This is a genomic window from Vibrio sp. A11, from assembly GCF_013048705.1.
In the GTDB taxonomy this organism is placed as follows: Bacteria; Pseudomonadota; Gammaproteobacteria; order Enterobacterales; family Vibrionaceae; genus Vibrio; species Vibrio metschnikovii.
In genome coordinates this window covers 1-115343 of the sequence record NZ_VHSI01000002.1, presented here as the reverse complement: position 1 = coordinate 115343, position 115343 = coordinate 1, and the positions used below count along the sequence as shown (strand labels likewise).

The window sequence follows — 115343 nt, the reverse complement described above, 5'->3', positions numbered from 1 at the left end:
GTCGTGGTGAGATTCGTTCGATGATTAAATCACTCTAATCTGTTCACTTTCTAAGAGTTTAATTAGCTTAATCAGTGGCAAACCGATTAATGAATTGGGATCATCCCCCTCCAAACGTTCAAAGAGAGCAATGCCCAGTCCTTCGCTTTTAAAGCTCCCAGCGCAGTAGAAAGGCTGCTCTTTATCGACATATCGAGCTACCATATCTGGTGTCAGCGTACGAAAGTGTACTTTAAAAGTATCGATAGTGACTTGCGTTTGTTCGGTTTGAGTATTGTGTAGCGCGAGACCAGTGTAAAAAGTGATGGTTTGACCACTTTGTTGCAGTAACTGATGAATCGCTGTCTCTCGGTTGTATGGTTTTCCAATGATTTGACCATTGATAACACATACTTGATCTGAACCAATCACTAGACTTGGTGATGATAGCTGGCAAGAGCGCGCTTTGTTGGTCGCTAAGCGCATCACCAGCTGTTCTGGTGTCTCGTCAGTCAACGGTGTCTCATCACAATCAGGACTAGCGGTAACAAAAGGAATAGCCAGTTTTTCTAGTAATTGTTGTCGATAAGGTGAGGTTGAAGCCAAAACTAGTTGGTAATTTTGCATTTTGATTTACAATTGTCTTCAGTGTATGAGTAGCATACCGGAAACTGGCAGATCGTCTCAAGTAAAGTGAGCGATATGGTACACCTTACGACGGATTAATCCTGTATTTATCATACAATAGTAACGTGCTTCTTAAGCCAATAGCGAAATAAGGCATAGCAACTTTTTTGCCTTTTTCTTTGACTAAAACAATTTTGGAAGATAATATTCGCGCCCTATGCAAAAGGTAAAAATACCGCGAACGATTGACCCGGCAAAAGCCGCTCAAAAACGATTGGATTATGATGGTATCATTCAAGCCAGTCTTTTAAAGCGCTTAGAAGAGTCAGTTGATGGCGTAAAACGCGACGCACAAGTCTCATTGTCATTTGGGATGGATGAACAGCAACTGGTTGTTATCTCTGGTAAAGCTAACATCGAAGTTGATTTAGAGTGTCAGCGCTGTAATCAAGCATTTGCACATGAATGCACCATTGAGTTTACTTATACTCCTTACTACAGTGAGCAAAGTGAGCAAGATGCACCGGATGAGTACGATTTGGTAGATCCTAACGAGTACGGTGAGATTGATTTGATTCAGTTAGTTGAAGACGAGTTCATTCTTGGTTTACCCCAAGTAGCGATGCACGATGAAGCGGATTGTAGCGTTAACTCAGACAATTTGGTGTTTGGTGAGATCCCCGACGAAGTGTTGGATGATAAGCCGAATCCATTCGATGTTTTAAAAAGTTTGAAGAAGTAAATCTTCAATCCATAACACAGGAGTAGGGTCAATGGCCGTACAAAAGAGCAAGAAATCACGTTCAATGCGTGGTATGCGTCGTTCACATGATGCGCTAACTTCAGCTGCACTATCTGTAGATGCAACTTCAGGTGAAACTCACCTACGTCACAATGTAACCGCTGAAGGCTACTACCGTGGCAAAAAGGTTATCAACAAGTAAGGTTGTGACCTTTGCAAAATCTAACCGTTGCACTTGATGCAATGGGCGGGGATTTCGGTCCTCGCGTTACAGTGCCTGCCGCCGTGCAGGCACTGTCGCATTTCCCAGAGCTAAAAGTGATATTAGTGGGTGATCATAGCGCGATCACTCAGCAATTATCTTTACTAGGTTACCAACCCGATCCTCGTTTGAGTATTGTGCACAGTGATCGAGTGATCGCTAACTCAGAAAAACCCTCACTAGCATTACGCCATAGCCATGACAGTTCAATGGGTTTGGCTATCGATCTGGTCGCTCAACAACAGGCGGATGCTTGTGTCAGTGCTGGTAACACCGGCGCGCTGATGGCACTCTCACGTTTTCGATTAAAGCTTCTCCCTGGGATTGAGCGTCCGGCATTAGTAACCGCTTTACCCACGATATCGGGTGGTAAAACGTGGTTATTGGATCTTGGTGCGAATGTCTCTAGTGATGCTGATTCCCTGTTTCAATTTGCAGTGATGGGATCGGCATTGGCTGAGCAACATTTACAACGTTCCCCCCGCGTGGCGATTTTAAATATTGGCGCGGAAGAGATAAAAGGTAATGATCTGGTTAAGCGTTGTGCACAGCTGCTAAAGCAAACTCAAGCGGTGAATTTTATTGGCTATATTGAAGGGAATCAGTTATTGATGGATGCCGCCGACGTTGTGGTGTGTGATGGATTTGTCGGTAATGTTTGTTTAAAAACCTGTGAAGGGACTGCACAACTCTTTATTGATAAGTTAAAAAATCTCTTTTTAGCCTCATCCATAAAGGGTTGGATTGCCCGAAAAGTGTTTTCTGAACTGTTTTATGAATTAAAAACCTTGAACCCCGACCAGTATAACGGCGCAAGTTTGCTAGGATTACGCGGCATAGTCATTAAAAGTCATGGAAGTGCCGATGTATCCGCAGTCGTCAATGCGATAGGTGAAGCGGTTCATGAAGTGAAACGACAAGTCCCCAGCCGCATAAGCGATCGTTTGGAAGCGGTTTTACTCGAGAGGCATTATTAGTCTTCATGTATAGCAAAATTTTAGGTACTGGCAGCTACTTGCCATCTCAAGTGCGTACTAACGCAGATTTAGAGAAAATGGTAGATACCAATGATGAGTGGATTGTGACCCGGACGGGGATTCGTGAGCGTCGAATTGCCGCTGATAACGAAACCGTCGCCGATATGGCATTTTATGCTGCTGAAAAAGCCATCGAAATGGCGCAAATTGATAAGAATGAGATTGATCTGATTATTGTTGCCACGACGAGCGGCAGTCATACTTTTCCCTCTTCTGCTTGTCAGGTTCAAGCTAAGCTCGGGATCAAAGGTTGTCCAGCTTTTGATTTGGCTGCAGCATGCTCTGGTTTTGTGTATGCATTGTCGGTTGCTGATCAACACATTAAATCAGGCATGTGTAAAAAAGTACTGGTGATTGGTGCGGATGCATTATCGAAAACGTGCGATCCAACCGACCGCTCAACCATTATTTTATTTGGTGATGCGGCAGGAGCGGTGGTGGTTGGTGCTAGTCAAGAGCCCGGTATCTTATCAACTCATATCTATGCCGATGGTGAGTTTGGTGAGTTACTCAGTCTTGAAGTGCCTGAGCGTGGCGGTAATGTTGATAAGTGGCTGCATATGGCCGGTAACGAAGTGTTTAAAGTCGCCGTGACTCAATTATCAAAATTAGTCAAAGATACTTTAGCGGCGAATAATTTACATAAGTCGCAATTAGATTGGCTGGTGCCGCATCAAGCCAATTATCGAATTATTTCTGCTACTGCAAAGAAACTTTCTATGTCATTAGATCAAGTTGTGATGACGTTAGATCGCCATGGTAATACTTCAGCTGCAACGGTACCAACCGCATTAGATGAAGCGGTGCGCGATGGACGCATTCAACGTGGCCAGTTATTGCTGTTAGAAGCGTTTGGTGGTGGTTTTACTTGGGGCTCTGCCTTGGTTAAATTCTGATTGCTCCCCAATCACTTATTTGACGTTGAAGAGTCGCTTGACTCTTTATCCATTTTATTAGGTTAAGGAAAGAACATGAGCAAGTTTGCTATTGTATTCCCAGGCCAAGGTTCACAAGCAATCGGTATGCTTGCGGAGCTTGGTGAACAGTATGATGTTGTAAAACAGACGTTTAGCCAAGCTTCTGAAGTATTAGGTTATGACTTATGGGCATTAGTTCAACAAGGCCCAGCAGAAGATCTTAACCAAACTCATCGTACGCAACCCGCTATCCTTGCTGCATCGGTTGCTATTTGGCGTGTGTGGCAGTCATTGAACTTGCCTCAACCTGAAGTCTTAGCAGGACACAGTTTAGGTGAATACTCTGCGTTAGTATGCTCGGGGGTGATTGATTTTCAGCAGGCGATCAGCTTAGTTGAATTACGTGGTCGATTAATGCAAGAGGCTGTACCTGCTGGCACGGGAGCAATGTATGCGATCATTGGTCTTGATGATGAGGCGATTGCCAACGCGTGCCAACAAGCCGCTCAAGGTCAAATTGTTTCTCCGGTAAACTTTAACTCCCCAGGTCAGGTCGTGATTGCTGGGCAGAAAGAGGCTGTTGAACGTGCTGGTGTACTGTGCAAAGAATCGGGTGCCAAGCGAGCATTACCCTTGCCAGTGTCAGTGCCATCGCATTGTGCATTAATGAAACCCGCCGCAGAAAAATTAGCCATTGCGCTCGCTGGACTTCAGTTTAATAGCCCATCAATTCCGGTCATTAATAACGTTGATGTGCTGGCTGAAACGGATCCTGCAAAAATTAAAGATGCCCTTGTGCGTCAGCTTTATAATCCGGTACGTTGGACAGAAGCGGTACAAAGCATGAGTGACCAAGGGATTGAAAAACTTATTGAAGTTGGTCCAGGTAAAGTGTTAACTGGATTAACCAAACGCATAGTGAAAACACTGGATGCGGTAGCCGTAAACGATAGCGCTTCATTCGAAGCTGTGCAATAAAGTAGGAATCAAACATGAATGAATTCATGAGCCTTGAAGGTAAAGTCGCTCTAGTCACGGGAGCAAGTCGTGGGATTGGTCGTTCAATCGCAGAAGTGCTTGTCGCACGCGGTGCAACCGTGATTGGAACAGCAACCAGCGATAGTGGCGCAGATGCAATCAGTACTTATCTAGGCGAGAAGGGTAAAGGGTTTGCTTTGAATGTGACTGACCCTGCATCGATCGAATCGGTACTCAAAGCGATCAATGAACAGTTTGGCAGCATCGACATTTTAGTGAATAATGCCGGTATCACACGTGATAACCTATTGATGCGTATGAAAGACGAAGAGTGGATGGATATCTTAGATACCAACTTAACGTCGATTTTCCGCTTATCGAAAGCGGTATTACGTGGCATGATGAAAAAACGCCATGGTCGAATCATTAATGTCGGTTCGGTTGTTGGTACCATGGGTAATGCTGGACAAACTAACTATGCAGCGGCAAAAGCGGGCGTAATTGGCTTTACCAAGTCGATGGCACGTGAAGTTGCATCCCGTGGTGTGACTGTGAACACAGTTGCACCAGGTTTTATCGCCACAGATATGACAAAAGCGCTGAATGATGAGCAACGTGCTGCTACACTAGCGCAAGTTCCAGCGGGTCGTCTGGGTGAACCTCATGAAATTGCTTCTGCAGTGGCTTTTTTAGCGTCCAATGAAGCAGCTTACATTACGGGTGAGACTCTGCACGTCAACGGCGGAATGTACATGGTTTAATGCCAAGTGTTTGGAGAAGTTAAGCGACAGTCGTCAATAAATGCTGACTTTTCTTAACAGTTGGTTTTTAGGTGCGCAACATTTGTGCATGATTTATGTCAAAAATGGTGTGAATTTCGGTTAAAATCGGTAAATTTGTGGTTTGACCAGCAAGGTCCCCCTTGCAACTTTCACTAGTTCGAATAAACTACGGAATCACCGCATTAGGCGAAATCTGTAAAGGAAAAGAAAACATGAGCAACATTGAAGAACGCGTAAAGAAAATCATCGTTGAACAGCTAGGTGTAGACGAAGCAGAAGTAAAAAATGAATCTTCTTTCGTTGAAGATCTAGGTGCAGATTCTCTAGACACTGTTGAATTAGTTATGGCTCTTGAAGAGGAATTTGATACTGAGATTCCTGACGAAGAAGCAGAGAAAATCACTACTGTTCAAGCTGCGATTGATTACGTGACCAGCAACGCTCAGTAATGTTCTCCCCAGGCGGCCCTCTGGCCGCCTGAGTTTTTTAGTCATCTATCCCTCTCATAGAATGTTTCTATCCCGGAGAATATGATCGTGTCCAAGCGTCGTGTCGTTGTCACTGGCATGGGTATGTTGTCACCAGTAGGCAACACTGTAGAATCTTCTTGGAAAGCCCTGCTAGCTGGTCAAAGTGGTATTGTTAATATTGAGCACTTTGATACTACAAATTTCTCAACTCGTTTCGCAGGTCTAGTCAAAGACTTTAATTGCGAAGAGTATATGTCTAAAAAAGATGCCAGAAAAATGGATCTTTTTATCCAATATGGCATTGCTGCGGGTATTCAAGCTCTAGACGATTCCGGTCTGCAAATTACGCAAGCTAATGCGCCACGTGTTGGTGTCGCCATTGGTTCGGGAATTGGTGGTCTTGAGTTAATTGAATCTGGCCATCAGGCATTAATCGAAAAAGGTCCACGTAAGGTTAGCCCATTTTTCGTTCCCTCAACCATTGTTAACATGGTTGCAGGTAACCTTTCTATTATGCGTGGTTTACGTGGTCCAAATCTTGCAATTTCAACCGCTTGTACCACTGGATTGCACAATATTGGTCATGCCGCACGGATGATTGCTTACGGTGATGCCGATGCCATGGTTGCGGGTGGTGCAGAAAAAGCCTCCACACCTTTAGGTATGGCTGGTTTTGGTGCTGCGAAAGCGTTATCCACTCGCAATGATGAACCACAAAAAGCTTCACGCCCTTGGGATAAAGATCGTGATGGTTTTGTATTGGGTGATGGTGCTGGTGTGATTGTGCTTGAAGAGTATGAACACGCTAAAGCTCGTGGTGCTAAAATTTATGCTGAGTTGGTCGGTTTTGGTATGTCAGGTGATGCTTATCACATGACTTCACCAAGTGAAGACGGTTCTGGTGGCGCTCTAGCGATGGAAGCCGCGATGCGTGATGCTGGAGTCACAGGGACTCAAATTGGTTATGTTAATGCTCACGGAACGTCAACTCCGGCCGGTGATGTCGCGGAAGTAAAAGGCATCAAACGAGCATTAGGTGAAGAAGGCGCTAAACAAGTATTAGTCTCTTCAACCAAATCAATGACGGGTCACTTGCTCGGTGCAGCAGGTTCTGTTGAAGCGATCATTACCATCATGTCGTTGGTTGACCAAATTGTTCCACCAACCATTAACCTTGATAACCCAGAAGAAGGGTTAGAGATAGACTTAGTGCCCCATACGGCGCGTAAAGTATCAGGTATGGATTATGCGATATGCAACTCGTTTGGCTTCGGTGGTACCAACGGTTCACTGATTTTTAAACGCGTATAATTAATCTATCTGATTGAGTTTGAGTTTAAACGGCTTGGTGCTTTGCATTAGGCCGTTTATTTTTTCAGGGAGTCAAGCATGATTGGGCAAAATGGATTCAACGAGCCCCTAATTACCGCCAGTGATCGTTCTTTCCAATATGGCGATGGCTGCTTTAGTACTCTATTGATTAAACAAGGTAAAATTCAGCTCTGGGATTATCATCAAGAGCGAATGGAGGCTTGCTTACAGCACTTGGCGATTCCATCTCCTGATTGGTTGAAAATAGAACTTGCGTTGAATCAAGCGGCGATAGGTAAGTCACTGGCGGGAATGAAACTGCATATTAGCCGTGGCGAAGGAGGACGAGGTTATAGTCCAAGCCAACAACATTCATCAAGAATTACATTGAGTCACTTTGATTTTCCAGCTCATTATCATCAATGGCAACGTCAAGGGATCAGATTAGGCGTCTGTGAGCAGCGCATGGGACTCAACCCATTGCTGGCGGGACATAAACATAATAACCGCTTAGAGCAAGTTTTACTGCGTGGTGAAATGGATCGTGCAGGGTATGACGATGGCGTTTGTTTGGATCTTAATCATCATATCGTTGAAACAACGATGGCAAATTTGTTCTGGGTGAAAAATGGCACTTTATATACGCCGAGTCTTGATAATGCTGGTGTTGCTGGTGTCGCGCGGCGGATGATTTTACAATCGGCAACATCATTCGGGTTGACCGTGGAAATTGGTCAGTTTCCAATGGAGCATTTAATTGCTGCTGATGAGGTTTTTATTTCTAATGCCATCATTGAAGTCGCGCCTGTCATCGGTATTGCACATCATTTGTATACCATCGGCCGTTATGTACGATATTTTCAGGAGAGTTTTAATTCGTGATTAAAAAATTACTGGCCTTAATTTTAGTCATCATTGTTTTTGCTACTGCAAGCTACTTTTATGCGGTTAAAAAGACCAATGATTACCTCGCGCAGCCGTTATTGATCACTGAACCGCAGTTGATCACTATTCATGGTGGGACGAGTTTAAATAGAGCGTTGGCATTAATGACCGATCAAGCTTGGTTAGTTGATGATCCTTTGGCCTCGAAGTTATTACGTCGTTTCTACCCTGAATTAACGCCGATTAGAGCGGGAACGTATCAATTACAGCCCGGGTTATCGCTACAAGATAGTTTAGCGTTATTGGTTTCTGGGCGAGAATTTCAGTTTTCGATCACCTTTATTGAAGGAAGCCGTTTTTCTGAATGGCGTGCTAGCTTAGCGCAAAATCCTAACTTACAACAAACGCTGACTGAGCATTCAGAGGCAGACATCGCCCAATTATTAGGCATCGATAATGCAAAGTTAGAAGGCTTATTTTTGGCGGAAACCTACCATTTTACTAAAGGGGAGAAGGATATTGATATCCTTCGTCGAGCGCATCGTAAGCTCAATCGTCTGCTTGAGCATGAATGGGAGCATCGTCAGCTTGATTTGCCATTGAAAACTCCTTACGAAGCCCTTATTTTGGCGTCGATTATTGAAAAAGAAACGGCGATCGATGCGGAGCGGGAGCGAGTCTCTTCGGTGTTTATTAATCGATTAAACAAGCGAATGCGTTTACAAACGGACCCTACGGTTATTTATGGAATGGGTGATCGTTATCAAGGGCGGATTCGCCGTGCTGATTTGCGTGAAGCGACAGAATATAATACTTACGTGATCAATGGACTCCCTCCGACGCCGATCGCGATGGCTGGCCCCGCTTCGATTAAGGCCGCTTTAAATCCGGAACAGAGTGATTACCTTTATTTTGTGGCCAGTGGTCATGGTGATCACGTGTTTTCAAAAACATTAGCAGAACATAATCGCGCGGTTCGCGCCTATTTACAAGTGATCAGAAGTCGACAATGAACGCAAAATTTATCGTAGTAGAAGGGCTAGAAGGCGCAGGAAAAAGCACGGCTATTCAGGTTGTGATCGATACGTTACAAGCTTTTGGTATTGAGTCGATTACCCAGACTCGTGAGCCCGGTGGCACGGTATTGGCTGAAAAAATGCGTGCTTTAGTCAAAGAAGATCACCCTGGTGAAGTTTTACAAGATGTGACGGAAGTGCTGCTAATGTACGCCGCACGGGTACAACTTGTGGAAAACGTCATTAAACCTGCATTGGCGGCAGGATGCTGGGTCGTGGGCGATCGCCATGACATGTCTTCGCAAGCTTATCAAGGCGGCGGACGGCAGATTAGCCCTGCGACGATGCAGCAGCTTAAGCAGTTAGCGTTAGGGGCGTTTAGCCCAGATTTTACTTTATACTTAGATATCGACCCGCGAGTCGGATTAGAGCGAGCTCGTGGGCGAGGGGAGTTGGATCGTATTGAGAGAATGGACTTGAGTTTTTTTGAGCGTACACGACAGCGTTATCTAGAACTGGCTAAGGACAATCCATCAGTTACGATTATTAACGCGCAGCAAACCCTACAAGCGGTGACACAAGATATTCAGCAAGCGTTATTAAACTGGTTAAATCAACATAAAGGTTAATGATGAACGCAGTATATCCTTGGTTAAGCGAGGCATGGGAGCGTTGGAAGCAACAGCTTGAGCATCAGCGCTTTGCTTCAGCAACCTTAATCAATGCTCCACACGGAGTAGGCGCAGAGCAGTTGATTGAGAAATTCTCGCAGGCATTAATGTGTACTACACAGCGTAGTGAGCCCTGTGGATTTTGTCATGGCTGTGAGTTAATGCTATCGGCCACGCATCCGGATTATCATCTTGTTCGTCCTGAAAAAGAGGGCAAGTCGATTACGGTTGAGCAAATTCGTATAGCGAATCGATTAGCACAAGAGTCTTCACAGCTCTCAGGCTTTCGGTTGATCGTGATTGAGCCTGCCGAAGCAATGAATGAATCAGCAGCGAATGCTTTACTGAAAACGCTTGAAGAGCCCGCAGAAAAATGTGTTTTCATTTTACTGACTCATCAAGTGAGCCGTTTACTGGCGACAATCGTCAGTCGTTGCCAACAAATTATTATTCCAGAACCGCAGCCACAAGCTGTTATGCCGTGGTTAACCGAACAGTGTCAACAATCGATTCCTGCTTTTGCTGCTCATATTCATGGTAATGCTCCATTACTGACTCGAGCGTTTCTTTTACAAGGTGAACTCCAAAATTATTTGGCGATTGAGCAGCAATTTGTTCAGGCATTACAAGGCGACATTTCGGCATTATTAAATTGTGCGAAAACGATCAGTGGCCAGCCTCTCAGTGGACTACGTTGGCTTTGGTATCTCTTGACTGACGCCCAAAAAACCGCTTTTGGGGTATGGCAGCCTTACTTTACTCCGCAAAGTCAGTGGCTTGCTCAAGCTCGTTCTTTGTCTTTATTACAACAACAAACGGATTCATTGGCGCAGTTGATCAATCAATTACAGGGATTTAGTGGGTTAAATAGTGAACTTTTAATTGCTGATTGGTTATTTAAATTTAATGAGGAAACATGTTTGTAGATTCACATTGTCATCTTGATAAACTGAACTATCAAGATTTACACCAAGATATCAGCGATGTTCTTGCTAAAGCCGAACGGGCTAAAGTGACACAATTACTTTCTGTGGGTGTGACGTTAGACTCATTTCCCAATATGTTAGCGATGATTACTCCCTTCGATAATATTCATGCTTCTTGTGGTGTGCATCCTCTCGACGTGCAAAGTGATTTTGATCTAGAGCGTTTTCACACTTATGCTCGTCACCCTAAAGTGGTTGCGATTGGTGAAACTGGGCTCGATTATCACTATCAGCCAGAAATGGCGGAATTACAACAACAGCGTTTTATTCAGCATATTAATACTGCCGTTGAACTCAATAAGCCATTGATTATTCATACTCGTCAAGCGCGAGAAGATACTTTAGCTATACTCAAAGCACATCACGCAGAGCGTTGTGGCGGGGTTATACACTGTTTTACTGAAGATTGGGCTTTTGCGCAGGCGGCAATGGATTTAGGCTTCTATATTTCGATCTCTGGGATCGTTACGTTTCGCCAAGCAACAGAGCTCAAAGCCGTGGTAAAGGCACTACCATTAGATAGGTTGTTGATTGAAACCGATTCGCCTTATTTAGCGCCAGTACCTCATCGAGGTAAAGAGAATCAGCCGGCTTATGTGGTTGAGGTTGCGGCTTATATTGCTCAACTTAAAGGGCTTTCTTTGGGCGAAGTTGCAGAAAAAACCAGCAAAAACTTCCAAGATCTTTTTTTGCGATGAAAATCAAAGTTTATAGGTGTAAGACGCCTAGAATGGCTGTTTTACGTGCTTTACTTCAAATTATCATCAAGAATTAGCCTTGTTTACTTAATATGTTGAATATTTAGTCTAAACTAATCAATTGGTAATTTTGTTACTAAAAATAACAACCTCATCAATTTAATTTACCAAGTAAAATTAATTGATGGAAAATTATTATTAATATAAACAATAGGATAGAATGCTTCTGTTGCCTTGTCGACAAGTGATGGCTGTGTGATCTGTCTATTACTTTGAAACTAAATTTCTTTACGAACTGGAAAGTTTGAGGGGCATCAAGATATATTTAGAGGCGGAAAATATAATACATTTGTGGTTACATTTTCATTGGGTGCTAACATTTAGGCTACGGGGGTGTGCCGTTGGAACCCGAAAAATTCTAATAACTTAATCAGGAGCATAAACATGTTAAAGAACGCTTTTGCTAACCTGCAAAAAGTAGGTAAAGCACTGATGCTTCCAGTATCAGTCTTACCTGTTGCAGGTATTTTGCTTGGTGTTGGGGCGGCAAACTTTAGTTGGCTGCCAGAAGTCGTATCCCACTTAATGGAACAAGCTGGTGGCTCGGTATTTGGTCAAATGGCACTCTTGTTTGCCGTTGGTGTCGCCCTAGGCTTTACCAATAACGATGGTGTATCAGGACTTTCTGCTATTGTCGGCTATGGCATCATGGTTGCGACCTTGAACGTTATGGCAGAGGTAATGGGTGTTGATGGCATCGAAACAGGCGTACTTGGCGGTATTCTTGCGGGTGGTGTTGCAGCGTGGTCGTTCAATCGTTTCTATAAAATTCAGCTACCAGAATATCTCGGATTCTTTGCGGGTAAACGTGCGGTACCTATTATTACCGGTTTCTTGTCGATTGCTCTAGGTATTCTCTTATCGGTAATTTGGCCTCCGATTGGTGGCGTTATTGCTTCTTTCTCTGATTGGGCTGCGCATCAAAACCCAGTCACTGCATTTGGTATTTACGGTATTGTTGAGCGTGCACTGATTCCATTTGGTTTACACCATATCTGGAACGTACCTTTCTTCTACGAAGCAGGTTCTTGTGTGACTAACTCCGGTCAACCAGCAACAGGTATTATGACCTGTTTCTTGACTGCGAATGATGTGACTCGCGAAGCGGGTAATGGTTTCGGTCAGTTAGCCGGTGGTTACCTATTTAAAATGTTTGGTCTTCCTGCAGCGGCTTTTGCGATTGCGCATTGTGCTAAACCTGAGAACCGTGCAAAAATCATGGGTATCATGGCTTCTGCGGCATTAACTTCTTTCCTAACCGGTATTACTGAGCCAATTGAATTCTCTTTCCTATTCATTGCTCCTGTACTTTACGCGGTTCACGCGGTACTTGCTGGCTTGGCGTATGTCCTAACCAACTCGCTAGGCATTGTTCATGGCCACACGTTCTCTAACGGCTTTATTGACTTTGTTGTTCAATCTCCTCGTGCAGAAAACATGTTGCTACTGGTAGGCTTAGGTATTGCTTATGCTGTGCTTTACTATGTGGTATTTACGTTTGTTATTCGTACCTTGAATCTGAAAACACCGGGCCGTGAAGATGAATCCGCTGATGCGAATACTTCAACAGGGTCAGAGTTAGCAGGTGAATTAGTAGCGGCATTTGGTGGTAAAGAAAATATCACTAACTTAGATGCTTGTATTACTCGCCTACGCGTATCGGTTGCAGAGACAGAGTTGGTTGATCAAGCGAAACTAAAACAACTCGGTGCTGCTGGCGTTGTTGTGGTGTCTGGTGGTGTACAAGCTATTTTTGGTACTAAATCAGATAACTTAAAAACAGAAATGGATGAGTGGATTCGCAACCACGGTTAATGCTCATTCTTTCTTCCCCTATAAATAAGGAGACTTCGGTCTCCTTTTTATCGGTTTGCTGAAAGCGCTCATTATCAATGATGTTTTAGCCTCTACCTATACTCTATCTTAACCTATCTTTACCTCTTTGCTGACATTGCTCAGTACACTCCTCGTTAGACTGCCGTTATTTCCTTTGATTTTATTTTGCACTTGGTTGGATTATGCGTGTCATGTTTATTCTTTCTTCTGACGGAGCCGACTTTGCTGCAATTGGACATCATCGGGGAGTTTATTTCTCAATCTTAGACATTTGAGTAAATACCAGACGATATAGGATAAGTGACTTATGAAAAAAATAGCTGCAGTGGCGATGTTATTCAGCGTACCAGTAAGTGTTTATGCTCAACAAGAGCCGAGTTTAAAAGTAGGTATGGCCGTAGATCAACAGTTGAGTGCAGTCATTGAGGTTGATGAGCAATATCGTTTTATTCTTGGTAATGAAGGTGCCGCTTTTGATTATTTGATGCGCCGTGGCAATTTTGATCGAGCTGACGTTCCTTTGGATTGGTACGTTGGGATTGGTGCTTGGGGAGAATGGGATGGTGATTTTGGTCCGCGCGTACCATTAGGGGTTAACTGGCCAATTAACAGTAATATTGATGTCTATGGTCAAGTTCATCCAGAGTTAAACCTCCATTCAGGCATCAATTTGCAACTGGGCGCGGCGCTAGGGGTTACTTATCGCTTCTAAAATCAATAAGGCCACGGCAGATTAGCTGCTCGTGGCCTTAAATTAAGAGGAGATTACTCTTCTTGTTTCGCCATGGCTTTTTTAATGCAGATGGCTGCACCGCCCCAAGTGAGTCCGAGGCCGATAATCATCATGATAATTGCACCTGTAGTCATTAGTTTGCTTCCTTGCGATTAGTTAGATTAACGATGGCACCTAGCGCCAGTAACGCGATAATAATGGTCCAGCCTAGAGTCAGATCATAGCCGCCATACCCTTCAGTGAGCAGTGCACGTAATTTAGTTACTACAATGATCGCCAAAACGACTGGGGAGACAAAGCGCAAACAAATATCAAACCATACTCCAATCGTAAAATCAGAAATGGAGTTAACATATTTACGCACGTCGGAAATTTTCAGCAACCAAGTCATGAGAATGAGTTCAACTAGGCAACTCGCCATAATGCCGACATTGTTCGCAAAGTGGTCGACTAAATCGAGCAACAGTAAACCGCCATTGGTCGCAAATGCCATAGAAATAATAAAGCCTGAGCCGATAACGATATTAGCTGCTTTTTTACGACTCCAACCCAGTTTGTCAATCACCGCGGAGGTGACGGCTTCTAAGATCGAGATGTGTGAGCTTAGTCCAGCGACCACTAACGCTAAGAAAAATAGCGGGCCTAGAATGTAAGGGATTGGAAGTAGGTTAATAGCCGCAGGGATAGTGACAAAAGCTAAACCAACGCCAGCAGAAACGACTTCAGTCAGCGGTTTGCCTTGTTCTTGAGCCATGTAACCAAGAACTGAGAAAATCATGATACCAGCGAGAATTGAAAAACCGCAGTTGATCAAGACGGTCATAAAAGCATTATTGGTGATGTCAGATTTCTGTGGTAGGTAGCTTGAATAGGCCAGCATAATCGCAAAGCCAATACTGAGCGTAAAGAAGATTTGCCCATAAGCGGCTGCCCAGACTTTAACATCCCAAATCTTACTAAAATCAGGCTCAAACATATAGTTGACGCCATCTAATGCACCCGGTAAGAAAATCATGCGTGCAATTAGGAGTAGTACCATGATAAACAATACCGGCATCATGACTTTAGAAGCACGTTCAATACCAGATTTAACTCCGCCAACGATAGCCGCATAAGTTATTGCCCAAGCAATCGCCATCGTAAAAGCAATTTTCCACTGAATCGATCCAAGGTTAGTCGGCGAGTTATCACCCAGACCTAAGTACTCGCTAAAGAAAAAGCTATTGGTATCCGTTCCCCAACTTTGGGTAAATGACATGCCGAAGTAGGAGATTGCCCAGCCAATCACGGCTACATAGTACACCCCAATGGTTGCCGCGATACCCACTTGAAACCAACCAAGCCATTCAAATTTTGTGTTAATTTTGGCAAGAGTCGTTGGTGCAGAGCCGCGATGTTTTTGACCCATACTGAATTCAAGGATCATAAAAGGAATGCCGGCTGTTAGCATGGCAAATAGATAAGGGATGAAAAAAGCGCCCCCTCCATTCTCATAAGCCATGTAGGGAAAACGCCAAATGTTACCTAGGCCAATCGCAGAACCTACTGCGGCTAAAATGAATCCGGTACGGGATCCCCATTGTTCTCGCTTCATTTATTTCTCCTTAATCATTCCCTGAGGTATGAAGCCTCATTAGACCTTGTTTACTCATTCATTGAGATGTGGAAGCAAGCCTTCCCGTTACCGCTCACTTTTGCCAGAGTAGACTGCCGAAAAGATCATCGTATGAGTATAGGTCTAATTGTTAAAATATTGTTCCATCATCCATGAAAGTGTAAAAACGTAGATTTACCTGTGGTCTATGTGGTTATTTGTTGGAATATTATTCTGTTGTTGTCGATGTGTGTTTGCGTAATCTGAAATAATCAGCTGCGCATTAATTGAGAGACTACAGAGAACTTTTAAAAATGGCAATACAATGTAAACGGTTTGTTGTTAGTGATAGATAGCGGCATTCAAGTTATTAAAGCACAAATCTAGGGATATATTTGTGCTTTTGGTTGTTAACTGAATCAATTCGCTCTATTGAACGTCATTATCCATTGATAAAACTGTATTTAACAACAGAGTGCTTGACTAAAAAATCACCAGTTAGTGGTCGGTACTTCTAGTAACGATTGATCTTGTAAGGTTAAATTTGGTTGGAGATAAATGGCTTCATAGCTATGATTCGCAATCAGGGAGACGATAAAGCGTTTTCCATACTAACCAGCGATGAATAGCTTAAAAACGTAAGCCGAGCCCTAGATTAAAAGCAAATTGATTCATCCAATTGGAGCGAAAGCCAATCACACAGCCATTATTTTGCTCAAGTTGACAAATAGCGCTGGTATCGTTGTCAACCATAGTGCCAAGCCATCGGAAATGCGATGTAATGGTGAGGTTCGAGGCAATCTTGTAGTCTATACCTGCAAACACGCTGGACGAGAAGCCATATTTATTATTAACCCAGTCAACATCAGCGTATGAGCCACCCAGTCCTACACCAATAAACGCAGAACTTTTGGATTCTAGAGGGTAATAAATACTACTTTGGAAGTGCAGATAATGCATGGTGGCTTGATTATCGATTTGTTCAACTTGTGATGATTGATGGCTATAGAAAAAACCGATGCGTCCGGTTTGAAAGGAGGTTTCGATGGCTAATGCGATATTTTCCGATGGTTTAATGTCGTAGTGACGTTGCTGCTGATCTTCCACTTTGCCACCCAAGGTATAGCCAAAGTAAGGCGTCACATACAGTTCACTTTTTACTGGGAAGGCGAGTAAGCTCAATAGTAGGGGTAGCATAAACTGGGGGTAGAATAGCAATCCATGATGTCGCATTGTGATACTCCTTAAGTACAATTATCTATCCTACTATAGGATAGGATAGGATAGTGAGTGAAGACTCCCACTGCTCCGATAACTAAGAGTAAAAGCTTTGTTTGCTGCTCGTTCTGCGAGGATAAATGTGATAATCACTTGATATTTGTGTGGAAAAAAACGACAGTATAAAGGATTAGTGTATGCTTATGTTGTCATTCAGTGATTCTCAAGGAGAGGTGTATGGAACGCGATCTTAAACACGCATTAATGATTACCGCGGCAATATTTGCTGTTCTTATCGGATATGGTTTAATTACTATCGCCAATTAAAAGCTAGAGGTTCTGCTTATGGTGAACAGTGGAACAGTCTCAGGGCTAGAATCGAGAGTCGACACTGTTCGGCTCTCGAAGTTTCTGACTGGTAAAAATAGCTTAGTCGCCCAAGGTGGAGGGCAGCGGGGGATTTTTACTGCAGGTGTATTAGATGCTTTTATGCTGTCTAATTTTGACCCGTTTGATGAATTTTATGGTACGTCAGCGGGCGCGTTAAATCTTTGTTCCTATCTATGTCGTCAGCACGGTTTAGGTAAAGCTTTCATTCTCGAGCTAACCACCGATCCGCAATTTTTTCATTTATTCAGTTATATTCGACGTAAACAATACATGAATTTAGACTGGGCGCTCGATAAAATCAGCGATTATCCTTATCGTTTAGATTTGGACATGGGGCGACATGTCTTGGGCCAGCGCCAAGCTTTTGCTGCGGTGACGGAGGCTCAGTCATTAACCGATGCTTATTTTCCGATGTTGGGTGACGATTGGCGAGAAGTGCTTATCGCTACCTGCGCGATTCCAGGCTTATATACTCAAGAGGTTTCATTAGGTCAACATTGCTATATTGATGGTGGAGTGTCAGCATCCATCCCCGTTCAACAGGCTTGGCGTCAAGAAGCACGTTTTATCACGGTCATCCGGACTGAAACGTTAGAGGAAGAAGACCAACAAAATGCATTCGCAGAGCAAGAGTCTGATTCTCAGGTTAAATGGTTACGTGAATCGGTGAATCATATCCAGCAACATTGGCAAAATAAAATGTTGCAGTGGAAGCAAGATTGGAGTGGTTTTCTTCAGCAACAAATCGCCAAGGCTCAACAGCTCAAGAAAGAGCAAAAACATCTCGATGTGTTAAATGGTGGACGTTGGTTGTTTGGTGCCGACAATATTTATCGGTTAAGCCATCTGTTGGGGAATAAATTTGATGCGGGGCTCGCAGATATGTTGATGGTCCATTATCAAACCTATTCATTGACCAGTGACTTTCTTCATACACCACCAGATGATGCATTTATTTTACAAATTGTGCCAAGTGAGCCACTGAAATCAAGTTCCTTACTCAGTAGTCAGGAAGCGTTGCTTTATGACTACGAGTTAGGTCTACAAGCTGGCTACCGATTTATTGAAACCTTTGAACAGGCTAAGCGACTCGTGACTCAGCGTCCTAATCCTCCTGTCATTGATCCTTTTTATGGCGATCAATAGGAGGAGAGTGATTTATTGGTATTCTTTTTCCCATATAAAACTCAATGTCATTCGGGTAGGTACGTTCCCTGTACCTACCGCTCAGATTAAAATACCGGCAAGATCCGCATACAGTTGGTGGTTCCTTCTACATCCATAATATCACCTTGAGTAATGATCACCAGATCGCCAAACTCGAGGAGCTTTTTGTCTTTTAGGGCTTGTAGGGCGGCTTGAGCCACCTCCGCTCCCTGACCATGGTTGCTATCAAAATAGAATGGCGTTACCCCTCGATAGAGCGCGCAACGGTTCAGAGCATGCTCATTACGAGACATGGCGAAGATAGGTAATATCGAGTTAAGGCGTGAGGTCATTAGCGCAGTTCGCCCTGACTCCGTTAACGTGACCATCGCTGTTACTCCTTCAAGATGATTGGCGGCATAAATGGTCGACATCGCTATTGTTTCTTCTTCGGTTTGGAAAGCGCGATCGATACGATAATTTTGTTGGCTGGCTTCAATCATTTTTTCTGCGCCGACACAGACTTCGGCCATAGCTTTGACGGTCTCTACTGGGTATTTACCAGCGGCGGTCTCTCCTGAAAGCATGACTGCGTCAGTGCCATCAAGTACGGCATTGGCGACATCCATCACTTCTGCTCGGGTTGGCATTGGATTGGTGATCATCGACTCCATCATTTGAGTTGCGGTTATCACGATGCGATTGAGCTCTTTAGAACGACGAATCAGTTTCTTTTGCACCGCGATTAACTCAGGATCACCAATTTCGACACCAAGGTCGCCTCGCGCAACCATAATGACATCAGAGGCGCGAATAATATCATCGATATTTTCATCACAAGATACCGTCTCTGCACGCTCAACTTTGGCCACTAATCTTGCATTCAGTCCTGCTTCGCGAGCCAAACGCCGAGCATAATCCATATCTTTCCCATTGCGTGGAAAAGAGATCGCTAAATAATCGACGCCAATGTCAGCTGCCAGCACAATATCTCGCTTATCTTTTTCTGTTAAGGCTTCAGCAGAAAGGCCACCGCCTTTTTTATTAATGCCTTTATTATTGGATAATGCTCCGCCGATAAGAACGGTAGTGTGGATTTTACTTCCTTCTACAGCGGTGACTTGCAACTGAACTCTGCCATCGTCGAGTAATAAAATGTCTTCTGCCACAACGTCATTTGGCAAAGCTTTGTAATCAATCCCCACAGCGTGCTGTGTGCCTTCACCGAGTCCGAGCTCGGCATCTAAAATGAAACTGTCGCCTTCATTGAGAAAAACCTTGTCTTCTTTGAAGGTCGATACTCGAATTTTAGGACCTTGCAGGTCACCTAATATCGCTACGTGTCGACCTAATCGTTGAGCAATTTCGCGAACTTTTTCCGCTCGTAAACGGTGATCATCTGCCGAGCCATGGGAAAAATTCATTCTGACTACATTCACCCCACAGCGAATAATCGTTTCTAACACACTACCTTGATCCGTCGATGGACCTAGTGTAGCGACAATTTTTGTTCTTCTTAACGCTGCGGTCATATTTTTCTCCTTGAAAGTCCGGCCAATAAGCGCAACCTATTGGATCTCAGTATAGACCTAAGTCTCTAAAAATAGAGGGTTTAGAAAAAAAATGACGATTTCTCGATCCAACACCCATCTTGGGTCTTTTGGTGGTGAAATCTGTGGTTTTGGGGTTAAAAACACAAACTCAAATTTATATGCGTGATGGCTGTCACGGCTATACATCAAGTTGCTTCACAATTAGTTCGCAAAGTAAAAAAATTGGCAGGTTATTGAAATCTGGAGTGCACCATGTATATGGCTCAACCAGGCCATATTGATCATATTAAACAGGTCAATGCTGGTCGTGTATATAAATTGATAGATCAAAAAGGCCCTATATCGCGCATTGACCTTTCTAAAGAGAGTGAATTAGCTCCGGCAAGTATTACTAAAATTACTCGCGAATTAATTGATGCCCACTTGATCCATGAAACGACGGTTCAAGAAGCGATCAGTCGTGGCAGACCTGCCGTTGGTCTGCAAACCAATAATCAAGGCTGGCAATTTCTTTCCATGCGCTTGGGACGAGGCTATCTGACGATTGCGTTGCATGAGTTGGGTGGTGAGGTATTGATTGACACCAAAATTGATATTCATGAAATCGATCAAGATGATGTTTTGGCGCGATTATTATTTGAAATAGAAGAGTTTTTTCAAACCTACGCCGCCCAATTAGATCGGGTGACAAGCATTGCGATTACTCTGCCGGGCTTAGTTAATTCACAGCAGGGCATGGTATTACAAATGCCCCATTATAATGTGAAAAACTTGGCGTTAGGTCCTGAGATTTATAAAGCTACTGGGTTGCCGGTATTTGTTGCGAATGATACTCGAGCTTGGGCCTTGGCAGAAAAATTATTCGGTCACTCTCAAGATGTCGATAATTCGATATTGATTTCTATTCACCACGGATTAGGGGCCGGGATTATCGTTGATGGGCGAGTATTACAAGGTCGTTATGGCAATATTGGTGAGCTTGGGCACATTCAAATTGATCCTCAAGGTAAACGCTGTCATTGCGGTAATATTGGCTGTCTTGAAACGGTGGCGAGCTCGCAGGCGATTCGCGATCAGGTGTCGTTACGAATTGCTCAAGGAGAACCGTCGTCATTAGCCGGACAAGAGACGATTTCGATTGAGGACGTTTGCTTGGCGGCTGCCAATGGTGATCCGCTCGCCGTAGACGTGATTGAGCAACTCGGACGTTATTTAGGCGCTGCGATTGCGATAGTGATCAATTTGTTTAACCCTGACAAAGTGTTAATTGGTGGGGTGATGAATCAAGCAAAAACGGTGTTGTATCCTGCGATTCAGCGCTGTATTGAAGAGCAAAGCCTTCCTGCCTATCACCAACATCTGCAGTTGGTTGAATCCCGTTTTTATAAACAAGCCACAATGCCAGGAGCGGCGTTAATCAAGCAAGCGCTCTACGATGGTTTATTATTAATGAAAGTGGTTGAAGGATAATTTTTCTTCGTTTTTTTTGCACGACAGTTTACATTGTTCGCCTAAATTAATGATCTACCCAAGTGCCTCACAGAAATTTAGGTATATACTGTAAACGATGGTGCTTTTCTATTAGCGGGATTTTCTATGTCGAGTATCTTAAATACGGTCGATCAGCGTACCAATTTGGTGGGAGAGAACCGCCTAGAACTGTTGCTGTTTAGTTTAAATAGTCGACAGATTTTTGCGATCAACGTATTTAAGGTACGTGAAGTAATCAAGGTACCGCCAACGACTAAAATGCCCGGTTCTCATCCGAACATTATGGGGGTTGCTTCTCTACGAGGTGTTGCGGTTCCGATCATTGATCTTCGTCGAGCGATTGGTTTTCCTGAAACCAAGCTGGACAATCAAGAGCACAACTTAATCATTACCGAATACAACCGTACCGTGCAGGGTTTTTTGGTTGGTCAGGTACGCAATATCATTAATACCGCATGGACCGAGATTCAGCCACCACCAAAGTCGGTTGGGCGTTCAAACTACCTGACCGCGATTACGCACATTAAAGAGCAAAATCAAAACCATATTGTTGAAGTGATTGACGTAGAAAAAGTGCTCGCTGAAATCATCGACTATGATGTATCGATTTCTGAACATGTGTTAGATCATGACATATTAGGTGAAATGGTTGGGCGTAACATTTTGATTGTTGACGACTCTTCCACCGCCCGTAAGCAAATTAAAGATACTTTATCTCAACTTGGCTTAAATATTATCGAGTGTTGGGATGGTTTAGAAGCCTTGAAGTTACTAAAATCATGGTGTGATGAAGGTAAAGATATCAATCAAGAGCTGTTGATGATGATCACCGATGCCGAAATGCCAGAAATGGATGGTTATAAGCTGACTTATGAAGTGCGTAACGACCCGCGCATGGCGAGTTTGTACATTACGCTGAATACCTCACTCAGTGGTAGCTTTAATGAGGCGATGGTACAAAAGGTCGGTTGTGATAAATTCATCTCCAAATTCCAGCCTGATTTACTGGTGCAAGCGGTACAAGACCGATTACGTGATACCTTATGATCAGCGCATAATGAATGACTAAAAACCCCGTCGTTGATATCGAATTAGCGACGGGGTTTCTATTTTCCGAATGAATGTGTTTGAAGTGGATTATTTCGGTTGTGCGTCAATACATTGGCCATGCACGTGTTGGCTCTCTCTGGCCATTAAATAGAGATAAAGCGGCATGATCTCTTGCGGCGTTTTCAAGCGGTTAGCATCTTCTTGTGGATACGCCTTGGCGCGCATGGCGGTGCGTGTTCCACCAGGATTAATCGCGTTGACTCGTAATGGGGTATCACGTAGCTCATCGGCGAGGATCTGCATCATCCCTTCAGTAGCAAATTTTGAAATAGAATAGCTGGCCCAACCTGAACGGCCACTGTGACCGACCGTCGAGCTGGTAAATACGATTCGACCTTGTGGCGAGCGCTTAATCAAAGGTAAAGCGGCTTGAGTAAGCAATAATTGAGCTTTGACATTGACTTGCATCACCTGATCATAAGTGTGTTCGGTAATCGCTTCAAAGGGGCTGATTTCGCCTAATAACCCAGCGCTATGCAATAACCCATCCAGTTGACCACATTGCTGCTCTATATCGTGGATCAAGGTTTGGTAATCGTATCTGCTGGCCTTTTGCATATCTAAGGCGATCACTAGGGCTTCAGGGTATCCAGCACTAACAATTTCAGCGTAGGTTTGTTGCAGTTTTTCTGTGCTGCGGCCTAGCAAAATGACCGTTGCGCCATGAGCTGCATAAGTGAGAGCCGCTTGTTTGCCGATACCATCACTGGCACCGGTGACTAAAATAACCTTATCTTGTAAAGCATCAACAGCAACAGAGTAATTCACGTCAGATTCCTTTTGGTTATAATCTCGAATCTAATCCAACTTTGGCAGTTCAACCGTCCGAGATGAGGTTTTACTTTAAGTCTTTGTGACAAGGTGGTTACAATACACCAATTCGTATTAAAGAGGATGAGCACTTTGGAATTTTTATTAGATTACGGGCTGTTTCTAGCCAAGATTGTGACGGTGTTGGTGGCGTTAGTCGTGATCTTGGTGATGATAAAATCGGGTGGTGGTAAATCAGGCGCCAATAAAGGCGAGCTAGAAATCACCGACTTAACCGAGCAACATAAAGCAACCGTAGAGCGTTTAGAATCTTATCTGCATGATGAAGCGTTTTTGAAAGCACGCGATAAAGCAGAGAAGAAAACGGAAAAAGAGCAGAAAAAAGCCAAGCAAAAAGCACTCAAACAGGCAGAGAAAGAGGGTGAGCTAGACTCTAAACGCGAGCCGCATCTATTCGTGCTCGATTTTCATGGCAGTATTGACGCCAAAGAAGTCAGTTCATTACGTGAAGAAGTGACCGCAATTTTGGCCGTGGCTCAACCAGGCGATGAAGTGCTGGTTCGGTTAGAAACCGGTGGTGGCATGGTTCATGGTTACGGACTGGCCTCATCACAGCTTGATCGCCTCAAAGCCGCTCAGCTTCCTTTGACGATTGCCGTCGATAAAGTGGCTGCCAGTGGCGGTTATATGATGGCTTGTATCGCCGATAAAATTGTTGCCGCGCCGTTCGCAATTGTCGGGTCAATTGGGGTTATTGCTCAAATCCCTAATTTTCATAAATTACTTAAACGCAATGATATTGAATTTGAACAGCTTACTGCTGGCGAATACAAACGAACTTTGACGATGTTTGGTGAAAACACCGATAAAGCCCGTGAGAAATTTAAGCAAGAGCTGGAAGAAACCCATGGTTTGTTTAAAGACTTTATCCGTGACCACCGCCCAGCACTTGATCTAGACAAAGTTGCCACTGGTGAGCATTGGTTTGGCAGTCAAGCCAAAGCATTAGGCTTAGTGGATGAGATTGCCACGTCAGATGATTTGATCGTCAACGCATGCAAAGAAAAGACCGTTCTTGCGGTGCGTTATGTGCGTAAGAAAAAACTCGCCGATAAACTCGCCGGAACGGCCAGTCAAGCAGCGGATGCGGTACTGCTGAAATTGCTCAGCCGTGGGCAGCGCCCGGTGATGTAATCGCGAAAGGTCAACAGGCTCTAATCAACGCCGTGACTGATGTTGCGGCGTTTTTTTATCAGTAAAAACTGAATCAAGCCTAAAACCAAGCCACCTAGAGCGCCTGCTAAATGGGCTTCGGTTGCCACTCGGGCTTGAATTAATTCAGCGGTCATCATCGATGCTCCGAACCACTGCTCCCAAGCGACTTTAGCGATGACGCCAAGCACTAGCCATAAGCTACTGCGGCGGCCATGTAACCACTCTAGTAGCGCAAAGTAAGCAAATAAACCATGCAGTACGCCAGACAAACCGACATACAGTGTCATATCACTGAACAATACACTGATCCCAACCCATGCACTCAGTACCCCTAAAGCAAGCAATAGTGATCGGATGGGTGGCATAAATAAAAATACGATGACCCAGAGACCGGCGAGGTTCATACCTAAATGGGCAAAGTTGGTATGGGTGAAATTTCCTGTTAGGATCCGCCACCACTGGCCGCGCTCAATCTCGGTCAGTTGCCAAGCGCTGAGCTCAGCGAGTGGTGAAAACTGTAAGCCTAAACAGGCTAAGCTCAGCAACATTAACCCTAGGTAGATAGTTACGCTATGTCTCGATATTGTTCTCAATGTGGTAAAGCTCATAAAGTTTGTTTTTGTTCGGCTATCGTGCGGTTAGAGTCAGCCATTGAGCTTATCATACTCCAGCACCCAACCGAGCAGAATCGCCCACTTGGGACGGCGCGCATTTTAGCGTTATCGCTCCCTAACAGCCGTTTATTGATCGGAGAGGATTTCACGACACACCCCGAGCTTAATCGTCTATTGGCTGAGGAAGAGGTGCAGCATATGGTGCTGTACCCTAGCCAGCAATCCATCTGCGCTTCTAGTAAGCCATGGGCTGGTCGGCCTCACAAACTGCGGGTCATTTTACTCGATGGCACTTGGAAGAAAGCGTATAAAATGTGGCAGCTATCGACCAATTTACATCCGCTACCTTGTTTGCATTTGCCCACGGATCTCGAAGGTAATTATCGGATCCGTAAAGCGCCCAGTGAAAATAGCTTATCGACCGTTGAAGCGGGTTATCATCTATTGCAGTTAGCGCAACCAGAGCATGATTACTCACCGCTACTGACGGTGTTTTCACAGATGATCGATACCCAGATTCAGCACATGCCGCCAGAGATTTTTGCTAAGCACTATCTTCAAGATCAATAAAAACGCCGAACTCACAAGCTATGGGCGGAAAACAGTTCTTGATGCATCCGTTGTGCATAGCCGTCGGTCATGGCGGCAATATAGTCACAAATCACCCGCATCCCACCACCGAGGTGCTGCTCTGCGCTTTGCCATTTTTCTTGTGTTCCATGAGGCAATAAACGTTCAGGGTCGGCGGCCAGCGCTTCAAATAAATCCATAATAATTTGTTGGCCTTTATATTCAAAACGCTGAACTTGTGGCACTTGAATGACATATTGGCTGACAAATGACTTTAAGACTTCCAACGCATCGGCCATCGCTGGCTGTAGATAAGCATTAAACGCCAGCAATGGGCTTGCAAATGGATGATCGACCGGATGAATGCTGATACTGGTTAATAGCGCGTTGACCATGCCGCCTATCGCATCTTTACGAATATGATGCTGGCCGGAAAAGAGCATGTCAGTGAGCGTATGAGCATGCTCTGCAAACCAAGCGTCGCCACTGTTAAGCAGTGGGATTTCCGCTGCTTGCTGCCACTGCGCTTTGGTGACTAAACCAAGCACAATCGCATCTTCTAAATCATGCACTCCGTAAGCAATGTCATCGGCCAGCTCCATAATCGAGCAATCTATCGATTTAAAACGGGTTTTCTTATGCTGATAAGGGGCGCTGACTTGGTCGCGCATTTCACTCAGTTGTTGCCTATCTTGTTCACTCAGCGGTGAGAGAACCCACTCAAACCCTATCTGATCACCGTCATAAATGCCCTTAGCCGGAGACCAAGCTTTGGCTTTTAGTTGTCGCTGGTGGGGCACGGCTTCAGGAATTTTCTCAGCGCGAGTCTGACTTAATAGTGCGGGATATTTTAATAGCCCCAGCAGAGTACGACGTGACAGATTCATCCCATGATGCTCTGTATAAGGCTCTAAACTGGTGACAATCCGAAACGTCTGCGCATTGCCTTCAAACCCGCCATGCTCACGCATCATATAATTGAGCGCCACTTCACCGCCATGCCCATAAGGCGGATGGCCAATATCGTGAGCAAGGCATAACGCATCAATCAAACTGTCAGAAGGTAACAGACTACGAAATTCCGGTTGTTTAAGTTTCAGCTGAGCCACAATACCAGTACCAATTTGCGCGGCTTCTAAAGAATGGGTTAAACGCGTGCGGTGAAAATCATTTAAGTAGGTGCCATGAACTTGAGTTTTGGCTTGTAAACGCCGAAAAGCCGCCGAGTGGAGGATCCGCGCTCGGTCGCGCTGAAAAGGGCTGCGATGATCATCACGGCGAATCTTATGTTCATCATCATTACGCGCGTGCCATTCTGGTGGAAGGGTGATCTGCATACTGAGCGACTCCTAAAGGATGTTTGTAAAAGGTATACCCTCTCTACCTGCAACTCCAAGTTATTTGGCTATACAATTTGTTTAGCTACAGAGTAGATTAGCTTATTTCGTCGAGTGTTAATTCAAAACTTGGAGCAAAAGTTTGCAGAAAGTAGACCATTTCTGGGGTCTGACGCTCTTTTAGTGTGACATCCAAGCGCTTTTTAGCCAGAGCGTATTCATGGTTACCAGCACTCAGCTCTTCCAAACATTTCAGATAGGCGCACAAACTGTCGGCTTGTTTGACTATGGTGGCATCTTCACTGTGAGCCGCTTCAGTGAGTAGAAAAGGTTTAAAATCGTCTTGAAACTCTTCCGGCAACATGGCCAGTAGGCGCTGTTCAGCGGCGGCTTCAATTTTTTTATATTCTTTAGCAATATCAGGGTTAAAGTATTTAACGGGTGTGGGCAAATCGCCAGTTAACACTTCACTACTGTCGTGATACATGGCCAATAACGCGATACGCTCAGGGTTGAGTTGCCCGGCAAACTTCTTGTTTTTTATCACTGCCAGCGCATGAGCAACAAACGCCACTTGCAGACTGTGTTCAGAAACGTTTTCTTTGGAGATAGAACGCATCAGCGGCCAGCGTTGAATTAATTTCATCCGTGCGAGGTGAGCAAAAAAGTGGCTCTCTTTCATAGCAATAGACATCCTTGCTTAATGGGATTGATGGATCTCGTCAACTGAGTATAACGTTATCTCTCTATGACTTGAAGTTACCACTTTGCCGCGACAAACTTGCAGCGGCAGTGAGTAGAGTGACATTCGTTCACCAGGGTAACGTGTTTTTATGTTTATGGGGATATGAGAGCCATTGATGGCTCTCACCAAAGGTTAGCCTAGCGCGGCGTAAAAGTTTGCTCGATAGATTGGTCATATCACAGGATGCGTAGCTGAAACGTTAAGTTATTCAGAAAATATTTAGTCCAAAGATATCTTTTACAACAAAAAGTACTTTTTCCGTCTTTTCTCTAGATACTTGGCTACCTTTCGCCAATATATCAATTAATTGAGCCTTATCACTTAAAAATTCAGCTCTTCTTGTCCTTATTGGTCTGAGCATATCTTGTAAACATTCCTCTAATACTTTTTTTGTCGTGCCATCTCCGAGCCCACCACGTTGATAATGATCTTTTAGCTGGTTGATATAGTTTTGATCGGGGTGAAACGCATCGAGGTACGTAAATACAATATTGCCTTTAATAGTACCAGGATCTTGGATTCTGAGGTGGTTAGGGTCGGTATACATAGATTTCACTGCTGCGGAGATCTCTTTTTCAGTCGCGCCAAGATTAATGGTATTTCCCATTGTTTTAGACATCTTATTTTTACCATCTGTGCTAGGTAAACGTGATGCATTGCTTAACAAGGGCCTACACTCGTTCAAAACGATTCGTCCTGCTAATAAATTAATCTTTCTAACTATCTCATTAGTTTGTTCAAGCATTGGCAACTGGTCATCCCCAACTGGAACCAATGTTGCGTTAAAGCCAGTAATATCAGCTGCTTGAGATATAGGGTAGGTTAAAAAGCCTGCAGGAATTGATCGTTCAAAGCCTTTGCTTTGTATTTCACTTTTGACCGTTGGGTTTCTCTCTAATCGACTGATTGTCACAAGATTGCTGTAGTACATAGTCAATTCAGCAAGAGCAGGAAGTTGTGATTGAAGGCAAATTGTCGTTTTACAGGGGTCGATACCAACGGCAAGATAATCCGCGACAACATTCAGAATATTAGATGATACTTTGTTCGGATTGTGAGCATTGTCTGTAAGACCTTGCATATCAGCAACAAGAACAGTTTGCTCGTGAATATCTTGTAAAGCGACCCGTTGTTTTAAAGAGCCGACATAATGCCCCAAGTGCAATGGGCCAGTAGCTCTATCGCCAGTTAAAATTACTTCCGATTTTTCAGTGTATTGAGTTGTATTCATTGATAGATCTCCTAGTAAAAATAGATTGCTACTGGAGATACAAGAGAAATTACAGTCTTAGCTACCTTCCAGCAGCTTAAGAATGTAAAAATTCCGTGCCGCTCTAAATAGAGCGCCACCAGAAAAATAATGATGAAGGTTTGGAAATGTTTTTCATTTTTGCAACTTATCAACAATTCTTTTGAAAATCAACTTTATAGAGAAGCGATTTCTTATTGATAAACTTAGCTAAAACACAGTTATCAGAGAGGGAGATTGAAACGCTTTAATAAACATAGTGGGCTACCTAATGTATGATCAAATAATTCTCTGTGCTCCTTGTCTTTGCTGATTCAGGTTGTCTTCTGGATTAATTAGGTGACATTTCTTCATACTCAAGCAGCCACATCCGATACATCCTGAAAGATTGTCTTTTAATGATTGGATTTTTGCTATTTTATGGTCGAGGTCTTGCTGCCATTTATTTGCAACTCTCTCCCAATCTTGCTTTGTGGCCGCTTGATTCATTGGTAAGGTGCTTAACTCTTTTGCTATTTCTTCTAATGTAAACCCTACAGATTGAGCGACTTGAACGAGTGCAATTCTACGTAGCATCGAAGGTAAATAACGGCGTTGATTACCATTGGTTCGAAAGGAAGCAATTAAACCTTTAGCTTCATAAAAACGTAAAGCCGATGCGGCTACACCACTACGTTCGGCTAGTCGTCCAATAGTTAGATAATCATTTCTGCTCACAGTCATTTCAACTTTTGTTAAATTATCGCTTTACTTCAAGTTAACTTGAGCTTTTATACTCCTGCTTACTTTTGAATTCAACGTATAAAAGGTCATTATTATGCTAAAACTAAAGCCAGTCTTCCATAATCCACCAGAGATTTTTAATCCAACACCATTTGGTTTTTGTCATACAGTAAAGGCACCAAGCAAAGGAGAGCTAGTTTACATTTCGGGCCAAAGTGGTGGTGAAGGTATTGAACATAAGCTTAGTAGTGATTTTCGTTATCAGGCTTGCACTTTATTATCAAACCTAGAAATTGCACTTAATTCCCATGAGCTTAGTTTTGATGATGTTCTAAAGATCACTGTTCTTATCGTTGATCATGATAGTGAAAAGCTGAATATTTGGAGTAAAGAGATGCAAAAACGCTGGTCGTCAGATACGTTGCCCGCAAGTACCTTAATTCCAGTACCTAAGTTAGCCCTTGATGGTATGCTAATTGAGGTTGATGCCATTGCATTTAAGTCAGCTCGACTGTAGCACTATATTCAAGAGCACTTTTTTGACACTACAAGCTTATTAAATGCATTGGTATTTTATTATGTTTAAAAACTACTTAACTCTACTCGCCATTGGGCTGATTTGGGGATCACAATTTATTTTTCAAGAGAATGCATTAGAGGCATTCAATCCAGTATGGATAGGTACATTACGTGCAATATTCGGTGTAATCACCTTGTTTATTATCTGCCGGGTCATGCGAATTAGTGGTGATAGTAAACAGTGGCGACTTTATGCTGTTATTGGTTTACTTGAAGCAACGATTCCTTTCATTCTTATACCTTTTGCTCAAAAAGAGTTGAGCAGTTCAGTAACAGCGATATTAATGGGTACACTGCCTTTTTATGCACTGCTTCTTGCTCCTGTGTTTATAAAGAATGCAAGGATCAGTAAAGGCAATCTGCTAAGTGTCATCGTTGGGTTTAGTGGTTTAGTTGTCCTTTTTTACCCAGATTTAATGTCAACATCTTCAAGACTTAGTCTCATTAGCGTCATTGCAGTATTATTTGCTGCGGTATGCTTTGCTGTTGCCTTGCTCCTACTTAACCGAGTTAAAGAAGAACATCCACTAATAGTGGCAAGAAATGTTCTTTTTATGGCGAGTATTCAATTAATTATAATTTCTCTTACCACAACGATGACATTTACACAAAAACCGCCCTCTTTGAGTGCCTTTGCTGCTGTCATCTATCTTGGTGTCATGTGTGCGGGAGTGGTTTATTACCTTTATATGATGAGTATCAAGAACGCAGGTGCTGTTTTTACTTCGATGACCAATTATCTTGTGCCCGCAGTAGGTGTATTAATCTCTGCGCTGATCGCTAATGATACTATCCAGATTACATCATGGCTGGCTCTTGGGATTATTTTATCGGCCCTTCTAATGCATCAAATGGCTGTAAAGTATGGACAGAAAGCGTAGTCGAAGTGATTAAGGACAGAAGACATAGATCATAATCAGAGAGGCAGACTGAGCGCTAATAATGAACCATGACAATGTAGCTCTTATATAATTAAAACCCTATTGTTATTGATCCACAGCTATTGTCGTCTTGGTCATCTTTGCAATTAAGCTGCCGACTCTTTGGCGCATATCACGTCTATCGACAATCATATCTAGAGCGCCATGTGCTAAGAGAAACTCACTTTGCTGAAAATTTTCGGGTAATTTTTCGCGAACGGTTTGCTCTATCACTCGGCGCCCTGCAAACCCGATTCTTGCTTTTGGTTCGCCAATATTAATATCACCCAGCATCGCTAAGCTTGCAGAGACACCACCATAAGTTTGATCGGTTAGGACAGAGATATAGGGTAATTTAGCCATGGCCAGTTGTCTGAGAGCTGCGCTGGTTTTGGCCATTTGCATCAAAGCGGTGAGTGACTCTTGCATTCGAGCGCCACCACAAGCAGAAAAACACACCAATCCACACTGGTTATCAATAGCTGTGTCAACTGCCCGCACGAAACGTGCTCCCACCACAGAGCCCATTGAGCCAGCCATAAAAGAGAATTCGAAGGCACAGGCAACAATAGGTAAACCCATTAGTTTCCCTTTCATTACCACCAGTGCATCTTTTTCTCCGGTATTTTTCTGAGCGAGAGCAAGGCGTGTTTTGTAGCGTTGTAGATCTTTAAAATTGAGCACATCTTTAGGTTCATATTCACTGCCAATTTCAATGCGATCTTCACTATCCAAAAAATGATCCAAACGTTGACGGGCAGTCATTCTCATATGGTGATCACATTTGGGACACACCGCCAAATTTTCTTCCAGTGCAATCCGGTATAAGATCTGTTCGCAAGCAGGGCATTTAGTCCATATTCCCTTGGGAATGGATGCCTTGCGATTACTAATTCTATTCTTCTTGTCTAACAGTCTTTCTAACCAACTCATGGGAAACTTTAATCCAGTTAACTTTAGTAAAGGGTATTGTATAAGCCTATTTCTGGTAATAAAGTGTTGATTATTGGTTTTACAATCCCACCTTATGGGACTAAGTGCGATGCTTGATAAGATTGATCCGCAGTGGTTAACCAGTTTTCACTGTGTTTATGAACACAACAGTTTTAAACGGGCTGCAGAATTTTTAGGGTTACCGACATCCAACATCAGCCGTCATATTGCGTTATTGGAGGAGCGATTAGATACTCGATTATTTACCAGAACCACACGCCGAATTATTTCAACAGATGCTGGAGAGCATCTTTATTTGTGTACGCAGCCATTGTTGGATAAGCTTAATCAGGCTCTTGAAGAGGTCGCTCAGCATTCTCATGCCGTTGTGGGAGAATTGAAGATTTTAATGCCAGATTCGCCAGCTTTAGCCGAGGCCGTGGTTTCTTTTTGTAACCAGTATCCGTCAGTTTCATTATGTTGCGATACCAGCATCAATCCTAAAGAGGATTTATTGGACGGTTTTGATATTGTGCTAAGTTTTCAGCGGGGAAAACTTGAAGACAATAGTTGGGTAGCTAGGGAAATTCAACGCTGGCAAAGTGCTGTGGTGGCCTCCCCCAAAATCCTACAACGTTTTCCCAGACCTTTTCAGCTTGCCGATTTGAAACAGGTTCCCTGTATCAATAGTTTTACTGTATTGCATGGCAACCCGTGGATATTTAAAAATGCTAAAGGTCAGTTGATTACGCAAAAAGTAGCGTCTTCGTTTAAGGTCAACAGCGGACATCTTGCAAAAACAGCGGCTATTTCTGGTTTAGGTTTTGCGATATTACCTAGGGCATTTTGCCAAGCAGAGATACAAGCTGGCATGTTAGAGGTCATCGAGATGGAATATCAGCCTGACGATCTCGTGCTGTATGCTTTTTATGCTTCCCGCCGGCATTTAGCGAAAAAAATTCCGATCTTCATTGAACATCTAAAATATCACGCCAGTCTCGTTGCTTGAGAGGTCTACAAGGATCCATAAACTCAATTTCTCAACCAGCAAAGACGTCACAGAACATAAAAAGCGGATCATGATTAGGAGCCGCTATGGCATTATCTTACTTTTGCATTCTCATTAACGAGGCTAAATGACTAGCAATAGAACCTAATCGTTTCTCTCAAGCTGTAGAGCATATATACTTTGAGCGAGCCACTTCTTTGTCTCGATACGAAAGTGGTAAAGGTAGTATTAGGAATTTAGGATGTTAATTAAAAAAATGGATGCACCCCATGATATACAAGTCGGTGCAAGATTTGAAACTAAAAAGCATGGCTATGTTGTTGTTGTTGAATACTACAATACCCATACAGTCATTGTCGCTTTTGAAAATACAGGAAATATTCGGTCAATTACAGCTGCTAAGTTGCGCAATGGTCAAGTTTTTGATCGTTCAGTTCCCCCTCAATCTTCAATGGTGGGTGAGAAAATTGAATCGGTAAAACACGGCACTCTCACGATTGTGCAAGTTGAGTCTGAGAATATTGTGGTTCTCGAAAACAGCGCAGGCGAGCAAGTGCGTATGATCATGGCTGCGGTACAAAAACTTCGAGATAGTGATGAATCACTGGATCCATCACAGCAACCCGTTAAATTACCCACATCATTAACTGCTTTAACTAAGCGAAGCAAAAAAACTAAAGATGTTAATAGCTTACTCAAAAAGATGCTTTCTGATTACGGTAAATAGTCGCATCTTATCGTACTATTTAGGGGCTTTACCCTATCCATAAAAAATCACTAGCTCTCGATCACATATTTTATGTTGATATTTCGTGTCGAGTTTTATCGATAAAATACTTTGTTATTTAGTGATCTGCGTCACGAGGTCAATCTGACTTTGTGATGATTGTCATTTTATTTTTTTGTCATTTGGTTATTATTTTTTCATCCAGTAATGGGAATGAAAAAATATTCTTAATTAACTCTACAGAGAAATAATATTATGAAAAAAATTATGGTTGTATGTGGTAATGGCCTTGGCACATCATTAATGATGGAAATGGCAGTGAAAGAGGTCGTCGCTAAAATGAGTCTAGATGCAGAGATCGACCATGAAGATTTATCTTCTGCCTCATCAAGCAAAGCGGATATTTGGGTAGCAGCAACGGATATTGCTAATCAATTAAAAGACCAAGGTAAAGAAAATATAGTAAGCCTAGCAAATATTTTCGATAAAAATTCAATCGAAGAACAATTAAAAAAATTCATATAAGGAATTATGAACGATGGAAAATTTCTTTGAATTTATGCTTGGCTTGTTAAAAGAGCCAGCGATCATGGTCGGTCTTATTGCCTTTATCGGCTTAGTGGCACAAAAGTCTGATATTTCGACCATCCTAAAAGGGACAATAAAAACCGTAATGGGTTTTTTGATTTTAGGTTTTGGTGCTGGTGCTCTTGTGGGTGCTCTCAATAACTTTTCAACCGTTTTTATTGAAGCGTTTGGTGTAAGTGGTGTTATTCCAAATAACGAGGCGATTGTGGCTCTAGCACAAGAAGCTTTTGGTTATGAAATGGCATTGATTATGTTCTTTGCTTTCATGGTGAACATTTTGTTAGCACGCTTTACACCATTAAAGTTTATTTTCCTAACCGGTCACCACACCATGTTTATGTCAATGTTGGTTGCGGTCATCCTATCTACTGCGGAAATCAAAGGCGCATTATTAGTAGCAATCGGCTCAGTTATTGTTGGGTCGTTAATGGTAATTATGCCAGCACTGGTACAGAAGTATACAGAAAAGGTCATGAATACTGATCAGCTTGCTATGGGCCATTTCTCGACATTCTCTTATATTATCGCTGGTTTTATTGGCTCTAAGTTTGGCGACAAATCAAGGTCAACAGAAGACTTGAATGTTCCTAAAAGTTTAATGTTTTTACGTGATACGCCAGTTGCAGTAGCGGTAACAATGTCGCTATTTTTTATGATTTCTTCTATTTTTGCGGGTGGTGAATTCGTAGAAATCGTTTCAGGTGGTCAACACTGGATAGTATTTACTTTTATTCAATCGCTAATATTTGCTGGTGGTGTTTATATCGTACTGCAAGGTGTGAAGATGCTTATTGCTGAAATAGTACCAGCATTTAAAGGCATTTCTGATAAGTTAGTGCCGGGTGCTCGTCCTGCTCTCGATTGTCCAATGGTATTTCCCGTAGCGCCTAATGCGGTATTAATTGGTTTCTTGTCCTCATTTGCTGCTGGCCTTGTCGCAATGGCAGTACAGGGTGCACTTGACTGGACAATCATTGTTGCAGGTGTAGTACCTCATTTCTTTGTCGGCGGTGCAGCAGGCGTATACGGCAATGCAATGGGAGGCTTGCGTGGTGCAATCCTTGGTTCTTTTACTCAGGGTTTATGTATTTCGTTCCTGCCGATGATGCTGTTACCTGTACTGGGTGGTTTAGGTCTTGAAGCAACAACGTTTGCAGACTTCGATTTCGGTGTTGTAGGTTTGATTCTTGGATGGGTTGTCTCATGAGTATTTTTAATTTAATTGGCGACAACGGAATTGTTATTTCAAACGAAAAAAACTTAACTGTTGACGCTGCATTAGAACTCGCCTGTTCGACACTCATCGCTCAAGGTAAAGTGAATAAAAGCTATCTAGATGCGATCAAAGAAAAACATCAAGAAATTGGTGCATATTATGTGCTGGCACCTAAAATTGCCATGCCGCATGCTCGACCAGAAGATGGGGTTAATGAAGCTGGCTTACAAGTAACGATATTTAAACACGGTGTAGATCTAGAATCGGAAGATAATGGCGATGTTTATTTATCAGTAACTCTGGCAGCAGTAGATTCAGACAGTCATATTCAAACCATTGTCGCTTTATCTGAATTATTCCAAAATGATGATGACATAAATGCAATCATTTCTGCAGAAAGCAAAGATGATATTGTGAAGATTCTGAAGCAATATTAACTTTTTATAAATATGGCATCAAATAAGCCCTCAATAACTTGAGGGCTGCTATTTAAATAAGATTTATTGACTATAAGTACTTAAAAAACGTTCGAATCGGCCGATGGCGACTTCCAAATCCTCAACGTGCGGTAAGGTTACGATGCGGAAATGATCCGGCTTTGGCCAGTTAAAGCCAGTGCCTTGCACCAGTAGTACTTTTTCTTGGATCAAGAAGTCTAAAATCATTTTTTGATCGTCTTTGATACTGTATTTTTTGGTATCAATTTTCGGGAATAAGTACATGGCCCCTTTGGGTTTCACACACGAGACACCAGGGATTTGGTTGATCAGTTCCCAAGCACGATCGCGCTGCTCCAACAAACGGCCACCAGGTAAGATAAGCTCATTAATACTTTGATAACCACCAAGGGCGGTTTGAATCGCATGCTGCATCGGCACGTTAGCGCATAAACGCATGGAGGCGAGCATGTCAAGGCCGGCGATATAGCCTTCGGCTTGATGCTTAGGGCCAGTTAAGAACATCCAACCACCACGAAAACCACACACGCGATAAGCTTTCGATAAACCGTTGAATGTCACTACTAATACATCTTCGGTTAGTGTAGCGACTGAAGTGTGCACGGCACCATCGTAGAGAACTTTATCGTAAATCTCATCAGCAAAAATCATCAACTTATGTTGACGAGCAATCTCAATCACTTCCAGCAAGAAGTCTCGGCTATACACTGCGCCGGTCGGGTTGTTGGGGTTAATCAGAACAATGCCACGAGTTTTAGGGGTGATTTTCTTTCTAATATCATCCAGATCCGGATACCAATCGGCTTGTTCATCACACAGATAATGCACCGCAGTGCCGCCAGAGAGAGCCACCGCAGCGGTCCATAATGGATAATCTGGAGCTGGGACTAGCATCTCATCGCCGTTGTTGAGTAACGCTTGCATTGACATGACGATCAGTTCAGACGCGCCATTACCAATGTAGACATCTTCGACATCGAGGCTGCGAATACCGCGTTTTTGGTAATACTGAACCACCGCTTTACGAGCGGAGTAGATCCCTTTTGAATCACAATAACCTTGGGAAGTAGGGAGGTTGCGGATCACATCAACTAAAATTTCATCTGGGGCATCGAAGCCAAACGGGGCCGGGTTGCCGATATTGAGCTTTAGTATTTTATGCCCTTCTTCTTCCATGCGTTTAGCATGTTTGAGTACTGGACCTCGAATGTCGTAGCAGACATTATCGAGTTTTGACGACATCCCGATATTTTGCATTGTAAAATTCCTGAAATTTATTAAAAAACTTTATTAAACCAGTCTAGATTGCCTTTTTTAAGAATATAAATCTATAGCTAAGGGGTTTTCGTGACGATATTCTTTAGGGCTGAGGATTAGCGATATCAGTTCAGTAGATGCCTTGATGGGTTTTAATGGCCCACAGTAATGTTAAATAGTTAAATAGATCCCTTCAGAGGCGGGAGAAGGTCAAAAAAGAGTAGTTGCAACCTTGATTTACGCCAACGCTGTCAATAGAGTAGCCGCTGTTAATCGAATCTCATAGTCGACGAGGTCGCTTTGTCTCATTTTCATCAAGCCATTGCTCGGTTGATAGAGCAAATCAAGAACGCAAAGGATAACGACGTTCGTTTTGTCCAAACATTAATAGGACCACCGCCTTTTGCGTTGATCGATTGGCTTGAAGCCCAGCCTCTATTTCCTAAGTTTTATTGGCAGTCTCGTGATGGACGCGAAGAGGTGGTGGCTGTTGGTCAATTGTATACCTTTACCGAACCAGCGCCAGCTTACGCGATTTTAGGTGATAATCAGCGAGTCTGGGGGGGACGCTCGTTTGATGGTCAGACCGATAAAAACCGGCGTTGCATGTCATCGTTTTTTTTCTTACCGCAAGTGGAAATTATCCGTTTTGATCAGAGTTGGAGCGTGGCTGCCAATTTTATTGCCCAAGATCGCCAGCGCACGTTAGCGACCTTGGAGAAGTTACATCGCGAGGTGGCTCCGCTATCGCGCTTGCATAGTCAGGTTTTGCAGGTCGAGCATTTACCCAAGCAAAGCCATTGGAGTGAGTTGGTCAGTCGAGCATTAACCAGCATTGAGCAGCAGCAGTTTAAAAAAGTGGTGTTAGCTCGCCAAACGCGTTTAACCCTTGATAACCCAATCAGCGCTGCGCAATTACTCAAAGCTAGCATTGCTGATAACCAGCGTAGTTTTCATTTTTTGTTAGCTCTGGATAGTAAACACAGTTTTATCGGCTCAACGCCAGAGCGTCTATACTACCGACAAGGCCAAGAGTTACAAACTGAAGCCTTGGCCGGAACCATTGGCCGTGGCGATACGGCTGAGCAGGATCAACAACTGGCGGATTGGCTCATTCATGATGGTAAAAACCTCAATGAAAACCAATATGTGGTGGATGATATTATTGAGCGTTTAACCCCTTTGGCTGAGCAGGTTGAAGTGGAAAGCCACGCGCAGTTACTTACGCTGCGTCAAGTGCAGCATTTAAAGCGTGATATTGTCGCGCAGCTCAAGCCAAGCATCAATGGGGTGCAGCTACTGAGCGCGCTACAACCTACCGCCGCAGTGGCCGGCTTACCTCGTCAACCCGCGTTAGATTTTATCACCGAACATGAACCGTTTGCTCGCGGTTGGTACGCGGGTTCGATGGGCTATTTTAGTCACCAACAAGCGCAATTTTGCGTGGCTATCCGCAGTGCGCTGGTGGTGGAAAATTGTGTTCAGCTTTATGCGGGTGCCGGCATTGTACCGGGCTCTATCGCTGAGCATGAATGGCAAGAGCTGGATAAAAAAATGTCCACCTTACTCAGTTTGATCACCAATCAACCACCATTAGGGACCGCCTTATGAATCAAGACCAAGCATTACTGAATCGAATTTGGTCGCAGACTCTATTAGAGGAGTTGACTCGCTTTGGCGTTACTCAAGTGTGTATCGCGCCCGGTTCGCGTTCGACGCCACTGACTTTAGAAGCCGCGGCTAATCAACAACTGCAAATCCATACTCACTTTGATGAGCGTGGTCTAGGATTTTTAGCCCTCGGTTTAGCCAAAGCCAGTCAAACACCGGTGGCGGTGATTGTCACTTCCGGTACCGCCGTGGCTAATTTACTGCCGGCGATTGCTGAGTCGAAGTTGACCGGAGAAAAATTGATAGTATTAACCGCCGATCGGCCACGTGAGCTGGTGGATTGTGGGGCTAATCAGGCGATCGTGCAAAATAATATTTATGGCTCGCATGTGACTCAAGCTATTGATTTACCAAGCCCAACTTTGCGCTTGCCATTATCTTGGTTATTAACCACGGTTGACGATGCCTTGCAGCAACAAAGGATGCTGGGTGGCTCAGTTCATATTAACTGCCCTTATCCAGAGCCACTTTATTCTAGTCATGAGCGTGAATTATACGCAGACTATCTCGCGACGGTTGACGCATGGCGTCAAGGTCAGCAGCCTTACAGCCAACGTTATCAAACCCTGAGCGCACCATTGCCAAGTGATAATGCGTTGTTAAGCCAAAAAGGGCTAGTGATCATTGGTTCTTTACCCTTAGTTCAAGCTCAAGCGGCGTTAACGTTTGCCGAGCAACTTGGTTGGCCGGTGTTGTGCGATCCTCAATCTGGGGTGAGCAGTGAATGGGCCCACTACGATTTATGGCTACAAAATAGCACGGCAAGAGCCCTGCTGAGTGAATGCCAGCATGTGGTTCAATTTGGCGCTCGAATCGTTTCCAAACGTTTAAGCCAGTGGTTAGAACAACAACTGACAAAAGCGAGCTGTGGTTACACTTACATTAGCCCCCAAGTCGCGCGCAATAACCCTAGCCATGCCGCGCAGCAGCATTGGTTGTGCGATGCGGTATCTTGGGTTGAGCATCAATTGGCTAAGCAGCACGCATTACAAACGCTACATGCTGGTTGGGCAGATGAGCTGAAAGCGTATGCCTCAAGCATTGCCCAGCTTGCAAAGCTGCATCTATCGCAACCCCAGTTAAGTGAAGTGGCGGTGGCTTTGGATCTCACCGAGCGTGGCGCTGCCAGTACTCTGTTTATTGGTAATAGTTTGATCGTGCGTTTAGTGGATATGTTCAGTGAGCTCAAACAGCGTGAGGTATTTTCCAACCGCGGCGCATCAGGCATTGATGGACTGGTGGCGACGGCTGCAGGGGTTCAGCGAGCATTGAATAAGCCGATGTTGATGTTACTCGGTGATACCTCACTATTGTATGATCTCAATTCGTTAGCTTTAGTACGCACGCCACCACAACCGCTAGTGATTGTGGTGATCAATAACGATGGCGGCGCGATTTTTGATTTATTACCGGTTCCCGAAGCGCAGCGAACGGCGTTATATCAGATGCCACATGGCTTAAATTTTGAATTTGCGGCTAAGCAATTTGCCCTCGATTATCAAGCGCCGGAAACTCTAGTGGCTTATCAACAAGCCATTGATCAGCACTTAAAGGCCGGAAAAGGGACGTTAGTGATTGAGGTGATAACCCCATCACAACAAGCCGCTGAACATCTTAAGCAACTGATGTCACAAATTCATGCTTTATAGTCAGTGGTTACCGAAGATTGAGCCGGCTCAACCTGCACAGAATAACGCTGTGCAGCCGGTGGTGGTTTTTTTGCATGGTTTTTTGGGCTCGAGTCAAGATTGGCAAATGGTTGTCGAGCGGCTGCGTGGCGTGTATTCACTACTATTGATTGATTTACCGGGGCACGGTCAGAGTCGCCATCTTGGTTGCAGCGATTTTGCCGATGTTTGTCAGCAGATAGCGCAAGTTGTCACCGCTCATTGCCCTCCGACAACGCCTCTCTGGTTGGTTGGCTACTCTCTGGGGGCAAGATTGGCAATGCTGGGTTGTACTCAGGGTTGGTTTGACGCGCTCAATATTCAAGGCTTAGTCATTGAAGGCGGCCACTTTGGGTTAACCACTGAGGAAGAGAAGAACGCCCGTTGGCAGCACGACCAACATTGGGCCGCGCGCTTTGCTCACCAACCGATTGCTCAAGTTCTCACCGATTGGTATCAGCAAGCGGTATTTTCTTCACTGAATCATGAGCAAAGACAAACCTTAGTCACATTACGTAGTGATAACCTTGGTTCTGCGGTCGCAGGCACGTTGCTCGCCACTTCTCTTGCTCGTCAGCCGGATACGTTGCCTAAGCTGCAATGTCTGCCGTTTTCGGTCTATTATGTGTGTGGGCAAAACGATGCCAAGTTTTACCAGCTCGCCCAGCAAAGTGATTTGCACTACCACGTTGTCGAGCAGGCTGGACACAATGTTCATCACGAGTGCCCTGAGTCGTTTGCTCACCTTGTCACTCGGCTGGTCGCCTCAAGTAATAACAGAACTTAACGTTGATTGATTTCGATAACCTAGACAATAACAATGGAAATTCACCATGGCTAAAACAGTAGGCATTTCAGAACAAGAACTCTATGCTCCCGTTGAATGGCAAGATTGCAGCGGCGACTATCAAGATATTCATTACCATAAATCAGCCGATGGCATTGCAAAAATCACCATTGCGCGTCCACAGGTGCGTAATGCTTTTCGCCCACTGACCGTAAAAGAGATGATCCAGGCTTTAGCTGATGCTCGCTACGATGAGGGTGTTGGGGTGATCATTTTAACTGGCCTCGGTGAAAAAGCATTTTGCTCTGGGGGCGATCAAAAAATTCGTGGCGATTACGGCGGTTATCAAGATGATAGTGGTACTCATCATCTCAATGTGCTGGATTTCCAGCGTCAAATTCGCACTTGCCCTAAGCCTGTGATTGCTTCTGTCGCCGGTTGGGCCGTCGGTGGTGGTCATGTATTACATATGATGTGTGATTTAACCATTGCTGCCGACAATGCTCAGTTTGGTCAAACCGGCCCTAAGGTTGGCTCGTTTGATGGCGGCTGGGGCGCGTCGTATATGGCGCGCATCGTAGGGCAGAAGAAAGCGCGGGAAATTTGGTTCCTATGCCGTTTTTACGATGCACAAGAAGCCTTAGATATGGGCTTAGTTAACACGGTGGTGGCGGTTGAAGATTTAGAAAAAGAGACCGTACGCTGGTGCCGTGAAGTGCTGCAACACAGCCCAATGGCGCTGCGCTGCTTAAAAGCGGCGCTGAATGCCGACTGTGATGGGCAAGCGGGCCTGCAAGAGTTAGCGGGCAATGCGACCATGCTGTTCTACATGACCGAAGAAGGGCAAGAGGGACGTAACGCGTTTAATGAAAAACGTCGTCCTGACTTTAATAAATTTCCCCGTAACCCGTAATTCACCTCTTTAGCTCTATCTCTTATCGGCCATATTGGAACTGATGAGGGATAGATGTCTTCCACCGCATTTAACTAAAAGGATTCACCATGCGCAGTGCCAAGCTTTATCAATATCAATTACCCATGGATAGCGGAGTGATTCTTCGCGATCAAAAACTGACTCAACGTGAAGGATTTATTGTTGAACTAGAGCAAGATGGGCAAATTGGTCGCGGAGAAATTGCGCCATTGATAGGCTTTAGTCGCGAGTCTTTGCAAGAAGCAGGAGCGTTAGCGAAAGAGCAATTAGCCTTATGGGTACAAGGGAAAGAGGTTCAGATTGGCAATGACTTTCCTTCAGTTGCCTTTGGTTTATCGATGGCGCAGATGGAGCTGGCAGGCGAGCTTAGTTCCGAGGGGCAATACCATTGCGCCCCATTGTGCAGTGGCGACCCTGATGAGTTGATCCCGCTACTTAACGCTATGCCGGGGCAGAAAGTCGCCAAAGTTAAAGTTGGTCTGTATGAGCCGATCCGCGATGGCATGCTGGTGAATTTGTTTTTAGAGTCGATGCCAGATCTGCAATTGCGACTTGATGCCAATCAAGCATGGAGCAAAGAGAAAGCGGCTAAATTTTCCCAATATGTCTCGCCTTCGGTGCGCGGCAGGATAGCGTTTTTAGAAGAACCTTGCCGCTCACCAAGCGATAGCCTTGCTTTTGCCATTGATAGCGGTATTGCTATCGCATGGGATGAAACCTTACAACATGCGGTGCAGCAAGCGGATTTTCAGTTAGAAGATTTAACTGGGGCCAAAGCGATCGTGATTAAACCGACGCTGATTGGTTCAGTGCAAACTTGCCAAGCTTTGATTGAAAAAGCGCGCAGTTTGGGCATTCAAGCGGTGATTAGCTCGAGTTTAGAATCAAGCTTAGGTTTAACTCAGCTCGCTCGGTTATCCCATTGGTTGTTGCCAGAGACCATCCCGGGCTTAGACACGATCGGTTTATTTAAAGCTCAGCTAGAAACCCCTTGGCCGGGCTGCACCTTACCAGTACACACTTTAGATCAACAAACGCTCGTGTGGCAATCGGCTTAATGAACACTCCTTGGCGACAGTGGCAGCAGCGCGATCCGCAGCGTATTGCGTTGCAGCTTGAGCAGCAAACACTCACTTGGCAACAATTGACCGAACAAGTGGATCAATACGCTGCAGCGTTGGAGCTGGACGGTTTACGTTCTGGTGATGTATTAACCTTGGTGGGTAAAAACCAGCCATCGATACTGCTGTGGTTATTAGCCGCTATGCAGCAAGGGGTTATTTGTGCCATCACTATGCCGCAGCCAACTGCGCAACTGACAGAAAAGTTAGCGCGTTTATACGGTCCAAACCCTGCTTGGTTATGGATTTCCCCGTCGCTGAATTCATTGGTTGATGAACTGGCTAAGTGTTATTCATCGCCATTGCAGTTTATTGACCTTCCCCCGGTTAAGCCGTTTTCAAGTGCGGTATCAGACACCGAAATGGACGGAGTCTCTGCTTCGTCAACAGCTTATGAGCTAGATACTCTGGCGACGCTTATTTTTACCTCTGGTTCCATGGGCGTCCCTAAAGCGGTGGCGCATACTCATCGCCAGCATTTTGCTTCTGCTGAGGGCTTATTAGAGCGGTTTGCGTTTACCGAGCAAGATACTTGGCTACTCAGTTTGCCCCTTTATCATGTCTCTGGACTGGCGATTGTTTATCGCTGGCTAGCGGTAGGCGGCTGTTTAAAACTGGCAACAGGTCAATTACTCGATGACATTCAACAGGTCAGTCATGCTTCTTTGGTGGTGACGCAGCTGCAACGACTGTTAGCCAGCCAACAACCCCTTAGCTTAAGCCATGTTTTACTGGGTGGCAGTCATATTCCACTGACCCTCGCTCAGCAAGCGGCTCAGCAAGGGATCGAAACTTGGATTGGTTATGGGATGACGGAGGCAGCGTCTACGGTGACCGCCAAACCAGTAGATGAGACAGCGAGTGCTGGCCAAGTGCTACCGAAACGGCAAGTAAAAGTGGTCGATAAGCGGATTTGGATAGCAGGGGAAACCCTAGCCAGTGGTTATTATCAACAAGGGATACTCACGCCATTAACCAATCAAGATGGTTGGTTTGATAGTGGTGATTTGGGGGCTTGGTATAACGATGAACTGTGCATTATTGGCCGCGCGGATAACTTGTTTATCTCGGGCGGAGAAAATATTCACAGTGAAGAGATTGAAACCGTGTTAGCTCGTCATCCTCAGATTGAGTTAGCGGTAGTTGTCCCCGTGCAAGACGTCGAATTTGGCGCGCGCAGCATTGCCGTGCTGCGTTGTCATTCATTACCTGATCAAAAGCAACTCGGTGAATGGTTGGCGGATAAGCTGGAAAAATTCAAACATCCTATCGCTTACTGGCAGCTGCCTGACACTCTGGCCGAGAGCGGTATTAAGATTTCACGTCAAGCGGTGAAAAACTGGTTTGCCGATCAGCAAAGTCGTTATACACCACTAGACTAGATCTATCAGCGCCAATCACCACGTAGCTGAGCGACTTTTTGTTGCATTAGCTCGGTGTTGGCCTGTCCACTGGTCACTGCCTCGCCTGCTTCAATCTCAATTTTACCCCATAGCTTACGGGGTAAACTACGACAGGCACGGCCCTTGTAACGGCTAAAAAAGCTACCCCATAAGCCTTTAATTGCCATCGGGATCACCGGTACTGGGCTACGTTTTAAAATCACGTCTATCCCGCGCATAAAAGGAGCGATCTCGCCATCACTGGTTAGGCGACCTTCGGGGAAAATACACACCAAGTGGCCTTCTTGCAGCGCTTGATCGACTTCAGCAAAGGCGCGGCGAATCGAACTGCGTTTATTGGCACAAATCGGGATCACCCCAGCTCGATTGAGTAACGGCCTTAAGATAGGAATATTCGCGTAATCTTCTTCCATCACGAAGCGGATCAAACGTGGGCAAACCGCGCTGAGCAATAAGGCGTCCATATAACTGACATGATTACAGACAATCAGTGCGCCGCCTTGCTCAGGCAGATGGTGTAAATTTTTATGCTTCATTCGATAAATGCTGTGGGTTAAGGCCCACACTACCAAGCGCAGCACAAAAATAGGTACTTGTAAGAACAGGTAAGTTGTCACTAACACATTGAGCACGGCAAGTAGAATAAACAGCTGCACAATGGTTAATTCAAGTAGGCTTAAGCAGACAATACCGAGCAGTGCGCTGCCCACCATAAATAGCGCGTTATAGATATTTAAGGCCGCGATGACTTGTGCTCGTTCAGTGACTTTGGCTCTTTGCTGAAGTAGAGCATAAAGTGGCACAATAAAAATACCGCCAGAGACGCCCAATAACAGTAAATAACTAAACAGGGGCCATAGAGCTTGGTGGCTAATAAAATCACTAAATTGTGTAAAAGGAGGTAAAACAGCGGGAAGGCTGGCGGCCATCAGATAGCCAAATAAGCTAATACCTAAACTGCCGAGTGGCACCAGTCCGACTTCGATGCGATGGTTAGAGAGTTTATCACAGGTGAGTGAGCCTATCGCAATCCCAACAGAGAATAAGGCCAGCAAAAATGACACCGCGCTTTCGGTGCCACCAAGAAACAGTTTAGTGAAATTTGGAAACTGGGTGAGATAAGTCGCGCCTAGAAACCAAAACCAACTGATCGCCATGATCGATTGAAAAATGGTTCTATCTTGTTTGGCAATCGCCAGCGTAGTGCGGGTATGCTGAACAGGACGAAAAGTAAACACCAAGTTTGGATCGCTGGCAGGGGCGATAGGAATAGAGCGACTAGCAAGATAGCCGAGTAGGGCGAAAAGGATAACCGCTCCGGCGGCAATATAATGAGCATGATCGAGCGAAGCGATAACGCCAGCGCCAATCGTACCGAGTAATATAGCGAGAAAGGTGCCCGTTTCCACTAATGCATTGCCCGGAACCAGTTCATTGGTTTTTAATTGTTGAGGCAGCAGCGCGTATTTGACGGGGCCAAAAAACGCCGATTGCGTGCCCATTAAAAACAGCATAAATAGTAGAAGATCATAGCTTTGGGTGATAAAACCTATCGCGCCAATACACATAATGGCGATTTCAAACAGTTTTACGCGGCGGATAAACCACGATTTTTCGTATTTATCGGCTAATACCCCCGCTGAGGCTGAAAATAAGAAAAACGGTAGCACGAATAAGCCGGCAGCAAGGTTAATAAATAGGTGACTGGAGATGGATAACGTATCCACAGCGGCAAAAGCCACAAACAGCAACAACACGTTTTTAAAGATATTATCGTTAAATGCGCCAAAAAATTGGGTGATAAAATAGGGAAGAAAACGTCGTTGTGTTAACAATGAAGATTGAGAACTGTGCATGGTTTTGCCTTAATGGTTACCAGTTAGCCAAATATTGGCTCAGTAAATCTTCAATCAATGCTTTACCATCGACCGGCTCAGCGGTAAAAAATTTATCATCAACACTCAATAACGTAATACCATGCACGCCAGCCCATAATACGCGACTCGTGCGTAATACTTCTTGTGCGCTGCGATGAGGTGCAATTACTTGCAATAGCGCTTCTAGCATGCTGGTCATGCCATTGATTCGTTCTGCTTGCCATTCTGGAAGATCTTCGCCATTCATATTGTGTTCAAAAATCAACTGCCAACGGTAGGGGTGCTTTTGAGCAAAGTCATGATAACAGTAGGCTAGTTTATACAGCGCTTTTTTAGGGTCTGTGCATTTTTTTACGGCTAACTTAGATTCTGAAGCCAGCTCATCGAGCGTTTGTGCAACAACATGTAAAAGAAGCAAGTTATAGCTACCAAACACATTGACCAAGGTGCTTGGTACATAACCTATCATACTGGCGATTTTTCTTAGGCTAAGTTCGTGATAAGAGTGCTTGCTTAAGAAAGCTTTGCTGGCTTTTAAGGTAAGAGAGATCAACTCCTCGCGAGTATGATCGTTGCGTCTGGCCATAAGTTGTTGTTAAACCGCATAATCAAAAAAGAACAATGTTCGATATTCTAGAGAGTGTCTGGGAGAGCGTCAACTCAATAAGGCTGCAATATTCTGATACATGTCAGTCAGGCAAAAGGTTTGCTTAGCGTCTTGAAGTGACTATGATGACAAAGAATAAAAGCCTTTTGTACCTAATGACATCCCCTGAGGAAATATATGAAGCGTTTGTTTTCTTTTATGGCGTTACTGATGATCACTGTCATGGTGATTCCTGATGCTGAAGCTCGACGGATGGGCGGTGGTAAATCGTTTGGTCAGAACCATCGAACCGCGCCTGCACAAAATCATCAACAGCAACAAGCGACTCCGCAACGTCAGCAAAATAATCAGCAACCTGCTGCGACCAACAGTCGCGGAGGCTTAATGGGCGGCCTAATGGGTGGCTTACTGGCTGGTGGCCTACTGGCCGCGTTTTTTGGTGGTGCCTTTGAAGGTATCCAATTTATGGATATTTTGATCTTCGGTCTGATAGGGTTTGCACTCTTTAAGCTTGCTCGTCATTTTCTGGCCGGTAAGCAGGGTAGCCTTAATCCTCGTCAGCCAGCTTATAACACCAATGTCCATCGTCAAAGTTTTGAGCAAGCTCCTGAGCAGGAATTTAAACCTGCAGCGAGTTCTGGATTTGGTTCAACCATGCATAACGATGTGCCCCATAACTACCCACCTGGTTTTGATAAAATCGCCTTCATTAATGGTTCACGTGAGCACTACCGTATTTTGCAGGGTGCTTGGAACCATAACCAGCTTGAGACGATTGAGGAATACGTATCGCAAAGTTTATTCTCTGATTTGAAAGCCGAAAGAGAAAAGCTTGACCAGCAGCCACAAACTGAAGTGATGTATGTGGACGCGGAGATTGTTCGTGCCGATTACGATGATCGTAAAGCGCAACTTAGCTTACAATTTACGGGTCGTTGCCGAGATTTAGGCGATGAAACGGAAGAAGAAATTTTAGATATTTGGCATTTAGAGCGTGATTTAACGCAACCTAACGCGCCATGGTTAATTGTTGGTATTCAAGGCTGATGATCAGCGTTGGATGATTGATGAACGCCCAAGCTTGTCTTGGGCGTTTTGCTATCTTGAGATAAGCTAATGCTACCGCTCACTACTAAAAAGGAAACATCATGTCAGAAGCGAACATTCAACACTTAACTCAAGAACAACAAGATAAAATCGATGCGGCAGTCTTTCGTCGTCTGTTAGCGCATTTAGATAATAATAAGGACGTTCAGAATATTGACCTGATGATTTTGGCTGGTTTTTGTCGTAACTGTTTTTGTAAATGGTATCAAGCGGAAGCTGAGACGATAGGGATTGAAATGGATATTGATAAGGCGCGTGAGCGCATTTATGGCATGAGCTATGATGAGTGGAAAGCTAACTATCAATTACCTGCAACACCAGAGCAAGCGGCGGCTTTTGCCGCACGCCAGCAAAATTCTTAATCTTGGTTTTATCCCCAAACACTCTATTTTTAGGTGGTTGGGGATAAGTGAAAAGCATTTATCGAAGCAACGGCTATTGTTTTTTAAGATTATACAAAGACGCTAAATCGCCAGTAATTCTCTCGCCATTAGTGTCTAATTTCATCAACATGTTTTCACCGACAAAGTATTGATTGGGTGAATCCGATTCCCCGTCTAAGGTGATGACGCTGCCATTGTTTTCCCAGTGGAATTTTCCTTGAGAGACAAATGGAGCTGCTTGCTCTTTACCTTGATAAACTTGAGTAAGTTGATAGGTCAGATCATCATTTAATACCAAGGTATATTCAATGCCGGCACAATCTGCGCAGGGGAGTACGCCTTGATAGGTTCCTTGCCAATCTAAACTATTGTAAGCGGTGTGTTCGCTTTTAAACGCTTCATCGATTACTGACTCATCATCATTAACATCGATGGTCACGGGAGCGGTTTGTGACTCTACAGGGGCAGAGGCTTGCTGTTGATTATCACAGCCAGCCAACACTAAGGTCAGTGCACTGACGACAAAAAGAGATTTTTTGATCATATTCTATACCTTCAATTGAAACGGACGTTGTGATAGCCACCGGCCTTATCTATGAGCCGTTCGACGACGGTGTGAAGTCGTTGGTGACTGAGGTCGTTATTATTCATCAAATGAACGTTAACCGCGTCAGATAGGCGTCATGTTTTCGACATTCGCTGTCAGAGAACGGTCATCGTTAAAACAAAAGCCACATAATCAATAGCTTGATGTTATCCCCTTCCTACTTAAAGCTGCAGCGGTGTTAGCTACGTTTGTTTATCCCAATCGTATAGTCTGTCTATGCTCATGGGGACTCACTTACCGCCAACCTGCAACTCCAAGTCGTTTGGAGATAGATCTATTAATTTTCAATCGTCAAGGATAGCTTTAATCCAGTTGGCCTGTAAGCTGAAACGTCTCTAACTTATCGGCGTAAGGTGCTAAGTCACCGATGTTGTGTGCTAGCCACTCTGGGTTGTAATAAGTATCCAAATAACGCTCACCACTGTCGCATAATAAGGTCACAATTGAGCCTTGCTCACCGCGCTGTTTCATCTCACTGGCTAGCTGAAGTGCGCCATAAAGGTTGGTTCCGGTTGATGCGCCGGCTTTTCTTCCCACGATCTTTTCTAACCAATGAATGGTAGCGATACTGGCCGCATCGGGGATTTGTCTCATCTCATCAACCACATTGGGAATAAAACTCGGCTCGACACGTGGTCGGCCAATGCCTTCAATTTTACTGCCGCACTGCAGCGTTAACTCACTATTGCGCGTTTGGTAATAATCGAAAAATACCGAGTTTTCTGGGTCGACGACGCACAGCTTAGTATTATGTTGCTGATAACGGATAAAACGGCCAATGGTCGCGGAAGTGCCGCCGGTGCCTGGGCTCATCACAATCCAACTTGGAATGGGATGATCTTCCCGTTGCATTTGCTGAAAAATACTATCGGCGATATTACTGTTACCACGCCAGTCGGTGGCTCGCTCTGCATAAGTAAATTGATCCATATAATGACCGTTTAATGCTTGTGCTAAGCGGCGAGACTCAGCATAAATTTGATCGCTGCGATCGACTAAATGTGCTTTGCCACCATAAAACTCAATTTGTTCGATTTTCTTACGCGCGGTGCATTTCGGCATCACCGCAATAAAAGGCAGGCCCAGTAAGCGGGCAAAATAGGCCTCAGAAATCGCAGTGCTGCCAGAAGAGGCTTCAATAATTGGCGTATCTGGACCAACCCAGCCATTACATATCGCATACAAAAACAAAGAGCGAGCCAAGCGATGTTTGAGCGAGCCAGTGGGGTGCGTGCTCTCATCTTTAAGATAAAGGTCAATCCCCGCAATGCTAGGCAGATCGAGCTTAATTAAATGGGTATCAGCCGAGCGTTGAAAATCGGCTTCGATTTTACGAATCGCGTTATTAATCCATTGATGGTCGGTACACATGGTGGCGTTCTCACAGTCATGGTGAGCAATTGCTCATGAGTTAATGCTGATAATGTACGTTGTGTGAGGGAGAAAAACTTGGTTATCTTGCCTTTGATTTGCTAATTTAAGAGAATTATTTTCTCTATAATATAATTGCTATAGAAATAAAAGGTGGTGGATATGGATCGAATTGATAAACAGTTACTGGCGATGTTGCAAAAAGACAGCACGTTATCGCTCAATGAATTAGCCGATGCGGTCAATTTAACCAGCACGCCATGTTGGAAACGATTGAAAAAGCTCGAAGAGTCGGGGGTGATCAGCCAACGGGTGGCGCTGCTCGATCCAGAACGTTTAGGGCTGTCTTTTATCGCTTTTGTGATGGTCAAAACCAGTGATCACTCCCATGAGTGGTATCAACGGTTCGTTAATACCGTGGAGGATTTTCCGGAAGTGATGGAATTTTATCGCATGGCTGGTGAGTATGATTACATGATGAAAGTACTGGTCAAAGACATGAAAAATTTTGACCAGTTCTATAAAAAACTGGTCAATAGTGTCGATGGTTTAAACAATGTCACTTCCACCTTTGCGATGGAGTCTTTGAAATACACCACCGCCTTACCGCTTTAAAGGAAGCGTTTTATTTAAAACGCATCACCCCTTCTTGTACCGCTGTTGCCACTAAAGCCCCTTGCTGGTTGTAAATCTCGCCGCGCACTAAACCACGGGTATTGCTCGCGGTTGGGCTTTCAATTGCATAAAGCAGCCATTCATCCATTTTAAACGGGCGATGGAACCAGATCGAATGATCGATCGTCGCCACTTGGAAATTCGGCGTCATCAGTGAGACTTGATGAGGATGCAGCGCGGTAACGAGAAATCCCCAGTCTGACGCATAACCGAGTAAGTATTGATGAATTAACTGATCATCAGGCACTTCACCATTCGCGCGAATCCATAAATATTGTTTAGGCTGTTCTTTTTGTGGTTTTAACGGATTAATCACCGTCACAGGGCGGATCTCAATCGGTTTCTCACCGCAAAACGCGTTACGAATTTTTTCTGGCAATAAATGGGCAATTTGCGCCGCTAGCTCAGATTCTGAAGCAAAATTTTCTGGCCCGGAAATATTAGGCATCGCATTTTGATGCTCAAACCCCGGCGCTTCACCATGATAAGAAGCGGTGAGATAAAAAATCGGTCGACCGTTTTGAATCGCTTTTACTCGGCGGGTGCTAAAGCTACGACCGTCACGTAGGTTTTCTACATCATAAATAATTGGTTTTTCAGGATCGCCCGGATACAAAAAATAGCTATGGAAGGAATGGACGGTGCGATCGGAATCTACCGTGTAACGGGCCGCCGAGAGCGCTTGCCCAATCACTTGACCGCCATAGACTTGGGGTAAACCAAGGTTCTCGCTTTCACCTCGGTACAAACCTTCTTCAAGCTTTTCAAGCTGTAGTAGGCGTAATAATTCGCTTAGTGGTTTACTCATGACCCTCACCTAATGATGGTTGTTTGTATACCCTTCCTACCTGCAACTCCAAGTTGTTTGGGTATAGACTAAAATTAGTTCACTTAAGTATTAGCCACTATTTTGTGAAATAGGTCAAATATTTGTCAAGAGGGAATGTGATTTATGAAACATGTTGAAACGATCCCTCGCCCCTTTGCTGATGAGATAAACGTCTAAGGTCGCCATTGATACTGGCGTAGTGAAATTTTTCCAGATGAATTGATCACAACCTGTTCGGCAAGCAGTAAAGCGTGTTGACGCGCTTTATCGGCCCCGCTCAACGATGACTCACCTCGGCCATTAATCACTCTAAACCAAGGTAGTTTGCTGCCTTGCGGCAATCGGCTTAACACTTTTCCTACCTGACGAGCATAGCCCGGATAGCCCGCTAAATGCGCAACTTGCCCATAGGTCGCTACTCGACCAAAAGGAATTTGGTGCACCACGGCAAAGATTTGTTGAGAAAATTGGTCCATACTCATAAAGCCCTAGTTCAATGGTTACCACGGATAGGTATAAGGAGAGGGTATGATAGTGTCGGTTATGCAATTTATGATCACCATAATCTTAGCGATTGTCTGTGGTCAAGCCCTAGGTTTGAGTGAAGGCAATTGGTCATTGATCGCTTTATTAGTGCCAGCACTGTGGGTGTTGCCTCGCAGTGGTAATGCGGGCTTGGTGTTGTTGGGCGGTTTACTGGTCTATGGCTTCACGCTGTCTTACCAGCCAGCCGCGTTATCTGTGAGTATGTGGGTTATCTTCCCATTACTGATGGTCGCTTTTTCTGCGCCACGCCATAAAGGGGTTATGGTGATTTGTGGTTTAATTTTGCTGACGCTGCAAGTCGGAATTATGACCACGCAATCAGCAGGTAAGCTTGATGGCACTCCGGTCATGACGGTATTACAAATACTCTCGGTGAGCGCGATATGGTGGGCGGTTAATAGTTGGAAATACACGCCTTCATCGGCTCGCCACTGGTGGGCATTATTATTGTTGCTGCCTTTGTGGATTGCTGAATTCACCTTCGCGGTTGTTATTTCATTGTGCGTGACTGGGTTAATGGCCATCATCAATAAACTTGTGAAGCAAAGAGCAGAGCATTGGCCAACGTTATTGTGCTGGACGCTACCGTCGGTGGCGTTTATGGGCATCGTGCTGGCTCCGGCCATCGAAGTACCCAAACCGGTCTTTGTGGTTTGGCTATGCTTGCTCGCGACAGCGTGGATGACGGACTACCTACTGAAAAGCAGTGAAGAGCAGATAGAGTAGTACAAAACTCCACCATCATTGCCTGAGAATAAAAAGATTGCTCAATTGCTGCCCAGTTAACCCGCCTTTATTGATTTTATGAGAGCGGAGGGTTGCAATAGAGGAGGGGATGCCGGATAATCCTCGCACTCTTTAGCCAAGGCGCTAAAGTGCTCTATGGAGGCCCTGGTCCTCCCGCAACACTAGTTCGTGAACTTGGTCAGGTCCGGAAGGAAGCAGCCACAGCGAATGACGTGTGTGCCGGGATGTGGCTGGGGCTTCCACCCATCTAGCTGTCTCTGAAATTCAAATCTCATTCTTTTAAACGTATAAAATATCCCACACTTTCAGCCTATCTGTCTCGATATAAACGGAACAGCGAACTGAACTTAAACCGCTATCGTTCGTATTACTGATTATTATTTTCAATAAATTCAGTTTATTACGGAGTTAGTATGAACCAGATAAACCCAGCTAAGTTACGAAATAGTAAATGGACGGCGGTAAAGCCGCTTAAACGGGAAAAGCATTTTTTGATTTCAGAGGTTGAGTATGATGAAGAGGGTGCAGTGATGTCATGTTTACTTGAATCCGTGCTGTCGAGAAATGAATATTCAATAGACTGGCTTGAACTCAAAAATGAGGAAAAATGGCGTCAAGGCTGGAAGTAGTTGCTCCCTTCGCAACGCTTTAAACGTTTTCTCCATACCACCTTGCAGATTTATTGCGCGTTAACATCGCAGCGTGACGATGCCTTGCAATAGCTTTTGTCGCTTGTCCCAAGAGGTGCCAAGTGAGCTGGAGTCAATTTCACTGCCCAATGTTGTTTAAGACAAGGTAGACTGACAGGTTTTTAACGTGGTTCAATCGGGAGTTTGTTTTATGCGCAAGTCAGATAAGAAGGTTGAGAATCTCATTAGAGAAGTGTTAACCGAAGTTTGTGAAAGCACGTTAAAAGATTACGATGGTTTCCTTTGGGTGACTCATACGGTCAAATACACTTCTTTTCCACAAAGCTTAGCAATAGTCTGCGTATTTGAAACCAATCAGCATCGAGCCAACTTTTTACAGGGAGAAGGCCGCCTGCATGTCTCAGCTACTATTCAAAAGGCGTTTAATCAGGTAGGGGTACCATTAAAGAACGCCGATAAGCAAATCAGCTACGATATTCAGCAAAAGCGTTAGTGCGGCCATTAATCAAAGTGAATTGTGGCTGTAGGGGTATCAAAGGCTTTATTTTATAAGTTTTGAATAAAGCCAGAAAGTTAAGCCTAGCTTCTTGATCTGAACGATGAATCAAGCTCGCTTAAATTCAGAGCTATGCCGGAGTAAACTCATTTTTGCCCCAAAGTGTGTTTGGGGCAATTCTATATTACACGAGAGCAGGGCTGTTATTTATCTGTGGTATTGAAACACGTTAATCAACGCGCCATGTCTGAACCGCTTGCTCGGCCATCCACTTTTGTTGCTCATTAACAGTGTCTAAGTTCCATTCGGAGTATTCAGTGACTTTTTGAGCCAAATAGTATGGAGCGTTATTATACGCATCTTTCTTTTGTTCAAACGTTGCTCGTTTTAAGTCGTCTTTATCAAGTAGAAGCATATTACCTAGACGATCTTTAACGTCATTTATGCCTTCACCGAAGCTAGCAGTCCATTGCTTTTCAGGATTATATGGACAAATATGCTCCAAGGTTGTTTTGTTAAAGTCACAATGGAAGCCGAGGTGGTTTTCAATCTCAGCAAGTAGGAACCTGATTTTTTTAGCCGTTTGTCTGCTTGGCATTCGATGAAACTCGAAAGCATTAAAGAACGTATCATCATTTGGGTACAATCTCTTGAACTCCTCGCTATTCTTTATATGACTTGCTCTTTTGTACTCTTTTCCTGATACCTTTATTGCTATTTGGTTGTAGAGTGATTCTTGTTCACTTGGCGACAAATGACAAATTACGTTGTATCGAATAGATAGAACGTATAAATATTTTACTGTTTTTACAAACTCTTCTGGCGTGAAGTGCTTAAATGCTGGGAGCAGAACAGCTAGTGGTTGTTTAATATTGAACAACCGAATACCAACTAAGAACTTAAGCGAATCTCTATACTCTTGAGCTTGCTCAGCCCACCATGAATCACTAGGGTTTATTAATGACGCATAAATCGGGGCATAATCGATTAGCTCTCTTAGATAAGCGTACGCTTCTGGAGGAGTAGTAACTACTCTACGCATAGATGAGAAAAGCTCTTTTTTAGTGACCATCTTCCTATGAGAGTTGTAGTGGTATCGAACAAAGTCAGAAACATTGCTTTCACCAAGCTGAGCAATCAACTCAGACCAATTTTCATCCAACTCATCTAACTCATCATCTTCAATACCATCGTTTTTAGTAACTATTGAAAACAAATAGTTTTTCAATAGATCTGGGGTTGAAAGTTGAACACCTCGTGCGTTAAGAGTCTCAAAAACTTTGTACGCATTTAAATCGTCTTGCACAATAATCTTGGTAAAGATCATTGCCGAGGAAAACTTCATGATGAACTGCGCAATCTCAGCACCAGTAGCGCCGAATTCTTTTGTGCTAAAAAAGTCGAAACACTTCCTAATGAGCTTGTTAGTAGATGTAATCCCTCGGTGATTTGGCGCTTCCAGTGTCGAGCATATCTTCTGGAAGTATCTATTGTTATTTCGATTTAGTTCCAGCTTACTGACAACTTTTAATGAAACTAAATTTTTGTTACCAACAAACTTCTTGGTAAGCTCAGCGAGTCTTTCCTTGTTATCGGCTTCGTCTTCGCCTCTTTCAATCATACCCGAAAGAGCCTTCATTGCTGCAAGGACAATTAGTGAAAGAGTCACTAATCTCTGTTGGCCATCAATCACTTCAAACTGATACTGCTCAGTTTGTTGCAAAACTATGTAGCCCATGTAATGGAAGCCTTCTTCATCGAGGGCATTTATGTCATTCCAAAGGTCTTCCCATTGTTCAATATCCCAAGCGTAATCACGTTGAAATCTAGGAACTAAGTATTTACTTGAACTACCAATTAACTCATTAAAATTCTCATTTTTTGGTTCCATTAACATAAACTGTTTTGCCATAAGAGTTTCCTGCATAAGCTATTGATGTAGATATATTATCCTATGTATGAGGCACTATCATGTTTTATCTTTGCTCGATAGGTTAGAAATGCATTTCGTAACTCATTTATGTCCGTGCGACCTGAAGTCGTATGAAGCGTTGTTTACCACGACAAGAGTGAACCGTCTGTATCACCAGATGATCCTAGGTTCCTGAATAAAGCAGCGGAACCGACAATGTAACGAAACTCAGACGTTAGGCTGAGTGGGAACGGAATCGTGAGAGGATGTTCCTCCTGAGAACCACAATTCGGGTGAGTGCTAGGGAGTCAATATGATGAATGTAATGTGAATCCATGTAAGGTGCGTTATATGATGAAGCAGCGGAAGTGGTTAATACGCTGTAGCCAAAATGGCAGCGAGAGTCGGAAAGAGATTGGACATTACTCTTTCGTGATCAGCGTACTCTTCGCACTATAGTGGGCATCTAAGTTGACATTTTACGCGACATACGGAACAGGGTAAGCCTGTATACCTCCCTATGGGAAAGCAGCCTGTGAGGGTTGCCGATAGGTATGCAGGTAAAGGAGGCTAGAGAAAGCGAATGCCCCTTTGTAATGAAGGGGATACAGGTTTATATCTGGCGCGAAAGCGAGCTGACTTCTAGCTGGTCTCCCGTTGCGAAATAGCTTGAAGAACTTTATTAAAGAAGAAAAGCAAATGATGATTTCGAATGAAATTAGTGCGTCTTCTGACAACGAACCTTGGTTTCTTATTCACTGAGTCACCATTGGGGCAGTTTTAAAGCTTTAAGCATGTATCGCAAAGGTAATTTAGTTACTGGGTGCTTAACGGTGCCTTTGTGGAGGCTTGAGCCGTATGCAGTGAAAGTTGCACGTACGGTTCTGAGGAGGGAGGCATCTGGCAACAGGTGCCGCCTATCCGACATTTGTGAGTTACAGCGCTTACTAAATTAGAAAGTTACAGATTAGATGGTGTATTGCAAATCCCCTTTTCAGAAGGGATAGAAACGAGAGTATATCGCATTGTATCTTACCTCTCTTTCCATGCACGTCAGAGAAGCTTTTCACCGCTTATCAAACCGTCGAATCTAGTCGATATACTAATCGATTACATCATGCTTTCGGTGTAATGAGTGTCGGAAGAGCATTCTATATTTATATTTATTTCTGACGAAGTAATCCGTTTCCATACAAAATGGCGTAGCAAACATTCACAGCAGAACTAATGTAGATTAATCTTTGTATTGAGCTGGAGTGGCTGCTACTAGTTTCTTAAAATTACGATGAAAGTGACTTTGATCATTAAACCCTAATTCTGTGGCAACTGATGCAATATTATGTCCTTTCTTTAGCAACACCTTCGCTTCATTTATTCGCATGGCAATTTGCATGGCATGGGGGGTTATCCCATAAGATTTTCGAAATGAATGAATTAAGTGGTATTCACTTAACCTAGAGTGTTGAGCAATCTCTCTGATTGAGATGTTGTTTTTGAAGTTGTCACATATAAAGCGATGAGCTCTGGCGATATTTGCTTTTGTTAGGCTCAACTCATCGATATCTATGGCGTTGGCATTGCGAAATAAATTGGAGAAAAATTCGATGCTTTCTTCCTCCACTTTTATGTGATCGACATCGTCTATGATTGAGTTTGCCAATGATTGAAACTGCCAGTAGAGCTCTGGGGAATTAGTATGAATAATCGAGAATGGTATAAAATTTTTTGAGGGGTTATCTACAATCATAGATTGTATGTTACCTAACCACTTCGGGCATACATAAAGCATCTTATAGCTCCAATTGGTATCTCGAGTGGGGTTACATGAATGTACTTCCAATGGGTTCACTATGACAAGAGAGCCCATTTCGATTTTGCTTTCCATATTGTTATTAAAATAATCACTTTGACCACAATCTACCGATCCAACAGAAAACTCTTCGTGAGTATGTTTACCATAGCATGCGTTTGAATTTGTGGAACAACGCAGTTCTATAGGAATTATATTGGATCGATAAAATTGCTGTTTAGCCATATCAACGAATACTCTTTCAACTAGATATGAAGAAAGTATATAGAACAGTTAACGCTAGTAGTAGTCCCATAGAGATGTTAAACAGCTTGAACTGCTTAGGTGTTTCTATAACAGAACTGATGGTAACCCCTAGTATTGCCCACACTGAGAGCGATATGTAGCAAACGACAAAGAATATGCCACAGAATAAAAGTAATACCTCTAGTCCTACGTTTTGCCCTGTATAAAAAACTGAAATACCAGCAAGCGAAACGATCCATGCTTTAGGATTCAGCCACTGACACATCATACCCTGCAAGAGCGATGGCGCTGATTTGCTTTCTTCTGAATCTTTACTTTTAGTGGTAGGTTCTTGGGTAGTCACTTTATAAGCGAGATATAATAGAAAACTTCCTCCTACATATGTCATGCCCTTTGCTAAATAAGGAATTTCGGCAATGAATTGCGATAATCCAAAGCCCAACAAAAACAAAATGGATACAAACCCGAAAGTTGCGCCAGTGATATGAGGTATAGTACGGGTATATCCGTAATTCGCTCCAGTAACAGTGGCTAAAATGTTTACTGGGCCTGGTGAGATCGAAGTCACTAAGGCAAAAGCTGCCATCGCTATTAGTTGTGAAATCATTATTGTTCCTTAAAAATCCGTAACTTCGCCAGTGCCATTAATAAAGCGATGTTCTTGTAAATCAACGATTCGATATCTTTTGGGTTTGATCTTGCCAGTCTTGCAATCGCCCGCTTGCCTCTCCCAATATCCCTGCTCAAATTCATCGGTTAAATGTAACTCTGATAGACACTTGACTCCCTTATAGCGATATAATGAGAAATCAACCAACCTAATTGGGTAGCCTTCTTCCAACGACAAAGCCGCACCATCGATAGCCCAAATGATCATGGCTCTGTTTCCAAAAGCATTGTCAAGTCAACCGCTGTTTGTTGAGCACCACCACTGGTAGAATCAGTGAGCTGTACTTCAATTTGAGCTTTTCGTATATCAGGAACATTTTCTTCGGACGATCGTATAAGGCCGTCTAATCGAGACAGTGGAGCATGATGAGACGCTATAGATATTGTATTTTTACTCAATATTTTGAATGTCAGATTAGATATATCTTTACATGCCAAGTAATAGGCGGGGGGGCAAAAAAAAACGAACCCAAAAGGAGCGTTCGCTCGTTCATGTAAAAGTTATCAACCTTCTGGTATGCATTAGCAACAAGAAGTAAACATGACTCATTGGATTCAACATGCTCAGAGGCTTGTTCAAAGGTGCTGAATAATAGTACTTCTAATGGGGCCCCAATAAGCCTTGACAGGTACTGAGCTGCATATTGGCTGCTTGAGCCTTCAGGTCCCAGCGTAGCTACACAGGTTATTTGCGGAGTTTGCCTAAGCCAAAAAATGCCGTTGTTTGGTGTCATTGTATAGTCCTTTACGCAGCAGTAATTGAGCTACACAATAGAACTCTCCTTCACACAAGTATTGTACAAAACTGTTGTTTATTTCCCCAATTTTGAATAATAAAAAGTTAGCTATTCAGTTGACTAACAGACGCAATCCCACCTTCTGCCTTACTATTTTTTATTGAAGCACACCGAACATGAATTTTTTTCACAATGAACATTAAGTAACAACATTGTTAACTTAATCATGGGCGAGTTATAACTGAGTCATGAATTGAACGGATGATCATTTGGTTTCATCTGATTGACACGGAAGATAACGCTGATGACTCAACATTTTACTTTTACCATTAAAAAGACTCGTCTTGATGAAAATTATCATCCAGCAGACAACACTCGTATTACCACGAACTTTGCTAACTTAGCGCGTGGTGAACATCGTCAACAGAACTTGCGTAGCGTATTACGCATGATAGACCAACGTTTTAATGAGTTGGCTTGTTGGGATAACCCAACGGGTGATCGCTACTCGGTCGAGTTAGACATTATTTCAGCCAATATCAAAGTAGAAAATAGCAGCGAAACCATTCCATCGATTGAAGTGCTAAAAACCGGTATTTTGGATAGCAAAACGGGTCAACGGATTGAAGGTATTGTCGGGAATAACTTCTCTTCTTATGTTCGTGATTACGATTTTAGTGTGCGTCTACTGGATTACAATAAAGGCAAAGCGCAATTCTCTGTACCAGAAGACTTTGGTCTTTTGCATGGTAACTTATTTAAATCATTCATTAACTCAGAAGGTTACCAACAAAACTTCACCAAGCCACCGGTGATTTGTTTGAGTGTGTCAGACAGCAAAGTCTATCACCGCACTAATAACCAACACCCAATATTGGGTGTGGAATACCAGCCGACGGATTTATCGTTAACGGAACAGTATTTCCAGAAAATGGGCTTAAAAGCTCGTTACTTTATGCCGAAAAACAGTGTTGCGCCTTTTGCCTTCTACTTCTTTGGCGATCTGCTGAACGATTACACCAATTTGGAGCTGATTAGCACCATCAGCACCATGGAAACTTTTCAAAAGATTTATCGCCCTGAGATTTATTTTGCCAACCGGGTAGCTGGTGAACGTTATGAAGCGAACTTGAAAAGCGATGCCCACTCGTTAACGGATATTGTCTATGACCGCGAAGAGCGCACCCAACTGGCGATAAAACAAGGTAAGTATGCGGAAGAAGTCTTCATCAAACCTTATCAATCGGTTCTTGAACAATGGGTCGCTCAGTGCGCTTAATCGTCAACCAAACAGTAGAATAGCCAACATTATGACAAAATTACTCCCAACTTCAACGGCAGGCAGTCTGCCAAAACCGACGTGGTTAGCTCAGCCAGAAGTGCTTTGGTCACCTTGGAAATTACAGCAACAAGAGTTAATAGATGGCAAATACGATGCTCTGCGTATTGCCTTGCATGAACAAATAATCTCAGGGGTAGACATTGTCAGTGACGGCGAACAAACCCGTCAGCACTTTGTGACGACCTTTATTGAACATTTGCATGGCGTTGATTTTGAGAATCGGCAAACGGTGAAAATTCGTGACCGGTACGATGCTAGCGTGCCAAGCGTGGTTGGCCCTGTATCTCGGCAGAAATCGGTGTTCGTAGAAGATGCAAAGTTTTTACGTTCTCAAACGGATAAGCCCATCAAGTGGGCTCTGCCTGGGCCGCTGACGATGGTTGATACCCTTTACGATGGCTATTATCAATCTCGTAAAGAGCTGGCGTTTGAGTTTGCGAAAATTCTCAATGAAGAAGCTAAAGAGCTAGAAGCTGCTGGTGTCGATATCATTCAATTTGATGAGCCGGCGTTCAACGTTTTTTTTGACGAAGTCAATGATTGGGGGATTGAAGTTCTTGAGCGAGCTATCGATGGTTTAAAATGCGAAACCGCGGTACATATTTGTTACGGCTATGGAATCAAAGCCAATACGGATTGGAAAAAAACCTTAGGCAGTGAGTGGCGTCAATACGAAGAGGTGTTTCCTAAACTGCAACAATCGAATATCGATATTATTTCTTTAGAGTGCCATAACTCTCATGTGCCAATGGAGTTACTCGAACTGGTACGCGGCAAAAAAGTGATGGTCGGTGCTATCGATGTCGCAACCAACAGCATTGAAACACCAGAGGCGGTAGCGGCCACCCTGCGTAATGCTCTGAAATACGTCGATGCTGATAAGCTTTATCCATGCACAAACTGTGGCATGGCTCCGTTGTCTAGAGCGGTAGCACGAGCGAAACTCCACTCATTAAGCGCTGGTGCTGAAATTGTGAGAAATGAACTATTAGCGAAGTCGTAGTGTGTTAGCAAATAGCCACGTATTTAGCTAGACTATAAACGGTTGAGCGTTTTAAGCACACGATGCAAGGACAGCCAGTTAATGGATTTTCAGATACAATCGGGAGTGGCAACATGGTAGCGATTTACATTATTTGTGGTATTGCGATGAGCATTGGTTTATTGGCTCTCTATGCACCCGATATTGAAAAATGGTGTGATAAACAATTGGGTAACCAAGATTAGATTTGGTTATTTAATCCTTTTTCTTATCAATAAAACTTATTTTTAGTTCTTGCATCATCAGCCACTTACGGTTGCTGGTAAGCACAGGTAAATCCCCATGGGCATCAATCAATACTGCGATCAGGGCTGTTGATTGTAGCATCTAATTAACATGCCATTCGTTATTGAAAAGGCCGCTTAGCGGCCTTGATAGAGATAACTGAGGTGAGCAGCATATTTACTGACTTGATGAACTAGTACTACTGGCGGGTTCGATTTTTGCCTGATCGCGTGCTAGCTCTTCACTAAAGGTGCGCTTACGGTAAAAGAAAGTCACTACTGTGGAGTTGATAACAATAAACAGCGAATACATGACTGGAATTAACAAGATTTGTTGCTGTAATTCTCCGGCAAAACTTAAGCTAACCACCAAAGCCGCGAGAGGCCCATTTTGAATCCCCGTTTCTAATGATACTGTGCGCGCTTTTTGCGGATTAAGGCCAAGCAAGCGTGAGAAGAAATAGCCAAAATTAAAACCAATCAACCCGACCATGATAACGGCAACATAAACCGTCCAATGAGTGGTGAGCAGCAGTTGCCAGTTACGTGGTACCCAAGTGGCCAGCAAGAAAATAATCACCAATGCGCCTAACACGCCACCCGTTAATTCAACCACAGCGCCAATATTGGCATTTTTACGCCGTAACCAGATACCAATCAGAGTGGGGATAAGGAGCGCAAACAATAAGCGACCAATTTGATCGGGTGGAATACGCAGTGAGTCATCAATTCCTTGGGTATAGAATTGCATCAGCAACGGAACCATCACAAAAGCCGCTATGGTTGAGCAGATGGTCATCATAATGCTCAAACTAAGTAGACTGCGTGAAAAGTAAGCAAAGATATTCGAAGTGGTTCCACCGGGCATACAACCAATCAATACCATGCCGACCGTTTGCGCAGGGGTGAGGTTAAGTAGCCAAACCAAAGCAAAAGCAATAAAAGGCATCAGTGCGTACTGCGAGCTGAATCCGACAACGATAGCCCTAGGGTGTTTAAAGGCGATACGAAAATCACGAAAGGTTAGGCTTGCACCCATGCCAAACATTATGATGATCATCATTACCGATAATAGGGTTTCTTCAAAAGCGCTTAACATGATGGCCTCCTAATGATCAGAATGGGTCGATTGGCCAAGGGCCATGGCACGAACATCTTTGCGCAGAACCTTGCCGACGGGCGTTTTCGGTAGCTCATCAACAAAGACCACTTTTTTCGGAACCTTATAAGCGGCGAGTTCTTTTTTACAGTGTTTTTTCACGCTGGTTTCATCTAATCCTTGCTCACGCAACACCACATAAGCTTGAACTTGTTCTCCCGTGAGCGGGTCGGGAACGCCGACGACGGCTGACTCCATCACTTGCTCTAAGCCAGCGATCGCTTCTTCCACTTCGTTGGGGTAGACATTAAAACCACTGACAAGGATCAAGTCTTTTTTCCGATCGACTAAGCGTAAGCGACCATCGGGATGCATGATGGCGATATCGCCAGTGTATAACCAACCCTCGCGCAGCGCATGAGCGGTTTCTTCCGGTTGCTGCCAATAGCCCTGCATAATTTGCACGCCCTTAGCAATCAGTTCTCCCGGCTCACCAAGCGGGACGGTATGCCCGTCATCATCCACTAAGCGCAACTGAGTACCAGGCGTTGGAATGCCGATACAGTCAGGACGTGGATCGGTTAAGGGATTAAAACAGAGCACTGGCGAGCTTTCGGTTAGGCCATAACCTTCCACTAGCGGACAGCGAATGGCTTTTTGCCAGCGTTCGGCAACCGTAGCATGTAACGCGGTGCCGCCGGCTAACGCGGCTTTAAGGTGTTTAGGCGGAAAGGTCGTGAACCACTCTTCATTGAGTAGCGCGTTATACAAGGTATTCACGCCAGTCATCCAACTGATAGGGTAGTTATCAAACGCGCGCTGACAGTTTTGGATCGGCCTTGGGCTCGGCACTAGAATGTTATGCGCCCCTTGATGCCAAAACTCCAACAAGTTAACGCTGAAAGCAAAAATATGATACAGCGGTAGGGCAGTGAGTACGGTTTCTTGGCCGCTCGTGATATGCCCTTGGACCAAGCTATCCATCTGCTCTACGTTACCGAGTAAGTTACCATGACTGAGCATCGCCCCTTTCGCAACGCCCGTGGTACCGCCCGTGTATTGGAGCAGCGCGGTGTCATCGCGAGTTAAATCTTGCCAATACTCTTGCACATCCAGCTTGTCGTTTTTTTGGCGTAGACGGCCAAGGTGAATCGCTTGATCGATGGAATGATGAGTTAACTGATGTGGGGGAATCACTTTATTCCAATATTTCAAGACCAGCTTAAGAATGCCGCGTACCACCGGAGGAAACCATTGGGCTAAAGAGGTCACGATAACATGCTGGATCGGCGTCTGTTCGATGACGTCTTGCAGTTTATCGGTGAACATATCGCAAATGACAATGGCTTTTACCCCAGCGTCACTGAACTGATGTTTCATTTCACGGCGGCTATACAGCGGGTTAACGCTGGTTAAGATACAGCCAGATTTGAGCACCCCGATCACGGCAACGGGTAAGCTTAAACAGTTTGGCATTTGCACCGCAACGCGATCACCGGCTTGCAAGCCAAGCTCGCCGCGTAGGTAATGAGCAAAAGCGGTCGACATCTCATCTACTTGTCCAAAAGTAAGGCTACCGTTCATGCCATTGGGCATGCAGGTGGTAAAAGCTTTACGTTGGCTGTATTTGGCGGCCGCTTCACTGAGCATTTCAGGAATACTGCGCCAAGCATGGCTGTCTTTAGCATGGCCTTGATGCAAAGCCAGTTGCTCCGGACTGTAGAGTTTGACCCAAGGGGCTTGGTCATAAATAGCATCGTTAGACATGAAGCGCTCACTTAACAAGTTATCGTTGTTTTGATATCTGACTCATTAACGTATAGCACAAACCACAGAAGGTGCTGATTTTAGTCAGCAATTTCTGAATTTCTATATTCGTAAGTGTGATTTATCCTAACGACTTGAAGTGGTCGTGTTGGTTGAAGATGGTTAGCCATCTTTGAATTTACTATTGGATTGACAAGATTGATCGGCGTAGGCAGCTTACTCACCGATCATTCTTTGTCTTATTTATCTGCTATCTGCACACCTTCTCAATCAGTTTTGCTCTTTCGGTTTTTATTCCGCTAGCAGAATTCTTTTTAAGAGCTGCTCTAACTGTATTTGTTCTTGTTCCGTGAGCACTTCTAACATGCGATTCATATTGTCGACATGGGCATTCAAGGCTTGGTCGATCAAACTTTGTCCTTGTTCGGTCAACATCACCTTACAACTTCGTCTGTCTTGATCGCTGGCCATACGCTGCACTAAGCCGCGTTGCACCAGTTGTTCAATGCGTGTACTGATCGCACCGGAAGAGAGCATCAAGGTTTGGTACAGCTCAGTAGGCGTGATGGCGGTATTGCTACGACGGATGGTCGCCAGAATATCAAACTCAACTGAGCTTAAATCAAAGCGCTGGAAGACTTGATCTAATTGAGGTTTCCAAAGTTCATAAGTGCGGTTTAATCGGCCAACAACGCCCATCGAAGAACAATCTAGATCCGGTCTGATATTGTGCCACTGTGCAAGAATGGCATCCACTTTGTCATTTGGCATGGTGTTATCTGATGACATGATGTCTCCCTCTGAATATATCTTTTTGAAAAGATACTTGATTAAAAACCATTTCTCTATTATTTTCTAAAAAGTATCTTTTTTAAGAGATACTTTTATGGAAGTTAACGCCACTAAATAGGGTCAAAAATGAATACAACGTCAGGAATCAAGACGATGCTGCTTACTGCTATCGCACCTATCGTATGGGGCAGCACTTATATCGTAACCACCGAAGTACTACCGCCAAATGCGCCACTCATGGCTTCTTTAGTACGAGCTCTGCCTGCTGGGATATTGCTAGTACTGTTTGCTCGAACTTTACCAACTGGAAATTGGTGGTGGCGTTTACCTGTATTGGGCTTTTTTAATATTGGTTTCTTCTTTTACTGCTTATTTTTTGCAGCGACTGAATTACCAGGAGGAATGGCAGCATTGGTGATGTCATTCCAACCTATGTTGGTGATGATGATGAGTTGGATTCTTCTGAGCGCACGCATCACCCCTTTGCAGTGGGCGGCGGGGGGGGGGGGTTGGTGTTATTGGGATCGGACTATTAGTGCTTAATCAAACCGCATCTTTGAGCATACAAGGTTTATTGATCGCCTGTTTGGGAACATTCAGTATGGCCTCTGGCGTAGTACTGACCAAAAAATGGGGGCGTCCTCAAAGCATGTCCACACTTGGATTTACCGGCTGGCAATTATTGTTTGGTGGCGTGTTTTTGCTGCCTCCGACCCTATGGATTGAAGGCGTACCAGAGCAAATTACTGTGCTTAACTACCTCGGTTACGGATACCTGAGTGTGGTTGGCGCTATGCTGGCTTACTTTCTCTGGTTCCGTGGTATTGAGCAACTGCCAACGGTCACGGTGTCCTTTCTTGGTTTTTTGAGCAGTGTCTCGGCTTGCTTACTGGGTTATGTCATTCTCGATCAAGCACTCACTTGGACGCAAATTTTCGGGGCAGGGGCGATTTTTATCTCGATCGTGCTGGCTATCCCGCTTTCCACCTCAACCACTTATTCAACAACACTGGCTTGCAGTTTAAAAAGAAATTGATATGAAACTGACTCTTATTTTTGGCAGTCAAAGCGCACACTCACAAAGTTTGAATGTAGCGAACTACTTAAAAGGCCTTGCAGAACCACATTTTAATCAGATCGAAATACTGGATTTACCGTTTTAGAATGAAAGTGTCTGGCAGAATAGTGATTACTAAGTGCCTACGAGACAGCGCTTTCGTCTGTGCACCGTGACATGGTCAATTTGGGCAAAACGTTTCTATTGCGAAATATTGCTGAACTGATACCGTCAGTGCCATTCGATACATGATAGTTCAAGGCAACGAAATGGAATATTTAGACGTGAGTGTGTGGATGGCCATAATGTTGGTTTTCATAGGCTCCTTTGTACAGACCGCGATCGGCTTTGGGCTAGCTGTGGTTGCATCGCCGTTGTTGTTCCTGATTTCTCCAGATTATGTGCCAGCGCCGATCTGTTTGGTCGCGCTATTTATTTCGGTGCTTAATGCGATGAAATATCGCGAGAGCATTTCGATTGGTGGGTTAAAAATGGCCTTAATTTGGCGTATACCGGGTTCGATTGTCGGTGGTTTACTGTTGATGTGGATTTCTACTCAGGCCTTGGCTCTGTGGCTGGGTTTGCTAGTGCTGTTTGCGGTAGCAGTGAGTTTGCTGCCGCTGCGTATTGAACCAAATCCAACTCGGATGGGCATCGCGGGATTTTTCTCTGGCGTATTTGGAACCAGTAGTGGCATCGGTGGCCCTCCGATGGCGCTGTTGCTTCAGCATCAAGAAGCTAATCAACTGCGCGGTAATTTATCGGCTTTCTTTGTATTTAGTTCGATCATCTCGTTAATGGTGCAGTGGCCGACGGGTTTTTTAACGTGGCACCATGTACTGCTGACTTTACCGTTGATCCCCGCTGCTTGGTTAGGCTATGTGTTAGCCCGTAAAACCACGTATTCATTGCCGAAAGAAAAAATCCGCGTTGCAGCGCTGGTACTTTGTTTAGTCAGCGGCGCAACCGCAGTATGGCATGGATTATTCTAATTACTTATCTGCTCTTCTGATCGCCGATTTCACTATCAGCGTGACGAAATGGCGACAATCTGTGCGACGTTCTTACGTTCACATCAATGACAAAATCAGGAGGAGTAACTCTGATTTTCTCCTCTTGACTTCTCTAGCTGAAATCCCCTAATCCGATTGCCTCATTTCTTTAGGAGAGTACGCCCACATGAATAACTGAGCCTGTTATCCATTTTTTCATTTACTTTTGGATCGACAGGGTTAGTCGGCGTAGCCACAGTTGGATGTTGGATGCGATCCTTATCGGCGACGATTTTACAGCAACTGCTGCGTCAAAATATGGGCTTTGAAGGCGTTATTATTTCAGACAGCACGAACATGGGGGAATACATACTGAATGTGGTCTAGCATGGTGAGTAACGGACATTTTCCAATCATCCCTTTACCAAGTCACGAATAAACAAAAGCCCGATGTTGAACATCGGGCTTTGTCGTTTTCGGAATCGACTGTCATCGGAAGGAGTTACCTCGGTTTAATCTCCGAGAGGCTGCCTTTCTAAACCGCCACGATAAGAGTCGAGAGCAACCTTGAGTCGGCGCAGTTTATCGCGAGAGCGTCGCTTATGATTAACGGCTAATGACATTGAAAGCACATCAACCAAAGCCAACATCGCGTAACGACAAGCGGATGGCTTGTAGATGAAATCTGTCTCTTGGTGCTCGATAGGCAGAACCAAATCGGCTTGCTCGGTCAAAGGCGTGTTTTTCGGAGTAATCACAATGACTTTTACGCCGTACTGCTTTGCTAATTGCGCGGTTTCAATGATCGCAGGGGTATAGCCTGTGGCTGAGATCATCACTAACACATCGTTTGTGTCTGCAGTCGCCGCAATCATGCGCGATAACAAACCATCATTATAGGCCACAACAGGATAGCCCAGACGGAACAAACGATGCTGCATCTCCTGTGCTGCAATGGTTGAACCGCCACCCATACCAATACAAATCACTTGTCTTGCGTTGTGTAGCCAGTTCACGGCAGTGTCGATATCTTCTTCAACAATCAAACGGTGGTTTACGTCAAGGGATTGCTTGATCGACTCATAAATACCTTGGTAGCCACTTTGATCGGGAGGCTCAAGGATGAATCGTTGTCCAACCGTTAAAGTTTGTGCCAATTTGATCTTCATATCTCGCACGTTTTTACAGCCAACAGCTTTGGCAAAACGGGTGATGGTGGCTTCACTCACTTCTGCGCTTTCTGCCAGTTCAGTAATGCTGGCATTGGCGGCAGTTTGAATGTCGTCTAGGATCAACTTAGCGACCTTCTTTTCGGCATCGCGCAGCGCACTGAAACGCTCAGTGATTTGCGAAATAATATCGATTTCTAAACTCAAGCTGTGTTCCTATCTTTTACATGGAGGCGATTGTTCCGCCTCTACAGGTTTGGCATGAAGTATAGCGAAAAGCTTCACTAAGCTCATCATCAGAAACATGTTTTCACCCAATGAGTGACTTGATACTCATCATCACAAACTGCCACGGCACGCCACTTATCAAATGTTAAACATGGATGAGAGGTTGAGAAGGCAATTATATCACCCACTTGAAGGTCGCTATTTGCGTCTACTTCGATGAAGGCGTGCTGATCCATCACTGCGGTAGTTAGCGCACTTTCAATCGAGATTGGCTCACCATCGCGGTATGCGCGTTCAGGGGTTGGTAATCCGGCATCAAATGCAACATCACGTTTACCGAAGCCAGCAACTAGCTTAGTTGGCTCAGGGCGAGAAATGACATAAGCCCAAAGCTCTAGAGCCGATTCCAAATCACCGCCTAAATCACACGCAGCCCCTTGGTTGTTTTCAGCTCGCTGCATGACTTTATTTTGTGCGTCTAGGTAAATGCCTGTGTCATGAATTGCGTAGCAACCTGGGCGAATGATGGCGTCAAAATCTTCTAGGTTGGCGAAGCATTCGGAAACCACGTCATACCAAGCGGAGCCTGCACCAGTAACCAGAGGTTTGGACTCAATCAACTTTTTGCTTTGTAGCTGAGCTGCGATTTCTAATGTGGTGTTGAGGAAGTCACGAATGTCCTGTTCAGCATTGTCACCATGAATGACGCCTTCGTAGACCTCGATACCTTTAAGCGTAAGGTGAGGTTGCTGGTGGATGAGAGTAGCGAGCTCAACCACATCTTGCTGGTGTCGGCATCCACAGCGACCGCCTTCGATACCAAACTCAATCAGTACATTAAGCGGCAATTGATGTTCAGAGAACGCACGTTCTAGCGCTTTGATGTTTCGGCTTGAATCCACACAGCAATAGAAGTTGATCCCATGGGATTTAATCAAGTTGGCGATGATGGTCATATTCGCGCGCCCCACTAGTTGGTTCGCCATGATGATATTTTTCGCTCCGCCGAGAGCCGCAATCTCTGCCTGAGCCGGCGTTGCTACGGTAATGCCCCAAGCGCCATTTTCTAATTGCTGCTGAAAGAAAGCAGGCGTCATGGTGGTCTTACCGTGCGGTGACAGCTTCACTTTGTGTTGATTGGCGAAACGCTGCATCCAATCGAGGTTGTTCTTTAATGAAGAAGATTTGATCACCGCAGCGGGCAGAGTGATCTCTTCATGGATCAAACTGTGTAATCCTGCCGAATTGCCCGCAACAGGTTGAGCCTTTTCTCCGTAACCTGGCGTGGTAACAAACTCATTATGATAGTTTTTATCACACTTTTGGCGATTGTCTTTCATAGCGCACCTACTTCTAACATGGTTTAACTGATTGATATTAAGTGTTTGTTGCTAACCACCATAAACAATATGTTAAAAAGTATCAAACAAATCTGAGTTTTGTGTGTGTTTCTTCACTGTTTAAATTTCAAGAATTATTAAGATGGAATCATGTTAACTACGGACGAAGAGAGTGAAGTATGCTGTTCGACACCATTATCAAAAGCGTAGAGGTATTTGACGGTACAGGTGCAGCACCATTCATTGCTGATGTTGCAATTCGTCAAGATCGTATTGAGCAAGTAGGTCAGCTAGACGAGCTTTCTGCAAAGAAGGTGATCAACGGTCAAGGTCTTGCGTTGGCTCCGGGATTTATTGATGTGCACACGCACGATGACATCAATGTGATTCGTTCCCCTGATTGCTTAGCAAAGATTAGCCAAGGCGTGACGACGGTAATCGTAGGCAATTGCGGAATTAGCGCAAGCCCTGCGGTACTCAGTGGTACTCCGCCAGACCCAATGAATCTATTGGGCAAACAGGAAGATTTCAAATACCCAACTTTTGCGGAGTATGCGAAGGCGGTACAAGCGGCTAGCCCTGCGGTTAACGTCGCGGCGTTAGTCGGTCACACGACATTACGTAACAATGTGATGGACGATTTACTGCGCACGGCAACCGATGAAGAAATCGACCAAATGCGCCAAACATTGACGCAAGCGATGGAAGAAGGGGCATTGGGTTTAAGCTCGGGTCTTGCTTATGCGAGTGCCAAGCAAGCGAACGCGGACGAAGTCATGCGCCTAGCGGAAATTCTCGGTCATCACGGTGGTATCTACACCACACACATGCGCACCGAGTTTGAAGAAATCATCAGCGCAATGGAAGAAGCCTTTGAAACTGGGCAGTACGCCAAAGTGCCAGTGGTGATTTCTCATCTTAAATGTGCAGGTGCAGGCAACTGGGGACGCACGGTAGAAGTGCTGGATTTGATGGACAAGGTTTCTGAGCATCAAGACGTGTCTTGCGATTGCTACCCATATTCCGCTAGCTCTTCGACACTGGATTTAAAACAGGTTACGGATGAAATTGATATCTTCATTACCTGGTCTGAAAGCAAACCAGAGCACGCTGGCAAGATGCTGAAAGACATTGCTGACGAGATGCGCCTGCCTCTTATGGAAGCGGCAAAAGCGTTGCAACCTGCGGGCGCGGTTTATCACTGCATGGTTGAAAGCGACGTTAAACGTGTACTTAAGTATAAGTTGACCATGGTGGGCTCAGATGGATTACCAAACGACCCGCATCCACATCCACGTTTGTGGGGCACATTCCCGAAAGTCTTGGGGCATTACTGTCGTGAAGAGCAGCTTTTCCCATTGGCAGAAGCTATTCACAAGATGACGGGTATGTCTGCCACGCGTTACCAATTAAAAGATCGTGGAGAAATAAGAGCAGGCGCTTACGCAGATTTGGTTTTATTTAACCCAAATACAATTAAAGATACTGCAACGTACGAAAATCCAATTTCTGTCGCGCAAGGTATTGAATCTGTATTTGTAAATGGTGAGCTATCTTATTTAAAAGATAAAGTCACCGACAATAGAAATGGTGTATTTATTTATAGAAATAACACCCATCAATAATCTATAAAACTAATTAATTTTATAGATTAAGTATTATCACTGGAGAATATTATGTCAATTAAACGTTATGGTGTAGAAGGTGGCATAGGTACTGGCGGTCAACATTTACCATTTGCACGTGCAACAGAAGCGGGTGGCTTCTTATATGTATCAGGTCAAACACCAATGACTAACGGCGAAGTGGTAGAAGGCGGTATCGTTGACCAGTCTCGCTTAGCGATTCAAAACTGTGTCGATATTATGGAAGAAGCAGGCTACAAGCTAGCTGACGTAGTACACGTAAAAGTGGTACTAACAGATTCTCGTTACTTCCAATCGTTTAACAAAGTATTCAGAGAGTTCTTCGGTGATCACCCACCTGCACGTATTTGCATGGTGTGTGATCTCGTGGTGGACGTGAAAGTCGAGGTCGATGTGACTTGCTATCGCGAAGATCGCCGATAGAAATCACACTTTACCTAATTAAATTAAATAGAGTGCCGGAAATAATTACTTTCTTGTTATTACCCTTTCGGCACTCTCACTCCCTACATAAATATAATTTCATAAAGCAGTAGTGCGTAATATATTTAGCGAAAGCTATAAAAATAAAATTAGATAATATATGGAATAAAATCTAATACTTGCTGCTGGAATTATATCAATCTGAAAGATGGATTTTATATAAGAGGTGTTCAATGAACAGTACACTATTTCTTACCGGCTTCGGTGCGTATGTCTTATTTTTAATTTGGTTGGGGTGGTTTGTTTCTCGTAACCAAAAATCAGGTGAAGACTTTCTACTCGGTGGTCGAAGCTTACCTCTGTTTCTCGTATTAGGTACCACGATAGCAACCATGGTTGGCACGGGCTCAAGTATGGGCGCGGTCGGCTTTGGTTACTCAAATGGTTGGGCTGGTGCGCTTTACGGCATTGGCGGCGCAATTGGTATTTTACTATTGGCGCTGTGGTTTGCACCAGTTCGTAAACTTAACTTCATGACGATGAGTGAAGAACTTGCCTACTACGTGGGTGCAAACCGCATCGTGAAGAACGTGGTTGGTCTGCTTATCTTTATCGCTTGTATTGGCTGGCTGGGCGCACACATCCTTGGAGGTGGTATGTACTTAGCGTGGATTGCCGATATTGAGCTCAGCACTGCGAAGATGATTATCGCAGCAGCGTTTACCATTTATGTTGTAATTGGCGGTTACACTGCCGTAGTTTGGACGGATACCATTCAAGCCATCATCTTGTTTGTCGGCTTCATTCTAATGGCGGTACTGTCTGTGCAGCACATAGGTGGTTTAGACAACCTTTATTCTGCTATGGATCCAGAAGCAGTTAGCTTCCTTGCTATTGATAAGCTTGGTTTAATTCCTGCGGTTTCTCTTGCTGTCGTGATTGGTGTGGGTGTACTTGCAACGCCTTCATTCCGCCAACGTATTTACTCAGGTAAAAATGTATCAACCATCCGTCGTTCATTCGTGGCGTCTGGTGTGCTGTACTTGTTCTTCTCAATCATCCCAGCAGTTATTGGTATGGCGGCGCATGCGATGAACCCTGAACTGAACAACGCTAACTTTGCTTTTCCGTATATCGCAGCAACGATATTGCCAGCAGGCGTCGGTCTTATTGTTCTGATTGCGGGCTTATCGGCAACCATGTCGAGTGCAAGTTCAGATGCGATTGCGGGCGTGTCTATCTTACTGCGTGATGTTTACGTCATGTTCACAGGTCGCGTGCCAAACAAAGAATCCATGTTGAATTACTCTCGCTTGGCTTTGATTGTAGTGATCGGTTGTGCATTGCTGTTCGCACTAACCTCGAACGACATCATCAGCTACATCACTAAGATGATCTCGACAGTCATGTCTGGTATGTTTGTCTGCGGTATGTTGGGTCGCTTCTGGAAGCGTTACAACTGGCAAGGTGCATTGGCAACATTGGCAGGCGCATCGATCGCTTCATTTGCAGTAATGATGAGCCCAGACCTGACCACTTTTTGGGGCAACCCAGTGATTCCATCTTGCTTATTTGCCCTAACCGCAGGTGTGGTAGTAAGCCTAGTGACTCCAGCTAACCAAGTTTCACCAGAAATAGCGAAAGCAATCCTTGATGATGAGCGTGCTCTGATGGAAATGGAATTGTCTGATAAAGGTCTTCTGGAACAAGATGCTTCTCTACAAAACCGCACAACTGCGGCAAATCAAAATGCTTAACAGAAGAGAGTTTCCGGCTCGATCGGAAACTCGTTCATAAGCGCCTAACAAACGGGTGGCTCCCCTCGAGCCACCATTCTAAATCTATCCAAATTAGGTGAACGATGACGGATTCATCCCATATTAAAATTGCTTTCTTTGGCGAATGCATGATTGAACTGAGTGGCGACCCAATTCGCAAAGGCTTTGGGGGCGACACGCTCAATACTGCGCTTTACCTCTCTCGCCTGACTAGTCAGCAACCAGTCCGAGTGTCTTACGCGACCGGTCTTGGGGAAGACGTACTTTCTCAAGAACTTCTGGAAAACTGGCAACAAGAAGGCATTGCAACTGATCTTGTCGAGATCTTCCCAGCTCAATTGCCGGGATTGTATATGGTGCAGACAGATCAAGAAGGCGAGCGCAGCTTTCTTTATTGGCGTGACAGCGCAGCTGTTAAAAGCTACTTCTCTACCTCCTTGCTCAATAAATTAGAGTCTGCGATTACGAACCAAGAACTGGATTACCTCTACCTAAGTGGCATCAGCATTGCGATTTTAAATGACGATAGCAAGGTAAGACTTAAAAAGGCGTTAAGTCTGTTCTCACAAGGTGGAGGCAAAATTATCTTTGATAATAACTTCCGTCCTCAACTTTGGTCTGCAGAAGAGGCGAAACATTGGTACAGCCAAATTCTGCCTTTAGTCGACATTGCACTTATCACAGAAGACGATGATGTCTTAGTGTGGGGGGAAGAAGAAAGTGCCGAGCAGCGCTGCCTTCGCTTTGGCTGCCCAGAAATCGTGATCAAACGTGGTTGCGAACCATGCAAACTGGTTTGGCCGCAAGGTGATGACAAACAAAACCTCAGGCATCAAAACGTAGAAAAGCAAAGCGCTTACGTAGCTGCCGAGAAGGTTGAGAAAGTGATCGACACCTGTGCTGCTGGCGATTCCTTTGCCGCTGGTTATCTGGCTGGGCGATTAACCGGACAAAGCTGTGAGCAGTCTGCTCAACTCGGTCACGCACTAGCCGCAACCGTTATTCAATATCCTGGCGCGATCATTCCAAACGACGCCATGACTCATCTCATTCGATAACTTCCGAGAACGTATTATGTCCCAAGCAATGATTAAACGACTTCAGCAATTCAAAGTTATTCCAGTTATTCAAATCAACAAGGTTGAGCACGCGATCCCATTGGCGAAAGTACTAGTAGAAAACGGTCTGCCAGTCGCAGAAGTGACGTTTCGAACAGAAGCGGCAGCCGATGCGATTAAAGCCATGCGTGACGCTTATCCGCAAATGTGCATCGGTGCTGGTACGGTACTGACGCCAGAGCAAATTACCCAAGCGAAAGACGCGGGTGCAGAGTTTATTGTCGCGCCGGGGTTGAATCCAAATACGGTACGTCGCTGCCAAGAAATCAACATGCCAATCATACCGGGCGTGAACAGTCCAAGTCAGGTTGAACAAGCACTTGAGCTGGGTTTGACCTTCCTCAAATTCTTTCCTGCGGAAGCGAGCGGCGGTATTGCGATGGTGAAATCGCTACTGGCACCTTATGTCGATGTGAGTTTGATGCCGACGGGCGGTATTGGCAAAAATAATGTCAATGATTACTTAGCCATCGACCGTGTGGTTTGTTGTGGTGGTACTTGGATGGTGGCAGCGAGCTTAATTGAAAACGAACAGTGGGACGAGGTTGGCAAGCTGGTTCGTGAAGTGGTGGAGTTGGTCGCATAACTCAAACAAAGTGTTTTGGCCGAGTCACACGCTTCTTTGAAACAGAGTGACTCGGGTTGAATAACAACGATAGGATGGCGCGGATGAACAAAGGAACATTAGTACTACTCATTTCAGGCTTAATCACAATTCCAACGGCAGCGATGGCGATGACTCCCAACACCGATCTTAACCTAATGCCTTACCCACAAAATGTAGAGCTGGGGCAGGGGAAAATCTCACTGGATAAATCCTTCAGCATTTACATCAAAGGCTACGATTCACCGCGGGTGCAGTTCAACATAAAGCGCACTATGGAGCGTTTATATCGCCAAACTGGCTTACCAATGTTGAACTGGTATGCCGAGTCGGAAAAAGACGCGACCTTGGTGATTGATATTCGCAATGCGCCGAAGTCAGAGGTGCAAGACATTAATAGTGATGAGTCTTATCAACTGGAATCGCGCAATGGTCAGATCATCATTCGCTCCGAACGCCCTTACGGTGCTTTCCATGGTTTAGAAACCTTTTTGCAGTTAGTGACTACGGATGCGACAGGGTACTTTGTTCCTGCAGTGTCGATTCAAGATGAGCCGCGTTTTCCTTGGCGTGGTGTTTCTTACGACACTTCCCGTCACTTTATTGAACTCGATGTGATCCTTCGCCAACTCGATGCGATGGCATCAGCAAAAATGAATGTCTTCCATTGGCATATGTGGGATGACCAAGCGATCCGTATCCAACTCGATAATTACCAAAAACTGTGGCAAGACACCGCAGATGGTGATTACTACACCAAAGATGAAATCCGCTATGTGGTGAATTATGCGCGTAACCTTGGTATTCGAGTTATCCCTGAAATCTCTTTGCCGGGACATGCTTCGGCAGTAGCGCACGCATACCCTGAACTGATGTCTGGTATGGGCGAGCAATCTTATCCGCACCAACGTGGCTGGGGTGTGTTTGAACCGTTAATGGACCCTACCAATCCCGAACTTTACAAGATGCTGGCGAGCGTGTTTGACGAAGTGGTCGAGCTTTTTCCAGATGAGTATTTCCATATCGGTGGTGATGAGCCTAATTACCAACAGTGGAAAGACAACCCTAAGATTCAGCAATTTATCAAAGACAATAACTTAGATGGTGAGCGTGGTCTGCAATCGTATTTGAACACTAAGGTTGAACAAATGCTGGAAGCACGTGGCAAGAAGATGACAGGTTGGGATGAAATCTGGCACAAAGATCTTCCCACTTCGATTGTGATTCAAAGCTGGCAAGGGCACGACAGTATTGGTCGAGCAGCAAAAGAGGGCTACCAAGGTATTCTCTCAACCGGTTATTACCTAGACCAGCCGCAACCAACCAGCTATCACTACCGCAATGACCCAATACCGAAAGGAATTACGGTAGATGACCAACTATATCAAGATGAGAAATTCGCGACTTATAATTGGGTGAAACCGCGCAACAAAGGTGGTCCGCGTACAGGTAATCTAACCATTATTAAAGCGACAGACGGCAGCTACCGTGCGTTTACCGATTACAACGGTAAGTCTCGCGAAGAGGTGTTCATCATTGAGTACGTACCGGGTGTGAAATTTAGAGGCCACTTCGATAACTTTATGTCTTATACCGAGTTCAATTATGACTTTGCGGATGGCAAGTTGAAAGATAGTAGTTACCAGTTGATTGGCAATGTTCGTTGGCCTACGACTGGAGAATTAGTGGCGAGCAGTGACATGGAAGGTAGTATAATTCCCGAGCCTAATGGCGGTTATCCGGCAGAACTGACCGAGAAAGAACAGCAGCTAATCTTGGGTGGAGAAATCACCATTTGGGGAGAGAACCTCGATTCAATGACCATCGAGCAACGTTTATGGCCGAGAAGCTACGCAATTGCTGAGCGTCTATGGTCGAGTCAAGACCTGACTGATGAACGCAGCATGTACAGGCGCATGAAGGTAATAGATACATGGTCTGAAATTTCGCTTGGCTTGCGTCATCATGCCGATGCCAATATGATGTTGAAACGTCTTGCCAATGGTGCGGACGAAACACCGCTACAAACGTTAGCGAAGTACATTGAGCCTGCTCAATACTACGCTCGTCACTGGGAGAAGTGGATCTCTACACCAAACGAAGGCGATTTATACAACCAGTACGAACGATTAAACCGCTTTGCGGACGCATTACCAGTAGAAAGCCTAGCAGTGTACGAGATGCAAGATTTGGTCGTGGCTTATGCTCAAGGTGATATAACTGCGTTGGATGCGTTAGCGATGCATTATCAAAATATTAAATTAGCGGCGCAGCAAGCCAAACCTATTTTCGCGGCAAATGTGGCGTCGGTAGAAACAGTGCCAGTTGCAGAAGCTGCCATCAAAGTTGCCGATTTAGGTTTAACCTTGATTGAACTTGCTAAGCAGGGCAGTGGTATGGGCCAATCTGATGTTGAAGCGTATCAACGTATCACCAATGAAAATGCGATTATTTTTGATGAAACTATTGTCGCTATTGTCGTACCAACTGAGCAGTTGCTTCACACTTTAACCGATTGATAACTAAAAGAGATTGCCGTCTGGTATCACAGGCGGAATCTTAACGGTTAAGCATTATTATATCTCCGAAAGGTTTTCTCATGACATTAAATGGTCACTTACATTTTTATGTGGGCACCTATACCGATTCACCAAGTCAAAGTCATGGTATCGCGTGTGTCTCTCTCGATTCGACTACTGGTTTACTGACAATCAATCACGACCTCGTGCCAGACGCGATGAGAACGACACGCAATCCGTCTTATCTTACGGTTACCGAACATGGCTTATACACCTTTAATGAAGTAGAACGCTTGGAAGGTGCAGAGCTGATTTTTGCTGAAAATACAGACAGCTATGCATTGCCAATTGAAGGCGACTATCCTTGCTATGTCGACATCAAAGCCCCGCTACTTGCTGTGGCCAACTACGGTTCCGGAAATGTAAGTGTTTATCACATTGATGAGTATGGTAAGCCGTTGAAATCTATTGCAGAATTATATGTGGAAGGCAGTGGTCCCAATATTGCTCGTCAAGCCTCGTCTCATGCGCATCAAGCAAAGTTTCTTAATCACACCAAGCAACTTGCTGTGGTCGATTTAGGCACAGATAGTGTCCATTTTTATGACTTTGAAAATGATGGTGAGGCATGCAACTTTTCACTCACACAAAGCGTCGCTATGCCTGCTGGGTCAGGTCCTCGTCATTTGGTTTTCAACCGTGAAGAGTCTATTGCGTACGTGGTGTGTGAATTGTCCGAAACGCTGGTGGTACTTTGCAAGCACGACGAGCAATGGAATCTGACTCAGCAAGTTAAGCTGCTAGCCGATGAAGAAAACAAAGAAGCGGCGTCTGCGATTCGTCTCTCTGCGGATGAGCGTTTTGTCTATGTCTCATGCCGTGCACAAAACGTGATCAGTACATTTGATGTCACGAGTAATATCCCGGTTCAAATTGCGACGTCCGATTGTGGCGGTAAGTTTCCAAGAGATTTTGTTCTATCCCGTGACGGGCAGTGGATGCTCGTTGCCAATCAACATTCGAATAATGTCGCTAGCTTTCATAGGAATCCGGAAACTGGCGCTATCACTCCAACCGGATACTCGTGTGATGTTGGTGCACCTGTGTGTTTGGTTGAGAAACAATAATTAAGAGAAATAACATGACAATTCATCGTATTAATCCATGCAAACGTTGGTCTGATGTTACGGTATTCAACGGCATTGCCAACTTTGTTGAGGTGGCAGAAGCAGATACCACTGCGGATATGAAAGGGCAAGTACAACAGATTTTCGACCAAACTGAGCAAATGTTAGCCAATGTTGATAGCGATAAGTCACGCATTCTATCTGTGACGATTTACGTGACGGATTTTGCTAACTTTGATGCGCTAAACGAAGTATGGGATACATGGTTCCCTGAAGGGTGCGCACCAAGTCGTGCTTGCGTCAAAGTTGAATTGGCGAATCCTGAACTCTTAGTAGAAATGGCGTTCGTCGCTGCAGCAGGTGAGAAGTACCAATAACCACTCATCGTTAGCTCTTGTCGGGATAATAAAATGCCACTTGTATTGAACAGAGTGGCATTTTTGTTGATGTCTCTTTGGGCTTTTAGCTAGTTAGTGCGATCTAGTCTAATCGAGCGATTTCTTAGAGCACAAAGAGGCGACGACTAAGCTCACCACGGTGAAAACAAGCACAAGATTGATGATAGATTTGCTAAGCTAACCCCTTTTTTATCCTCTTGACTTCTCTAGCTGAAATCTCCTAATCTGGTTGCCTCATTTCTTTAGGAGAGTACGCCCACATGAATAACTGAGCCTGTTATCCATTTTTTTCATTTACTTTTGGATCGACAGGGTTAGTCGGCGTAGCTCACTTTCCGATCATTCTTTGCCTCATTACCCGCATAGCTCTTCAATCAGGGTGTGTGTAGGCTTTGAATCTTATTTTCGTTACAGCTTAGCGGCGGCGATTGTCCCTGACTTACAGGAGGCAAATCATGCCAGTTTTACAGGCTGATAATATCAGCTATCAATTTGCCAATGGCGATAGGTTGTTTGCGTCATTGTCGTTTACCATCAAAAGTCAGCGTATCGGTTTAGTTGGCCGTAATGGGGTAGGCAAATCGATATTAGCGGCGATATTAAGCGGTGATCTACCACCATCGAGTGGTACGATAACTCGAACAAAGTCGATGGCCATTTATCGTCAGCAAGCTTCGCACTTATTAGCTAGCGACCTGTCTATTGCTCAGTTTTTAGGTAAAGCCGATGTACTTGAAGCGCTAAAACACGTTGAGTCCGGTGATTGCTCAGCGCATTGGTTCGATGTGATTGGCGAGCAGTGGGATTTGCCGCAGCAACTGACAAAGCAACTAAACGCCATCGGGTTACCGGCTGATCCTCACTTTGCTTGCGCACAGCTGAGCGGTGGACAGTTGGCGCGATTGCAGCTTTGGCAACTGTTGAGTAGTCCGTTTGAATTATTGATCCTTGATGAGCCTTCTAACCATCTTGATGGGGCGGCCAAGCAGTGGTTGCTTGAGGCGATGCGGGCTTTCAAGGGAGCGATTTTGCTGATTAGCCATGACCGTTTATTCTTGCGAGAGATGGAGGAGATTTGGCAGTTATCTAGCCTTGGTCTGCAAATCTTTGGCGGAAATTATGATGTGTACGCCGAGCAAAAGCGTCACGAGTCGCAGGCGTTAGAGCGCCAGCTTTCCAATCTTGACAAGCAGCAACGGCAATTAATGATACAAGCGCAGCGAAATCGTGAAAAAGCACAGCAAAGAGCAGCGCAAGGGAACAAATTACGTAAATCGGGTAGTCAGGCGACAAGCTTATTGGATTTTCAGCAAGATAGAGCCACCGCGCATAGCGCCAATCGCACTAAAAATCAGCAGCGGCGTCAAGTTCATTTAGAGACTAAACAACAAGCATTAAAGGCGAGGAAAGAGTCGATAAGTCAGCAAAAACTCTATTTGGCGGATACCGTTAATCGACCGCGTCATGCTGTTGCCTTGTTCGATGCAGTATTGGCTTTCGGGCGCAATCAACCCATCAACTGGCAAGTGAAAGCGGATGAAAAAATTCACCTTATTGGCGCTAATGGCAGTGGTAAATCAACCTTGTTGAAAACCTTACTCGGCAAGCTTTCACTTAAGCAAGGCTCGCTGCAACGGAGCGCGCCAATCTATTATCTTGATCAACATTTCGCGGTGATTGTGCCGCAATTGTCAATGCTCGATAACCTGCTAGAGCAATGTGATGGTATGCAAGCGGGAGAAGCTAGAACATTGCTCGCGGGTATTGGCTTTCGTCGTGAGTGTGTCTTTCGTCTTGGCGGGACTTTAAGCGGCGGTGAGAAGATGAAATTAGCCATGTTGATTGCCAGTCATCAACCGCAGCAGCCATTACTGCTACTTGATGAACCGGATAATCATCTTGATTTGGATTCTAAAATCATCCTAGCTCAAGCTTTATATGATTATCGTGGCGGATTTATTCTCGTCAGTCATGATGATGATTTTGCCACAGATTCGGGCGTGAAGAGGCAAATTGAGCTGTGATGAGGGAATGTTGATTTTTATAACAGTGCGTGACTAAGAAAGACAAGGAGTGACTTTAAATCACGCCTTGTCTTTATATAAGGATTTTTTACAAAAATCTTTAGTTTTCCTTAGCGTTCATCAATATTTCATTGCGACCGGTTTTATAATATTTTGGCTATTATCTATTATCTCTAACCAAGCTTACTGTAAATTAAGTGATGTGAGGTATATAACTGTTAGTTTTTTGGTTATATAAAAATAACTTTTATGGCTAATGAGATTAAAATTAATCCTGTTATTTTATCGATAATGGCAGCTTTAGAACGTATTCTTTCTACAACAGAATGACTTGAAAATATAGCCGCAATTATAGTATACCAAAGACCATCGATGATAGCTGGCATGAAAGCTATTATCGTTTTATCGGTACCAGCTTGACCTTCTGTAATAAATTGGCTAAAGAGTGCGATAAAAAATAGCGCAATTTTAGGGCTTAATATAGATATTGCAAAGCCATCTCGCATTGCTTCTATAACGCTACCTGGCTCGCCTGATTGAAGTTTGTCACGAATTCCCCCTTTTGACAGTAAAGAACGAATCCCAAGATAAGCTAAATACGCAGCACCTAGATACGAGATTGTGGTGAATAAAACAGGATAATGCTGAAATACAATGGATAATCCACTGATCGTTAAGAGTGCATAAATAAATATGCCACAGGCATGTGACCAAGCACAGAGCATCCCGTATAAGCGCCCGCCAGCTAGTGAGTGTTTGACTACGATAGCCAGACTAGGTCCAGGGGACATTGCTCCCAATAAACATATGGTTAATAAGGTAACGATAAATGTGAATGTCATGTACTTCTCCTAGGTATCCTGCCTTATTAAAAGCAGTTTCTGAACCATACAAGAAGATTGCCATGATTTGAAATCATGATAAATCATACTAGGGATGATTTGGGGGAATGATGGTGAGTTGTTAATCAACTAATGTGAATAGAATATTCATTCTCTTGCATTATCAACATGATTTGTTCTCTTATCCATTTGTGGCTTGGGGCATTATCAAATTTAGGGTGCCAAATTAACCAATACTTATTAATACCAATGTCAAATGGTAGTTGCTTATAAGTAATGAATGATAGTTTTTCGAGCGTTTTGGCAATATGTAGAGGAATGACCATGAGTGAGTCTGTTTGAGTTAATTGTGTCGTTGCACCTGAAAAAAATGGGACTTTTAGTTTTATATTTCTGGTAAGTTTTAGAGCATCTATGTATTGATCAAATAAATAATCTTTATCTGCTCCTCCAGTTATCTTTATATATGGATAGCTGATTAAATCATTGATGCTGATTTTATTTTCATTCGATAAAGGATGCCCTGCACGCATTGCAAGTACGGAATAATCACTGCCTATGAATTGACTGGAAATACCTTCAGGTTTTTCGCTCTGCATGGTTGAGGCTATATCTATTCCCAATTCATGTAATTTACCTATGTGAATTGGGTTCCATAGCTGATAAGAAATGTCTAACTTTGGAGCGAGTTGTCCAAGTGTAGAGCATATATGAGGTAATATATATTGAGCTACGTAGTCACTGGAAGAAATAACAAATTCACCCTGCCAATTTTTAGGTTCAAATTTAACATCATTTAATAAGTGTTCGAAGTCTGAGAAAAAAAGATCAAGTTTCTTTTTTAGTAGCTCAGCTTTAGGTGTTAGAACATAAAAATTAGAATTACGGACGAGTAGTTCATCTTGGCATATTTCTCGTAGCTGAGCTAATTGTCTACTCATAGCGGATTGTGTAATGTAAAGGCGTTTGGCTGCGTTACTTACATGAGTTTCATGCAAAATAATATGTAATGACTTCAATAAGTTTAAATTGATATTTTGAAACATCGCTTCTGGACTCGTGTTGCTTCAAATGCTGACCCATGCATATGAGCATCATAGCAATAAAAAAGACATATATAAATTTTTTACGCTTTTTTTACGCGAAGCCTTTTTCGGCATCTGATAGAGTGAGCGATATGTTTTGTATCGTATTGCACTTTTTATGGCTATCCGTTGGTTTAACAATCGCTACTTACTCTCTACGTTGGTTTTTTTCAGTGCGCTATTCGTTTCTTTAGTGCTTGATCATTGGTTAGGTTCAACTATCGCAGTATTACTGATATTGCAGTTGTCGATCGTGGTGATTGCCCTGCAATGTCACTCTCAGATAGCCTATGCGGCTGCGATTATCGAGGCATTGAGTTTTAATTTTTTCTTTACCACACCTCGTTATTCGCTACAGATGTTTCATTGGGATGACATCATTAACCTGCTGGTTTTTGTGGTGGTGGCGTTTACAACCAGTCAGCTTGCTGCGCGTTATCGTCGTTCGCAAAGTGCACTCGAACAAGTTCAATTACGTCACCAAATTTTGCTCTCTGTTTCTCATGATCTAAGAACACCATTGGCAGGCGTGATTGGCAATTTGACTACGTTTCAAGAATACCAACAGCAACTTAAAGAAGCGGAAAAGAATGAGCTGTTGGATAGTGCGATAAAAGAAAGCCATCGTTTGCACCAGTATATCGAGAATCTTTTGCAAGCAACGAAGTTGCAACATGGCGTGGTTCGTATCCAGAAACAACCAGAATCGGTTGTGCATATTCTGAAAACGGTGGTTGAGCGTCTATCTTGCTCGGCGGAGCAAGTCGATATTCAGGTCAATGGGGTTATACGGCCTATCTCTGTTAGTCGAACTTTGATTGAACAAGCCTTGTTGAACGTATTGGATAATGCGCTGCGTTATTCACCTCATCATACAGCGGTGATAGTGACTGTGTATCAAGCTAAGCAAAATGTCGTCGTTGACATCTATAACCAAGGTCAAAAACTTACCTCGGATGAGGCGGTAAAGGTATTTGAGCTTTTTTATTCAGGCTCAACCAATAACAACGCTGACTCGGGCTCTGGGCTAGGCTTGAGTGTTGCTAAAGGTCTGATCTGCGCCCACCAGGGGAGTATTGAATCTGTCGATGTTGAGCAGGGATGTTTGATACGTATTTCGCTACCATTTGGCGAGCAAGGAGAGGATCGTGAATTATAAAATACTGGTGGTCGATGACGAGCCGCAAATTCAAACCTTTATGCGTATTTCGTTAGCGGCAGAAGGATTTGATTACATGGGGGCAGACTCTATCGCAATGGCAAGAGAAACCTTTGTTCGTTTTCAGCCTCATGTCGTAGTGCTTGATTTGGGATTGCCTGATGGCGATGGTATTGGCTTTCTGACTCATATTCGTACCATGAGTAAAACACCAGTCCTGATATTAACCGCACGAGATCAAGAAGAAGAGAAAATCCGTTTACTTGAAGCTGGTGCTAATGATTATCTGAGTAAGCCTTTTGGTGTTCGTGAGCTCATTGTCCGAGTTAAGGTGCTGGTAAGAGATTTAGTTTCAAACGACGAATGCCCAAATACCCTTCTTTTTGGAGCGCTGAAATTACAAAAGGACACTCATCAGTGTTGGTTATCAAGCACAGAAATTGAGCTGACTAAAAAGGAATTTGCTTTTATTGAAATGTTGATGAGCACTCCCGGTCAATTGGTGAAACAGACCGATTTACTGCGCGAGATTTGGGGAGTAAGCCATACAGAAGATACGCACTACCTGCGAGTGTTAGTCAGTCAGTTACGTAAAAAATTCAATGATAGTGCCGATGAGCAGCAGGTAATAAAAACAGAGTCTGGAATCGGCTATCGTTTGGTCTGTGCAGAGTGATCTCATCACTAATCTCTTATCCATATTATTAGAGAAAAAGTTAATCAGTAAACCTGATAATTACAGGATTAACCATTAAGTGGTGTTTACGCCACAGCGACGTAATTATCGATATTTCAACACATAATAAAGGAACCATCATGGCTCATTTTACCGTTATTGGACTCGGGCGCTTTGGCATTGCTGCTAGTCTAGAACTCGTTCATCTTGGGCACACTGTCACTGGGATTGATCGCGACCCCAAACTGGTCGAAAAATACGTAGAAGATCTTACTCAAGCGATTATTTGTGATTCCACCGATGAAAATGCGTTACGTGAGTTGGACTTGGGTAATAGTGAAGCGGTCTTAGTGGCGATTGGTGAAGATATGCAGTCGAGCTTACTGTGCACTTTAGCGTTGAAAAATCTGGGGGTGAAAGAGATTTGGGTCAAAGCCAGCACTAAAGCTCATCATACCATTGTCTCTAAACTGGGGGTGCAGCGTATTATCCATCCTGAAGAGGAAATGGGAGTGCGTGTTGCACAGGCTTTGAACTATCCCATGGTGAATGATTACCTTTCATTAGGCCATGGTTTGTACGTCGTGGAAGTGAATATTCGAGCATCATTACATGACTCATCGATTGGTCAAGTACTGGGTGATGCTAAAGGCAGCGTACAAACGGTATTGATTAAACGGGGCCAAGAAATCATCAACTCGCTCGAACACGATTTTGTATTGCAAGAGAAGGACATCATTTTGCTCTGTGGTACCCGTGCTGAGCTAAAATATCTTGCTCCAAGGTTGGTGTGACATGGTTTTATGGCATCCATCCATCACGCCGATTGAGCGTAAACCTAAAGCGGGTAAAAAGTTAGTGGGCGCGCCGCCGCTGATTTTAAGTGGTAGCTTTTTGTTGTTAATTCTCGTCGGGGCGATGTTATTGAAATTGCCAATAGCAACACACGACCCCATCTCTTGGATTGAAAGCTTATTTACCGCCACATCAGCCATCACGGTGACTGGATTAGTGGTGGTAGATACGGGGACTCAGTTCACAAAGTTTGGGCAAGTGGTGATAGCATTATTGATCCAATGTGGCGGATTAGGACTAATGACATTCGCCATTGTTACCTTAATCGCTTTAGGTGGGAAAATCGGCTTTTTAGAGCGTACTGTGGCTCGTGAGGCATTTAATCAAACCGATTCTTCAACCTTGGTTGCAACCGCGAAATCCGTTTTTATGTTTGCACTGGCTGTAGAGTTGGTAGGCATGCTGATCTTAACGTTACGGTGGAGCGGCGAACTGGGATGGCAAACCAGCTTGTTTCATGGTTTCTTTTATACCATTAGTGCCTTTAACAATGCTGGATTTGCGCTTAGTGCTGATAGTTTGATGCCTTATGTTGCCGATCCTATCGTTAACTTCACCATTACGGGTCTTTTTATTGTTGGTGGTTTAGGTTTTTCTGTATGGATGGATTTAAAGCGTCATCGTCGTTGGTCAAAATTAACCGTATATAGCCGGATGATGATCATCGGAACGGTTTTGATTAATGCTGTTGCGGTGATTGCGATTTATTTGATTGAACGCGATAACCCTAATACCTTAGCGCCGCTCGATGAACTAGGAAAATGGTTAGCATCATGGTTCCAAGCGGTCACACCAAGAACGGCGGGCTTTAATACCCTGGCGATTGATCAACTGGAAGATGCCACAACAGCCATTATCTTGATGCTGATGTTTATTGGCGGTGGTTCGTTGAGTACTGCGAGTGGTATTAAGGTCGTGACCTTTATGGTGCTCATTTTATCGACTTATGCTTATTTACGACGCGATGAACAAGTCTCAGTTTTTAATCGTGAAATTGCTAAAGACACCATCAGTAAGGCGCTGGCGTTGACCTTGATTTCAGCCATTATGACTTGGTTAGCGATCTTTGCTTTGCTACTGAGTGAAAATGCTCCGATGCTCGATATTATTTTTGAGGCGGTGTCTGCGTTAGGTACAGTCGGTTTATCTCGTGGGTTAACGGGAGAGCTTTCACTATCGGGGGAAATTATCATTATTTTTATGATGTATATGGGACGACTTGGCCCATTAACATTGGCTTATTTTTTAGCAAGTCCACGCAAAAGAAAGCTCCGTTATGCGCAAACCAAACTAGCCATTGGTTAATAAGATGAATTGAAATAGATAATGGGGAAACACCCTAGACCCTAGAAGAGAGGAGTGATTTCAAATCACTCCTTTTGTATGTAGAGCATGATAATCAGGTAATTACTGCATCCACATCCGAGCGGAACGTGCCGGGATTGATAACATGTGGTAACGGTTATTCACGATAAACTCGTCATCGCTTAAAACGTCTTGATAAGGGCGATACCAATTGAACTCATGCTGATAGGTATCGATAGTGATGGGCTTTGCTTCACCACACTTATTAATGCCGACCACCCCTTGTTTGCCACGCTTGAACACCAGCAAGCATTGGTCGCTATGTATCATGGTCATCGATTGACCTTGCATTGCGTTATGAAAACGTAACATTTGCAGCATAGTCGGTTGATTCCAAACGTTCGCCCAGCGACCATTATCTCTATCTTCGTTCGCCGCGAGGGCATCGCTGTAAATCAGCGGCGTGCCGCCGTCTTTGCCTAGGATATAGGCATAAGCGAGCTGTTCATCTTGCGGATCGAGGATCTGATAACGAAAGCCATCGTTAGTCGGAATGTCATGGGTAATGGTAAAGGTAATCGCCCGTGCATGATCCAATGCTTGTCCATAAGCGTGTGGATCATGCAATAAGGTCATGGAACCCTGATAGGAAAATGCGGCTCGAATGGAGGCAAACAGCGGGAAGTCATAAGCGGCATGATTAGTGTTATTTAAATAAGGGGCTAGAAACGCATCATAAGTCGCATCGCCTAGGCCACCACTGGTGATCACTTCGCCGAAAACATGCATATCGGCAATAATATCAGGGGTAAACACTTGATCGATATGGTATTGACTCATGTGTTTCACAGCATCAATGCGAAATCCGCTGATACCAATTTGCTTTAGTGCGCGTAAGTAGGCTTTTTGCTGTTCAAGCACCCAATGGTTGGCTGCTAAATCAGGTAAGCCGCGATCTCCCGGGCCACCGCATAAACGCCAATATTGCACATGGCCGGGGTTGCTCCAATCGGTAATACAACCTTCTGGATGAAAATCATGGGCTGAGAACAGGTTTTGAGTTAAATCACCAAACAGGGTCTGCTGTTGATAGTAGCTCGCTTGATTCGCGTAGTTGGTTAATATTTCACTGCCGGGATAGTTGAGATCGCTGCGCTTCCAAGTTTCGTTCGCCATATGATTGAGCACTACATCGGCATAAACACCAACACCATAACTGCGTAGGGTATTCACCATGGTTTTGAAATCGGTTTTGTTACCAATCGGCGAGTCAATCACTCGAAGATCTTGAGGTTGATAGCGAGCCCACCATTCGTTGCCACTGGATTTCATCGCTGGTGAAACCAGCACGTTTTTATAACCCGCTGCGGCAATGTGTTCTGCGTTGGCTGTTACATCGCTATATTTCCAGTTAAAAGCATGCAAGATAGCGTCAGCTTGCACGCTGGTAGTAAAACCGGCGCTGATCAGCGCAGCGTAAGCAATAAGGTACGATGGTTTCATTAGATGCTTCTCTTATTGTTATTGAATTGAGTCGCATCATATAAATGATATTGTCATTGTGAATGCTTTGATTGTTAATCATTGATCAAATTCAAACAGTGTAGGGCGGTAAATGGCAAAATTGTGGCACAGCTGAAAATTTGTACGGTAACTGTTTTGATTTTGATATGGTTACAAAGAGTGATTTTTATCACTCTTTGTATGATGGAGTATGGCTAGGCATGCGGGCGATGATCATGCCGGGCGTTAAGATTGGTGAAGGTGCCATTGTGGCGGCTAATAGCGTTGTGACCAAAGATGTTGCCCCTTACAGTATCGTCGTTGGCTCTCCTGCTCAGTTGGTCAAATATCGTTTTCAAGCGAACGTGATTGACGAGCTGCTGGCGTTGAAAGTGTACGATTGGCCAGAAGAGAAATTCGCGGCGCTCAAACCTTACCTGTGCGCATCGGATATGGCAAAACTTAAGCAAGCCATCATCTGTTATGAATCAGGGCAATGTAGCTAGTTATGTCTACTTGAATATCATCCCGAAATTACGTTCAAACAATACAAGATACAATGGTATTTTTTACGTAGTTATTATTAACGTGGGACTACAAACCTCACTATACCCTTCCGACTTGAAGCTGCAGGGGTGTTGGCTACGTTCGTTCGCCCCAATCACATAGTCTATCTATGCTCATGGGGACTCACTCACTTGCCGCCTACCTGCAACTCCAAGTTGTTTGGGTATAAGTCTTCTCTAGTGAGGTTTGTATCACTTCCAGAGTACCCTTAAAACACGGTTTACTCGTTATGTCTTCAGCCCCAATATGGTTCCAAATAGCACTAACCCTATCCCACAGGCTTGATTCAATCTATGCTTTACACCCAGCAGTAAAGCTTGCAGTTTCGGTGAGGTAAATAAGACCGCGACAATTGAAAACCAAATACCATGTAGCACAATCATGTATCCCCCATACATTAAGGCTAGATGTTGTGTTGCTGAGTCTGGGTCGATGACTTGGCTGAAAATGCTTAGGAAAAACAACATAGTTTTTGGATTGAGTACATTGCACAGAAACCCTTGTAAGAAAAATGGCCAAACTTGTTGAGTAGCTGTGTATTGGGGTGCATTGTTTTCTGGTTGGTGGGAAGAACTGAAAATTCCTTTTAAACCAAGATACACTAAGTACGCCGCTCCCAAGTAACGGATCAAACTAAATAACCATTCATTCTGTGAAATTAAATAACTGATCCCAAGCATGGAGTAGGCGATGTGTATTGAAATGGCTAGACTGATCCCGATGGCGCTATAAATCCCTGCTTGTCTACCTTGATTGAGACTATTTTTGAGCACTAGGACAAAATCTGCACCTGGACTCACAACAATAAGAACGCCTAATAAGGCAAGACTAAAAATCTCCATAGTTGTTCCTGTTTTGATGGTTTTTGATGATGCAATTGTAGGAAAACTAATGACAGACTATAATCGAAACAAATTCTTGTAACTGTGAGAAAATTTCACACATGAGGCATCTTAAAGCTTTTCATGTTTTCCATGTGGCTGCATTTTCGACGAGTTTTACTGAAACGGCAGATAAACTCAATATTACCCATGGTGCTGTCAGTAAGCAGATCAAAGTGTTGGAAAATTACCTCTCTTTACCTTTGTTTTATAAGCAAGGGCGGAACTTACTTCTTACTAAAGAAGGAAAGATACTCAAAGATCATACTCAGCAAGCCTTTGCCATACTAGAAAGTGGCGTAACTAAGCTTGTCCAAGAGAAAAATCGATGCTTAGAAGTGTCGTGCGAACCGACTTTAACCATGCGTTGGCTAATGCCTAGATTATCTACTTTCAATGACGAGAGTGATGCTGATGTGCGACTTTCGACCGCGGGAGGTCCTGTGACACTCGGTTCAACAGGACTTTCAATGGCAATTCGGCGGGATGATTTTGAGCCTTTGTATTTATATCCAAAAACTACATTGGTAGAGGAGTGGGTCGGTCCGGTGTTCTCCCCCGATTATTGGCAGCAAGTACAGGATGATTTGAGCACAGTGAAATTGCTACATAGTCATACTAGGCCTAATGCTTGGCGAGAGTGGATGATGAGTGTTGGACACTATGACATGAGAGATAATGCTGTACAATCTTTCGCTCATTTCTATTTCTGTATCCAAGCCGCCATCGATGGGTTAGGTGCAGTGATGGGCTCCTATCCTTTAGTCGTGGATGAGATTGAGCGTGGTAATCTTATTGCGCCCTTTGGATTTGTTAAGTCTGGATATAACTATATTCTACTGAGTCAAGAGAAAATGCTGTCAGAGCTTGAACTTAAGTTTCAGCATTGGCTACAGAAAGAGATGGGAGAGTGTGTGCCCACCCCATAAAAATAAAATCAAAATGTTTTAAAGAACACACTTTATAAAAGGAACATGGGCAACGGTAATCGTCAAAGGGTGTTATAAGTTTATGTGCGCTTTGGATTATGGTTAAACTTAAGCCAGCTGTCACTCGTGATCAAGCAGGAGCGCTTAGTTAGCTTTTATCTTTTTACAAGCGGTTCAAAATATTCACACATCGGATGGTAAGCAATCAATCTAAAAGAGAGAGCCACGTTGCTCTCTCTTTTAGATCCGGAAAAACAGGAAAGGGAGTTAATATTGATAACTAAGGTGTAGTTTAATTTCTCGCCCAAGTGCGGGTACACCATTCATCAAATAAGGCTCGTAGTAGCGGTCAGTCAAGTTTTTTATCACTAGACCTGTGCGTAGCCCTGCGACTGGTTTGACATCCCAGTGAAGGTAGATATCTTGCAATGTGTATTGACTGCTGGGCAGGTTAGATAACATGCTGTCCTTTTCGGTTTTGTTTTGAGCATCGTACCAGCGCACCTTCCATCCAGTGCGTAAACCGTCTATCCACTCATAACCTATGCCTAGGTTGATATTAAGAGGTGGTACATTGGGGCGGTTCTCATCGGCTCCCGTCGAATCTTTTAAACTGCCTTTATTTTTACCGCGAGCATAACTGGCTGAAAAGTCAGAATAGAAATTGCGCCAACGATATTGAGAAATCCAATCGAAACCATAAATTGTGTAGCCATCGAGATTAGTATTCCAGCTTTGTAACTTATCGCTTTCTTTGTCTAAGTTTACCCCTTGTCGATTGCTAACGTTATTATTGATATCGTTGAAAAATACCGTCAACTCTGTGGCGAGGGTACTATTATCACCAATGAGATCCTTGGTATTGTGAATGACACTTGCTTGATAAGCATGAATACGTGATACCTTTAAATCACGTGCTGTGGCGGGGGCGCTGGCCAGAGCAAACTGCACCGAATAGAGGTCATCAATGGTTGGTGCTTTGAGCGCATAGGCATAAGAGAAATTAAGCAGCGTATTTGGCGTTGATTGATAGTGCACTTCTAAACGAGGACTTAAACCTTGATGTGTAGTTTTGCTGTAATCATGTCCGGCATTCGGATCATTGTAATCGGGTGCCGAGTTACCTTCACCCTGACTTTCTATGTACTCATAGCGCAATGAGGGAATAATGCGCAGTGCATCGCTTAGGCGATAGTGATCGGCAACATACACGGCATAAGTGGATTGTTCACCTGATGGTTCAAAGTAGGGCGTATACCAACCATAGTTTTTCTCTGCTTTCGTTTTATAAGATGCATTATAAACGAGTGACTGACGAGCCGTTTTTTCATATTGTAGCCCTACCACCAGCTCATGATCGATAAAGCTCGATCGGTTGGAAATATCTAAGTAGTCGCGTTGATAACTGAGCCAAGATTCGTGCCCATAATTGCCAACGGAAACAAACATTTTTTCAAAGGCAATATCTGGCCGCACCCAATGACGTTCGTTTTTGGAACGCGCTGCGGTTAGTGTGAAGTCGATATAAGGATTAGAAGGAATAAAGCGGTATGACAAGGTGGTAGTATTGTCTTGGTAAGTATTATACGCCGTATTTGCGTACTGTGCCGCTTCAAGTGAACCATATTTTTTGATGTTGAAGTCAGAGATTTCTGGCATTTTTCCACGCCGGTTAGCCCAAGGTTTACGTCCCTCATCGCGGTAGCGTGTACTAATAATATTCAATTGATGATGATAGCTTTGATAACCCGTTTTCAATAGTAGATTGTTTTGTTCAAACGCTGAATAATCAACCGTTTCACCACCACCCACTTGTGTATCTTTAGAATCTTTGATTGAACCATTCGCTAAGAAATAAAAACCGGTATCAGTGCGTCCGTAGACACTTAAGGTTTGGCTATTTTCATTACCGTTGGTATTGTAACCGGTAGAAACACGAGTACCGAAGTTCTGTCCGTGGCCTAGGAGGTCATCAACCGTTTTCGTTTTAACGCGAATGGTCCCACCAAACTTACCATTGATTGCTCGGTAATCGTGAGTGCCTTTAATAATTTCTGTTTCGCCAATTAAGAATGGATCAAAAAAGAAGGTTCCATAGCGATACTGTTGAAAGCCGATCGGGGCACCGTCAACGTACACTGCAAGGTCGCTAGGGTCGCTGAAGCCATGAATATTAATCCGTTCACCTCCGGAGCGTGCCCCACCATCCAGTGTCGCGCCAGGCACTGATCCAACCAATTCTGCGAAGTTGGCGTATTGCTGTTCTTCAATCTGATCAAAATCAATAGTGGTTTGTGCGGGCTTAGCGATGGTGATCGGTTTGGCGTAACGTACACCAAGCACCTCAATGGATTCATCGGCTTTTTCAGTCGCGTGAAGAGGAATGCTGTGGAATACAACCAACGAGATTAAGCTTATTTTACAAGAAATAGGAAAATCAGTGAGCATGGTAACTATTTACTTTTGTCGTTATTATTAAAGCGACTGATTATAGGAACCTTTCCCCTTTCTGTAAATGCAATTGATATTTATTATCATTAATTTCTGGAGACTATTATACCGTTCTCCTAAAGGGTAAGCCGCGTTCAATAATTAAGATAAGCACTATAGCTCTCTTACACGTCATAGAGATACCACAATATCAAGTTTTAAACACAGCAAAACTACGTGCTAGTTGCTGACCGTTTTCCATCAACTGTTCACTTGCGGTAGCGACTTGATTGGCTTGTGCGGTAGCTTGGGTGCTATGCTCAGCAATCTGAGTTAAATTACGAGTAATTTCATTGGTGGCCTCAGATTGCTGGCTACTTGCACTAGCGATATGCTGGTTGAAAGCCAAGATCGTTTTAATCTGCGTTTCAATCTCATTGAGCATTTGCTGCGCCTGTTCTGCTTGTTGCTGAGTGACGTGTGATTGCTGTTGCGTTTGTGTCATCGATTGACAGACGTTTTGAGCTTTCTTTTGTAGGCCAGAAATGATTTGCTCAATTTCATTGGTACTGGCTTGGGTGCGAGTTGCTAAAGTCCGTACCTCATCAGCAACCACCGCAAAACCACGCCCTTGTTCACCGGCACGTGCTGCTTCAATGGCAGCGTTCAGTGCCAGTAAATTGGTTTGTTCAGCTACGCCGCGTATAACTTCCAATACTGCGCTGACTGATTGAGTCTCGCTGGCTAGCGCTTGTGTTTCTTGTTCGGTACGCGTCAACTGGTCGCGCAAATATTGCATTTCGGTTGAAGCTTGAGTGATCACTCGTTGCCCTTGATTCGCAGCTTGATTTGCATTGTGCGCCGATTGTTCTGCTTGATAAGCCGATTGAGCAACTTCTTGATTTGACACATGTAGTTGATTCATGGCGGAAGCAACGGTGTCGACAGCTTGGTGTTGCTCATAAGCTTTGCTTGAAGCGTTTTGCGCTACTTGGGTTAATTCCTTCGCTGAGCCAGTAACACTCTCGGTGATCGGGGTAATGTTTTGGATGATATGGCGAATTTTATTAGTGAAGAGATTGAACGCCTCACCAATTTGAGCCAGTTCATCTTTACCAGTGACTGTTAACTGGCGAGTAAGATCGCCTTCGCCTTGAGCAATGTCTTTGAGCCGAGCTAGTGTTTCCTCACAAGGTTGAGTAATGCTGCGCCCAATTAGACTGGCAAAGGCAAGTAAAAGAACTAGCGTTCCAATGATCCAAACAACAATCGAACTTAGTCGAGCCATTATTAGCGCATTTACATCATCGACATAGATGCCTGTGCCGATTACCCAGCCCCAAGGTTTAAATTGTTTAACATAGGAAATTTTATCTACTGGATAACTCGACCCTGGTTTTGGCCACTGATATTCGACGACTCCTTGTTGATTTTGCTGGGTTATATTAGCCATTTCTACAAAAAGGGCTTTTCCGTTAGGGTCTTTAAAATTGCGTAAACTCTGACCATTCATCTGGGGTTGCATTGGGTGCATGACCATAGTGGGATGCGTATCATTAATCCAGAAATAATCATTGGTTCCATAACGTAATTGAGCTATTGCTTTTTTTGCTGCATGTTGTGCCTGCTCAGTGCTAAGTGTGCCTTGATCTGCTTGCTGAGCATAATATTCCATTAAAGTATAAGCGCTCTCGACTAAGTACTGTGTTTGGGTTTGTTTTTCTCGCATCAGATCGGCTCGGTAGTCTTTGACCGTAATTGCAAAAGGTACGGCAAGCATGACCAGAATGATGGCAGTAAGTAAAAATAGACGATTACGGATAGAAAGTCGGCGCAGACTAACATAAGTCATAAACATCACTCCTTGATATATGACCAAATAATAATATGATTAAGATTTCATATTTATCTACAGTAACAAATGATACTGAGTTCTGTAAATTAGACCAAAGAAGTAAGTTTGTTAAGTTGTGTACAGTGTCTAGCTTTTATGCCAATCATGCATGAATACGTTGTTGTTAAAGAGGTTAATTTCAGCACTATAGATAAGGCAAGGGCGGTGAGACGTCACTGAAACGCAAGCCTTTAGTCATTTTAACTGTCTGTTATCCATTCAGCTTAAAGCTGTAGCCAAAGTTGTTTGGGTATATAGAGATGGTATTTTTTATCAAAACGCGGATAATCTTGCTAGATAACAAACAAAGAAGAAATAACCCATGACTAATTTTCAATATTACTTTCATCCACTCCCTTGTTTTAACTGTAAAAAAACCACAGTGAGTACTGATTTGGGTTGGTTAACGGCAACGATGAAAGAGGACGTATTAGCACAAGTGGCGACAATCACGGCGCAAGACAGCATCGAACCGGATCTTTCGGTTAAGGTGACGTGCACGAAAGACGAAGCGCGTGATTATTTGTTGCTTAACTTCTTTGGTTACTCTGAAGAAGAGCTTGCTGATCAAGTTGAAGCCGAAGATGAGCAAGAAGTGGCGGATGAGATCGCAGAGCTATTGGTCGAGGGTAGCGAGTCGATTGACTTTGAACACGAAATCGCCCTACAAAGTTGTACTAATTGTGATATTGATGACGAGTAAAATTCAGCACTAATTGACGTATCATCCATCATCTTATCTTGACTTAAGGCGTTAGCAGCACAATGCGTTGCGAACGCTTTTTTCTTCTTAAACGATTTGTATTTTTAGAAACCGTTAGCGTCATTAAACGTTATGTTATATCAATGATCTAAGGTAATAGATCCTACGTAGAACTTGATAGTGAACAATTACCAAATCAAGGAATGGCTTAATGTTTTCAATATTTAAATCTGACCCAACCAAAAAGCTCAGAAAGCAACATGCTCTGAAGCTCGAAAATGCGATGCTGGCGCAGAGAAAAGGGGATATTCGTACTTACTCGCAGCTCACCTTTGAAGCGGATGAGATGTACAAGCAGATTGAGCGTCTAGAAGCTGAACAAAAGTAATACTGAGAGCGCTTTAGTACCCAGTACTTAATCGCCTCTTTCTAATGCTAATAAGCCTGCTTTGCGCTCTATACCTCCCGCATAGCCCGTTAGTTTGCCATTTTTTCCAATCACTCTATGGCAGGGAACGATAATGGAAAGTGGATTTTTTCCGTTGGCTAATCCTACCGCTCTGACGGCTTTCGGGTTACCGATTGCTTCAGCCAACTGTTGATAGCTCCATGTCTCGCCATAAGGAATTTTGCCCAATGCTTGCCAAACCGATCGCTGGAATGGTGTTCCTGTGGCGGCTAAAGGCAAACAAAATTGGGTGCGCTGGCCAGCAAAATATTCCTCTAGCTGTTGTATGGTATCGATAAGTAGCGGGCAGTGTGCGGACTCGATACCTAAGTCTGTTGGCATGGTGGTTTCGGTAGCAAACCAAGCGCCCAATAATCCTTGTCGACAAGCCTGTAGCGTCATGACTCCAAAAGGGCTTTGGTAATAGGTAAAAGTATTCATGGTAGTGACAGCCTCGATGTGGTGTTCAGTCTTAGGTTGATGATTTTTCTTTGTTTAGTTTATCCATTACCCACAAACATACGAGTTATTTTTATTCCTTAATGCCTTCCTGTCGCTACCTATGGTAAAGAAAGTGTGTTCCAAAAGCGTTCAGTCTTTTTCTCACAAGTCACAAAAAAAAACCATTCATAAGTTATCCCCCTGTTCTATGCTGATAGTAATAATAAAAACAATACGGCTTAATTTATTTTCGTTGATAAAGACAAAGAGGCAGTGTTATGACTATCAACAATACTATGAAGCTCGTATTTGCTGTGATTGGTGCGGGTATTATTATCAGTGTATTGACCGTACTACAGCTTAATGGATTAATGCACCAAGTCGAACATATGGCGCAAGTTCGTTACCAATCCTATCAAGCGGCAGATGAACTTCGTCAAAGCTCTGATGATTTAACCCGTTTAGGACGTACTTATGTCGTCACCGGTGATGAAAAGTACGAAAAAATGTATATGGATATTTTAGATATTCGTAACGGGAACAAACCCCGCCCAGAAAATTACCACACCATTTATTGGGATCTTGTTTTACAACATGGTCAAAAACCTAAACGAGATGGTAAGGCTATTTCGCTTAATCAAATGATGAGTGATTTAGGCTTTACTGAACAAGAGTTTCGCTTACTGAGAGAAGCTCAAGCTAACTCCGATGCCTTAGTCAATATGGAAGTCAAAGCCATGAATGCGGTTAAAGGACTGTTTGCTGATGCGAGTGGGAATTATACCGTCAGAAGAGCGCCGGATCGTAATATGGCCATCGAGTTATTACACAGTAATCAATACCATCAAGAAAAAGCCAAAATCATGGCTCCAATTGATAAGTTTTTTACTGAACTGGAGAATCGTACCAGTCAACAGATGGATGAGGCCGCACAGAAAGTAAAAAATACGGTGTTGATCGGTAATATCTCATTAGTGATTGTCTTTGTGATTGCCATTCTTGGCTACTTCATTGTCAATCGTAAGGTCGTGAAACCGATAGACAGCATGGCAACCTTGCTCCAAAAAGTCGATAAGGATTCAGATTTAACCCTACGAGTGGATGATAAGAGTAATAATGAACTCGGGATCATTGGTTCGACTATCAACAAAGTCTTGGTTAGTTATTCTTCGACCATTACCAAAATTAACCAAGTTAACCATACTATCTCTGCTATCTCAGACACGATTCGTGATGTGACTGAGCAAAATGCAAAAGTGGCGAATCAGCAGAGCCAAGAGCTAGAAATGGCGGCTACCGCTATGGAAGAGATGACCTCGGCACTGTCTACCGTTGCTGAAAGTACTACGATGGCTGAGCAGTACGCCGGTAGTGCAGAAAAAGAAGCCAGTACCAGTAAGCAGGTATTTGATAAAACGACTCATGAGTTTGGTGAGCTGGAAAGCGAATTTACCAAAACGTCTGAGGTGATTCAGCAATTGGCTAATGAATCGAATAATGTTGGTAATGTGCTTGACGTCATTAAGGCTATTGCCGAACAAACCAACTTACTAGCATTGAATGCGGCGATTGAGGCGGCTCGTGCCGGTGAGCAAGGGCGTGGGTTTGCGGTGGTCGCTGATGAAGTTCGCTCTCTTGCCCAGCGAACTCAACAGTCAACGGGTGAAATTGAAACCATGATTTCTGCGCTGCAAGAAAAAGCAGAGCAGTCTACCAAAACCATTCGTTCCAGTGCCGATAAAATGCAATCGACACGCACGAATATGTTGAAGCATTGGGTACCATACAAAACTCGGCCATTGAAATCCATAAGCTTAATACCTCTATTGCCTCGGCAACGGAAGAGCAGTTAACAGTGAGTGATGAGATATCGAGTAATCTCAGTAATATTAAATCACTATCTTCTGATATGAATATTGCCATCAATCAACTTGGTCCAGTGGTTAGGGATTTGCAGCACAATGTTGATGATTTAAATGCTGCGATTAAACATATTCGAACTTAATAAGTTGATGCATAAGCCTATTAATCATATTGACCCTCATAAGAGGGTCGATTTATAAACAGATAGAGAGTGTTTCATTTGATTTTTAATCATTGGTGAGCTTTATTAAGCTCGATGATATTAAAGAGTGCTGTATTTATTTTTCCGGTTTCTTCACCGTTGAATAACAAAAAATAGATAAAGGAATTAGCCATGTCACAACAACAAAAATTCCGTTTAGTCACGAGAAGTGACTTTGATGGTTTGGTGTGCGCTGTATTGCTCAAACAGCTTGAGTTGATTGATGAGATTAAGTTTGTACACCCGAAAGATATGCAAGATGGACTGATAGAGATTACCGAACACGATATTGTTACCAATTTACCTTATGTTAAAGAAGCGCATATGGTGTTTGACCATCATTTATCAGAAACCATTCGTAATCAAGGCGCTCGACCTAATCATGTTATTGACCCGAATGCACCTTCTGCCGCGCGTGTAGTATGGGATCATTATGGGGGGAAGTCCGTATTTCCAGAACGATGGATAGAGATGATGGCGGCGGTTGATAAAGGCGATTCGGCTCAATTTACTCGCGATGAAGTGCTCGATTCTCAAAGTTGGAACTTATTAAATTTCTTGATGGATGCTCGCACTGGGCTCGGCCGATTCAAAGAGTTTCGAGTATCCAACTATAACTTAATGATGAATTTGATTGAGAATTGTCGTACCCAAAGTATTGAGCAAATTTTGGCTCTGCCTGATGTTCAGGAGCGGGTAGAGCTTTATCGCGAGCATGAAGTCAAATTTAAAGAACAGATTCAACGTTGTGGAAAAGTCTATCGCAATCTTGTTTTATTGGATTTAACCAATGAAGAGGTGATTTACGCTGGTAATCGGTTCATTATTTATGCGCTCTTTCCTCACTGTAATATTTCGATTCACAAAATGTGGGGTTTTCAACAGCAGAATATTGTTTTTGCTACTGGTAAATCGATTTTTGATCGTAGTTCCAAAACCAATGTTGGTGCGTTAATGCTCAAATACGGTGGCGGCGGTCATCATGCTGCTGGAACGTGTCAAATTCCCTTATCTGAAGCAGACCGTGTACAAGAAGAATTGATCAAACAAATTAATTTAGACGGTTAGATTTGTCTCTGGAAAATAACAAACAGGGTACTCAGTACCCTGTTTGTTTTATTAATATTAGAGATTAACAGCCATTACGAGACAGCCAGTTATAGGCGGCTCTCGCTTGAACAATCCCCCAACCGTAGAGATTATCTCTACCCGCAGCCCCTCGATCTAAAGCAGTCTGATTCAAGGATTGACGGATTCGCTCTGGTCGACATTGTGGGAAGTGGCTCCAAACCAGCGCTGCGACACCCGCAACGTGAGGTGATGCCATAGAAGTACCACTATAACTTAAATAGCCGCCATTATTACCAGTTGATAGTACCCCAACTCCTGGTGCCGAGAGTTCAACTTGTGAATTGGCCTGTGAAAAGTTAGCTCGATTGCCATTTGAGTTAACCGCTGCTACTGAGATTACCGCGTCATAGGAAGCTGGGTAGGAAAAACGGCCACTTCCATCATTACCTGCTGCAGCAACTAAGAGCATCCCTTGTTGGTAAAAGTTACGCATTGCGTTTTGTTCGGTTACGCTGCCTTGGCTACCACCCAAACTCATATTCACCACATGACTGCCTGCGCTTTGACAAGATTGGATAGCTTGAATCAAGTCCGAAGCACGAGTCCAGACACCGGAATCGTTAAAAATTTTTACGTTGTGTAGGCCGACTAAGCCAGACGGTAAGACCCCGACGACCCCCACATTATTATCCAGAGCGACAATCGTTCCCGCGACATGAGTTCCATGACCATTACCATCAGTGAACCATGAGCCATGGCCAGAGAAAGTGCTGCCTGTGACTCCAGCGCTCGGTAGATCAATATGGTTGCGAAGATACCCCGAGTCGATGACGCAAACTTTACGATTAGCTGCATAGACGTCAGAGAGTTGATCGGCTTGTACCATACGGATTCCGTATGGCGTTTGCTGTGCGTAAGGTTCAATCTCTGCATCGAATAAGTAACGTATTGGATCAACTTCGATCATCGCCACATCAGGATTATCGAGCAATTGCTTAGCTTGACTTGGCGTCATTTCAACCACAGAAGTATGTAATGACTCGAGGTGATTGATTACGGTTACTTGCTCTGTGCTTAATATATCAGCGGCTTTTTGCAGTGAGAAGTCAGTTTCCGTTAAGCCGTTTTGACTCATCCGCATAGGCCCGCTGGTTGCCCCAGGCACGTAGGTAACAAAATAGCGTTGTTCTGTTTGATGATTTTCAACAGCAACAGAGGGGGTAAAACTCGGTACTTCTTGATCCTTGAGCTGAGATGCAACTGCCAGTGAGATTGATGTTGGCAATAATAATCCAGCCAGTACTGTACGTTTGACATTTTTCTTAAACATTTTTTTATCCTTGTAAAATGTTAGTGGCGAATACCACCCATCAAGGATCATAACAATGGCAGTCATTCGCCAGTTTTACCGTTTATTAATAAAGCTATTATTAGGCAGGTAAATGTGTTTGTTTTTATTTACCATATTGTTAATGGTTGGTTAATTTTATGATATTGATAGATTATTAAGTAAATAAAACTGTACGTTTTTTGGTCTTATTGATTTACGGCATGGCGATTTGTAATGATTATTTATCCATTATAAATCGCATAAATATCTATGAAATGGCAGCAAAAAACCGAAAGCAAAGCTTTCGGTTTTAGGGAAACGAAATACTGAGATTAACGAGTGGGGTAAATGGTTAAAGGCTCTAACGTGACCAGTGCGTTATTGGTTGTTCCTGGATGGTCGATGTAAGGCTTGTCTTGTTGAATGGTATAGAAAACATCAACAAAGTCATCATCGTTAGTCAGCAGGCCGCTCGGGATAGCATCGATAATTTTACCAGTGATATTAGCAATCACTGAATATCCTTGAGCTTCTAGATCAGGAATTGACTGTAGGACTTTTTCTGCCGCTTCAACTAACAGTTTGGCTAGCTCTTTGTAGTCGGTACCACTGTCTTGCTCCATTAATACAATATCAACCGCTCCCCAACGATAGCGCGACCAATGGATCATCACTTGGTTAGGATAGTAATCGATCTTGTCATAATCTAAATAAGGCATATCAACCACATCAATCGTCGGTTTATCACGACTAGGATCAACGCCTGTAACGAGAGCATAAATCTCAGCTTTACCTAAAATCCAAGGCTCTTTGTCATCTTCAAGACGAATTTTCTTCAATACCGTGGTTGAAAGTGGTTGGCTTTCGGATTTATTCGACACATTGAGGTTACGTGCTTGAGATGTAGACAGGAGATCGTCAGATTGATTGATAGGCTGTTGCCCCAATTTTTGCAATTCCTGACGCATAGCTTGTAAGCCTGCCTGTAGCGATTTTGCGCTGTTATTGTCTACAACAAATACAGGAAAACTTGGTAACTGATAGACATCCAGTTGGTGGGTATTACCATAGATATCAAATGCTTCAATAAACTGCCATGTTTGCTCATTACCTTTGGGTTCAAAGGCGAATAATGGCAGTTGCCCTTGTTGTAGATCTTTGAGCATAGTACCGTCAGCTAAACGAAGCTCTAATAACTCATCGGTGAATGCCTCTATACCTTGTAACGTACGAATCGTTTCATCCGCTTGTTTAACACGAGATCTTAATGTTGGGTTTTGGCCGTCACTCACTAAATCGGCAATTGAAACACTTAAATAGTCATTATTCAGTGTGCTTTGTAGTGAGTTTGAATATAAATTATAATGTTGACTTAAATAGTAGGCGATATCGCGTTTTTCATTACTGATAGCATCAGCGCGCTGTTGAGCGCGTAAAGCACTATCATCTTCGGATTTACAACCCAGTAGGGCAAGGGCTAGTCCGGCAATTAGGATTATTTTTTTTATCATAAGAAGCTCTTTATCGCAGCAAATAAAACGGGGGTTTCGCGGTGAATTTAACATAATGATTGACTCCGTCAATCATATTGGCCAAGCAAATATTGAACGAAGATCAAGCATTAGACTTTTAGCTCTAAAATGTCCATTTAAATCAAATCTCTAACCTGAAAATTTTTCATGTTGTATTTGAAGCTTATTCACTATGATCTTGCTCACAGTATGCTTCAATGCTTGAACCAATAAAGCAGTATGGATACAAGATCATGAGCACATTTACCCTTCTTGATGGCGGCATGGGCCGCGAATTAAAACGCATTGGCGCGCCGTTTTCCCAGCCGCTATGGAGTGCCCAAGCGCTGATTGAATCCCCAGAGTATGTTCGTATAGCCCACCAGAGTTTTATTGATAGTGGTGCCGATATTATTACCGTCAATAGTTATGCTTGCGTGCCCTTTCATTTAGGCGAAGCACTGTATCGCAGCGATGGTGCAAGATTAGCCCGTTTAGCGGCGCACATTGCCGCTGAGGTTGCACAGCAAGCGCCACATGCCGTGCAAGTGGCAGGCTCAATTCCGCCAGCAATGGGTAGCTATCGCCCCGATCTGTTTCAAGTGCAGCCAGCACAAGCGATCACCCAAACCCTGTATGCGGCTCAAGAGCCTTATGTTGATATTTGGATTGCCGAGACCATTGCTAGCTTAGAAGAGTTGAGCATGATTCAACAGGTCTTAGGGCAATCAAGTAAGCCTTGTTATTACTCGTTTACTTTGCAAGATGATGGCGATGTGGCGCTGCTGCGTTCTGGAGAGTCGGTATCGGATGCGGCTCAGCAAGTTGCTGCGGCAGGAGGGGCAGGGATGTTATTCAACTGTTCAGTACCTGAAGTGATGGCGGATGCTATTTCGCAAGCGAAAAATGTGTTGAATGGAGATCAAACCGGTATCGAGATCGGGGTGTATGCCAATAGCTTTGCGCCGATTAAAGCGCAACATGCGGCTAATCAAACCGTTCAGGCGATGCGTGAGTTCAGCGCGCAAGATTATGTTGAGTTTGCCAAGCAGTGGTATGAACTAGGCGCAACCGTGATTGGTGGCTGCTGCGGTATTACCCCAACCCATATTCGTGCTTTACAGGATTGGAGGCAGGCGCTTGAAAAATCTTAACTATGGCTTGGCTTTCCCGGCGATTATTTTGGTCTTGGTATTACTGACCGTTTCAGCCCTTTATCCTGCCAACTCACAAGCCATGGCCGGACAAGCGATGGCGTGGGTCAGTCATTGGTTTGGCTGGTTGGTGCAACTAGCCAGTTTGGCGTTAGTCGGCTTTTTACTCTGGCTCGCCTTTTCCAAACATGGCCAAATCCGTCTGGGTGATGAAAAAACCGAATACAGCAATTTTTCTTATGGTGGGATGATATTCACCGCTGGTGTTGGTGCATCCTTGATTTACTGGGCGATTGGTGAGCCGATGTATTACCTACAATCGCCGCCGTTATTTGCCGAGGCGAATAGTTACCCAGCCGCGGCTTGGGCTGTGACCTATTCTATTTTCCATTGGGGGATCACTGGCTGGGCAATTTACTGTTTCCCCGCGATTCCTTTTGCCTATGCTTTTTATGTGCAGAAAAGGCGCACTTTAAAAGTGTCGAGTTTATGTTCATCCGTGGTCGGCAATCATCCGCTGGTCAGCAAAAGTATTGATCTGTTGTCGATTTTTGGCACGCTGGCTGCTTTTGCTAGCTCATTGGCGTTAACCGTGACGCTGGTGAGTACTGGGGTTGCCGATTTATTGGCGATCAATAACAGCCTTGGTCTTCAAGGGATTATTATTGCGTTGTTTGTTAGCTCATTAGTCGCGGTGATGTTAGTGGGCTTTAATCAAGGCATTAATCAAATTTCAAACTGGACAGTGACCTTGGCGATTGTGTTTGCGCTGTTTGTTCTGCTGGTCACTCAGCCTGCTTTCATCGTTAATAATTTTACTGATTCATTAGGGGTGATGCTAGATAGCTTTTTTAGAATGTCTTTGTGGACCGATCCGGTTCAGCAAAGTGGCTTTGCTGAAGGTTGGACGCAATACTATTGGTTTTGGTATTACGCTTATTTGATCATGATGGGGCTCTTTATCACCCGTATTTCACGCGGTCGTACTATTCAAGAGGTGATCCTTTATACCCTTTCGATGGGCGCTTTAGGCTGCGCATTTTTCATCTCTATTTTCGGTGGTTATGCAGTATGGGCGCAAATGCTAGGTGGCTTACCCGTTCAAGCGTGGATGGTGGAAGGGGGATTAACCTACGCTGTGGTCGCTTTGATCAAAACTTTACCCGGCGGTGGCTGGATCCTCGCTTTGTTTTTAATCATCCAATTTTTCTTAATGTTGACCACCATGTCGAGCGCCAGTGTCGCTACGGCGATGTTAACCACCAATCAACTTGAACTGAATGGAGATCCGGATAATCGAGTGAAGCTACTTTGGGCGGCGGCCATTGGTTTGATCAGTCTCAGTGTATTTTTAGCAGGCGGCGGCATAGAGACCATTAAATCACTGTGTGTGGTTGCCGGTCTGCCGATGATGTTTATCTATGCCATTATGTTAAAAGGCTTTTTACATACGTTAGGCATTTTACCCAGCCACAGTGAAGCAGAAACGGTAACCGAGCGCCAGATTGTGCTTAGTAAAGCGGAGTAATCGCCGTAAGAATACCAGCCAGAGTAGGAGTTATACTGGCTGGTATCGTTTCTACTTGATTGCTAATATACCCTTCCTACTTGAAGCTGCAAGGGGGCTATGTTCGTTCACCCCAATCATAGAACCTGTCTATGCTCATGGGGATGAACTCACTTGCCGCCTATCTGCAACTCAAAGTGGTTTGGGTATAGTATTGTTGATTATTGAGTTTGCAAACTCATACTTTTCAATTCAATAAAATGCGTGGAAAGCGGCTTGAAATTTATCTCGACATAACTACGCTGCTCCGTTACCACCAGTGTGAGCGGTTGTTGGTTGAGATGATCGATTAAGGCATATTCTCCCTCGCTCAATTGCCAATGTTTAATCAGCTCTTGGGGTAAATGCAGTGGTACGGTTTTACTTTCCGTGGCGCTAAAGTTAGCCGCTATAATTAATTTTTGCTCAGGACAAGAGCGAGCAAAGGCAAACAGCGTATCTTGTTGCTCTGCAAAATGTGGCCAATTCTCGGCGTATAAATCGTGATAATCGCCCATCAGCGCTGGACTGTTTTTAGCTAAGTTGAGTAGCTGGCAGTAAAATTGACGTATCTGACGCTGCTTATCACTTAACTGCCCACCATCAAATCGACCATGATTAAGCCATTTTTGATGCTCAGGTACGCCAATATAGTCAAAAATAGAGGTGCGTGACGGCTGACCAAATCCAGCCTGTTCCGCTCCTGGCTCTCCCACCTCTTGACCAAAATAAATTAGGGTCGGCGCACTGGATAAACAGGTAGAGATCAGCATCGCTGGTCGCCCTTGTTGAGCATCACCGGCAAACTCAGCCGAGGCAATGCGTTGTTCATCGTGATTTTCTAAAAAATGCAACATATGATGTTCAATATCACGCATTTGATGCTCAATGCTGCCAATGATCGCGGTTGATGCTTTGCCCTGCATGATGGCTTTTAACCCATCGTATAAATCGACTTTATCGTACAAATAATCCATTTTGCCTAACTGAATATAATCACGGTAAAGCTCAGGTTGATAGACTTCGGCCATTAAAAATGCATTAGGGTTAACGTGCTTGATCGCTGAGTTCATAAAACTCCAAAACTCAATCGGTACCATCTCCGCCATGTCATAACGAAACCCATCCACGCCTTGCTCTAGCCAGTAGAGGGCAATATCACGAAACTTAAGCCACGAGTTTGGCACCGACTGCTGCTGCCAAAAAGTAAAATGCGCTTGATGAGAAAGCCAGCGATAGGATTCGGGGAGTTCGGCGAAGTCTTTCTCTCCACTAGGGGTAACGCCGTAATTAATCTTTACCGTTTCATACCAATCGTCTACATTCGGTTTGGCCTGCCGCGAGCCATTGCCGGTCCATTTGGCTGGAAATTCTTGATAAGGCTCTGCTAGGAGTGGATGATTTTCACCCCCTAATGGCACTAAGTGGTCGGGCAGATCGGGCATTTGAAACGCCTGATTGGGTAGGTAATAAAAATTATTGTCTCTTGCATACTCAAGTTGAGTATTATCACTTTGTCCGAAGTCTTCGACGCCGGGGGGATTGTTTAATCCTTGATAGTGTCGCGCCACATGGTTCGGGACAATATCAATAATAACTTTTAAGCCAGCCTGATGTGAGCGTTGAATTAAGGCCAAAAACTCTTGGTTACGTTGCGCGGGGTTATCGGCCAAATCGGGATTGACTGAGTAATAATCTTTCACCGCGTAAGGCGAACCTGCGCGTCCTTTGACTACGCTTGGGTGATCATCACTGATGCCAAACCGGCGATAGTCGGCCACTAGAGCATGATGATGAACACCGGTATACCAAATATGCGTTGCCCCCAATTGAGCAATTTCTTGCAAGGCTTTCATCGTAAAATCATTAAATTTACCCACTCCGTTTTGCGCTTTTGTGCCCCAAGGGATATTGGCGGTTTGCGTATTACCAAATAGACGAGTAAATACTTGATAAACGCTAATTTTTGAAGAGGAATATTCTGGATGCATCGTCTAAAACCTAACTGATATCAATAAGAAATCGCTTAAGGGTAGACAATGGTTTGATAATGCAACTCATCCCTTACTCAGCAATTTAGGGCGTAGATCGAAGGGAGAGTGAAAAAGTGTGAACGAAGTTAAGCTATACGAATGAACTGAATGGTTGTTGCTATGGCCTGCTGGTGATTATAGCAAGCCACAGAAATCGAGAATTAAACCCCAGCGCGTTTCAGTAGTCCGGCCATCAGTGGCGAGCTGGATTTCACTTGTTTAGATTTATTTTGTAGGCTTTTCACTAGCTGCGGCTGATTAATGCTTTTGGCAATATAAGCCATGGCCTGATAAAAACCGGCAGCAGAGTTGATTTTGGCTTTATCATTGAGGGGTGCCAGCAGCTGAACCATCGCCGTACCACTCATGCCATTATCGATAGCGTGTTGCTGAACGGCATCCAACAAATGATCCAAATCGGCTAACGCTTCGGTGCTTTCTATCCCTTGTTTTTGCATTTCTTTGCGGTTGCGCTTGCGAATTTGTTTGATCACAAAGGCAGGTTGGTTAATCTTTTTAAAACCAAAATAACCAGCGGCCACGACAAGAACTAGCCCACCGACCACATAACCCCAGATAGAGCCAGAAGAAGATTCAACCATAGGTTGAATGGCATCAATACTGGTTGCGATATCAGACATACATATTCCTTACTTTAGAGAAAACTTAACTATTAGGAGGGTAGTTAAGTGTGAAAAGACCATCATTGACTGACCTGCAAGGTGTTGCTTTGCGTTTTATCAACAATAGTGCAAAAGGCAGCCTTGGTTATATCATTTAATCGGCGCAATGTGATCGTTTCACGTTGAAAATTAAGCGGACAGTGACGACTCACGCACGATCAACTGGCCAAGATAGGTATGATGCAACGACGTCACTGGCTGCTTATTAGCAAGCATCACCGCGCATTGTGTCGCCGCCTGAGTTAACTCGACGATCGGCAGCGCCACGGTTGATAAACTTGGAATGGCATACGCGGCAGCGGGTTCGTTATCAATACCAATCACGGCAATATCTTGTGGTACGCGCTGGCCGTGCTCATGTAAAGCGCGAATGGCGCCAATCGCCATATCATCATTACAGGCAAAAATCGCACTAAAGTTTACGCCACGAGTGAGTAGCTGCTGGGTAGCATGGTAGCCCGAGCTAAGACTATTATCGCCAGCGACGATTAAATCAGGGTTAGGTTCAATATCAGATTGCGCGAGTTGCTGCTGATAAGCGGCTAAGCGGAGTTGCCCAGTTTCACTGTTGAGCGGTGAAGTAAGACAAGCAATCGCTCGATGGCCAAGGGTTAATAAGTGCTGCATAGCAAGGGTAGCTAATTGAGTTTGATCTAAGCCAAAGCTTGCTAATGTTGAAGTGGAAAAGCGTCGATTCAACACGACCAATGGAATGGCGTGTTCGTGTTGCCACTGGCTCAGCTCGGTTTCGCTTAAATGACGGCTATAGATCATAATTGTGTCGCAGCGTTGATTCGCCAATGTTTGCAGCGCTTCTCGCTCACCTTGGGCGCTATTTTTACCATTGACTACCAGCAATTTTTTGCCTGCTTGCTGAGCCCCTTGTTCGGCATGATGCAGAATGCTACCAAAATAGCTGCTTTGAAAATGCGGCAAACTTAAACCAATCGCATGCGAGGTATTGGTGGCCAGCGCTTGCGCTAAGGTATTGGGTTGATAACCGAGTTGTTGCATGGTAGCAAGAACCGCTTGGCGGGTAGACTCTTTAACTTGGCCATTGCCGTTCAGCACTCGTGACACCGTCGCTTTAGACACTCCGGCGGCTTTACATACATCATTAATGGTGGCCATGACGACAATTACTCCTAACTGATCCTGCCCTTTGTTACTTGAGTGTGCAAAGGGCAGGTGAGTGTAGCGTGTTATTCATCTCAGCTCTATACCCTTCCTACTTGCCGCCTAGCGGCAACTTCAAGTGGTTTGGGTATCGATGCAATTAAATAATTTGTCCGTTACTGGCAATCACTTGCTGGTACCAGTAAAAGCTTTTTTTCTTCGAGCGCGCCATGGTCCCAGTGCCATCATCGTGCTTATCGACATAGATGAAGCCATAACGTTTTTTGTATTCACCGGTGGTAAAAGACACGCAATCAATACAGCCCCAAGGGGTGTAACCCATCACCTCAACACCATCGTAGTTAATGGCGGTCGCCACCGCTTTGATGTGCTCGCTGAGATAGTTAATTCGATAATCATCATTAATTGAACCATCCGCTTGCACTTCATCAATCGCGCCAAGGCCATTTTCGACAATAAAAATTGGCTTTTGGTAACGCTCATACAGTTCAGATAAGGCAACACGTAAACCGTCGGGATCGATTTGCCAGCCCCAATCTGACGCGGGTAGATATGGATTGAGACGGCTATTTTCAAACAAGGAGGTGGTTTGTCCTTCCTCTTTCTGGGTTGAGACAATATTGGTCATGTAGTAGCTGATCGCGAGGTAATCAGCGCAGCCTTCACGTAAAATTTGCTCATCCCCAGCGGCCATTTCGATTTGGATATTTTTACGTTGCCATTCTTTAATCAAATAACTTGGGTAGTAGCCACGTACTTGAACGTCACTAAATAGATACTTTTCGCGCATCAGCTCTTGTGCGAGCAACACGTCTTCTGGACGACAAGTAGCTGGGTAGAGCGGCATGATGTGGATCATGCTACCGATTTTAAAATCAGGGTTTATCTGATGGCCTAATTTGACCACTTGCGCACTGGCAACAAATTGATGGTGCAGCACTTGGTACATCATCTGTTCAGGATTTGGGTAATCGGTGTAGATCATCCCTGAGTTACAATATCCCCAAATCGGCAGTTTCCAGTTACGCTGATTGTTAATTTCATTAAAAGTGATCCAGTATTTGACTTTGTGCTGATAGCGCTCCATCACGGTCTGGCTAAATTTCACAAAAAAGTCGATCACTTGGCGATTCGCCCAACTGCCATAGTGTTTCACTAAGTGATTCGGCATTTCGAAATGCGAAAGGGTGATGACCGGTTCAATGCCGTATTTCAATAGCTCATCAAACAGATCATCATAAAATTGCAGCCCAGCTTCGTTAGGTGTGGCTTCATCGCCGTTCGGAAAAATCCGCGTCCAAGCAATCGATGTGCGAAAGCATTTAAAGCCCATCTCAGCAAATAACGCGATATCCTCTTTATAACGTCCATAAAAATCAATCGCTTCATGGTTAGGATAAAACTGATCGGATTCTACGCTATCGGTGATTACTCGCGGTACTTCATGCGCCCCTTTAGTCAGCACATCAACCACACTCACGCCTTTACCGTCTTTGTTCCAGCCACCTTCTACTTGGTGAGCCGCCACTGCGCCGCCCCAGAGAAAATCTTTCGGAAAACTGTACTGTGTCATAGGTTACCCCTTAATCATCTTATTAGAAACATGCTTAACCTGTGGCTAGTCTAGATCGTTTTTTACTCAATTGGAACCGGTTTCTGTAACCGGTTCCAATTTTTTCTGTTCGGTGTGAACTTTGCCGTGAAGCGCATAGAAATGATGCACAGGCCCATGGCCTTTACCTACCTGTAACTGGTCAGCATGTAAGATGGCTTGCGAGATATAATGCTTTGCTCGCGTTACGGCTTGCTCAAGGCTTAAGCCTTGCGCGAGGTAAGAAGCGAGCGCTGCAGAAAGGGTACAACCTGTACCATGAGTATTGCTGGTGTGGATTCTTCGCCCTGAAAAACACCTTACCTGCGAGCCGCAGATCAGCCAATCGTGACTATTTACTGATGCAGTAAAATGGCCACCTTTAAGCAGCACCGCTTGGCTTGGCAAAGCTTGTAATGCGGTGATGATCTCATCAAGTTGCTGGTCGTGTTTTGGCATCGGACAGCCAGTTAATACCACGGCTTCGGGTAAGTTGGGGGTAATAACCGTGGCTAATGGTAATAACTGCTGTTTTAAGTTATTGACGGCTTGTTCGGCAAGTAACGCATCACCGCTGGTGGCGACCATTACCGGATCTAACACGATAATCTTTGGTTGATAGTGACGGAGTTTTTCAGCCACGATATGGATAATCTGGCTATCAGCCAGCATACCAATTTTTACCGCGGCCACGGTAAAGTCACTAAAAATCGCATCCAGTTGACTGGCAATGTGTTCAATGGCAATCGGCAAAATTGCCGTTACTCCAAGGGTATTTTGTGAGGTGATGGCGGTAATGGCGCTACAAGCATAGCTACCAGTGGCGGAAATGGCCTTGATATCGGCTTGGATCCCGGCGCCCCCGCCGCTATCTGAGCCAGCAATGGTTAATACGATTGGGATGGGTGAAATAGCAGACAAGCTGTTGGTCATGACAGGCTCCTATACATGACGTATAGGAACTGACCAATGACGACCAATATGGTCGAAGCTAAATCATCGTATACACATTGATGCTAGTGGTATGCGAAGGCTGTGTCATTGGTTGCCATAGTTCCCTACGTCAGTGCTAACTGAATCAGGTTCAACGGGTCTCGCAATGCGATCTCAGCCTTAAGGCTCCCCGACTATAGTGGTGCATATCCTGCCGACTTAACGCGACAGGGTTATTGGATAGGTCCCCTTTTAGCGACAATTTTAAGCCACTTGGATAGACTGATTGATTTTATAACAAGCATTAAGATAACAATCAATCCAATCAGTCCCTGTGGGATAAATAAAAATGCCCACTCAAGGAGTGGGCAAAGCGTAAGATTAACGGTTGATGGTTTGTCGCGTAATCGATGTTCAAAGCGACTTAATAATTTTTGCCGTTAAGGGGGATACCTTACGCGTTAGCACGAGCACCTAGTTTTGCTTTTTCACGCATACCGAGCAACAAGGTGAGGGCAAATGACGCAACAAAGGCGATGACCATGCCGACCACGTAGTAGCCAATTTTATCAGGACTGATGGAGATAATACCCGGTAAACCTGCCGCACCTAAAGCGTGTGCTTTTACGGTAAATAAAGTAATAAATGCACTGGCGATGGCTGCACCGCAAATCGCTGCGATAAACGGATAACGTAGCTTTAAGTTAACCCCGAACATCGCTGGTTCTGTAATACCTAATAACGCGGTGACGCCAGAGGGGACCGCTATCCCTTTCATTTTAGTCTCTTTGGTGGTCAATCCTACGGCTAAGGCAGCAGCACCTTGCGCCACATTGGACATGGCAGCGATAGGGAAAATAAACGTACCACCAGTGATAGCGATATCTACCAAAAGCTGAGTTTCAATCGCAATAAAGCTATGGTGCATACCTGTGATTACAAATGGAGCATAAACGAAGCCAAATAGTGCGCCGCCGATAAAGCCCGCTGATTCATACAACCAGTTTAAGCCATCGCCTAATAGGAATCCGACATCACGAGTTAAAGGACCGACGACAGTAAAGGTCAGGAAACCAGTGATAAAAATGGCCAGCATGGGCGTTAATAGGTTATCAAGCACCGAGGGGATGATTTTTCTTAACCCGTTTTCTACTTTAGCTAGAATAAAAGTCGCGACGAGTACCGGTAATACTGAGCCCTGATAGCCAACTTTCTGGATTTCTAAGCCTAAAATATTCCAAGTAGGAATATCACCAGTTAATGAAGCGCTACCAAATCCCCAGCCATTGAGAAGATCAGGGTGAACCATGAGCATACCCAAAGCTGCGCCAAGGAAAGGATTACCGCCAAATTTACGTGACGCGGAAAAAGCCAGTAAAACCGGTAAATAAACAAAAGGGGCGTTGGCGAAGGTATTGATCATACTCGCTAAATCGGCCAGACCTGGATTGGCGTCAATCAGTGATTGCCCTTCGATAAATAAACCCTGTGCCGTTAATAACCTGAACTCTGGATAAGAAACTGAGCTGGCAGAGGAACTAATTGCTCGTTCCCCGATCTGATCATTCGACCAAAAGGAACAGATACCTCCAAGGAAAGAGCATGGACAAATTAATTGAAACCTTCT

105 protein-coding genes, 1 other RNA gene, 6 pseudogenes and 1 riboswitch are annotated in these 115343 nt (G+C 44.1%); of the genes and pseudogenes, 68 read left to right on the top strand and 44 right to left on the bottom strand.

The window, feature by feature from the left end:
- Positions 1 to 24: 24 nt before the first annotated feature.
- Complete coding sequence (locus FKQ60_RS03055) at positions 25 to 606, bottom strand: nucleoside triphosphate pyrophosphatase (RefSeq protein WP_154168607.1); 582 nt, start codon at positions 604 to 606, stop codon at positions 25 to 27.
- A 217-nt stretch (positions 607 to 823) separates the two neighbouring features.
- Here FKQ60_RS03055 and yceD point away from each other — a divergent pair, with 217 nt between their 5' ends.
- From yceD to FKQ60_RS02980, 15 genes are all read left to right on the top strand, one after another.
- Positions 824 to 1348, top strand: coding sequence for a 23S rRNA accumulation protein YceD (gene yceD / locus FKQ60_RS03050; RefSeq protein ID WP_040904477.1), 525 nt, complete (start codon positions 824 to 826; stop codon positions 1346 to 1348).
- Positions 1349 to 1379: 31 nt separating this feature from the next.
- Positions 1380 to 1550 (top strand): 50S ribosomal protein L32, encoded by a 171-nt coding sequence (gene rpmF, locus FKQ60_RS03045; RefSeq protein ID WP_004395602.1) that lies wholly within the window; start codon positions 1380 to 1382, stop codon positions 1548 to 1550.
- 11 nt (positions 1551 to 1561) lie between these two features.
- A complete protein-coding gene (gene plsX / locus FKQ60_RS03040; RefSeq protein ID WP_004395601.1) occupies positions 1562 to 2587 on the top strand; it encodes a phosphate acyltransferase PlsX in 1026 nt (341 codons plus the stop codon).
- 5 nt (positions 2588 to 2592) lie between these two features.
- Positions 2593 to 3543 carry a beta-ketoacyl-ACP synthase III gene (locus tag FKQ60_RS03035; protein WP_004395600.1) on the top strand — a complete coding sequence of 317 codons (951 nt, stop codon included), beginning with the start codon at positions 2593 to 2595 and terminating at the stop codon, positions 3541 to 3543.
- Positions 3544 to 3618: 75 nt separating this feature from the next.
- The gene (gene fabD, locus FKQ60_RS03030; RefSeq protein WP_004395599.1) at positions 3619 to 4542 is read left to right on the top strand and encodes an ACP S-malonyltransferase; all 924 of its coding nucleotides are present in this window, start codon (positions 3619 to 3621) and stop codon (positions 4540 to 4542) included.
- Positions 4543 to 4568: 26 nt separating this feature from the next.
- Positions 4569 to 5303, top strand: a complete 735-nt coding sequence (gene fabG / locus FKQ60_RS03025; RefSeq protein WP_040904873.1) for a 3-oxoacyl-ACP reductase FabG — start codon at positions 4569 to 4571, stop codon at positions 5301 to 5303.
- A 233-nt stretch (positions 5304 to 5536) separates the two neighbouring features.
- On the top strand, positions 5537 to 5773 hold the full coding sequence (acpP, locus tag FKQ60_RS03020) for an acyl carrier protein (RefSeq protein ID WP_000065130.1): 237 nt from the start codon (positions 5537 to 5539) through the stop codon (positions 5771 to 5773).
- Between the two features lie 87 nt (positions 5774 to 5860).
- The gene (gene fabF, locus FKQ60_RS03015) at positions 5861 to 7105 is read left to right on the top strand and encodes a beta-ketoacyl-ACP synthase II (protein WP_040904872.1); all 1245 of its coding nucleotides are present in this window, start codon (positions 5861 to 5863) and stop codon (positions 7103 to 7105) included.
- A 78-nt stretch (positions 7106 to 7183) separates the two neighbouring features.
- Positions 7184 to 7987 carry an aminodeoxychorismate lyase gene (pabC, locus tag FKQ60_RS03010; RefSeq protein ID WP_004395589.1) on the top strand — a complete coding sequence of 268 codons (804 nt, stop codon included), beginning with the start codon at positions 7184 to 7186 and terminating at the stop codon, positions 7985 to 7987.
- On the top strand, positions 7984 to 9003 hold the full coding sequence (gene mltG, locus FKQ60_RS03005) for an endolytic transglycosylase MltG (RefSeq protein WP_004395588.1): 1020 nt from the start codon (positions 7984 to 7986) through the stop codon (positions 9001 to 9003). The genes pabC and mltG overlap by 4 nt, the downstream gene beginning before the upstream one ends.
- The gene (gene tmk, locus FKQ60_RS03000) at positions 9000 to 9635 is read left to right on the top strand and encodes a dTMP kinase (RefSeq protein WP_004395587.1); all 636 of its coding nucleotides are present in this window, start codon (positions 9000 to 9002) and stop codon (positions 9633 to 9635) included. Before mltG ends, tmk begins: the two co-directional genes overlap by 4 nt.
- Before the next feature lie 2 nt (positions 9636 to 9637).
- On the top strand, positions 9638 to 10603 hold the full coding sequence (gene holB, locus FKQ60_RS02995; RefSeq protein ID WP_004395586.1) for a DNA polymerase III subunit delta': 966 nt from the start codon (positions 9638 to 9640) through the stop codon (positions 10601 to 10603).
- Positions 10594 to 11361 carry a YchF/TatD family DNA exonuclease gene (locus FKQ60_RS02990; RefSeq protein WP_004395585.1) on the top strand — a complete coding sequence of 256 codons (768 nt, stop codon included), beginning with the start codon at positions 10594 to 10596 and terminating at the stop codon, positions 11359 to 11361. The genes holB and FKQ60_RS02990 overlap by 10 nt, the downstream gene beginning before the upstream one ends.
- Positions 11362 to 11805: 444 nt before the next feature.
- Positions 11806 to 13236, top strand: coding sequence for a PTS glucose transporter subunit IIBC (gene ptsG, locus FKQ60_RS02985; protein ID WP_004395584.1), 1431 nt, complete (start codon positions 11806 to 11808; stop codon positions 13234 to 13236).
- A 328-nt stretch (positions 13237 to 13564) separates the two neighbouring features.
- Positions 13565 to 13969: a hypothetical protein gene (locus tag FKQ60_RS02980; RefSeq protein ID WP_004395583.1), complete on the top strand. Its 405-nt coding sequence runs from the start codon at positions 13565 to 13567 to the stop codon at positions 13967 to 13969.
- Between the two features lie 53 nt (positions 13970 to 14022).
- Here the strand turns inward: FKQ60_RS02980 and FKQ60_RS02975 are convergent, their stop codons facing one another.
- The 3 genes from FKQ60_RS02975 to FKQ60_RS02965 all read right to left on the bottom strand — a co-directional run bounded on the left by FKQ60_RS02975 (position 14023) and on the right by FKQ60_RS02965 (position 16817).
- A complete protein-coding gene (locus FKQ60_RS02975; protein WP_110167920.1) occupies positions 14023 to 14124 on the bottom strand; it encodes a MetS family NSS transporter small subunit in 102 nt (33 codons plus the stop codon).
- Positions 14124 to 15584, bottom strand: a complete 1461-nt coding sequence (locus tag FKQ60_RS02970; protein ID WP_004395582.1) for a sodium-dependent transporter — start codon at positions 15582 to 15584, stop codon at positions 14124 to 14126. The genes FKQ60_RS02975 and FKQ60_RS02970 overlap by 1 nt, the downstream gene beginning before the upstream one ends.
- 630 nt (positions 15585 to 16214) lie before the next feature.
- Positions 16215 to 16817, bottom strand: a complete 603-nt coding sequence (locus FKQ60_RS02965) for a hypothetical protein (RefSeq protein ID WP_004395581.1) — start codon at positions 16815 to 16817, stop codon at positions 16215 to 16217.
- Between the two features lie 222 nt (positions 16818 to 17039).
- Between FKQ60_RS02965 and FKQ60_RS02960 the strand changes: the two genes are divergently transcribed.
- Positions 17040 to 17129 carry a YnhF family membrane protein gene (locus tag FKQ60_RS02960; RefSeq protein WP_110167917.1) on the top strand — a complete coding sequence of 30 codons (90 nt, stop codon included), beginning with the start codon at positions 17040 to 17042 and terminating at the stop codon, positions 17127 to 17129.
- Between the two features lie 18 nt (positions 17130 to 17147).
- The gene (locus FKQ60_RS02955) at positions 17148 to 18338 is read left to right on the top strand and encodes a patatin-like phospholipase family protein (RefSeq protein ID WP_004395580.1); all 1191 of its coding nucleotides are present in this window, start codon (positions 17148 to 17150) and stop codon (positions 18336 to 18338) included.
- An 86-nt stretch (positions 18339 to 18424) separates the two neighbouring features.
- Here the strand turns inward: FKQ60_RS02955 and pyk are convergent, their stop codons facing one another.
- Positions 18425 to 19870 (bottom strand): pyruvate kinase, encoded by a 1446-nt coding sequence (pyk, locus tag FKQ60_RS02950; protein WP_154168595.1) that lies wholly within the window; start codon positions 19868 to 19870, stop codon positions 18425 to 18427.
- A 273-nt stretch (positions 19871 to 20143) separates the two neighbouring features.
- Here pyk and FKQ60_RS02945 point away from each other — a divergent pair, with 273 nt between their 5' ends.
- Complete coding sequence (locus FKQ60_RS02945; protein ID WP_154168593.1) at positions 20144 to 21361, top strand: ROK family protein; 1218 nt, start codon at positions 20144 to 20146, stop codon at positions 21359 to 21361.
- A 126-nt stretch (positions 21362 to 21487) separates the two neighbouring features.
- Positions 21488 to 22429: a chemotaxis protein CheV gene (locus FKQ60_RS02940; protein ID WP_040904416.1), complete on the top strand. Its 942-nt coding sequence runs from the start codon at positions 21488 to 21490 to the stop codon at positions 22427 to 22429.
- 90 nt (positions 22430 to 22519) lie between these two features.
- Here the strand turns inward: FKQ60_RS02940 and FKQ60_RS02935 are convergent, their stop codons facing one another.
- On the bottom strand, positions 22520 to 23260 hold the full coding sequence (locus tag FKQ60_RS02935; protein ID WP_154168591.1) for a YciK family oxidoreductase: 741 nt from the start codon (positions 23258 to 23260) through the stop codon (positions 22520 to 22522).
- Between the two features lie 135 nt (positions 23261 to 23395).
- Between FKQ60_RS02935 and sohB the strand changes: the two genes are divergently transcribed.
- Positions 23396 to 24457: a protease SohB gene (sohB, locus tag FKQ60_RS02930; protein WP_161439188.1), complete on the top strand. Its 1062-nt coding sequence runs from the start codon at positions 23396 to 23398 to the stop codon at positions 24455 to 24457.
- Positions 24458 to 24477: 20 nt separating this feature from the next.
- On the opposite strand, the gene rrtA is transcribed toward sohB, so the two are convergent.
- Positions 24478 to 25026 carry a rhombosortase gene (rrtA, locus tag FKQ60_RS02925; protein ID WP_249374268.1) on the bottom strand — a complete coding sequence of 183 codons (549 nt, stop codon included), beginning with the start codon at positions 25024 to 25026 and terminating at the stop codon, positions 24478 to 24480.
- Positions 25027 to 25050: 24 nt separating this feature from the next.
- Here rrtA and FKQ60_RS02920 point away from each other — a divergent pair, with 24 nt between their 5' ends.
- Entirely contained in the window at positions 25051 to 25662 is a 612-nt protein-coding gene (locus FKQ60_RS02920; protein WP_170906002.1) for a DTW domain-containing protein, read from the top strand.
- Between the two features lie 11 nt (positions 25663 to 25673).
- Here the strand turns inward: FKQ60_RS02920 and FKQ60_RS02915 are convergent, their stop codons facing one another.
- From FKQ60_RS02915 to soxR, 4 genes are all read right to left on the bottom strand, one after another.
- Positions 25674 to 26999 carry an anti-phage deoxyguanosine triphosphatase gene (locus FKQ60_RS02915; RefSeq protein ID WP_170906001.1) on the bottom strand — a complete coding sequence of 442 codons (1326 nt, stop codon included), beginning with the start codon at positions 26997 to 26999 and terminating at the stop codon, positions 25674 to 25676.
- Positions 27000 to 27096: 97 nt separating this feature from the next.
- On the bottom strand, positions 27097 to 27681 hold the full coding sequence (gene yfbR / locus FKQ60_RS02910) for a 5'-deoxynucleotidase (RefSeq protein WP_004395571.1): 585 nt from the start codon (positions 27679 to 27681) through the stop codon (positions 27097 to 27099).
- Positions 27682 to 27952: 271 nt separating this feature from the next.
- A complete protein-coding gene (gene trpS, locus FKQ60_RS02905; protein ID WP_004395570.1) occupies positions 27953 to 28975 on the bottom strand; it encodes a tryptophan--tRNA ligase in 1023 nt (340 codons plus the stop codon).
- Positions 28976 to 29272: 297 nt separating this feature from the next.
- A complete protein-coding gene (gene soxR, locus FKQ60_RS02900) occupies positions 29273 to 29716 on the bottom strand; it encodes a redox-sensitive transcriptional activator SoxR (RefSeq protein ID WP_040904412.1) in 444 nt (147 codons plus the stop codon).
- A 94-nt stretch (positions 29717 to 29810) separates the two neighbouring features.
- Here soxR and FKQ60_RS02895 point away from each other — a divergent pair, with 94 nt between their 5' ends.
- Both FKQ60_RS02895 and FKQ60_RS02890 read left to right on the top strand, forming a co-directional pair.
- Positions 29811 to 30233 carry a RidA family protein gene (locus FKQ60_RS02895; RefSeq protein ID WP_170906000.1) on the top strand — a complete coding sequence of 141 codons (423 nt, stop codon included), beginning with the start codon at positions 29811 to 29813 and terminating at the stop codon, positions 30231 to 30233.
- Positions 30234 to 30294: 61 nt separating this feature from the next.
- Positions 30295 to 31176, top strand: coding sequence for an EamA family transporter (locus FKQ60_RS02890; RefSeq protein ID WP_170905999.1), 882 nt, complete (start codon positions 30295 to 30297; stop codon positions 31174 to 31176).
- Between the two features lie 105 nt (positions 31177 to 31281).
- On the opposite strand, the gene accD is transcribed toward FKQ60_RS02890, so the two are convergent.
- On the bottom strand, positions 31282 to 32148 hold the full coding sequence (gene accD, locus FKQ60_RS02885) for an acetyl-CoA carboxylase, carboxyltransferase subunit beta (RefSeq protein WP_004395568.1): 867 nt from the start codon (positions 32146 to 32148) through the stop codon (positions 31282 to 31284).
- A 109-nt stretch (positions 32149 to 32257) separates the two neighbouring features.
- On the opposite strand from accD, the gene FKQ60_RS02880 reads away from it, so the two are divergent.
- From FKQ60_RS02880 to FKQ60_RS02860, 5 genes are all read left to right on the top strand, one after another.
- Positions 32258 to 33157, top strand: coding sequence for a LysR family transcriptional regulator (locus tag FKQ60_RS02880; RefSeq protein ID WP_004395567.1), 900 nt, complete (start codon positions 32258 to 32260; stop codon positions 33155 to 33157).
- 241 nt (positions 33158 to 33398) lie between these two features.
- The gene (locus FKQ60_RS02875) at positions 33399 to 33884 is read left to right on the top strand and encodes a hypothetical protein (protein WP_249374267.1); all 486 of its coding nucleotides are present in this window, start codon (positions 33399 to 33401) and stop codon (positions 33882 to 33884) included.
- Positions 33885 to 34139: 255 nt separating this feature from the next.
- A complete protein-coding gene (locus FKQ60_RS02870; protein ID WP_004395565.1) occupies positions 34140 to 34409 on the top strand; it encodes a PTS sugar transporter subunit IIB in 270 nt (89 codons plus the stop codon).
- A 13-nt stretch (positions 34410 to 34422) separates the two neighbouring features.
- A complete protein-coding gene (locus FKQ60_RS02865) occupies positions 34423 to 35679 on the top strand; it encodes a PTS ascorbate transporter subunit IIC (RefSeq protein WP_004395564.1) in 1257 nt (418 codons plus the stop codon).
- On the top strand, positions 35676 to 36125 hold the full coding sequence (locus tag FKQ60_RS02860; protein ID WP_004395563.1) for a PTS sugar transporter subunit IIA: 450 nt from the start codon (positions 35676 to 35678) through the stop codon (positions 36123 to 36125). Before FKQ60_RS02865 ends, FKQ60_RS02860 begins: the two co-directional genes overlap by 4 nt.
- A gap of 63 nt (positions 36126 to 36188) precedes the next feature.
- Here FKQ60_RS02860 and FKQ60_RS02855 read toward each other — a convergent pair whose 3' ends face one another.
- Positions 36189 to 37403: a pyridoxal phosphate-dependent aminotransferase gene (locus FKQ60_RS02855; protein ID WP_004395561.1), complete on the bottom strand. Its 1215-nt coding sequence runs from the start codon at positions 37401 to 37403 to the stop codon at positions 36189 to 36191.
- 300 nt (positions 37404 to 37703) lie between these two features.
- On the opposite strand from FKQ60_RS02855, the gene FKQ60_RS02850 reads away from it, so the two are divergent.
- The 6 genes from FKQ60_RS02850 (at position 37704) to menE (ending at position 44965) form a co-directional block, all read left to right on the top strand.
- The gene (locus tag FKQ60_RS02850) at positions 37704 to 39014 is read left to right on the top strand and encodes an isochorismate synthase MenF (protein WP_004395560.1); all 1311 of its coding nucleotides are present in this window, start codon (positions 37704 to 37706) and stop codon (positions 39012 to 39014) included.
- Positions 39011 to 40723, top strand: coding sequence for a 2-succinyl-5-enolpyruvyl-6-hydroxy-3-cyclohexene-1-carboxylic-acid synthase (gene menD, locus FKQ60_RS02845; RefSeq protein WP_004395559.1), 1713 nt, complete (start codon positions 39011 to 39013; stop codon positions 40721 to 40723). The genes FKQ60_RS02850 and menD overlap by 4 nt, the downstream gene beginning before the upstream one ends.
- On the top strand, positions 40713 to 41528 hold the full coding sequence (gene menH, locus FKQ60_RS02840) for a 2-succinyl-6-hydroxy-2,4-cyclohexadiene-1-carboxylate synthase (protein ID WP_004395558.1): 816 nt from the start codon (positions 40713 to 40715) through the stop codon (positions 41526 to 41528). The genes menD and menH overlap by 11 nt, the downstream gene beginning before the upstream one ends.
- A gap of 46 nt (positions 41529 to 41574) precedes the next feature.
- The gene (menB, locus tag FKQ60_RS02835; RefSeq protein WP_004395557.1) at positions 41575 to 42441 is read left to right on the top strand and encodes a 1,4-dihydroxy-2-naphthoyl-CoA synthase; all 867 of its coding nucleotides are present in this window, start codon (positions 41575 to 41577) and stop codon (positions 42439 to 42441) included.
- A gap of 89 nt (positions 42442 to 42530) precedes the next feature.
- The gene (gene menC / locus FKQ60_RS02830) at positions 42531 to 43520 is read left to right on the top strand and encodes an o-succinylbenzoate synthase (RefSeq protein WP_004395556.1); all 990 of its coding nucleotides are present in this window, start codon (positions 42531 to 42533) and stop codon (positions 43518 to 43520) included.
- A complete protein-coding gene (gene menE / locus FKQ60_RS02825; RefSeq protein WP_170905998.1) occupies positions 43520 to 44965 on the top strand; it encodes an o-succinylbenzoate--CoA ligase in 1446 nt (481 codons plus the stop codon). Before menC ends, menE begins: the two co-directional genes overlap by 1 nt.
- Positions 44966 to 44970: 5 nt before the next feature.
- Here the strand turns inward: menE and FKQ60_RS02820 are convergent, their stop codons facing one another.
- Both FKQ60_RS02820 and FKQ60_RS02815 read right to left on the bottom strand, forming a co-directional pair.
- Positions 44971 to 46842, bottom strand: coding sequence for an MFS transporter (locus tag FKQ60_RS02820; protein ID WP_004395554.1), 1872 nt, complete (start codon positions 46840 to 46842; stop codon positions 44971 to 44973).
- A gap of 16 nt (positions 46843 to 46858) precedes the next feature.
- Positions 46859 to 47449: a TetR-like C-terminal domain-containing protein gene (locus tag FKQ60_RS02815; RefSeq protein WP_040904408.1), complete on the bottom strand. Its 591-nt coding sequence runs from the start codon at positions 47447 to 47449 to the stop codon at positions 46859 to 46861.
- Positions 47450 to 47647: 198 nt separating this feature from the next.
- Between FKQ60_RS02815 and FKQ60_RS02810 the strand changes: the two genes are divergently transcribed.
- Entirely contained in the window at positions 47648 to 48517 is an 870-nt protein-coding gene (locus FKQ60_RS02810; protein WP_004395552.1) for a TIM44-like domain-containing protein, read from the top strand.
- Positions 48518 to 48618: 101 nt separating this feature from the next.
- The gene (locus FKQ60_RS02805; protein ID WP_004395551.1) at positions 48619 to 48939 is read left to right on the top strand and encodes a DUF1244 domain-containing protein; all 321 of its coding nucleotides are present in this window, start codon (positions 48619 to 48621) and stop codon (positions 48937 to 48939) included.
- A 73-nt stretch (positions 48940 to 49012) separates the two neighbouring features.
- On the opposite strand, the gene FKQ60_RS02800 is transcribed toward FKQ60_RS02805, so the two are convergent.
- Together FKQ60_RS02800 and FKQ60_RS02795 are read right to left on the bottom strand one after the other, a co-directional pair.
- A complete protein-coding gene (locus tag FKQ60_RS02800; protein WP_040904867.1) occupies positions 49013 to 49501 on the bottom strand; it encodes a copper resistance protein NlpE in 489 nt (162 codons plus the stop codon).
- Positions 49502 to 49870: 369 nt separating this feature from the next.
- A complete protein-coding gene (locus FKQ60_RS02795) occupies positions 49871 to 50938 on the bottom strand; it encodes a PLP-dependent cysteine synthase family protein (RefSeq protein ID WP_004395549.1) in 1068 nt (355 codons plus the stop codon).
- A 162-nt stretch (positions 50939 to 51100) separates the two neighbouring features.
- On the opposite strand from FKQ60_RS02795, the gene FKQ60_RS02790 reads away from it, so the two are divergent.
- A complete protein-coding gene (locus FKQ60_RS02790; RefSeq protein ID WP_170905997.1) occupies positions 51101 to 51553 on the top strand; it encodes an Lrp/AsnC family transcriptional regulator in 453 nt (150 codons plus the stop codon).
- Between the two features lie 10 nt (positions 51554 to 51563).
- On the opposite strand, the gene tesB is transcribed toward FKQ60_RS02790, so the two are convergent.
- Positions 51564 to 52421, bottom strand: a complete 858-nt coding sequence (gene tesB, locus FKQ60_RS02785) for an acyl-CoA thioesterase II (RefSeq protein WP_004395547.1) — start codon at positions 52419 to 52421, stop codon at positions 51564 to 51566.
- A 194-nt stretch (positions 52422 to 52615) separates the two neighbouring features.
- The gene (locus FKQ60_RS02780; protein WP_115152713.1) at positions 52616 to 52918 is read right to left on the bottom strand and encodes an MGMT family protein; all 303 of its coding nucleotides are present in this window, start codon (positions 52916 to 52918) and stop codon (positions 52616 to 52618) included.
- Positions 52919 to 52970: 52 nt separating this feature from the next.
- Between FKQ60_RS02780 and FKQ60_RS02775 the strand changes: the two genes are divergently transcribed.
- The 4 genes from FKQ60_RS02775 to FKQ60_RS02760 all read left to right on the top strand — a co-directional run bounded on the left by FKQ60_RS02775 (position 52971) and on the right by FKQ60_RS02760 (position 54878).
- On the top strand, positions 52971 to 53714 hold the full coding sequence (locus FKQ60_RS02775; RefSeq protein ID WP_004395546.1) for a hypothetical protein: 744 nt from the start codon (positions 52971 to 52973) through the stop codon (positions 53712 to 53714).
- A gap of 163 nt (positions 53715 to 53877) precedes the next feature.
- Positions 53878 to 53974, top strand: an RNA gene (gene ffs / locus FKQ60_RS02770) — signal recognition particle sRNA small type.
- A gap of 174 nt (positions 53975 to 54148) precedes the next feature.
- Positions 54149 to 54364, top strand: coding sequence for a TIGR02450 family Trp-rich protein (locus FKQ60_RS02765; protein ID WP_040904407.1), 216 nt, complete (start codon positions 54149 to 54151; stop codon positions 54362 to 54364).
- A gap of 211 nt (positions 54365 to 54575) precedes the next feature.
- Positions 54576 to 54878 (top strand): hypothetical protein, encoded by a 303-nt coding sequence (locus FKQ60_RS02760; protein ID WP_040904405.1) that lies wholly within the window; start codon positions 54576 to 54578, stop codon positions 54876 to 54878.
- Between the two features lie 232 nt (positions 54879 to 55110).
- On the opposite strand, the gene FKQ60_RS02755 is transcribed toward FKQ60_RS02760, so the two are convergent.
- The 4 genes and pseudogenes from FKQ60_RS02755 to FKQ60_RS02740 all read right to left on the bottom strand — a co-directional run.
- Entirely contained in the window at positions 55111 to 56793 is a 1683-nt protein-coding gene (locus FKQ60_RS02755) for a DUF262 domain-containing protein (RefSeq protein WP_004395545.1), read from the bottom strand.
- A 1234-nt stretch (positions 56794 to 58027) separates the two neighbouring features.
- The gene (locus FKQ60_RS02750; protein ID WP_170905996.1) at positions 58028 to 58828 is read right to left on the bottom strand and encodes an AraC family transcriptional regulator; all 801 of its coding nucleotides are present in this window, start codon (positions 58826 to 58828) and stop codon (positions 58028 to 58030) included.
- A gap of 16 nt (positions 58829 to 58844) precedes the next feature.
- The gene (locus tag FKQ60_RS02745; RefSeq protein ID WP_202598238.1) at positions 58845 to 59456 is read right to left on the bottom strand and encodes a LysE family translocator; all 612 of its coding nucleotides are present in this window, start codon (positions 59454 to 59456) and stop codon (positions 58845 to 58847) included.
- 9 nt (positions 59457 to 59465) lie between these two features.
- A pseudogene (locus tag FKQ60_RS02740) lies at positions 59466 to 59738 on the bottom strand (molybdopterin-dependent oxidoreductase); the annotation flags it as partial.
- 821 nt (positions 59739 to 60559) lie between these two features.
- On the opposite strand from FKQ60_RS02740, the gene FKQ60_RS02735 reads away from it, so the two are divergent.
- Together FKQ60_RS02735 and FKQ60_RS02730 are read left to right on the top strand one after the other, a co-directional pair.
- Positions 60560 to 61534, top strand: a complete 975-nt coding sequence (locus tag FKQ60_RS02735; RefSeq protein ID WP_004395542.1) for a DUF1852 domain-containing protein — start codon at positions 60560 to 60562, stop codon at positions 61532 to 61534.
- Positions 61535 to 61565: 31 nt separating this feature from the next.
- On the top strand, positions 61566 to 62600 hold the full coding sequence (locus tag FKQ60_RS02730; protein WP_004395541.1) for a methionine synthase: 1035 nt from the start codon (positions 61566 to 61568) through the stop codon (positions 62598 to 62600).
- 234 nt (positions 62601 to 62834) lie between these two features.
- Here FKQ60_RS02730 and FKQ60_RS17735 read toward each other — a convergent pair whose 3' ends face one another.
- The 4 genes from FKQ60_RS17735 to FKQ60_RS02715 form a co-directional block, all read right to left on the bottom strand.
- Positions 62835 to 62966: a hypothetical protein gene (locus FKQ60_RS17735; protein WP_004395539.1), complete on the bottom strand. Its 132-nt coding sequence runs from the start codon at positions 62964 to 62966 to the stop codon at positions 62835 to 62837.
- Between the two features lie 75 nt (positions 62967 to 63041).
- Positions 63042 to 63962 carry a bile acid:sodium symporter family protein gene (locus FKQ60_RS02725; protein WP_004395538.1) on the bottom strand — a complete coding sequence of 307 codons (921 nt, stop codon included), beginning with the start codon at positions 63960 to 63962 and terminating at the stop codon, positions 63042 to 63044.
- A 9-nt stretch (positions 63963 to 63971) separates the two neighbouring features.
- A complete protein-coding gene (locus tag FKQ60_RS02720) occupies positions 63972 to 65729 on the bottom strand; it encodes an AMP-binding protein (RefSeq protein ID WP_170905995.1) in 1758 nt (585 codons plus the stop codon).
- 291 nt (positions 65730 to 66020) lie between these two features.
- A complete protein-coding gene (locus tag FKQ60_RS02715) occupies positions 66021 to 66500 on the bottom strand; it encodes a MarR family transcriptional regulator (protein WP_040904858.1) in 480 nt (159 codons plus the stop codon).
- A gap of 147 nt (positions 66501 to 66647) precedes the next feature.
- Between FKQ60_RS02715 and FKQ60_RS02710 the strand changes: the two are divergent.
- From FKQ60_RS02710 to FKQ60_RS02695, 4 genes and pseudogenes are all read left to right on the top strand, one after another.
- Positions 66648 to 67557, top strand: a pseudogene (locus FKQ60_RS02710) (EamA family transporter).
- A 1-nt stretch (position 67558) separates the two neighbouring features.
- Positions 67559 to 67681 (top strand): annotated as a pseudogene (locus FKQ60_RS17730) (NADPH-dependent oxidoreductase); the annotation flags it as partial.
- Between the two features lie 166 nt (positions 67682 to 67847).
- Positions 67848 to 68570, top strand: coding sequence for a TSUP family transporter (locus FKQ60_RS02700; RefSeq protein WP_004395534.1), 723 nt, complete (start codon positions 67848 to 67850; stop codon positions 68568 to 68570).
- A 276-nt stretch (positions 68571 to 68846) separates the two neighbouring features.
- A pseudogene (locus FKQ60_RS02695) lies at positions 68847 to 68933 on the top strand (glycoside hydrolase family 3 N-terminal domain-containing protein); the annotation flags it as partial.
- A gap of 149 nt (positions 68934 to 69082) precedes the next feature.
- On the opposite strand, the gene FKQ60_RS02690 reads toward FKQ60_RS02695, so the two are convergent.
- Together FKQ60_RS02690 and FKQ60_RS02685 are read right to left on the bottom strand one after the other, a co-directional pair.
- Positions 69083 to 69946, bottom strand: coding sequence for a MurR/RpiR family transcriptional regulator (locus FKQ60_RS02690; RefSeq protein ID WP_154168505.1), 864 nt, complete (start codon positions 69944 to 69946; stop codon positions 69083 to 69085).
- 89 nt (positions 69947 to 70035) lie between these two features.
- Positions 70036 to 71307, bottom strand: coding sequence for an amino acid deaminase (locus FKQ60_RS02685; protein ID WP_170905994.1), 1272 nt, complete (start codon positions 71305 to 71307; stop codon positions 70036 to 70038).
- A 179-nt stretch (positions 71308 to 71486) separates the two neighbouring features.
- Between FKQ60_RS02685 and FKQ60_RS02680 the strand changes: the two genes are divergently transcribed.
- The 9 genes from FKQ60_RS02680 (at position 71487) to FKQ60_RS02640 (ending at position 82944) form a co-directional block, all read left to right on the top strand.
- Complete coding sequence (locus FKQ60_RS02680; protein ID WP_170905993.1) at positions 71487 to 72932, top strand: D-aminoacylase; 1446 nt, start codon at positions 71487 to 71489, stop codon at positions 72930 to 72932.
- A 51-nt stretch (positions 72933 to 72983) separates the two neighbouring features.
- Entirely contained in the window at positions 72984 to 73376 is a 393-nt protein-coding gene (locus FKQ60_RS02675; RefSeq protein WP_004395531.1) for a RidA family protein, read from the top strand.
- A 233-nt stretch (positions 73377 to 73609) separates the two neighbouring features.
- The gene (locus FKQ60_RS02670) at positions 73610 to 75133 is read left to right on the top strand and encodes a sodium:solute symporter family protein (protein WP_170905992.1); all 1524 of its coding nucleotides are present in this window, start codon (positions 73610 to 73612) and stop codon (positions 75131 to 75133) included.
- A 104-nt stretch (positions 75134 to 75237) separates the two neighbouring features.
- Positions 75238 to 76212 carry a sugar kinase gene (locus tag FKQ60_RS02665; RefSeq protein WP_170905991.1) on the top strand — a complete coding sequence of 325 codons (975 nt, stop codon included), beginning with the start codon at positions 75238 to 75240 and terminating at the stop codon, positions 76210 to 76212.
- Positions 76213 to 76228: 16 nt separating this feature from the next.
- The gene (locus FKQ60_RS02660; RefSeq protein WP_170905990.1) at positions 76229 to 76858 is read left to right on the top strand and encodes a bifunctional 4-hydroxy-2-oxoglutarate aldolase/2-dehydro-3-deoxy-phosphogluconate aldolase; all 630 of its coding nucleotides are present in this window, start codon (positions 76229 to 76231) and stop codon (positions 76856 to 76858) included.
- Positions 76859 to 76941: 83 nt separating this feature from the next.
- On the top strand, positions 76942 to 79395 hold the full coding sequence (locus tag FKQ60_RS02655; RefSeq protein ID WP_170905989.1) for a beta-N-acetylhexosaminidase: 2454 nt from the start codon (positions 76942 to 76944) through the stop codon (positions 79393 to 79395).
- A gap of 80 nt (positions 79396 to 79475) precedes the next feature.
- On the top strand, positions 79476 to 80522 hold the full coding sequence (locus FKQ60_RS02650) for a lactonase family protein (protein ID WP_170905561.1): 1047 nt from the start codon (positions 79476 to 79478) through the stop codon (positions 80520 to 80522).
- A gap of 14 nt (positions 80523 to 80536) precedes the next feature.
- Complete coding sequence (locus tag FKQ60_RS02645; protein ID WP_004395525.1) at positions 80537 to 80899, top strand: RidA family protein; 363 nt, start codon at positions 80537 to 80539, stop codon at positions 80897 to 80899.
- Between the two features lie 476 nt (positions 80900 to 81375).
- A complete protein-coding gene (locus FKQ60_RS02640; RefSeq protein WP_004395524.1) occupies positions 81376 to 82944 on the top strand; it encodes an ATP-binding cassette domain-containing protein in 1569 nt (522 codons plus the stop codon).
- A gap of 230 nt (positions 82945 to 83174) precedes the next feature.
- Here the strand turns inward: FKQ60_RS02640 and FKQ60_RS02635 are convergent, their stop codons facing one another.
- Both FKQ60_RS02635 and FKQ60_RS02630 read right to left on the bottom strand, forming a co-directional pair.
- Entirely contained in the window at positions 83175 to 83786 is a 612-nt protein-coding gene (locus FKQ60_RS02635; protein ID WP_040904394.1) for a LysE family translocator, read from the bottom strand.
- Between the two features lie 125 nt (positions 83787 to 83911).
- Positions 83912 to 84832 carry a LysR family transcriptional regulator gene (locus FKQ60_RS02630; protein ID WP_170905988.1) on the bottom strand — a complete coding sequence of 307 codons (921 nt, stop codon included), beginning with the start codon at positions 84830 to 84832 and terminating at the stop codon, positions 83912 to 83914.
- A 157-nt stretch (positions 84833 to 84989) separates the two neighbouring features.
- On the opposite strand from FKQ60_RS02630, the gene FKQ60_RS02625 reads away from it, so the two are divergent.
- The 4 genes from FKQ60_RS02625 to FKQ60_RS02610 all read left to right on the top strand — a co-directional run bounded on the left by FKQ60_RS02625 (position 84990) and on the right by FKQ60_RS02610 (position 88866).
- On the top strand, positions 84990 to 86030 hold the full coding sequence (locus FKQ60_RS02625; RefSeq protein ID WP_170906067.1) for a DUF4118 domain-containing protein: 1041 nt from the start codon (positions 84990 to 84992) through the stop codon (positions 86028 to 86030).
- Positions 86020 to 86706 carry a response regulator transcription factor gene (locus FKQ60_RS02620; RefSeq protein ID WP_170905987.1) on the top strand — a complete coding sequence of 229 codons (687 nt, stop codon included), beginning with the start codon at positions 86020 to 86022 and terminating at the stop codon, positions 86704 to 86706. The genes FKQ60_RS02625 and FKQ60_RS02620 overlap by 11 nt, the downstream gene beginning before the upstream one ends.
- 140 nt (positions 86707 to 86846) lie before the next feature.
- The gene (locus tag FKQ60_RS02615) at positions 86847 to 87500 is read left to right on the top strand and encodes a TrkA family potassium uptake protein (RefSeq protein ID WP_170905986.1); all 654 of its coding nucleotides are present in this window, start codon (positions 86847 to 86849) and stop codon (positions 87498 to 87500) included.
- A gap of 1 nt (position 87501) precedes the next feature.
- Positions 87502 to 88866 carry a TrkH family potassium uptake protein gene (locus FKQ60_RS02610; RefSeq protein ID WP_170905985.1) on the top strand — a complete coding sequence of 455 codons (1365 nt, stop codon included), beginning with the start codon at positions 87502 to 87504 and terminating at the stop codon, positions 88864 to 88866.
- A gap of 102 nt (positions 88867 to 88968) precedes the next feature.
- Here FKQ60_RS02610 and FKQ60_RS02605 read toward each other — a convergent pair whose 3' ends face one another.
- Complete coding sequence (locus tag FKQ60_RS02605) at positions 88969 to 90369, bottom strand: alpha-amylase family protein (RefSeq protein WP_170905984.1); 1401 nt, start codon at positions 90367 to 90369, stop codon at positions 88969 to 88971.
- Positions 90370 to 90572: 203 nt separating this feature from the next.
- Here FKQ60_RS02605 and FKQ60_RS02600 point away from each other — a divergent pair.
- Positions 90573 to 90875 (top strand): annotated as a pseudogene (locus FKQ60_RS02600) (CatB-related O-acetyltransferase); the annotation flags it as partial.
- Between the two features lie 288 nt (positions 90876 to 91163).
- On the opposite strand, the gene FKQ60_RS02595 reads toward FKQ60_RS02600, so the two are convergent.
- Positions 91164 to 91778 (bottom strand): LysE family transporter, encoded by a 615-nt coding sequence (locus tag FKQ60_RS02595; protein WP_170905983.1) that lies wholly within the window; start codon positions 91776 to 91778, stop codon positions 91164 to 91166.
- 101 nt (positions 91779 to 91879) lie between these two features.
- Here FKQ60_RS02595 and FKQ60_RS02590 point away from each other — a divergent pair, with 101 nt between their 5' ends.
- Positions 91880 to 92746 (top strand): LysR family transcriptional regulator, encoded by an 867-nt coding sequence (locus tag FKQ60_RS02590; RefSeq protein ID WP_004395516.1) that lies wholly within the window; start codon positions 91880 to 91882, stop codon positions 92744 to 92746.
- A 267-nt stretch (positions 92747 to 93013) separates the two neighbouring features.
- On the opposite strand, the gene FKQ60_RS02585 is transcribed toward FKQ60_RS02590, so the two are convergent.
- Both FKQ60_RS02585 and FKQ60_RS02580 read right to left on the bottom strand, forming a co-directional pair.
- Positions 93014 to 95194 carry a TonB-dependent receptor gene (locus FKQ60_RS02585; RefSeq protein ID WP_170905982.1) on the bottom strand — a complete coding sequence of 727 codons (2181 nt, stop codon included), beginning with the start codon at positions 95192 to 95194 and terminating at the stop codon, positions 93014 to 93016.
- A gap of 193 nt (positions 95195 to 95387) precedes the next feature.
- Positions 95388 to 97028, bottom strand: coding sequence for a methyl-accepting chemotaxis protein (locus FKQ60_RS02580; protein WP_004395514.1), 1641 nt, complete (start codon positions 97026 to 97028; stop codon positions 95388 to 95390).
- A gap of 364 nt (positions 97029 to 97392) precedes the next feature.
- Here FKQ60_RS02580 and FKQ60_RS02575 point away from each other — a divergent pair, with 364 nt between their 5' ends.
- Together FKQ60_RS02575 and FKQ60_RS02570 are read left to right on the top strand one after the other, a co-directional pair.
- Entirely contained in the window at positions 97393 to 97773 is a 381-nt protein-coding gene (locus tag FKQ60_RS02575) for a hypothetical protein (RefSeq protein ID WP_158138238.1), read from the top strand.
- 211 nt (positions 97774 to 97984) lie between these two features.
- Positions 97985 to 98161, top strand: coding sequence for a DUF6435 family protein (locus FKQ60_RS02570; protein ID WP_161438460.1), 177 nt, complete (start codon positions 97985 to 97987; stop codon positions 98159 to 98161).
- A gap of 27 nt (positions 98162 to 98188) precedes the next feature.
- On the opposite strand, the gene FKQ60_RS02565 is transcribed toward FKQ60_RS02570, so the two are convergent.
- A complete protein-coding gene (locus tag FKQ60_RS02565) occupies positions 98189 to 98662 on the bottom strand; it encodes a methylated-DNA--[protein]-cysteine S-methyltransferase (RefSeq protein WP_158144034.1) in 474 nt (157 codons plus the stop codon).
- 278 nt (positions 98663 to 98940) lie between these two features.
- Here FKQ60_RS02565 and FKQ60_RS02560 point away from each other — a divergent pair.
- Positions 98941 to 100667: pseudogene (locus FKQ60_RS02560) on the top strand (methyl-accepting chemotaxis protein).
- Between the two features lie 192 nt (positions 100668 to 100859).
- Entirely contained in the window at positions 100860 to 101795 is a 936-nt protein-coding gene (locus tag FKQ60_RS02555) for a hypothetical protein (protein WP_004395509.1), read from the top strand.
- Positions 101796 to 101859: 64 nt separating this feature from the next.
- Here FKQ60_RS02555 and FKQ60_RS02550 read toward each other — a convergent pair whose 3' ends face one another.
- Positions 101860 to 103128, bottom strand: a complete 1269-nt coding sequence (locus FKQ60_RS02550) for a S8 family peptidase (protein ID WP_170905981.1) — start codon at positions 103126 to 103128, stop codon at positions 101860 to 101862.
- 332 nt (positions 103129 to 103460) lie between these two features.
- Positions 103461 to 104639: a DUF3103 domain-containing protein gene (locus FKQ60_RS02545; RefSeq protein ID WP_170905980.1), complete on the bottom strand. Its 1179-nt coding sequence runs from the start codon at positions 104637 to 104639 to the stop codon at positions 103461 to 103463.
- Between the two features lie 254 nt (positions 104640 to 104893).
- On the opposite strand from FKQ60_RS02545, the gene FKQ60_RS02540 reads away from it, so the two are divergent.
- Complete coding sequence (locus FKQ60_RS02540; RefSeq protein ID WP_170905979.1) at positions 104894 to 105793, top strand: homocysteine S-methyltransferase family protein; 900 nt, start codon at positions 104894 to 104896, stop codon at positions 105791 to 105793.
- Positions 105780 to 107321 (top strand): BCCT family transporter, encoded by a 1542-nt coding sequence (locus tag FKQ60_RS02535; protein ID WP_170905978.1) that lies wholly within the window; start codon positions 105780 to 105782, stop codon positions 107319 to 107321. The genes FKQ60_RS02540 and FKQ60_RS02535 overlap by 14 nt, the downstream gene beginning before the upstream one ends.
- Before the next feature lie 200 nt (positions 107322 to 107521).
- Here FKQ60_RS02535 and FKQ60_RS02530 read toward each other — a convergent pair whose 3' ends face one another.
- From FKQ60_RS02530 to FKQ60_RS02505, 6 genes are all read right to left on the bottom strand, one after another.
- The gene (locus FKQ60_RS02530; protein ID WP_004395504.1) at positions 107522 to 109330 is read right to left on the bottom strand and encodes an alpha-amylase family protein; all 1809 of its coding nucleotides are present in this window, start codon (positions 109328 to 109330) and stop codon (positions 107522 to 107524) included.
- 203 nt (positions 109331 to 109533) lie between these two features.
- Positions 109534 to 110013 (bottom strand): hypothetical protein, encoded by a 480-nt coding sequence (locus FKQ60_RS02525; protein WP_004395503.1) that lies wholly within the window; start codon positions 110011 to 110013, stop codon positions 109534 to 109536.
- 171 nt (positions 110014 to 110184) lie between these two features.
- A complete protein-coding gene (locus FKQ60_RS02520) occupies positions 110185 to 111186 on the bottom strand; it encodes a LacI family DNA-binding transcriptional regulator (protein WP_115152716.1) in 1002 nt (333 codons plus the stop codon).
- Positions 111187 to 111331: 145 nt separating this feature from the next.
- Positions 111332 to 112765 carry a 6-phospho-beta-glucosidase gene (locus tag FKQ60_RS02515; RefSeq protein WP_040904390.1) on the bottom strand — a complete coding sequence of 478 codons (1434 nt, stop codon included), beginning with the start codon at positions 112763 to 112765 and terminating at the stop codon, positions 111332 to 111334.
- Between the two features lie 66 nt (positions 112766 to 112831).
- Entirely contained in the window at positions 112832 to 113716 is an 885-nt protein-coding gene (gene thiD, locus FKQ60_RS02510; protein ID WP_004395501.1) for a bifunctional hydroxymethylpyrimidine kinase/phosphomethylpyrimidine kinase, read from the bottom strand.
- Positions 113717 to 113821: 105 nt separating this feature from the next.
- Positions 113822 to 113919, bottom strand: a riboswitch (TPP riboswitch).
- Between the two features lie 251 nt (positions 113920 to 114170).
- Positions 114171 to 115343 (bottom strand): maltose/glucose-specific PTS transporter subunit IIC (locus FKQ60_RS02505; RefSeq protein ID WP_170905977.1); only part of this gene is annotated, 1173 nt, incomplete at its 5' end.

Excerpts from the sequence above, each read along its gene's own strand:
- FKQ60_RS03035 (WP_004395600.1), top strand. The coding sequence starts at position 2,593 with ATGTATAGCAAAATTTTAGGTACTGGCAGCTACTTGCCATCTCAAGTG.
- FKQ60_RS02645 (WP_004395525.1), top strand. The coding sequence starts at position 80,537 with ATGACAATTCATCGTATTAATCCATGCAAACGTTGGTCTGATGTTACG.
- FKQ60_RS02780 (WP_115152713.1), bottom strand. The coding sequence starts at position 52,918 with ATGGACCAATTTTCTCAACAAATCTTTGCCGTGGTGCACCAAATTCCT.
- FKQ60_RS02605 (WP_170905984.1), bottom strand. The coding sequence starts at position 90,369 with ATGAAACCATCGTACCTTATTGCTTACGCTGCGCTGATCAGCGCCGGT.
- FKQ60_RS02810 (WP_004395552.1), top strand. The coding sequence starts at position 47,648 with ATGAAGCGTTTGTTTTCTTTTATGGCGTTACTGATGATCACTGTCATG.
- FKQ60_RS02555 (WP_004395509.1), top strand. The coding sequence starts at position 100,860 with ATGTCACAACAACAAAAATTCCGTTTAGTCACGAGAAGTGACTTTGAT.
- FKQ60_RS02585 (WP_170905982.1), bottom strand. The coding sequence starts at position 95,194 with ATGCTCACTGATTTTCCTATTTCTTGTAAAATAAGCTTAATCTCGTTG.
- FKQ60_RS02970 (WP_004395582.1), bottom strand. The coding sequence starts at position 15,584 with ATGAAGCGAGAACAATGGGGATCCCGTACCGGATTCATTTTAGCCGCA.
- FKQ60_RS02865 (WP_004395564.1), top strand. The coding sequence starts at position 34,423 with ATGGAAAATTTCTTTGAATTTATGCTTGGCTTGTTAAAAGAGCCAGCG.
- FKQ60_RS02675 (WP_004395531.1), top strand. The coding sequence starts at position 72,984 with ATGTCAATTAAACGTTATGGTGTAGAAGGTGGCATAGGTACTGGCGGT.
- FKQ60_RS02590 (WP_004395516.1), top strand. The coding sequence starts at position 91,880 with ATGAGGCATCTTAAAGCTTTTCATGTTTTCCATGTGGCTGCATTTTCG.
- FKQ60_RS02665 (WP_170905991.1), top strand. The coding sequence starts at position 75,238 with ATGACGGATTCATCCCATATTAAAATTGCTTTCTTTGGCGAATGCATG.
- tmk (WP_004395587.1), top strand. The coding sequence starts at position 9,000 with ATGAACGCAAAATTTATCGTAGTAGAAGGGCTAGAAGGCGCAGGAAAA.
- FKQ60_RS02965 (WP_004395581.1), bottom strand. The coding sequence starts at position 16,817 with ATGCGACATCATGGATTGCTATTCTACCCCCAGTTTATGCTACCCCTA.
- pyk (WP_154168595.1), bottom strand. The coding sequence starts at position 19,870 with ATGACCGCAGCGTTAAGAAGAACAAAAATTGTCGCTACACTAGGTCCA.
- FKQ60_RS02815 (WP_040904408.1), bottom strand. The coding sequence starts at position 47,449 with ATGGCCAGACGCAACGATCATACTCGCGAGGAGTTGATCTCTCTTACC.
- FKQ60_RS02745 (WP_202598238.1), bottom strand. The coding sequence starts at position 59,456 with ATGATTTCACAACTAATAGCGATGGCAGCTTTTGCCTTAGTGACTTCG.
- menC (WP_004395556.1), top strand. The coding sequence starts at position 42,531 with ATGCGCAGTGCCAAGCTTTATCAATATCAATTACCCATGGATAGCGGA.
- FKQ60_RS02755 (WP_004395545.1), bottom strand. The coding sequence starts at position 56,793 with ATGGCAAAACAGTTTATGTTAATGGAACCAAAAAATGAGAATTTTAAT.
- FKQ60_RS02520 (WP_115152716.1), bottom strand. The coding sequence starts at position 111,186 with ATGGCCACCATTAATGATGTATGTAAAGCCGCCGGAGTGTCTAAAGCG.
- FKQ60_RS02630 (WP_170905988.1), bottom strand. The coding sequence starts at position 84,832 with ATGTTTCAAAATATCAATTTAAACTTATTGAAGTCATTACATATTATT.
- FKQ60_RS02790 (WP_170905997.1), top strand. The coding sequence starts at position 51,101 with ATGGATCGAATTGATAAACAGTTACTGGCGATGTTGCAAAAAGACAGC.
- FKQ60_RS02940 (WP_040904416.1), top strand. The coding sequence starts at position 21,488 with ATGTCGAGTATCTTAAATACGGTCGATCAGCGTACCAATTTGGTGGGA.
- FKQ60_RS02855 (WP_004395561.1), bottom strand. The coding sequence starts at position 37,403 with ATGCAAAATATCGGGATGTCGTCAAAACTCGATAATGTCTGCTACGAC.
- FKQ60_RS02580 (WP_004395514.1), bottom strand. The coding sequence starts at position 97,028 with ATGACTTATGTTAGTCTGCGCCGACTTTCTATCCGTAATCGTCTATTT.
- FKQ60_RS02990 (WP_004395585.1), top strand. The coding sequence starts at position 10,594 with ATGTTTGTAGATTCACATTGTCATCTTGATAAACTGAACTATCAAGAT.
- FKQ60_RS02715 (WP_040904858.1), bottom strand. The coding sequence starts at position 66,500 with ATGCCAAATGACAAAGTGGATGCCATTCTTGCACAGTGGCACAATATC.
- accD (WP_004395568.1), bottom strand. The coding sequence starts at position 32,148 with ATGAGTTGGTTAGAAAGACTGTTAGACAAGAAGAATAGAATTAGTAAT.
- FKQ60_RS02765 (WP_040904407.1), top strand. The coding sequence starts at position 54,149 with ATGAACCAGATAAACCCAGCTAAGTTACGAAATAGTAAATGGACGGCG.
- FKQ60_RS02870 (WP_004395565.1), top strand. The coding sequence starts at position 34,140 with ATGAAAAAAATTATGGTTGTATGTGGTAATGGCCTTGGCACATCATTA.
- rrtA (WP_249374268.1), bottom strand. The coding sequence starts at position 25,026 with ATGTTGCTGAGCTTAGCCTGTTTAGGCTTACAGTTTTCACCACTCGCT.
- FKQ60_RS02540 (WP_170905979.1), top strand. The coding sequence starts at position 104,894 with ATGAGCACATTTACCCTTCTTGATGGCGGCATGGGCCGCGAATTAAAA.
- FKQ60_RS02775 (WP_004395546.1), top strand. The coding sequence starts at position 52,971 with ATGATAGTGTCGGTTATGCAATTTATGATCACCATAATCTTAGCGATT.
- menE (WP_170905998.1), top strand. The coding sequence starts at position 43,520 with ATGAACACTCCTTGGCGACAGTGGCAGCAGCGCGATCCGCAGCGTATT.
- FKQ60_RS02895 (WP_170906000.1), top strand. The coding sequence starts at position 29,811 with ATGCTAAAACTAAAGCCAGTCTTCCATAATCCACCAGAGATTTTTAAT.
- menB (WP_004395557.1), top strand. The coding sequence starts at position 41,575 with ATGGCTAAAACAGTAGGCATTTCAGAACAAGAACTCTATGCTCCCGTT.
- rpmF (WP_004395602.1), top strand. The coding sequence starts at position 1,380 with ATGGCCGTACAAAAGAGCAAGAAATCACGTTCAATGCGTGGTATGCGT.
- FKQ60_RS02890 (WP_170905999.1), top strand. The coding sequence starts at position 30,295 with ATGTTTAAAAACTACTTAACTCTACTCGCCATTGGGCTGATTTGGGGA.
- FKQ60_RS02545 (WP_170905980.1), bottom strand. The coding sequence starts at position 104,639 with ATGATAAAAAAAATAATCCTAATTGCCGGACTAGCCCTTGCCCTACTG.
- FKQ60_RS02550 (WP_170905981.1), bottom strand. The coding sequence starts at position 103,128 with ATGTTTAAGAAAAATGTCAAACGTACAGTACTGGCTGGATTATTATTG.
- FKQ60_RS02730 (WP_004395541.1), top strand. The coding sequence starts at position 61,566 with ATGACAAAATTACTCCCAACTTCAACGGCAGGCAGTCTGCCAAAACCG.
- FKQ60_RS02920 (WP_170906002.1), top strand. The coding sequence starts at position 25,051 with ATGTCTCGATATTGTTCTCAATGTGGTAAAGCTCATAAAGTTTGTTTT.
- FKQ60_RS02515 (WP_040904390.1), bottom strand. The coding sequence starts at position 112,765 with ATGACACAGTACAGTTTTCCGAAAGATTTTCTCTGGGGCGGCGCAGTG.
- FKQ60_RS02615 (WP_170905986.1), top strand. The coding sequence starts at position 86,847 with ATGGCTCATTTTACCGTTATTGGACTCGGGCGCTTTGGCATTGCTGCT.
- FKQ60_RS02610 (WP_170905985.1), top strand. The coding sequence starts at position 87,502 with ATGGTTTTATGGCATCCATCCATCACGCCGATTGAGCGTAAACCTAAA.
- FKQ60_RS02650 (WP_170905561.1), top strand. The coding sequence starts at position 79,476 with ATGACATTAAATGGTCACTTACATTTTTATGTGGGCACCTATACCGAT.
- FKQ60_RS02725 (WP_004395538.1), bottom strand. The coding sequence starts at position 63,962 with ATGTTAAGCGCTTTTGAAGAAACCCTATTATCGGTAATGATGATCATC.
- FKQ60_RS02820 (WP_004395554.1), bottom strand. The coding sequence starts at position 46,842 with ATGCACAGTTCTCAATCTTCATTGTTAACACAACGACGTTTTCTTCCC.
- FKQ60_RS02735 (WP_004395542.1), top strand. The coding sequence starts at position 60,560 with ATGACTCAACATTTTACTTTTACCATTAAAAAGACTCGTCTTGATGAA.
- FKQ60_RS02685 (WP_170905994.1), bottom strand. The coding sequence starts at position 71,307 with ATGAAAGACAATCGCCAAAAGTGTGATAAAAACTATCATAATGAGTTT.
- FKQ60_RS02670 (WP_170905992.1), top strand. The coding sequence starts at position 73,610 with ATGAACAGTACACTATTTCTTACCGGCTTCGGTGCGTATGTCTTATTT.
- tesB (WP_004395547.1), bottom strand. The coding sequence starts at position 52,421 with ATGAGTAAACCACTAAGCGAATTATTACGCCTACTACAGCTTGAAAAG.
- FKQ60_RS02680 (WP_170905993.1), top strand. The coding sequence starts at position 71,487 with ATGCTGTTCGACACCATTATCAAAAGCGTAGAGGTATTTGACGGTACA.
- FKQ60_RS02915 (WP_170906001.1), bottom strand. The coding sequence starts at position 26,999 with ATGCAGATCACCCTTCCACCAGAATGGCACGCGCGTAATGATGATGAA.
- FKQ60_RS02530 (WP_004395504.1), bottom strand. The coding sequence starts at position 109,330 with ATGCATCCAGAATATTCCTCTTCAAAAATTAGCGTTTATCAAGTATTT.
- thiD (WP_004395501.1), bottom strand. The coding sequence starts at position 113,716 with ATGACCAACAGCTTGTCTGCTATTTCACCCATCCCAATCGTATTAACC.
- FKQ60_RS02980 (WP_004395583.1), top strand. The coding sequence starts at position 13,565 with ATGAAAAAAATAGCTGCAGTGGCGATGTTATTCAGCGTACCAGTAAGT.
- FKQ60_RS17735 (WP_004395539.1), bottom strand. The coding sequence starts at position 62,966 with ATGCTACAATCAACAGCCCTGATCGCAGTATTGATTGATGCCCATGGG.
- FKQ60_RS02655 (WP_170905989.1), top strand. The coding sequence starts at position 76,942 with ATGAACAAAGGAACATTAGTACTACTCATTTCAGGCTTAATCACAATT.
- FKQ60_RS02945 (WP_154168593.1), top strand. The coding sequence starts at position 20,144 with ATGTATATGGCTCAACCAGGCCATATTGATCATATTAAACAGGTCAAT.
- FKQ60_RS02565 (WP_158144034.1), bottom strand. The coding sequence starts at position 98,662 with ATGAATACTTTTACCTATTACCAAAGCCCTTTTGGAGTCATGACGCTA.
- menD (WP_004395559.1), top strand. The coding sequence starts at position 39,011 with ATGAATCAAGACCAAGCATTACTGAATCGAATTTGGTCGCAGACTCTA.
- FKQ60_RS02625 (WP_170906067.1), top strand. The coding sequence starts at position 84,990 with ATGGCTATCCGTTGGTTTAACAATCGCTACTTACTCTCTACGTTGGTT.
- FKQ60_RS02575 (WP_158138238.1), top strand. The coding sequence starts at position 97,393 with ATGACTAATTTTCAATATTACTTTCATCCACTCCCTTGTTTTAACTGT.
- fabG (WP_040904873.1), top strand. The coding sequence starts at position 4,569 with ATGAGCCTTGAAGGTAAAGTCGCTCTAGTCACGGGAGCAAGTCGTGGG.
- FKQ60_RS02635 (WP_040904394.1), bottom strand. The coding sequence starts at position 83,786 with ATGACATTCACATTTATCGTTACCTTATTAACCATATGTTTATTGGGA.
- FKQ60_RS02720 (WP_170905995.1), bottom strand. The coding sequence starts at position 65,729 with ATGTCTAACGATGCTATTTATGACCAAGCCCCTTGGGTCAAACTCTAC.
- holB (WP_004395586.1), top strand. The coding sequence starts at position 9,638 with ATGAACGCAGTATATCCTTGGTTAAGCGAGGCATGGGAGCGTTGGAAG.
- yfbR (WP_004395571.1), bottom strand. The coding sequence starts at position 27,681 with ATGAAAGAGAGCCACTTTTTTGCTCACCTCGCACGGATGAAATTAATT.
- FKQ60_RS02700 (WP_004395534.1), top strand. The coding sequence starts at position 67,848 with ATGGAATATTTAGACGTGAGTGTGTGGATGGCCATAATGTTGGTTTTC.
- FKQ60_RS02660 (WP_170905990.1), top strand. The coding sequence starts at position 76,229 with ATGTCCCAAGCAATGATTAAACGACTTCAGCAATTCAAAGTTATTCCA.
- soxR (WP_040904412.1), bottom strand. The coding sequence starts at position 29,716 with ATGACTGTGAGCAGAAATGATTATCTAACTATTGGACGACTAGCCGAA.
- FKQ60_RS02975 (WP_110167920.1), bottom strand. The coding sequence starts at position 14,124 with ATGACTACAGGTGCAATTATCATGATGATTATCGGCCTCGGACTCACT.
- acpP (WP_000065130.1), top strand. The coding sequence starts at position 5,537 with ATGAGCAACATTGAAGAACGCGTAAAGAAAATCATCGTTGAACAGCTA.
- FKQ60_RS02875 (WP_249374267.1), top strand. The coding sequence starts at position 33,399 with ATGTTAATTAAAAAAATGGATGCACCCCATGATATACAAGTCGGTGCA.
- FKQ60_RS02750 (WP_170905996.1), bottom strand. The coding sequence starts at position 58,828 with ATGGCTAAACAGCAATTTTATCGATCCAATATAATTCCTATAGAACTG.
- ptsG (WP_004395584.1), top strand. The coding sequence starts at position 11,806 with ATGTTAAAGAACGCTTTTGCTAACCTGCAAAAAGTAGGTAAAGCACTG.
- FKQ60_RS02805 (WP_004395551.1), top strand. The coding sequence starts at position 48,619 with ATGTCAGAAGCGAACATTCAACACTTAACTCAAGAACAACAAGATAAA.
- fabD (WP_004395599.1), top strand. The coding sequence starts at position 3,619 with ATGAGCAAGTTTGCTATTGTATTCCCAGGCCAAGGTTCACAAGCAATC.
- menH (WP_004395558.1), top strand. The coding sequence starts at position 40,713 with ATGCTTTATAGTCAGTGGTTACCGAAGATTGAGCCGGCTCAACCTGCA.
- FKQ60_RS03055 (WP_154168607.1), bottom strand. The coding sequence starts at position 606 with ATGCAAAATTACCAACTAGTTTTGGCTTCAACCTCACCTTATCGACAA.
- trpS (WP_004395570.1), bottom strand. The coding sequence starts at position 28,975 with ATGAATACAACTCAATACACTGAAAAATCGGAAGTAATTTTAACTGGC.
- FKQ60_RS02760 (WP_040904405.1), top strand. The coding sequence starts at position 54,576 with ATGCGCAAGTCAGATAAGAAGGTTGAGAATCTCATTAGAGAAGTGTTA.
- pabC (WP_004395589.1), top strand. The coding sequence starts at position 7,184 with ATGATTGGGCAAAATGGATTCAACGAGCCCCTAATTACCGCCAGTGAT.
- FKQ60_RS02595 (WP_170905983.1), bottom strand. The coding sequence starts at position 91,778 with ATGGAGATTTTTAGTCTTGCCTTATTAGGCGTTCTTATTGTTGTGAGT.
- yceD (WP_040904477.1), top strand. The coding sequence starts at position 824 with ATGCAAAAGGTAAAAATACCGCGAACGATTGACCCGGCAAAAGCCGCT.
- FKQ60_RS02640 (WP_004395524.1), top strand. The coding sequence starts at position 81,376 with ATGCCAGTTTTACAGGCTGATAATATCAGCTATCAATTTGCCAATGGC.
- FKQ60_RS02525 (WP_004395503.1), bottom strand. The coding sequence starts at position 110,013 with ATGTCTGATATCGCAACCAGTATTGATGCCATTCAACCTATGGTTGAA.
- FKQ60_RS02960 (WP_110167917.1), top strand. The coding sequence starts at position 17,040 with ATGGAACGCGATCTTAAACACGCATTAATGATTACCGCGGCAATATTT.
- FKQ60_RS02570 (WP_161438460.1), top strand. The coding sequence starts at position 97,985 with ATGTTTTCAATATTTAAATCTGACCCAACCAAAAAGCTCAGAAAGCAA.
- FKQ60_RS02795 (WP_004395549.1), bottom strand. The coding sequence starts at position 50,938 with ATGTGTACCGACCATCAATGGATTAATAACGCGATTCGTAAAATCGAA.
- FKQ60_RS02880 (WP_004395567.1), top strand. The coding sequence starts at position 32,258 with ATGCTTGATAAGATTGATCCGCAGTGGTTAACCAGTTTTCACTGTGTT.
- FKQ60_RS02955 (WP_004395580.1), top strand. The coding sequence starts at position 17,148 with ATGGTGAACAGTGGAACAGTCTCAGGGCTAGAATCGAGAGTCGACACT.
- FKQ60_RS02860 (WP_004395563.1), top strand. The coding sequence starts at position 35,676 with ATGAGTATTTTTAATTTAATTGGCGACAACGGAATTGTTATTTCAAAC.